This window comes from Haloarcula sp. Atlit-7R, from assembly GCF_003666065.1.
In the GTDB taxonomy this organism is placed as follows: domain Archaea; phylum Halobacteriota; class Halobacteria; order Halobacteriales; family Haloarculaceae; genus Haloarcula; species Haloarcula taiwanensis.
Map to the genome: position 1 here is coordinate 1 of NZ_QXIK01000003.1, position 112,603 is coordinate 112,603.

Annotated in this window: 111 protein-coding genes and 6 tRNA genes (1 of these 117 cut by a window edge); 61 read left to right on the forward strand and 56 right to left on the reverse strand. The window is 61.2% G+C overall.

The window, feature by feature from the left end; genetic code table 11:
- Both D3D01_RS07230 and D3D01_RS07235 read left to right on the forward strand, forming a co-directional pair.
- The coding region (locus tag D3D01_RS07230; RefSeq protein ID WP_121511738.1) for a DUF6516 family protein at positions 1 to 260 on the forward strand (260 nt) is incomplete at its 5' end.
- The gene (locus D3D01_RS07235) at positions 253 to 654 is read left to right on the forward strand and encodes a hypothetical protein (protein ID WP_121511739.1); all 402 of its coding nucleotides are present in this window, start codon (positions 253 to 255) and stop codon (positions 652 to 654) included. The genes D3D01_RS07230 and D3D01_RS07235, both read left to right, overlap by 8 nt.
- 516 nt (positions 655 to 1,170) lie before the next feature.
- Here D3D01_RS07235 and D3D01_RS07240 read toward each other — a convergent pair.
- Positions 1,171 to 2,163: a site-specific integrase gene (locus tag D3D01_RS07240; protein ID WP_121512090.1), complete on the reverse strand. Its 993-nt coding sequence runs from the start codon at positions 2,161 to 2,163 to the stop codon at positions 1,171 to 1,173.
- A gap of 441 nt (positions 2,164 to 2,604) precedes the next feature.
- On the opposite strand from D3D01_RS07240, the gene D3D01_RS07245 reads away from it, so the two are divergent.
- Complete coding sequence (locus tag D3D01_RS07245) at positions 2,605 to 2,931, forward strand: helix-turn-helix transcriptional regulator (RefSeq protein WP_199725375.1); 327 nt, start codon at positions 2,605 to 2,607, stop codon at positions 2,929 to 2,931.
- A gap of 881 nt (positions 2,932 to 3,812) precedes the next feature.
- The gene (locus D3D01_RS07255; protein ID WP_121511742.1) at positions 3,813 to 5,099 is read left to right on the forward strand and encodes a hypothetical protein; all 1,287 of its coding nucleotides are present in this window, start codon (positions 3,813 to 3,815) and stop codon (positions 5,097 to 5,099) included.
- 69 nt (positions 5,100 to 5,168) lie between these two features.
- On the opposite strand, the gene D3D01_RS07260 is transcribed toward D3D01_RS07255, so the two are convergent.
- On the reverse strand, positions 5,169 to 5,423 hold the full coding sequence (locus D3D01_RS07260; protein ID WP_121511743.1) for a hypothetical protein: 255 nt from the start codon (positions 5,421 to 5,423) through the stop codon (positions 5,169 to 5,171).
- A gap of 497 nt (positions 5,424 to 5,920) precedes the next feature.
- Here D3D01_RS07260 and D3D01_RS07265 point away from each other — a divergent pair, with 497 nt between their 5' ends.
- The 8 genes from D3D01_RS07265 (at position 5,921) to D3D01_RS07300 (ending at position 12,082) form a co-directional block, all read left to right on the forward strand.
- On the forward strand, positions 5,921 to 6,406 hold the full coding sequence (locus tag D3D01_RS07265) for a type IV pilin (RefSeq protein ID WP_121511744.1): 486 nt from the start codon (positions 5,921 to 5,923) through the stop codon (positions 6,404 to 6,406).
- A 118-nt stretch (positions 6,407 to 6,524) separates the two neighbouring features.
- Complete coding sequence (locus tag D3D01_RS07270; RefSeq protein WP_121511745.1) at positions 6,525 to 6,956, forward strand: hypothetical protein; 432 nt, start codon at positions 6,525 to 6,527, stop codon at positions 6,954 to 6,956.
- A gap of 5 nt (positions 6,957 to 6,961) precedes the next feature.
- Positions 6,962 to 7,192: a hypothetical protein gene (locus tag D3D01_RS07275; protein WP_121511746.1), complete on the forward strand. Its 231-nt coding sequence runs from the start codon at positions 6,962 to 6,964 to the stop codon at positions 7,190 to 7,192.
- A complete protein-coding gene (locus D3D01_RS07280; protein WP_121511747.1) occupies positions 7,189 to 9,024 on the forward strand; it encodes a hypothetical protein in 1,836 nt (611 codons plus the stop codon). The genes D3D01_RS07275 and D3D01_RS07280 overlap by 4 nt, the downstream gene beginning before the upstream one ends.
- Before the next feature lie 6 nt (positions 9,025 to 9,030).
- Positions 9,031 to 9,582: a hypothetical protein gene (locus D3D01_RS07285; RefSeq protein WP_121511748.1), complete on the forward strand. Its 552-nt coding sequence runs from the start codon at positions 9,031 to 9,033 to the stop codon at positions 9,580 to 9,582.
- Positions 9,579 to 10,373 carry a hypothetical protein gene (locus D3D01_RS07290; protein WP_121511749.1) on the forward strand — a complete coding sequence of 265 codons (795 nt, stop codon included), beginning with the start codon at positions 9,579 to 9,581 and terminating at the stop codon, positions 10,371 to 10,373. Before D3D01_RS07285 ends, D3D01_RS07290 begins: the two co-directional genes overlap by 4 nt.
- Positions 10,366 to 11,541, forward strand: a complete 1,176-nt coding sequence (locus D3D01_RS07295) for a hypothetical protein (RefSeq protein WP_121511750.1) — start codon at positions 10,366 to 10,368, stop codon at positions 11,539 to 11,541. Before D3D01_RS07290 ends, D3D01_RS07295 begins: the two co-directional genes overlap by 8 nt.
- 160 nt (positions 11,542 to 11,701) lie before the next feature.
- Positions 11,702 to 12,082 carry a hypothetical protein gene (locus tag D3D01_RS07300; protein WP_121511751.1) on the forward strand — a complete coding sequence of 127 codons (381 nt, stop codon included), beginning with the start codon at positions 11,702 to 11,704 and terminating at the stop codon, positions 12,080 to 12,082.
- Positions 12,083 to 12,106: 24 nt separating this feature from the next.
- Here the strand turns inward: D3D01_RS07300 and D3D01_RS07305 are convergent, their stop codons facing one another.
- The 7 genes from D3D01_RS07305 to D3D01_RS07330 form a co-directional block, all read right to left on the reverse strand.
- Positions 12,107 to 13,180, reverse strand: coding sequence for a GNAT family N-acetyltransferase (locus tag D3D01_RS07305; protein ID WP_121511752.1), 1,074 nt, complete (start codon positions 13,178 to 13,180; stop codon positions 12,107 to 12,109).
- 339 nt (positions 13,181 to 13,519) lie between these two features.
- Positions 13,520 to 15,283, reverse strand: a complete 1,764-nt coding sequence (locus D3D01_RS07310; protein ID WP_233563265.1) for a MarR family transcriptional regulator — start codon at positions 15,281 to 15,283, stop codon at positions 13,520 to 13,522.
- A 2-nt stretch (positions 15,284 to 15,285) separates the two neighbouring features.
- Positions 15,286 to 15,429, reverse strand: coding sequence for a hypothetical protein (locus D3D01_RS24000; RefSeq protein ID WP_199725376.1), 144 nt, complete (start codon positions 15,427 to 15,429; stop codon positions 15,286 to 15,288).
- Positions 15,426 to 15,623: a sigma factor-like helix-turn-helix DNA-binding protein gene (locus D3D01_RS07315; protein WP_121511753.1), complete on the reverse strand. Its 198-nt coding sequence runs from the start codon at positions 15,621 to 15,623 to the stop codon at positions 15,426 to 15,428. Before D3D01_RS07315 ends, D3D01_RS24000 begins: the two co-directional genes overlap by 4 nt.
- Positions 15,620 to 15,850: a hypothetical protein gene (locus D3D01_RS07320; protein WP_080505485.1), complete on the reverse strand. Its 231-nt coding sequence runs from the start codon at positions 15,848 to 15,850 to the stop codon at positions 15,620 to 15,622. The genes D3D01_RS07315 and D3D01_RS07320 overlap by 4 nt, the downstream gene beginning before the upstream one ends.
- Positions 15,851 to 16,022: 172 nt before the next feature.
- Positions 16,023 to 16,097 (reverse strand) — tRNA-Ile (locus D3D01_RS07325).
- A gap of 181 nt (positions 16,098 to 16,278) precedes the next feature.
- A tRNA-Asn gene (locus tag D3D01_RS07330) sits at positions 16,279 to 16,351 on the reverse strand.
- A 95-nt stretch (positions 16,352 to 16,446) separates the two neighbouring features.
- Here D3D01_RS07330 and cca point away from each other — a divergent pair.
- Entirely contained in the window at positions 16,447 to 17,847 is a 1,401-nt protein-coding gene (cca, locus tag D3D01_RS07335) for a CCA tRNA nucleotidyltransferase (RefSeq protein ID WP_121511754.1), read from the forward strand.
- Here cca and D3D01_RS07340 read toward each other — a convergent pair.
- The 4 genes from D3D01_RS07340 to D3D01_RS07355 all read right to left on the reverse strand — a co-directional run bounded on the left by D3D01_RS07340 (position 17,826) and on the right by D3D01_RS07355 (position 21,445).
- Positions 17,826 to 18,833 (reverse strand): histone deacetylase, encoded by a 1,008-nt coding sequence (locus D3D01_RS07340; RefSeq protein WP_101351092.1) that lies wholly within the window; start codon positions 18,831 to 18,833, stop codon positions 17,826 to 17,828. The genes cca and D3D01_RS07340 overlap by 22 nt on opposite strands.
- Positions 18,834 to 19,271, reverse strand: a complete 438-nt coding sequence (locus D3D01_RS07345) for a histone (protein ID WP_121511755.1) — start codon at positions 19,269 to 19,271, stop codon at positions 18,834 to 18,836.
- A 55-nt stretch (positions 19,272 to 19,326) separates the two neighbouring features.
- Complete coding sequence (locus D3D01_RS07350) at positions 19,327 to 20,790, reverse strand: single-stranded DNA binding protein (protein WP_121511756.1); 1,464 nt, start codon at positions 20,788 to 20,790, stop codon at positions 19,327 to 19,329.
- 184 nt (positions 20,791 to 20,974) lie between these two features.
- Positions 20,975 to 21,445 carry a hypothetical protein gene (locus D3D01_RS07355; RefSeq protein ID WP_233560756.1) on the reverse strand — a complete coding sequence of 157 codons (471 nt, stop codon included), beginning with the start codon at positions 21,443 to 21,445 and terminating at the stop codon, positions 20,975 to 20,977.
- Positions 21,446 to 21,580: 135 nt separating this feature from the next.
- Here D3D01_RS07355 and D3D01_RS07360 point away from each other — a divergent pair.
- Together D3D01_RS07360 and D3D01_RS07365 are read left to right on the forward strand one after the other, a co-directional pair.
- Positions 21,581 to 21,653 (forward strand) — tRNA-Arg (locus tag D3D01_RS07360).
- 339 nt (positions 21,654 to 21,992) lie between these two features.
- Positions 21,993 to 22,610 carry a DUF309 domain-containing protein gene (locus D3D01_RS07365; RefSeq protein WP_121511757.1) on the forward strand — a complete coding sequence of 206 codons (618 nt, stop codon included), beginning with the start codon at positions 21,993 to 21,995 and terminating at the stop codon, positions 22,608 to 22,610.
- Between the two features lie 26 nt (positions 22,611 to 22,636).
- Here the strand turns inward: D3D01_RS07365 and azf are convergent, their stop codons facing one another.
- Complete coding sequence (azf, locus tag D3D01_RS07370; RefSeq protein ID WP_101351098.1) at positions 22,637 to 23,410, reverse strand: NAD-dependent glucose-6-phosphate dehydrogenase Azf; 774 nt, start codon at positions 23,408 to 23,410, stop codon at positions 22,637 to 22,639.
- 74 nt (positions 23,411 to 23,484) lie between these two features.
- Here azf and D3D01_RS07375 point away from each other — a divergent pair, with 74 nt between their 5' ends.
- The 3 genes from D3D01_RS07375 (at position 23,485) to D3D01_RS07385 (ending at position 25,559) form a co-directional block, all read left to right on the forward strand.
- Complete coding sequence (locus D3D01_RS07375) at positions 23,485 to 23,832, forward strand: dihydroneopterin aldolase family protein (RefSeq protein ID WP_121511758.1); 348 nt, start codon at positions 23,485 to 23,487, stop codon at positions 23,830 to 23,832.
- A 74-nt stretch (positions 23,833 to 23,906) separates the two neighbouring features.
- On the forward strand, positions 23,907 to 25,013 hold the full coding sequence (locus D3D01_RS07380; protein WP_121511759.1) for a hypothetical protein: 1,107 nt from the start codon (positions 23,907 to 23,909) through the stop codon (positions 25,011 to 25,013).
- Between the two features lie 105 nt (positions 25,014 to 25,118).
- A complete protein-coding gene (locus D3D01_RS07385) occupies positions 25,119 to 25,559 on the forward strand; it encodes a DUF5790 family protein (RefSeq protein WP_121511760.1) in 441 nt (146 codons plus the stop codon).
- Between the two features lie 167 nt (positions 25,560 to 25,726).
- Here the strand turns inward: D3D01_RS07385 and D3D01_RS07390 are convergent, their stop codons facing one another.
- Entirely contained in the window at positions 25,727 to 26,251 is a 525-nt protein-coding gene (locus D3D01_RS07390) for a DUF6789 family protein (RefSeq protein WP_101351102.1), read from the reverse strand.
- Between the two features lie 116 nt (positions 26,252 to 26,367).
- Between D3D01_RS07390 and coxB the strand changes: the two genes are divergently transcribed.
- The 3 genes from coxB to D3D01_RS07405 are packed head-to-tail and all read left to right on the forward strand — an operon-like array spanning position 26,368 to position 30,012.
- Positions 26,368 to 27,180 (forward strand): cytochrome c oxidase subunit II, encoded by an 813-nt coding sequence (coxB, locus tag D3D01_RS07395; protein WP_121511761.1) that lies wholly within the window; start codon positions 26,368 to 26,370, stop codon positions 27,178 to 27,180.
- Entirely contained in the window at positions 27,177 to 29,741 is a 2,565-nt protein-coding gene (locus D3D01_RS07400; protein WP_121511762.1) for a cbb3-type cytochrome c oxidase subunit I, read from the forward strand. The genes coxB and D3D01_RS07400 overlap by 4 nt, the downstream gene beginning before the upstream one ends.
- Before the next feature lie 4 nt (positions 29,742 to 29,745).
- A complete protein-coding gene (locus tag D3D01_RS07405; protein WP_121511763.1) occupies positions 29,746 to 30,012 on the forward strand; it encodes a cytochrome C oxidase subunit IV family protein in 267 nt (88 codons plus the stop codon).
- Positions 30,013 to 30,017: 5 nt separating this feature from the next.
- On the opposite strand, the gene D3D01_RS07410 is transcribed toward D3D01_RS07405, so the two are convergent.
- Entirely contained in the window at positions 30,018 to 30,458 is a 441-nt protein-coding gene (locus D3D01_RS07410) for a hypothetical protein (protein ID WP_121511764.1), read from the reverse strand.
- A gap of 138 nt (positions 30,459 to 30,596) precedes the next feature.
- Between D3D01_RS07410 and D3D01_RS07415 the strand changes: the two genes are divergently transcribed.
- Positions 30,597 to 31,028, forward strand: a complete 432-nt coding sequence (locus D3D01_RS07415) for a hypothetical protein (protein ID WP_198560190.1) — start codon at positions 30,597 to 30,599, stop codon at positions 31,026 to 31,028.
- A gap of 245 nt (positions 31,029 to 31,273) precedes the next feature.
- On the opposite strand, the gene D3D01_RS07420 is transcribed toward D3D01_RS07415, so the two are convergent.
- Positions 31,274 to 33,193 carry an ABC transporter ATP-binding protein gene (locus D3D01_RS07420; protein ID WP_121511765.1) on the reverse strand — a complete coding sequence of 640 codons (1,920 nt, stop codon included), beginning with the start codon at positions 33,191 to 33,193 and terminating at the stop codon, positions 31,274 to 31,276.
- Between the two features lie 39 nt (positions 33,194 to 33,232).
- The gene (locus tag D3D01_RS07425) at positions 33,233 to 33,799 is read right to left on the reverse strand and encodes a DUF192 domain-containing protein (protein ID WP_121511766.1); all 567 of its coding nucleotides are present in this window, start codon (positions 33,797 to 33,799) and stop codon (positions 33,233 to 33,235) included.
- 97 nt (positions 33,800 to 33,896) lie between these two features.
- Between D3D01_RS07425 and D3D01_RS07430 the strand changes: the two genes are divergently transcribed.
- The 9 genes from D3D01_RS07430 to D3D01_RS07465 all read left to right on the forward strand — a co-directional run bounded on the left by D3D01_RS07430 (position 33,897) and on the right by D3D01_RS07465 (position 46,942).
- Positions 33,897 to 33,970: transfer RNA gene (locus D3D01_RS07430), tRNA-Val, on the forward strand.
- A gap of 559 nt (positions 33,971 to 34,529) precedes the next feature.
- Positions 34,530 to 34,603, forward strand: a tRNA-Phe gene (locus D3D01_RS07435).
- 69 nt (positions 34,604 to 34,672) lie between these two features.
- Positions 34,673 to 35,242: a hypothetical protein gene (locus D3D01_RS07440; protein WP_233563267.1), complete on the forward strand. Its 570-nt coding sequence runs from the start codon at positions 34,673 to 34,675 to the stop codon at positions 35,240 to 35,242.
- Between the two features lie 211 nt (positions 35,243 to 35,453).
- On the forward strand, positions 35,454 to 37,499 hold the full coding sequence (locus D3D01_RS07445) for a minichromosome maintenance protein MCM (protein ID WP_121511768.1): 2,046 nt from the start codon (positions 35,454 to 35,456) through the stop codon (positions 37,497 to 37,499).
- Between the two features lie 229 nt (positions 37,500 to 37,728).
- Positions 37,729 to 38,955 (forward strand): hypothetical protein, encoded by a 1,227-nt coding sequence (locus tag D3D01_RS23415; RefSeq protein ID WP_147439902.1) that lies wholly within the window; start codon positions 37,729 to 37,731, stop codon positions 38,953 to 38,955.
- A gap of 563 nt (positions 38,956 to 39,518) precedes the next feature.
- Entirely contained in the window at positions 39,519 to 40,118 is a 600-nt protein-coding gene (locus tag D3D01_RS07450) for a site-specific integrase (protein ID WP_121511769.1), read from the forward strand.
- Between the two features lie 653 nt (positions 40,119 to 40,771).
- Positions 40,772 to 44,899 (forward strand): Eco57I restriction-modification methylase domain-containing protein, encoded by a 4,128-nt coding sequence (locus tag D3D01_RS07455; protein ID WP_121511770.1) that lies wholly within the window; start codon positions 40,772 to 40,774, stop codon positions 44,897 to 44,899.
- A gap of 101 nt (positions 44,900 to 45,000) precedes the next feature.
- A complete protein-coding gene (locus tag D3D01_RS07460; RefSeq protein WP_121511771.1) occupies positions 45,001 to 46,497 on the forward strand; it encodes a GNAT family N-acetyltransferase in 1,497 nt (498 codons plus the stop codon).
- A complete protein-coding gene (locus D3D01_RS07465) occupies positions 46,475 to 46,942 on the forward strand; it encodes a hypothetical protein (protein WP_121511772.1) in 468 nt (155 codons plus the stop codon). The genes D3D01_RS07460 and D3D01_RS07465 overlap by 23 nt, the downstream gene beginning before the upstream one ends.
- A gap of 36 nt (positions 46,943 to 46,978) precedes the next feature.
- Here the strand turns inward: D3D01_RS07465 and D3D01_RS07470 are convergent, their stop codons facing one another.
- The gene (locus D3D01_RS07470; protein WP_121511773.1) at positions 46,979 to 47,191 is read right to left on the reverse strand and encodes a hypothetical protein; all 213 of its coding nucleotides are present in this window, start codon (positions 47,189 to 47,191) and stop codon (positions 46,979 to 46,981) included.
- Between the two features lie 206 nt (positions 47,192 to 47,397).
- On the opposite strand from D3D01_RS07470, the gene D3D01_RS07475 reads away from it, so the two are divergent.
- The 3 genes from D3D01_RS07475 (at position 47,398) to D3D01_RS07480 (ending at position 48,536) form a co-directional block, all read left to right on the forward strand.
- A complete protein-coding gene (locus D3D01_RS07475; protein ID WP_121511774.1) occupies positions 47,398 to 47,697 on the forward strand; it encodes a hypothetical protein in 300 nt (99 codons plus the stop codon).
- Between the two features lie 507 nt (positions 47,698 to 48,204).
- Entirely contained in the window at positions 48,205 to 48,351 is a 147-nt protein-coding gene (locus D3D01_RS23655; RefSeq protein WP_154021022.1) for a hypothetical protein, read from the forward strand.
- Positions 48,348 to 48,536, forward strand: coding sequence for a hypothetical protein (locus D3D01_RS07480; RefSeq protein WP_121511775.1), 189 nt, complete (start codon positions 48,348 to 48,350; stop codon positions 48,534 to 48,536). Before D3D01_RS23655 ends, D3D01_RS07480 begins: the two co-directional genes overlap by 4 nt.
- 12 nt (positions 48,537 to 48,548) lie before the next feature.
- Here D3D01_RS07480 and D3D01_RS07485 read toward each other — a convergent pair whose 3' ends face one another.
- Complete coding sequence (locus D3D01_RS07485; protein WP_121511776.1) at positions 48,549 to 49,796, reverse strand: site-specific integrase; 1,248 nt, start codon at positions 49,794 to 49,796, stop codon at positions 48,549 to 48,551.
- A gap of 193 nt (positions 49,797 to 49,989) precedes the next feature.
- Between D3D01_RS07485 and D3D01_RS07490 the strand changes: the two genes are divergently transcribed.
- Together D3D01_RS07490 and D3D01_RS07495 are read left to right on the forward strand one after the other, a co-directional pair.
- A complete protein-coding gene (locus D3D01_RS07490; protein ID WP_121511777.1) occupies positions 49,990 to 50,559 on the forward strand; it encodes a hypothetical protein in 570 nt (189 codons plus the stop codon).
- Between the two features lie 103 nt (positions 50,560 to 50,662).
- Complete coding sequence (locus D3D01_RS07495; RefSeq protein WP_121511778.1) at positions 50,663 to 50,908, forward strand: hypothetical protein; 246 nt, start codon at positions 50,663 to 50,665, stop codon at positions 50,906 to 50,908.
- 130 nt (positions 50,909 to 51,038) lie between these two features.
- Here D3D01_RS07495 and D3D01_RS07500 read toward each other — a convergent pair whose 3' ends face one another.
- A complete protein-coding gene (locus D3D01_RS07500) occupies positions 51,039 to 51,536 on the reverse strand; it encodes an Hsp20/alpha crystallin family protein (RefSeq protein ID WP_101351111.1) in 498 nt (165 codons plus the stop codon).
- A 220-nt stretch (positions 51,537 to 51,756) separates the two neighbouring features.
- On the opposite strand from D3D01_RS07500, the gene D3D01_RS07505 reads away from it, so the two are divergent.
- Positions 51,757 to 54,822 (forward strand): FAD-binding and (Fe-S)-binding domain-containing protein, encoded by a 3,066-nt coding sequence (locus D3D01_RS07505; RefSeq protein WP_121511779.1) that lies wholly within the window; start codon positions 51,757 to 51,759, stop codon positions 54,820 to 54,822.
- On the opposite strand, the gene D3D01_RS07510 is transcribed toward D3D01_RS07505, so the two are convergent.
- A complete protein-coding gene (locus D3D01_RS07510; protein WP_121511780.1) occupies positions 54,814 to 55,338 on the reverse strand; it encodes a hypothetical protein in 525 nt (174 codons plus the stop codon). The genes D3D01_RS07505 and D3D01_RS07510 overlap by 9 nt on opposite strands.
- A 52-nt stretch (positions 55,339 to 55,390) precedes the next feature.
- Entirely contained in the window at positions 55,391 to 56,587 is a 1,197-nt protein-coding gene (locus D3D01_RS07515; RefSeq protein WP_233563271.1) for an ATP-binding protein, read from the reverse strand.
- Positions 56,588 to 56,810: 223 nt separating this feature from the next.
- Between D3D01_RS07515 and D3D01_RS07520 the strand changes: the two genes are divergently transcribed.
- Complete coding sequence (locus D3D01_RS07520) at positions 56,811 to 57,005, forward strand: cold-shock protein (protein WP_004515390.1); 195 nt, start codon at positions 56,811 to 56,813, stop codon at positions 57,003 to 57,005.
- A gap of 2 nt (positions 57,006 to 57,007) precedes the next feature.
- Positions 57,008 to 57,202, forward strand: coding sequence for a cold-shock protein (locus D3D01_RS07525; protein ID WP_053967073.1), 195 nt, complete (start codon positions 57,008 to 57,010; stop codon positions 57,200 to 57,202).
- Positions 57,203 to 57,327: 125 nt separating this feature from the next.
- On the opposite strand, the gene D3D01_RS07530 is transcribed toward D3D01_RS07525, so the two are convergent.
- Positions 57,328 to 58,068, reverse strand: a complete 741-nt coding sequence (locus D3D01_RS07530; RefSeq protein ID WP_121511782.1) for a DUF429 domain-containing protein — start codon at positions 58,066 to 58,068, stop codon at positions 57,328 to 57,330.
- 108 nt (positions 58,069 to 58,176) lie between these two features.
- A complete protein-coding gene (locus D3D01_RS07535) occupies positions 58,177 to 58,362 on the reverse strand; it encodes a hypothetical protein (protein ID WP_121511783.1) in 186 nt (61 codons plus the stop codon).
- A gap of 97 nt (positions 58,363 to 58,459) precedes the next feature.
- On the opposite strand from D3D01_RS07535, the gene D3D01_RS24495 reads away from it, so the two are divergent.
- The 3 genes from D3D01_RS24495 (at position 58,460) to D3D01_RS07545 (ending at position 60,032) form a co-directional block, all read left to right on the forward strand.
- The gene (locus D3D01_RS24495) at positions 58,460 to 58,606 is read left to right on the forward strand and encodes a hypothetical protein (RefSeq protein WP_233563273.1); all 147 of its coding nucleotides are present in this window, start codon (positions 58,460 to 58,462) and stop codon (positions 58,604 to 58,606) included.
- Between the two features lie 23 nt (positions 58,607 to 58,629).
- Positions 58,630 to 59,337: a sugar phosphate nucleotidyltransferase gene (locus D3D01_RS07540; RefSeq protein WP_121511784.1), complete on the forward strand. Its 708-nt coding sequence runs from the start codon at positions 58,630 to 58,632 to the stop codon at positions 59,335 to 59,337.
- A gap of 80 nt (positions 59,338 to 59,417) precedes the next feature.
- Entirely contained in the window at positions 59,418 to 60,032 is a 615-nt protein-coding gene (locus D3D01_RS07545; protein WP_121511785.1) for a DUF4864 domain-containing protein, read from the forward strand.
- On the opposite strand, the gene D3D01_RS07550 is transcribed toward D3D01_RS07545, so the two are convergent.
- From D3D01_RS07550 to D3D01_RS07560, 3 genes are read right to left on the reverse strand one after another with little or no spacing between them, the layout of a single operon-like run.
- Positions 60,013 to 61,092: a sugar ABC transporter permease gene (locus D3D01_RS07550; protein WP_121511786.1), complete on the reverse strand. Its 1,080-nt coding sequence runs from the start codon at positions 61,090 to 61,092 to the stop codon at positions 60,013 to 60,015. The two genes, D3D01_RS07545 and D3D01_RS07550, sit on opposite strands and share 20 nt — an antisense overlap.
- Positions 61,092 to 62,054, reverse strand: coding sequence for a carbohydrate ABC transporter permease (locus D3D01_RS07555; protein WP_121511787.1), 963 nt, complete (start codon positions 62,052 to 62,054; stop codon positions 61,092 to 61,094). Before D3D01_RS07555 ends, D3D01_RS07550 begins: the two co-directional genes overlap by 1 nt.
- A gap of 9 nt (positions 62,055 to 62,063) precedes the next feature.
- Positions 62,064 to 63,341, reverse strand: a complete 1,278-nt coding sequence (locus tag D3D01_RS07560) for an extracellular solute-binding protein (protein WP_199725378.1) — start codon at positions 63,339 to 63,341, stop codon at positions 62,064 to 62,066.
- A 210-nt stretch (positions 63,342 to 63,551) separates the two neighbouring features.
- On the opposite strand from D3D01_RS07560, the gene D3D01_RS07565 reads away from it, so the two are divergent.
- The gene (locus D3D01_RS07565; RefSeq protein ID WP_121511789.1) at positions 63,552 to 65,639 is read left to right on the forward strand and encodes an alpha-amylase family glycosyl hydrolase; all 2,088 of its coding nucleotides are present in this window, start codon (positions 63,552 to 63,554) and stop codon (positions 65,637 to 65,639) included.
- 92 nt (positions 65,640 to 65,731) lie between these two features.
- Positions 65,732 to 66,898, forward strand: coding sequence for an ABC transporter ATP-binding protein (locus tag D3D01_RS07570; protein ID WP_121511790.1), 1,167 nt, complete (start codon positions 65,732 to 65,734; stop codon positions 66,896 to 66,898).
- Positions 66,899 to 67,043: 145 nt separating this feature from the next.
- Here D3D01_RS07570 and D3D01_RS07575 read toward each other — a convergent pair whose 3' ends face one another.
- Complete coding sequence (locus D3D01_RS07575; RefSeq protein ID WP_121511791.1) at positions 67,044 to 69,062, reverse strand: glycoside hydrolase family 15 protein; 2,019 nt, start codon at positions 69,060 to 69,062, stop codon at positions 67,044 to 67,046.
- 172 nt (positions 69,063 to 69,234) lie between these two features.
- Between D3D01_RS07575 and D3D01_RS07580 the strand changes: the two genes are divergently transcribed.
- Entirely contained in the window at positions 69,235 to 70,287 is a 1,053-nt protein-coding gene (locus D3D01_RS07580) for a TrmB family transcriptional regulator (RefSeq protein WP_101351124.1), read from the forward strand.
- Positions 70,288 to 70,320: 33 nt separating this feature from the next.
- Here D3D01_RS07580 and D3D01_RS07585 read toward each other — a convergent pair whose 3' ends face one another.
- Both D3D01_RS07585 and D3D01_RS07590 read right to left on the reverse strand, forming a co-directional pair.
- Positions 70,321 to 70,794 (reverse strand): type IV pilin, encoded by a 474-nt coding sequence (locus tag D3D01_RS07585; RefSeq protein ID WP_121512092.1) that lies wholly within the window; start codon positions 70,792 to 70,794, stop codon positions 70,321 to 70,323.
- Positions 70,795 to 70,902: 108 nt separating this feature from the next.
- Positions 70,903 to 71,901: a glutathione S-transferase family protein gene (locus tag D3D01_RS07590; RefSeq protein WP_121511792.1), complete on the reverse strand. Its 999-nt coding sequence runs from the start codon at positions 71,899 to 71,901 to the stop codon at positions 70,903 to 70,905.
- A 221-nt stretch (positions 71,902 to 72,122) separates the two neighbouring features.
- Between D3D01_RS07590 and D3D01_RS07595 the strand changes: the two genes are divergently transcribed.
- A complete protein-coding gene (locus tag D3D01_RS07595; RefSeq protein ID WP_101351126.1) occupies positions 72,123 to 72,656 on the forward strand; it encodes a 50S ribosomal protein L16 in 534 nt (177 codons plus the stop codon).
- Positions 72,657 to 72,835: 179 nt separating this feature from the next.
- On the forward strand, positions 72,836 to 73,033 hold the full coding sequence (locus D3D01_RS07600) for a hypothetical protein (protein WP_121511793.1): 198 nt from the start codon (positions 72,836 to 72,838) through the stop codon (positions 73,031 to 73,033).
- Positions 73,034 to 73,096: 63 nt separating this feature from the next.
- Here the strand turns inward: D3D01_RS07600 and D3D01_RS07605 are convergent, their stop codons facing one another.
- Positions 73,097 to 73,528 (reverse strand): universal stress protein, encoded by a 432-nt coding sequence (locus D3D01_RS07605; protein WP_101351128.1) that lies wholly within the window; start codon positions 73,526 to 73,528, stop codon positions 73,097 to 73,099.
- Between the two features lie 188 nt (positions 73,529 to 73,716).
- Between D3D01_RS07605 and D3D01_RS07610 the strand changes: the two genes are divergently transcribed.
- Positions 73,717 to 74,580 (forward strand): RimK family alpha-L-glutamate ligase, encoded by an 864-nt coding sequence (locus D3D01_RS07610; protein ID WP_121511794.1) that lies wholly within the window; start codon positions 73,717 to 73,719, stop codon positions 74,578 to 74,580.
- A gap of 52 nt (positions 74,581 to 74,632) precedes the next feature.
- Here the strand turns inward: D3D01_RS07610 and D3D01_RS07615 are convergent, their stop codons facing one another.
- Positions 74,633 to 75,019, reverse strand: coding sequence for an Hsp20/alpha crystallin family protein (locus D3D01_RS07615; RefSeq protein WP_004590910.1), 387 nt, complete (start codon positions 75,017 to 75,019; stop codon positions 74,633 to 74,635).
- Positions 75,020 to 75,220: 201 nt separating this feature from the next.
- On the opposite strand from D3D01_RS07615, the gene gap reads away from it, so the two are divergent.
- Both gap and D3D01_RS07625 read left to right on the forward strand, forming a co-directional pair.
- Entirely contained in the window at positions 75,221 to 76,225 is a 1,005-nt protein-coding gene (gene gap, locus D3D01_RS07620) for a type I glyceraldehyde-3-phosphate dehydrogenase (protein ID WP_101351130.1), read from the forward strand.
- A 299-nt stretch (positions 76,226 to 76,524) separates the two neighbouring features.
- Positions 76,525 to 77,730, forward strand: coding sequence for a phosphoglycerate kinase (locus D3D01_RS07625; RefSeq protein WP_199722311.1), 1,206 nt, complete (start codon positions 76,525 to 76,527; stop codon positions 77,728 to 77,730).
- On the opposite strand, the gene D3D01_RS24005 is transcribed toward D3D01_RS07625, so the two are convergent.
- Positions 77,727 to 77,873 carry a hypothetical protein gene (locus tag D3D01_RS24005; protein WP_199722313.1) on the reverse strand — a complete coding sequence of 49 codons (147 nt, stop codon included), beginning with the start codon at positions 77,871 to 77,873 and terminating at the stop codon, positions 77,727 to 77,729. The genes D3D01_RS07625 and D3D01_RS24005 overlap by 4 nt on opposite strands.
- Positions 77,874 to 78,001: 128 nt before the next feature.
- Between D3D01_RS24005 and D3D01_RS07630 the strand changes: the two genes are divergently transcribed.
- Positions 78,002 to 78,580, forward strand: a complete 579-nt coding sequence (locus tag D3D01_RS07630; protein WP_101351132.1) for a riboflavin synthase — start codon at positions 78,002 to 78,004, stop codon at positions 78,578 to 78,580.
- On the opposite strand, the gene D3D01_RS07635 is transcribed toward D3D01_RS07630, so the two are convergent.
- Positions 78,577 to 79,611: a PrsW family intramembrane metalloprotease gene (locus D3D01_RS07635; protein ID WP_101351133.1), complete on the reverse strand. Its 1,035-nt coding sequence runs from the start codon at positions 79,609 to 79,611 to the stop codon at positions 78,577 to 78,579. The genes D3D01_RS07630 and D3D01_RS07635 overlap by 4 nt on opposite strands.
- A 166-nt stretch (positions 79,612 to 79,777) precedes the next feature.
- On the opposite strand from D3D01_RS07635, the gene pdxT reads away from it, so the two are divergent.
- The 3 genes from pdxT to D3D01_RS07650 all read left to right on the forward strand — a co-directional run bounded on the left by pdxT (position 79,778) and on the right by D3D01_RS07650 (position 82,703).
- Complete coding sequence (pdxT, locus tag D3D01_RS07640; RefSeq protein WP_101351134.1) at positions 79,778 to 80,371, forward strand: pyridoxal 5'-phosphate synthase glutaminase subunit PdxT; 594 nt, start codon at positions 79,778 to 79,780, stop codon at positions 80,369 to 80,371.
- Between the two features lie 36 nt (positions 80,372 to 80,407).
- Positions 80,408 to 80,704, forward strand: a complete 297-nt coding sequence (hisE, locus tag D3D01_RS07645; protein ID WP_121511796.1) for a phosphoribosyl-ATP diphosphatase — start codon at positions 80,408 to 80,410, stop codon at positions 80,702 to 80,704.
- 61 nt (positions 80,705 to 80,765) lie between these two features.
- Complete coding sequence (locus D3D01_RS07650) at positions 80,766 to 82,703, forward strand: response regulator (RefSeq protein WP_121511797.1); 1,938 nt, start codon at positions 80,766 to 80,768, stop codon at positions 82,701 to 82,703.
- A 23-nt stretch (positions 82,704 to 82,726) separates the two neighbouring features.
- Here D3D01_RS07650 and D3D01_RS07655 read toward each other — a convergent pair whose 3' ends face one another.
- Entirely contained in the window at positions 82,727 to 83,044 is a 318-nt protein-coding gene (locus D3D01_RS07655; RefSeq protein ID WP_121511798.1) for an ASCH domain-containing protein, read from the reverse strand.
- 93 nt (positions 83,045 to 83,137) lie between these two features.
- Here D3D01_RS07655 and D3D01_RS07660 point away from each other — a divergent pair, with 93 nt between their 5' ends.
- The gene (locus D3D01_RS07660) at positions 83,138 to 84,133 is read left to right on the forward strand and encodes a GTPase (protein WP_101351138.1); all 996 of its coding nucleotides are present in this window, start codon (positions 83,138 to 83,140) and stop codon (positions 84,131 to 84,133) included.
- Positions 84,134 to 84,274: 141 nt separating this feature from the next.
- Here the strand turns inward: D3D01_RS07660 and D3D01_RS07665 are convergent, their stop codons facing one another.
- Entirely contained in the window at positions 84,275 to 84,985 is a 711-nt protein-coding gene (locus tag D3D01_RS07665) for an SIMPL domain-containing protein (protein ID WP_101351139.1), read from the reverse strand.
- Positions 84,986 to 85,046: 61 nt separating this feature from the next.
- Positions 85,047 to 86,327, reverse strand: coding sequence for a TIGR00341 family protein (locus tag D3D01_RS07670; RefSeq protein ID WP_121511799.1), 1,281 nt, complete (start codon positions 86,325 to 86,327; stop codon positions 85,047 to 85,049).
- 146 nt (positions 86,328 to 86,473) lie between these two features.
- Here D3D01_RS07670 and engB point away from each other — a divergent pair, with 146 nt between their 5' ends.
- Positions 86,474 to 87,091, forward strand: a complete 618-nt coding sequence (gene engB / locus D3D01_RS07675) for a GTP-binding protein EngB (RefSeq protein WP_121511800.1) — start codon at positions 86,474 to 86,476, stop codon at positions 87,089 to 87,091.
- A gap of 109 nt (positions 87,092 to 87,200) precedes the next feature.
- Here engB and D3D01_RS07680 read toward each other — a convergent pair.
- The 6 genes from D3D01_RS07680 to D3D01_RS07705 all read right to left on the reverse strand — a co-directional run bounded on the left by D3D01_RS07680 (position 87,201) and on the right by D3D01_RS07705 (position 91,042).
- Positions 87,201 to 87,272: transfer RNA gene (locus D3D01_RS07680), tRNA-Ala, on the reverse strand.
- A gap of 141 nt (positions 87,273 to 87,413) precedes the next feature.
- Positions 87,414 to 87,725: a 30S ribosomal protein S10 gene (gene rpsJ, locus D3D01_RS07685; protein WP_004515425.1), complete on the reverse strand. Its 312-nt coding sequence runs from the start codon at positions 87,723 to 87,725 to the stop codon at positions 87,414 to 87,416.
- 3 nt (positions 87,726 to 87,728) lie between these two features.
- Positions 87,729 to 88,994, reverse strand: a complete 1,266-nt coding sequence (gene tuf, locus D3D01_RS07690; RefSeq protein ID WP_101351159.1) for a translation elongation factor EF-1 subunit alpha — start codon at positions 88,992 to 88,994, stop codon at positions 87,729 to 87,731.
- Between the two features lie 272 nt (positions 88,995 to 89,266).
- Positions 89,267 to 90,211, reverse strand: a complete 945-nt coding sequence (locus tag D3D01_RS07695) for a homoserine dehydrogenase (RefSeq protein WP_101351160.1) — start codon at positions 90,209 to 90,211, stop codon at positions 89,267 to 89,269.
- Positions 90,208 to 90,741 (reverse strand): amino acid-binding protein, encoded by a 534-nt coding sequence (locus D3D01_RS07700; RefSeq protein ID WP_101351161.1) that lies wholly within the window; start codon positions 90,739 to 90,741, stop codon positions 90,208 to 90,210. The genes D3D01_RS07695 and D3D01_RS07700 overlap by 4 nt, the downstream gene beginning before the upstream one ends.
- Before the next feature lie 79 nt (positions 90,742 to 90,820).
- Positions 90,821 to 91,042, reverse strand: coding sequence for a hypothetical protein (locus D3D01_RS07705; protein ID WP_101351162.1), 222 nt, complete (start codon positions 91,040 to 91,042; stop codon positions 90,821 to 90,823).
- Between the two features lie 103 nt (positions 91,043 to 91,145).
- Here D3D01_RS07705 and D3D01_RS07710 point away from each other — a divergent pair, with 103 nt between their 5' ends.
- Entirely contained in the window at positions 91,146 to 92,240 is a 1,095-nt protein-coding gene (locus D3D01_RS07710) for a peptidase (protein ID WP_394343390.1), read from the forward strand.
- A gap of 228 nt (positions 92,241 to 92,468) precedes the next feature.
- On the opposite strand, the gene D3D01_RS07715 is transcribed toward D3D01_RS07710, so the two are convergent.
- On the reverse strand, positions 92,469 to 94,655 hold the full coding sequence (locus tag D3D01_RS07715; protein ID WP_101351163.1) for an elongation factor EF-2: 2,187 nt from the start codon (positions 94,653 to 94,655) through the stop codon (positions 92,469 to 92,471).
- A gap of 203 nt (positions 94,656 to 94,858) precedes the next feature.
- Between D3D01_RS07715 and D3D01_RS07720 the strand changes: the two genes are divergently transcribed.
- The 3 genes from D3D01_RS07720 (at position 94,859) to D3D01_RS07730 (ending at position 100,153) form a co-directional block, all read left to right on the forward strand.
- The gene (locus D3D01_RS07720; protein ID WP_121511801.1) at positions 94,859 to 96,052 is read left to right on the forward strand and encodes a PLP-dependent aspartate aminotransferase family protein; all 1,194 of its coding nucleotides are present in this window, start codon (positions 94,859 to 94,861) and stop codon (positions 96,050 to 96,052) included.
- Positions 96,053 to 96,118: 66 nt separating this feature from the next.
- On the forward strand, positions 96,119 to 96,913 hold the full coding sequence (locus D3D01_RS07725; RefSeq protein WP_121511802.1) for a DUF5781 family protein: 795 nt from the start codon (positions 96,119 to 96,121) through the stop codon (positions 96,911 to 96,913).
- Between the two features lie 144 nt (positions 96,914 to 97,057).
- Positions 97,058 to 100,153, forward strand: a complete 3,096-nt coding sequence (locus tag D3D01_RS07730) for a PAS domain S-box protein (RefSeq protein ID WP_121511803.1) — start codon at positions 97,058 to 97,060, stop codon at positions 100,151 to 100,153.
- A 19-nt stretch (positions 100,154 to 100,172) separates the two neighbouring features.
- Here D3D01_RS07730 and D3D01_RS07735 read toward each other — a convergent pair whose 3' ends face one another.
- The 6 genes from D3D01_RS07735 to D3D01_RS07760 all read right to left on the reverse strand — a co-directional run bounded on the left by D3D01_RS07735 (position 100,173) and on the right by D3D01_RS07760 (position 104,706).
- Positions 100,173 to 100,883, reverse strand: a complete 711-nt coding sequence (locus tag D3D01_RS07735) for an energy-coupling factor transporter transmembrane protein EcfT (protein WP_101351167.1) — start codon at positions 100,881 to 100,883, stop codon at positions 100,173 to 100,175.
- Positions 100,877 to 101,581, reverse strand: coding sequence for an energy-coupling factor ABC transporter ATP-binding protein (locus D3D01_RS07740; RefSeq protein ID WP_121511804.1), 705 nt, complete (start codon positions 101,579 to 101,581; stop codon positions 100,877 to 100,879). Before D3D01_RS07740 ends, D3D01_RS07735 begins: the two co-directional genes overlap by 7 nt.
- Positions 101,578 to 102,159 (reverse strand): biotin transporter BioY, encoded by a 582-nt coding sequence (locus D3D01_RS07745; RefSeq protein ID WP_121511805.1) that lies wholly within the window; start codon positions 102,157 to 102,159, stop codon positions 101,578 to 101,580. Before D3D01_RS07745 ends, D3D01_RS07740 begins: the two co-directional genes overlap by 4 nt.
- A 72-nt stretch (positions 102,160 to 102,231) precedes the next feature.
- The gene (locus D3D01_RS07750) at positions 102,232 to 103,611 is read right to left on the reverse strand and encodes a PQQ-dependent sugar dehydrogenase (RefSeq protein WP_121511806.1); all 1,380 of its coding nucleotides are present in this window, start codon (positions 103,609 to 103,611) and stop codon (positions 102,232 to 102,234) included.
- Positions 103,612 to 103,660: 49 nt separating this feature from the next.
- Positions 103,661 to 104,275 (reverse strand): 30S ribosomal protein S7, encoded by a 615-nt coding sequence (locus D3D01_RS07755; RefSeq protein ID WP_101351171.1) that lies wholly within the window; start codon positions 104,273 to 104,275, stop codon positions 103,661 to 103,663.
- Positions 104,276 to 104,277: 2 nt separating this feature from the next.
- The gene (locus D3D01_RS07760) at positions 104,278 to 104,706 is read right to left on the reverse strand and encodes a 30S ribosomal protein S12 (RefSeq protein WP_004515440.1); all 429 of its coding nucleotides are present in this window, start codon (positions 104,704 to 104,706) and stop codon (positions 104,278 to 104,280) included.
- A gap of 453 nt (positions 104,707 to 105,159) precedes the next feature.
- On the opposite strand from D3D01_RS07760, the gene D3D01_RS07765 reads away from it, so the two are divergent.
- The gene (locus D3D01_RS07765) at positions 105,160 to 107,547 is read left to right on the forward strand and encodes a methyl-accepting chemotaxis protein (RefSeq protein WP_121511807.1); all 2,388 of its coding nucleotides are present in this window, start codon (positions 105,160 to 105,162) and stop codon (positions 107,545 to 107,547) included.
- Positions 107,548 to 107,572: 25 nt separating this feature from the next.
- Here D3D01_RS07765 and D3D01_RS07770 read toward each other — a convergent pair whose 3' ends face one another.
- The 5 genes from D3D01_RS07770 to rpoB form a co-directional block, all read right to left on the reverse strand.
- Positions 107,573 to 107,905, reverse strand: coding sequence for a hypothetical protein (locus tag D3D01_RS07770; RefSeq protein ID WP_233563277.1), 333 nt, complete (start codon positions 107,903 to 107,905; stop codon positions 107,573 to 107,575).
- Between the two features lie 95 nt (positions 107,906 to 108,000).
- A complete protein-coding gene (locus D3D01_RS07775) occupies positions 108,001 to 108,426 on the reverse strand; it encodes a NusA-like transcription termination signal-binding factor (RefSeq protein ID WP_101351174.1) in 426 nt (141 codons plus the stop codon).
- Positions 108,426 to 109,613: a DNA-directed RNA polymerase subunit A'' gene (gene rpoA2 / locus D3D01_RS07780; protein ID WP_101351175.1), complete on the reverse strand. Its 1,188-nt coding sequence runs from the start codon at positions 109,611 to 109,613 to the stop codon at positions 108,426 to 108,428. The genes D3D01_RS07775 and rpoA2 overlap by 1 nt, the downstream gene beginning before the upstream one ends.
- 2 nt (positions 109,614 to 109,615) lie before the next feature.
- The gene (locus tag D3D01_RS07785) at positions 109,616 to 112,525 is read right to left on the reverse strand and encodes a DNA-directed RNA polymerase subunit A' (RefSeq protein WP_121511808.1); all 2,910 of its coding nucleotides are present in this window, start codon (positions 112,523 to 112,525) and stop codon (positions 109,616 to 109,618) included.
- On the reverse strand, positions 112,522 to 112,603 hold the end of the coding sequence (rpoB, locus tag D3D01_RS07790; RefSeq protein WP_053969352.1) for a DNA-directed RNA polymerase subunit B. It continues 1,745 nt past the right edge of the window; only the last 82 of its 1,827 coding nucleotides appear in the window; its start codon lies beyond the right edge, outside the window; it ends in the stop codon at positions 112,522 to 112,524. Before rpoB ends, D3D01_RS07785 begins: the two co-directional genes overlap by 4 nt.

A 112,603-nucleotide genomic window follows, 5' to 3' on the forward strand; every position in this document is an offset into this window, starting at 1 on the left:
ACGCCTATCCGTCGGGGTGGCGGTACACGCTTCACTACGGAGCATTGACCGCCGGTTCCGAGACGCTCGACGACGGAACGATCCGTCGCTACGATAACTCACACGAGGATACGAAAGGCCACGAATTGCACATCGCTCCCGACCCGGAACCCGATTTCGTAGAGTTCCCCGGCATCGAGGTACTCTACGAACGGTTCTGGGACGAGATCCCGAAGCCACGCTTCGGTCCATCCAACGACAACGGTGATACCCATGACTGAACAGAACGTACTCGTGGTCACGGTCGACGACGAGACCAATCCGTACGAAGAGGGCCTTGAAGCTATTCAGACACTCAAAAAGGGAGAACACCTCGACCGGCCGGCCACTGTTCGGTTCCCGAACGAGAGTCAGCTGACCGACGTGTTCAACGAACGGACGTACACACTCTTGCGCGTGATTAGAGACGAACAACCAGAGAGCATTCGCGAGACAGCACGACTTGTCGGCCGTGACAAAAAGAACGTCCACGAAGAATTGACCACACTGGAAGCGCTTGGCGTCATCAGCTTCGAGGCAGTCGGACGGGCAAAGAAGCCAGTATTCCCCTACAACGACCTCGTCGTATCGCCGCTTGCTCACGACCCCGGAGACGGGGCCACTGCAGCCCCCTGATCTCTTGTTGTCTTGGGAATTGGTCGTGATTATCTCGCTAATCTTGATCAAGTAAATTCTGAAACCACTGTAATCAGGGTTAGAACATCATAAACAGCTCAGGGTGTCGCCACACTCACCAAACACCTACTAGTAGTTCTCGGATGTTGTCGGGCTACGGTGATTTCTGGACTCACTGCTAGTAGCTCTCAGGTATAGGCGTTCATCAGTTGTGTGTTCCCGACTCCTTATGAAACGCTTCACTGGAAATGATAGCGTGCCCATCAATCGGTCATAGATTACCAACCGACTCTTCCTCGACTATTCCAGAAGGCAAGACGGCAGCACCCCCCAACCAGGCGCTGGTTGGGTCACTTGTGCCCCAATCAGCTAAATCAGACGCTGAAATCAAAAAAGGGGGTTAGAAACCACCTCTGTGCCAAATCCATTGGCTCACAATCGTGCAGACTCTGGATGGGCCCTGCCGGTTTCGCGGTTCCGTCATGCGGTTACTAAAAGTAAGTCGGTGAGTCATTGTTACACCTCAGGGAGGTAATCGCGGCGCTGTTCAGACTTCTCACGCTCGCCACGGCGGTCGTAGTGCTTGTCGAGAATCTGGTCGCTCGCGTTCAGTCGGTCCGACACCACACGGCGCGGGACATCCTCACGCCGATACGCGGTGACCCTGCCACTCCGAACGTCGTGTGGTGACCGAGCGGATGGACACGTCGAAGCCTTCCTATTCGACGTGGCTTCACACTCCTCCGGATCGCGGTCATGCGGGCATTCCGCTCCCCGCCAGCATGGCCGGGTAACCCTGTACATCGTCGTCCGGAACGTCGACGTGGAAGCACGACCCTGAGAAGTCGTAACGAGCGGCCGACGCCCATGTTCGTCGAAAACCGGCTCACGCGGCCCGTCGATGTAGTCCTGCAAAACGTTGGCAACGTGGTCACTGATAGCGTTCCAGCGCTGACCCTTCTCCCCGTTCTTCAACGGCGTATCGGTCTGTGGGCGATGGACAAACTGGATGCCCGGATTGTCCTGTTCGAGTTCGCAGTCATCGATATCTAGCCCACGAATCGCACCCATGCGGGCTCCGGTGTGCCACAACAACAGGGCGATGACGTGGACCCTTGATGCGTACTTGTACATCTGGAGGTAGTCGAGAATTACATCGGCGCGCTCGGGGTCGAGCGTCGACGCACTCACCTCACCAGCGTTGCTGATGGTCGGCAGCGGGACCTTCGTCCGAAGATCCTCGGGAACTGCATCTACTTCGGCAGCGAATCGGAGGAACGAACGGACCGTGGCCAGCTGCCCGCGGAGGGTTATGGGCTCGATCTCGTCGCGGCCCTTCCCGTTTCCTTCACGCCGCCAGACGCGATAGGCGTACAGGTCCCGGCCCGAAAGGTCGTTCAGATTTTCAATACCCTCCTCGCGGCAGAACTGCTCGAAAGCTTCTAACCGATACTCTTGTGACTGGATCGTTGATTCGGTCAGTTCGTCCTGTCGGGCTTTGAGATACATATCGACGGCGCGGCCCGGTTTCAGTGGTTGGAGATCGTTACTCACACCTGCTCACCTCCGCGCACTGACCGCCCGTGATCAAAGCGACGAGTCGCACAGCCTGAACAGATCGGCTTGAGGGTCCGTGCATCAATCCCGTCAGCGTCAGCTCGACAGGTGGCGCAACTGCCGTCGTCAGAACTATTCGATTGCGATGCTTCGGTGTTCGTGCGGGGCTGTAGCCCCGTAATGGTGGATTCGCTCATGGTCTACAGAGCGCGAAGCCACCTTTTCGGGCGGTGTACCAGACCGCCCGTTCGTCACGAACCAAGGAGAGTCATCTTCGACCGAATCGGGTGCTTCGCATATCCACAAACAGGCCGGTTATGCATAAATGCATTGGTGGCCCTTATTTGAATTGTTAGTGAGAAATAAGATAGTCTATACTCTTGTGGGAATTGAATGCGTCAGTCAGGATCTTGGATGACTATCTGGGATGACCGGATACTGGAAATAATCCGCGAGGAGGAATCAGGAACCTCAACGGAGCTCGCAAAGCGAGATGAAATCCATATTGCCCAGTCCACGGTTTCTCGCCGTCTCCAGAAGCTTGGCGAACACGATCTCCTCCGTCCTCTCGGAAATGGAGTTTATGTCCTCACTGACGAAGGAGAAGCATATCTCGAAGAAAAATACGACGCTGAAAGAGAACGCTACATCGACGGTGGCGGATCTTCCGACGGAGAAAATGGTGCTGATGCGGCTGACGGTCCCGGAATCAACAGCTGACGACGTTGCCCTGAATCATGTCACGCAAGCCCGCAAAATGGATGGTCCCGTTAGATGAACGGATTCTCGAAATACTGAAAGCCGAAGGTTGGTCATCACCTCGATACATTGCCCAGAAAGTATCGCTTCGTGCCTCTGTAGGCCGTGTGCGTGAACGCTGCCGGATGCTCACGTACGCACAGATGATAGAACCCCTGAGCCGTCAGTTCCAGAATTACGATATCACGGGGTATGGGCTGCGGTATCTGGAAGGTCGATTAGATGCCAGTAATCAGCCGTGGCCGTCGGCGAAAAAAGTTCTGAAAGGATAGGCAACGAGAAAACGATACACATCTAGTAGTACTATTTTTGCGTAGATGAAATGACTGGCTCCACGGTAAGTGTGTAGATTATTCAACTCGACCTCGTCAAATTAATATTACTTCCTGTGTAAGTCGATATTCAAATTCTGAGTCTCCAGTATTCCGGCGTGATGTTTCTCTACGTTCAACACAATCGGGACATCGTCGGAGGTACATATCGCTCAGAACACTAGAAGCGGAAGCATCAGGCCCCCAGCCTAATACTTCTTTTACGTCTTGATTGTCCATCCATTCTTCCTGAGAAAGTGCTTGAGCTACCGTTGCGGCATGGGTGTCAGACTGAATTGTACAGGTCATGCCATCATATAACATACTATGTAATTTTATTTAACACTTTGGTTAAGCACATTCGTAGACGGGTATACCTATTGACACAATCGTCAGAATGCTACTAACCCCCCGCCCTGGCCGTAACCGAGTCAAAACCAGACACCTACGAAGAATTCCAACAGAGTTAGAATAGAGGTATCTGGTTCTGGGGTTTTATCACGTATCCACGCTTCACTCATTACCTGTTAGATGAGCTCTGAAAATGATCTCCGAGTACTATGTATAGGGACTGACGTTGGGGTGGCAACGAAGTCAGTAAACTGGAACGAAGAATATAATGTGAAAGACTACGATTGGATCTTTCTCGACTATTACTCACTTGACCAGCGGGTAGGTGACTCCACAATCTCAGAGGTCTTTAATGAAATCGTCACGCCAGGAAAATATGATCTATTTCGGGCAGTGGCAACCGGAAGCAAAGTCATAGTCTTGCTCCCCGAACGTGACCCAATACCAAGGAACAATCACATCGAAATTAACATCAGCAACCACTTTCCCAACAACTTTTATTTGATCTCTGAGTCTGGTTCTTCTCTGAACCAAGACTCCATACCTTCACAATGGAGATGGTACTTCGACAGTCAGTTCGACTGGAAAATGCATATAAGCGGAGAATCTGACATATGCGAGTATGGTGACAAAGAATTCATCTATGAATATCAAGGATTAGCGGAAAATGCAGCATACGAATTCTTAGCCTGCAAGGTGCTCTTCAAACAGATCAAAGAAACAAGATCGCCTCGACAGAACAAGACAGAACACCTTCCCGGAGAAATTTCTTACATACCTGTGATCAAGAACTGGGACAGTAATGAGTTGATAAAGGAGATACTCGACGAATTTACCGATCTGGACACTCGAATTAAAACTAAGGATTCTCCGGAGTGGGTTGACGAAAAATCGTTGCCAGGAGAGGATGAAACAGTTTCGGAGCTTGGGGAGCTGCGTGATCAAAAGAACGAAATAGAACAAAAGATCGAGGAAAAGAACGAAGACTTACAGGAGTTTGACCGATACAAAGCGTTGCTATGGGGTAACGAGAATATCTTAGAGCAGTTGGTACCAGAGGTTTTCAGCGAGTTCGGTTTTGAGGTAGAAGGCGAACAACCCCACGGTCGTGACGGAATGATTCTCCTCAACGACAAACGATTTGTCATGGAAATAACTGGGACAACAGGTGGAATACGCGACGACAAATGTAGACAACTCTCTACATGGGTTGATAATCTTGAGTTGGAAGATCAGGAACACGATTATACGGGGTTACTGGTGGTGAATCCGGATCGAAGAACCCAGCCCAGCGATAGAAATCCTGATGAGTATTTACCGCCGCACCTCCGCAAATTTCTGGAAAAACGTGATTTTCACGTTTTATTGACTCCCAATCTCTACCATCTCCTTAGTAAGTACCGGACCGGCGAGATAGAACCCGAAGATATCCACGATGTTCTCACCGGTGATGACTTGATTCTCTGAGAATCAAACCTCTCCCTCGCGTTGTTTCAGGAATCTTCTCACTACACCTTGGAGAACAATTAACGCCGTTTACTTCTTGACGACGACAGTCTCCTCAATCTCGATCTCGTACGTACCGGGCACATGTAACATCTCAGCGATTTCTCGTTTCTGTTGGACGGTCAAATCGTCCCGAGCAAGGACCCCTCGAATTCGCTCGTCGATTCGCCAAGAGAATTCAGCAGACCGCATGAGTGCCTTCGTCTTGTTGCAGTCCCAGAACTCTGCGGCCTGCTCAATGTTGTCCGTACGATGCGCGTGCTTACCATCTTCGCGGATTCGCATACAGCCCGCTCGTGAACACGAGGTCAAAAGACAGGTATTCTCGACAAACTCGAAGCCCGATTACTGATAAAGACCGCTACGGCCCATGCCCATCGCGGCACGATCACGCCGACGGTCCTACCTGATTGGTTGCGAGTATGCACACGGACAGTTCCCGCTCGTGTGCATATCGAGTCGAGTGCAATCTTCGAGCTGCAACCCCATGGGGTTCAATGAAAATCGGATTGTGTAGTGTTAATATTGAGTTCAAGTCTACCTTGTAGTATTTCAGAACCGGAATTAATATTAGAAAATGCGCCGAACAGCCATTTGCGGGTTGGTTCCCGCTGAAATCAAAAGGGTAATACTGGTTTCCAAACCAGGGGGTCAGATCCAGACCCCCCTTGACGCACACTTTCAATTCAGTCTATCCCGGTCTCAAGTCAAGCTTGAACGTCGAAATGTTAAACTAACAGTAAATTGGTTTTAATATAGTATCTTGATTTTGGACACTTGCAATGGATCTAAAACAGCTATTCCAAGATGATGACGCCGTCTCCCCGGTTATCGGTGTCATTCTGATGGTCGCAATCACGGTCATTCTTGCGGCTGTCATCGCATCGTTCGTTCTTGGTCTCGGTGACCAAGCTCAGCAAGCAACCCCGCAGGCCAGTTTCTCATTTGAGTATACCGAAGGTAGTACTGATGGTGAGGGGTACGTGACAGTCACTCACGATGGCGGCGACTCAATAGAAGCTCAAGAACTGTATATTCGCGGGAGTGGTATTATTACTACCAATGATGCATCATCTTCATATATTATCAGAGGTGGTGCCGGACCTTGGGATGGTACAAATAGCAACCATGCTAGCGGCTCCGAGATTTCTGCAGGTCAGAAAGTTGACGTAGAAGTCTCCTCTGATTACGAGATCAGAGTAGTCTACGAACCAGTTGAGGGCGATACCTCTGCTACGCTGGCACAGGACAGCGGACCTGACGCATAACTGCTCCTTTATTCTCGTTTTTTATAAGATGAAATAGAGACATCTAACAGTCACTACCTGGCTTTTACCGAACCGCCCCAGCCTATCGTTCATCCGCGATTGAGCGGATGAGAAGCCTATGTTCGGAAAGATAGACATCGAAGACGCTCTGGCTGGTGTGATTTTCACCGCCAGTGCGTTCGTCACCAACGGTATCGCTTCAATCAGCCTGCTTGGCTACGACCTCGCCGCGTCCGTGTTCACCGTCCAGGGCACGAGCATCGACCTCGCGTTTCTGCTGTCGCTCGCCGCCCTGGCGATGGCATACGCCACCAACCGCGTCAACGAGAGCCGCAACAAGAACTACCAGCTCGACACCGACCTCGTGGATATCGCCAAGGGCTCGGCCACTGTCGAAACCTACCTCGCGCTTGGGACGCTCGTCATCGTCCTGTTCACCGGGCTAAACATCCTCGGCGCGCAGGATATTGTGGTTGGGTCGGCCGCTATCGGCCTTGTCGTCGTTGGCGTCGAGGCTGCCGGCTACTACGTCATCAGCTACCTGGGGTGAATCCGATGGACCGCATACTCAGCTATGGCCTTATAGGCGTCATCGGCATCTCTGGGTCCACAATTGCCGCGGCTGTCATCGGCTCCCCGCTTCCCGTCGTCAGTCCCGCCGTCGTCGCCGGCGGCGTTATCGCCGCGCACCACGCACAGCAGAAGGACACCGCCGCCGGCGCTGACGATCAAGAGGTTCGCGCCAGCGTCGAGCAGGTCGAAACCAACGGGGGACGCGAGCAATGACCCGCGCTCGTTCGGTCCTGCTCGCCGCGCTCATCGTCTGTTCCGCCGTCGTCGGGGCTGTCGGTCCCGCACTGGCACAGTCAACCGAAACAGCTACCGACTCCGGACCAGTGACGAAAACCTTCGAGACAGGCCCGCACAAGGTCAAGATCGACCTCTTCGATGTGTCGTCAGAAACGACCATCACCGTGCTTACCGACGAGTCGCCCGCTGGCAACAACACGGCGATTCTGAAAAAGACCGTCAGCGGCTCGCAGAACAGCGCACACTTCCGAAACGCAGGTGCGTATGAGTCCTTCACGGTGAAGGTAGAGGGTGCTGGTGGACCAGTGTCATTCAGCAAGGGCGGACCAACCGCCGCGTGGACACCGGGCGATGACGGCAAGTTCCTCGGGGACACGGGTGGAGATCCCGGATTCACCTACGACCTGAGCGAGCAGATCGGGGAGTCCGTTATGCCCCAGGTTGTGCAACTGGACCGGACCGGCCTACCAGATTCTACAACCGTCGACACCTCCGGTACTGACCTGCAGCAGATCAAAACTGACGTTTATCAATCTGGTCAGAACCAGAAGGCAAGCAACGAACACCTTCAGACAACCGTTGATAACTACTTGCAGGATACAAAGACTCAGGCCCGTATCATCGGCAAAAACGCCTATATCAAGGCCCTGAACAACGGCAGTAGCAAAGCAGCGGCGAAGACTGAGGCGAAAAACGCAGTAGAGGACTACTACGCTGTTAAACAAGTGAACCTGCTCAATGCGTGGAGCCAAAGCACCTCTCACGCGAAGTACCTCAACTCCACCGCCGTCTCCGAGGGTGCGAGCATCAAGTACGTCGGCCAACCGCAGGAACACGACGGTAGTGATGTGGAAGCCACTGATCAAAACGTACAGGTCAAAAACTACGAGCAACAGGCCTCAACTACGCTGCTAAACGGCAGTTCAGCATCCTACAACGAGCTTCGGATTCACATTTGGGCCGACGGCAATGAGGGCGGAGGGCAGTACTTCAACGTCAGCCCGGTAACCGGCGAGTATCAGGACGTGGCATACAGCAGTAACAACCCTGAAAGTACGAAATACCACGACCTGCGACGGTTAGCTATCCAGCCGCCTACCAGTGAAGACAGTACCCTCACGTACCTCAAGTACAGCAAATGGGCGAGCCAGTGGACCGCCATCAACAGTCAAGCGCAGACTGTGAAAACCGATATGGACACGCTGGCAGAAAACACCTACAGCGCCTATCAGAAAGGCGAAATCAACAATACCGACCTCGTTGATCCCTACGTGCTGGCAAACCAGCAGTCCGTGGGTGAGGACTTCCAGGGTTGGACCGCCGCACAGCTCACTCTACTTGGGACGAACTCCCCGAAGAACTTCGACCAGATCGGGAGCTTCAACATCACCACCGGCTCGGGGACACAGTACGAGGGCGTGCTGTTCTCTCAAGAAAACCCCGCTAGCGGCCAGTTCGAGAACGGAACGACCTACAACACGTCCAACATCGGTGGCACACAGTACGTCGTCACCAGTGACCGCATCGTCGAGTTAGACGGGACGTTCACCATCGAGAAAATCACCACCACAAGCGGTGAGAACGTCCAGAACGTCACCATCCAGAAAACCCAGTACAAGACTACGAACGTCACCGAACTGAGACAGCAGTACGAGGACCTCGCTTACAGACGCGCACAGATAGAGGCCCGCGAGAAGGCCCTACGACAATCTGCCGGTGGTGGCCTGCTCGGTGGCGGCAGTGTCCCACCCGTCGTCGCGCTGGCCGTGGTCGGCACCCTGCTCGGTATCGCCGTGCTTCAGGACTAACCACCCATGCGTTCCATTTTCTTCGTCGCGCTGCTCGTGGTCAGCCTCGGCTGCGTCAGCGCTCCGACCGCCGCACAGTCCGCGGGCAACCTCCCCGCTGAAACACCCGGCCCACAGCCCATAGCCAACGCAACCGAAACCACCCGTATCGACGGACAGACCGAAATTATCGGCTCGGAGTATCTACCGGACGAAGGTATCGCTCGCATCACCCTCCGGTCGAGCGCGGTACAAACGGTGACGATCTCCGACGCCGGCCGCTTCCAGAAAGGCGGGAAGATTCCCGTCCGTACGGTCGCTATGCGCTCGGACGACACCGCCACTGTCGAGATTCCCGTCACTGAGAAGGACGGCTACGTCGGTGTCGCCATTTCCACGGCGAACACGCCACTGTACGCCGAAATCGTTCAGCAGCCCTCCGGTGGTGGGCTCGATATCCTCCGTGCGCTCTCGTCGTTGCAGGCATGGCTCGCCGGGGCAACTGTCGCGTTCATCTGGATGATCATCGCCGGCTACAACGTTATCCGCGGCGAGAATGGCCGTCCGGAGGTAGCATGAAGCCCGCACCGACCTTCCAGAACAACCGCGACCGGCTTGTCTACCTGCTTGCCGAGTACAAGCTACTCATCGGCGGGATGCTCGTCGGTGCGGCCGTGCTGTTCGCCTACTACCAGCCACAGCTGCCGACCCTGCCGACGTGGATTCCCGCCATCGCCGTCGGCTGGCTCGTGCTGGCGATCCCCTGCTATCTTGTCGGTGCGAAGATCGCCCGCTGGCTCCGTCGCCGGAACTGGGTCGAAGTCCATCACGTCAACGCCGTTGAGGACACCACCGAGAAGTACTACGTCCCGCCGGAACTCTGGCGTGAGAAAGAGATCGACGGCCCGGACCCATATCCTGTCAACGGTGGCAGCGCGTGGGCCGTCCGCGAGTACGAGTATCTGGAAGACATCGGCCAGCTCCGCGTTGAGGGCGTCTGGCTGGAGGGCTGTCAGGACACCCAGCTAATGACCAGCAAGAAGCAGATGCAGGACATTCACGGCTGGCTCATCGACCGCGCCGAGGAACTCGCCGCGATCCGCGGCCGATGGAGTCGCGGCAGTGTTGAGCTGCAAAAGAAGCTCGTCACTGCCGACGCCGAAGCCAACGAGCGCGGCCAGATGATCCAGAAGACAGCGGCCAAGGAGACCTTCGGTGACCTCATCGAAGACGGCGAGAATCCCGAAGACGCACCCACCATCCACGACCTCACCGACGCTCCAGACCCTACGGCGGACGCCGCTGTGGGCTATGGGCAAGAGGAACCGACCAGTGAGCAACCACAGGACCCACGACTAAACGATGACTGACGACGGTAATGACCTCTACACGCCCGCACAGTTCCGCGAGTATCAGGACGGCTACGGCCAGCGCGATCCCGACGAGGTACACCAACACGCCGGAATCGTCCGTGATGAGAAACTATCGCGCTATCTCTCGATCCTCGAAACTCACTACGACCCGCAGGAGTGTGACCGCCCGGAGAAGATGCCGGGACAGGCCAAAGACCTCTCTCACGTTCGGGAAATCGTCCGTATCGAAGGGACCGAGACAGCCCGGCAAGCCATGGCGAACGGTGATATGCAGTCGCTCAAGCACTTCACCGGAGACGCCGGCCAGCGGGCCGATATCTCGGGAATCAAAGCCATCGACCAGCTCCGGGCACAGATGACCGGCCCCGCACCGATGTTCTACGAATGGGCCGAACCCGGCACTGGAAAGTCGAACTTCGCCTGTCTACTCGGACAGCTCTGGAAGGAACAACAGCCCTCGGACGCACTGGTCGCCTCGAACATCCGGACGCTCGAAGAAACCGACGAGTGGACCGATCAAGACGGGGACCGGCGTGACGGCTGGCTCGCCAACTACGGCGAGTTGAACGAGTGGCTGAAACAGGACGGCGATCCGATGCACAACGAGCAGGTCCCGAAGCTATTCATCTTCGACGAAGCCAGCAGTAACGCCGGCGGAAGCGGGAAAGACGGCTACGACACGAAAACGAAACTCGGACCGCTCACCTACAAGATCCGGAAGTACGGTGGATCACTCATCATCATCGGCCACGACGGCCGGGACGTCCACCCGCTCGTTCGGGAACTCGGTGTCTGTGTCCACAAGGAAGGGCTGAAAGAAGCCACATTCTACGAGGATGTACGAAACCGAAAGGGTGTCAACCCGATCTTCTCCGTGTCCGGTATCCCCGAAACGGACTGGCGATATGACGACAAGGAACCGACTACGTGGTCGTGGTCGAGCGGCGAGGATGACGGTGACGAGGTAGACCCGGAAGACCTCTCTCGGAAGCTCGCGATCTACACGGTCATCACTGCTAAGGAGTCAGAACCGGACAGACCAAACCACGAGATTGCCGATTTCGTCCCGTACAGCGCCGAATGGGTCCGTCAGCGCTGGAACGAGTATCAGGACGATGGCAAGCATCGAAATGTAGTTGGTGAGGTGACGGAGCTAACCGCATGACAGCAACAGGATTCGACCAACCCAACAACAACCAACCCCCCGGCGTAGCCCTGTTGTTGGCCCATGGCGTGCGCTCGCGGTGCGAGCACGCGCGAGCCATGGGCAACGGCCGCGAACAGCCCGGAGGAGTATCTATATATGACGCACGCGAGGTGCGCGAATGAGTCGAAGCCACAAGGCCAATCACTACGGGACGCTCGTCGAGCGCAAAGCCGCCGAACGGTACGATCTCGAACTAGATCGGTGCAGCTGGCACGACGCGAAGCGACCGGACGGAACGCCCGTCGAGATCAAGGCCGCGATGCACCGGCACGCCGACGGCCAGCCTGGGACGTTCAAACTCTACGACCAGTACCACGAGAAGCTACGAGCCGCGAACGGATGGTATGTGTTCGGTGTGTATCGGATTCGGGGGAAGGGGGTGGAAATACTGGAATGGGAGATGCGTCATTCATCACGATTACCCAATCTCATGTGGCACGGAGGTGGTAATCATAGATCGGCAAAACAAGCCAAAATAGCAATCTCTTCGATGAAATAGCTGATCGAATAAGAACTCAAAGTTTTAGTTAGGAAGTGACTGATTACTAAGAGTACTCCAAAGAGAGGACGACATTTCGATTCCAATTGGGGAGAATCTGACAAACTCAATCAGATCAAAGTTTTTGAACTCCGGATTGTTTCGAATATTGTCGAGTAATTTTCGGCTTTCTGGGTTTGGGTCATCTGCATATGCAGTATTACCAGAAACAACTTCTGAGATCCACATCTCTGTCAATTCAGTAGCAATTCCCTGTCTCCGGAACTCTGGTAATACATACAACTGACGAAGGATGGGATGGTCAAAAGTACCGTTAGCCCAGACTGCGATGCCTGAGATGTTCCCATCTGTTATTGAAATGAGTGCCTCTACTTCGTTGAGATCATAATCTGTAGCTGGGGAGACTTCATCATTTGACAGAGATATTAAAGTCCCAATCACATAATGAGGTATTCCACTCCCTGAGGGCTTCACTCGTAGAAATTCACCAGTATCACCGTGATATTGGTCATGAGGTTCTATACTGTCAATAACTGATTGCGAATTCAAGAAATTTGAGTATCCTATTCTATCATTTCCGACAATTATCTCTTGTGTCTTACCACATTGATCGCAGATAGTCATCGGGATGTCCTTTCCATTTGTGACTTCAAATACAGTTGGAGTTGGGTCTATAGAATGATCAGAGCAAGAACACTGTTGTGGAGTAATACGATCAAACATCGTCTTAGCGCTCTGGTGATCATATGGAATCATTGGTTCACCGTATAATGATTCTAATTTTTGACCTAAGACGACATACTGGTCTTCGACTTCTCTCGACACTTCCCCAAAGATTCGAAGATCTTTAGTGTAGAATGAATCCACTTGAGTCTCGATTGATGCATCATCAAGATTTATTGACCGGAGATTTTCCCAGATCCCGCTTTTTGGATTGAAAAACTCGAATTTGATGCTACTATCGGAATATCTAATTAATGAGAAGGTATACTTCTCTTGTCTATTCATTAAGTAATATGGAATAACGAATGCTTCTTCTGATTCACTATCGATAGATGTCACTTCTTCATGAGATAATGCTCGATCAGGATAGGTCATACAACGATTATTTTATGCATATATCATATGCATTACGGATGGCTCTCTTCTAAAACAATCTCTAAATTCAAATGTCTGAATTAAGTAGAAGAGTAATCATCGTATTGACGGGACCTTCCGAAAATAAAATACAGCGGCGTGTTTTGGAGAAGTGGCCTTAGCCACACGACTAAGGGGAACCCGGAAGCCTGCGCACCGGGTTCCCCCTGGTCGCGCGGCTGGGTGACGTGACCAACGGGAGCGAACCCAGCCGCGCGACGCGCGATTTTCGGAGGGAAGAGCACAGTATTGCCGCAAAATCAGTGCGTTGGATAGTGATGCCTCTATTCAGGTGGCGCGCTACCCGCCGTGCCACTCGTCAGCTGGCGGGCAGCCGGCCGCCCGCCATGCCTCGAAGTCGAACCCTTCGCGGCCCTTCTCAGCCGCCCGCGCTTCGCGCAGGTAGTCGCCGGAGCGGTATGCTGTCTCGAAGGCTTTCGAGAGGTCACGGAACCGCTCACGGCCGGTCTCTGCGGTCTCAACGACGACGTGAACGCCGTAGGTGTTCTCCTCGACACACTCGGTGTAGGCCGTCTGGATTTCGCGCATGATGTTCTGTGCTTCCTCGAAGTCGGTCGGCGTGTAGCCCACCTTCAACAGTTTCCGGCAGTCGTCAGCGTCGGTTTCCGTGATTGCATACTCACGGCGGATTCGCGCCCACCGTGACCGGGAACGCTCTTCGGCCGCGTCGGCCAGCTCCATCGTGGCGCTCCCGATCTCCTGCTCGAACCGCTCGCCCGCTGCACGAACCCGCTTCAGTAGCTCCTGCTGGATCTTCTTCGAGGATAGTTCCATCTCGCCGTAGCTGTGCTCTATCAGCCCCTCCATCCGTTGGATGACAGTCCGAATCGTCCGGTACGTGTAGCCGGTCTTCTCGGCTGCCTTCTGTGGTGAGACCTTCCCACCGTCGGTGAGTAGCAGTTCCGTCACGTCGCGGTCGGCAGTGGTCATGTCTCCCCACAGCTGCATCACGCGGTGTTCCTGGTCGTCTTCGATCTTCGGCAGCGGACACTGGACGAACTTCCGGGCTTCCGTCGTATCCCGGATGTTCCAGAACGGATCGAAATCGACGAACACACTGCTCTCGGCACTTGTCGCCAGCCCACACCAATCCAGACAGTTCAAGATCGTCTCTTCCAACTCGCGCCGGGCGTCGTCGAGGTCATCCCACCGAACCGTCTTCTCGGTTCGGCTGGTCTGGTAGGACACCTCGAATTTCGGATGGTACGGGGCCTGATCCGGTTCGTAGTTGTCCGGGTGGTTCGGGTAGTAGTGCTTGAGTTCCTTCCCCAGCCCATGCCCACGGACCAACTGGTCGGCTTTCTCGTCTTGGACGGTGGCGGTGACGTAGTAGCCCGGCAGTTTCGTGTTGTCTTCGACGTGCTTGCGATACCCCGACCGGTCGCCCTGAATGAGTGTGTGACAGCGCGCTATCGGTCCATCCGGCGCGTACAGTGGCCCGCTATCTTCGCGGTGCAACCGGACGTAGTAGGCCAGATCGTTGATGTGGCTGTCCGGGTGTGGCTGGTCGAAGTACCGCGCGGCAATCCCGTAAGCGTCCATCACGCGCTTCACGAGCGACAGATACCGCTCGTGGGGGATGTTGGACGCCTGTACCTGCACGTCGATGTAGGGCTCGCCGTACTGGGGCACAGAGACAGGTTCCCCATCAGCTGTGAGATTCGGCCACCGTGGGCGGACAGTGATCGTACCGCCCTTCACACGCTTGTCCCGATCTGCCCGCTTCCCCTCGTAGGTGGGCGAATCCTTCGCAACGAAGTAGAACTGGAACTCGCGGACGTTCTGGATCTGGAACTCTGGATTGTCCCAAGCGTCCAGCCCGCTCTCGGAGTAGTCGAAACAGGTGGCCCATGTCTCACCTGCGAGTTCGATATCCCGCGTGGGTTTGCCTTCGGTCTCCCAGCGGTCTCCCCACTCTTTGATGAGTGAGTCCATCGCGTAGTAGGGCTTCAGCCCGTAGTCTGGGACGCCGGGATCGGGATGCACACCAATCGTAAAGCGCACGTCGCCCTCATGAGGGGCGCACTTGAGGTGCCGCGACATCCCTACCTCCGGGCCTCGATTTCCGCGACGGCCTGCTCGACTTCAGCCTGACTCTGTGCGAGAGGTTGGTGATTTGTCCAGTCGAACTGAAGGGGTTCACCCGCTTCTACATCGTACAGCCGGGATGCTCGGACGAACCCCGTCATGCCGAAGTCACCTCCACTTTCTCGCGGGCTCGACGGAGTAGATTCCCGACAGTACCGGGCGAGCGGCCAGTCTGGCGGGCGTACTCGCGCGGCCCATACTGGCCCATGCCCACAGCCTCATACACTTCTCGTTCGGCGTCAGTGAGCTGGGAGAGGTCCGGTTCGTAATCGAAAAGAGAAGACTGGGGGCTCACCGCCAGTCACCTCCGAAACACTCCGGGTTCCCACAGAGTTTGTAGTGCGGCCGATACGCGGCGATGGGAACCTCCGTGAAGTCCGCGTCACTCCGGTAATCGGCTTCGGGACAGGCGGGTGTTGGCTCGTCAGCGTCCGGATCGAGGCGGTGTAGCGTGTCCGCGTACTGCGAACGGTTCCGCACGCCCTTCTCGGGCAGCGTAGTGGGCGCTGACGCCTTACTCATCGCCCGCACCTCCGGATCGCAAAATCGCCAGACGGCGGCTACCCCCAACAAGATGCTTGTTGAACTCAGAATTTAGCGGGGGTGTCTTCGTACCCCGATTCCGCTGTTCTCCGCCCGCTCGCACACCTATCGCTGCCGGTTCGTAACAGATACGCTTCGGGCAGAAACTGGATGGGCCCTGCCGGATTTGAACCAGCGCTCAATCGGTTATGAGCCGATCGCTTTAACCAGACTAAGCTAAGGGCCCCTCAGAATGGTGTTGATGAGTCCGCATCTTTAGCCTGTCGGGTTGGAGTAGCGGGGTTCGGAGACGCACGCAGGCCGATACAGAGACAGTCATGCATCGCTTGTGCGTTCACCGTCTAGCAACCCGAAACGCCGACGGCAGCAGCCGTCCGGCGCTTGTCAGTTAGTGAGTGAAAGAACGACGCCACCGCCAGGGCTCGAACCTGGGACAACCTGGGTAACAACCAGGTGCTCTACCAACTGAGCTACGGCGGCGCGAACGCATTCAGTCATTGCCAGAGTTGGTAATTAGGGCTTTCGTTTCCAGTCGGCATCGACACGCTTTCACGCACTTGTGTGCAAGCGGCGGTATGAGCGATGAGTTCGACGCCGTCGTCGATGCGGTGCGAGCGCGGGTCTCGCCCACTGACGACGAACGAGCGCAGTTACAACGGGTTGCCGACGCGGTGATGGACGACGCCGAAGCAGCCATCGCCGACCTCCCGGTCGAAGCGGAAGTGGTGCAGGTCGGCTCGACAGCACGGGGGACGTGGACCGCTGGGGACCGAGACGTGGACGTGTTCGTCTGCTTCCCGGCGTCGCTCGACCGCGAGCAGCTAGAGGAGTACGGACTGACGGTCGGGCACGCGGTGCTACCCGAGGGCCGCGAGGAGTACGCCGAACACCCCTACGTCGTCGGCGAACGCGAGGGATACGCGATCGACCTGGTGCCCTGTTATGCGGTCGCGGACGCCACCGAAATCCAGTCCGCGGTGGACCGGACGCCGTTTCACACCAGATATCTGCAAGAGCGTCTGGACGACGACAGCGCGGGCGAGGTGCGGGTGGCAAAGCAGTTCCTGAAAGGCATCGGGGTCTACGGGAGCGACCTCCGGACGCGCGGGTTCTCGGGCTACCTGACGGAGCTGCTGGTGCTCGAGTTCGGCGGCTTCCGAGGGTTCGTCGAGGCAGTCGCGGACTGGCACCCGCCGGTTCGGCTCGACCCCGAGAGCCACGGGACCGAGGCGTTCGACGACCCGCTGGTGGTCATCGACCCGACGGACCCGGACCGCAACGTCGCGGCGGTGCTGTCGGCCGCGAACGTTGCCACACTCCAGCACTACGCCCGGGACCTCCTCGCCGAGCCGCGGGCGTCGCTGTTCACCGAGACCGAGCCGGACCCGTTCACAGCAGCAGACATCAAGGCCGTGGTGTCACAGCGGGCGACGACGCCAGTCGCACTTCGCTTCGCGGCCCCAGATGTCGTCGACGACCAACTCTGGCCACAGCTCCGGAAGTCTCTCGACGGGCTCTGCAGCGAACTCGACCGACGCGGGTTCGAGGTCCTGCGGTCAGCCGCGTTCGTCGAGGGCGACAGCGGTGAGGAGGGAGCGCCGGACGGCGAGCGCCGGGAACGGGACGCCGTCTTGCTGCTCGAATTCGCCGTCGCCCAGCGGCCGGCTGTCGAGCGCCACGAGGGGCCGCCGGTGCACGTCCGCGAGCACGCGAGCGGGTTCTTCGAGAAGTACGACGGCGACGACGAGGTCGCCGGGCCCTTCATCGACGGCAGCCGCTACGTCGTCGAGCGACCCCGGGCGTTCACTACAGCTACTGGGTTCCTGTCGAGCGATGCAGTCTACGACGTTGGGCTGGGGCCGCGGATCGAGTCAGCACTTGAGAATGGGTACGACGTACTGGTCGGCTCAGACATCGCAACGCTTGCCGACGGCTTTGGCGTCGATTTGTCGATCTACTTCGCACCGAAGCCCTGATCGGCGAGGTCATCGAGAACATCGCGGGCGTCGTCGCTGACATCGTCGTCCGGTTCCATCGGCTGGTAGCCATCAAAGACCTCGTGAACGGTCGTGACCGAGTCCGAGAGCGTATCAAGGCCGTAGCCGCCCTCAAGGATGATTCCCAGCGCGGCGTCACAGGCGTCTGTGAGTGAGCGCATCCGGTCGGTCATCGCGCCGTACCCCTCCGTAGAGACACGCATCCGTGAGATGGGGTCGTGTTCGTGTGCGTCGAAGCCGGCGCTAATGAGCAACAGATCGGGGTCGTAGTCCTCGATTGCCGGCGCGATGCACTCGTCGATAGCGGCGAGGTAGTCGGCGGTGTCAGCACCGGGCTTGTACTTTACGTTGAGGTTCGTGCCGTCAGCGTCGCCTGTGCCGGTCTCCGAGATGTCGCCGGTTCCGGGGTAGAGCCCATCCTCGTGTATCGAGGCGTAGAACACGTCAGAACGGTCGTAGAAGATGTCCTGTGTGCCGTTCCCGTGGTGGACATCCCAGTCGAAGATAGCGACGCGGTCGGCGCTGGCTTCGAGGGCGGCCTGTGCAGCGACGGCCGCGTTGTTGATGAAACAAAAGCCCATGGCGTCGTCGCCGACAGCGTGGTGGCCAGGCGGTCGGCCGAGGGAGAACGGCGTGTTACGACCGGAGTTGCCGTCGAGCGCAGCTTCCGCCGCCCAGACGGCGAGGCCGGCCGAGGCAAGCGCGGCGTCCCACGTCTCCTCAACCGCGACGGTGTCGGCGTCCCAGTTCCCGCCGCCGTCGTCACAGAACTCGCGGAACTCCGCGATGTAATCACTGTCGTGGACCGTCCGTACGAGGTCGATGTCGGCGTCATCGGCGGCGACGTACTCGACACCGTGATTCTCCTTGAGCGCGCGCCGTATCGCTCGAAGTCTGTCGGGACTCTCCGGATGTCGCGGGCCGGTGTCGTGGTCCAGACAGACCTCGCGGTAACCGAAGTTCATTCAGTAGTACTGTTCGAGTTGGAAGTACGTTTCGACGTCAGCTGCCTTGATCGTCCGGCGATCAGCGTGACGAGCCAACGTGGCGGCCGCGGCAGCCGTTTCGTCGGCGTACGTTTCGAGGATGGATGCGAGCGCGACGCGGGCGTCCATGGCGACGCGGTAGTCGTCAGCAATGTCGAGCCGAGCGATGCGGTCGACCGGCGCGACAGGGAGTTCGAGACCGTCCTTCTCCGGAACCTGTTCGATACCGAAGTCGGACGGCATCAGCGTCTTTCGACCGTCCGTGGTGGCCTCCGTGGCTGCCGTGACGGCCAACGAGGCGCCGTGCTCCTGTATTCGACGAGCCAGTTCCTCCGCAGCGTCGGCACTCACCCGGAGCCCGTCCGCGTTCCGCCGAATGACCGCGTCCACCGGTGCGAACGGTAGCTCGACACTCATACCCAAACCCGGGAGTGTTGCGGTCTTAAGAGTTTCCGTAGCGTCGCTCGCCGACTCAGAACACGTCCTCAGCGTGGAGGCGGCCATCGCGGAGTTCGCCACGGACGGTTATCTCCTGCCCTAACTGCACGCGCTCGCCGGTTTCGACGCTCATCGTCTGCTCGCCGTCGTCGAGCACGACCGGGTCGCCGGTCTGGACGACGGTGCCGGTGAACTCCACCTGCTGGCCAGCGCTCTGTGCGCCGCCGTCCGTCGACGTGTCGCCGGAGTCGGCGCTGACAGCGGCCGCCTCGTCACTGCTGCTGGCGTCAGCATCGTCCGCTTCCTCGCCGAAAGTTGACAGACCGGCGTGTTCGGCGTCGGTCGTTTCGGCGCTGGCTCCCCCGCCTGCGCCACCCGTCGCCAAGTCCGCACCGTCGTCGAGCACGACAATCGTCGAGTTCCAGCTCGCCGACGCTTCCTTGTCGTCCTGCCAGCCGTCCTGAATCTCGACATCGGCTGCGAGAACCTCGTCGCCCGGCGCGATGTCCTTGTCCGCCTTGTCGCCCCACAGCGCCACGCGGATGTCACCTGTCGCATCCTGAATGCGGACGTTCCGGACCTGCCCCTCGCTGCCGTCGTCGCGGTCGAACGTCCGCTTGGGGTCGGCCGAGCGGACGACGCCAGCGATGTCAACCGTCTCCTCAAGTTCGACCTCCGCTATCGGGTCGGCGTCGGGCTCGAAGGTCACGTCGTCGTCCACTTCGTCGACGGCCCCCTGGTCGCCGACGTGGAGTTCGAGTGAGCCGTCCCGCTCCCGGACGTAGCCGTCGACGACTTCGACAGCCGCGCCAGCATCGAGTTCCTCGGCACGGTCAGCGCGATCGTCCCACAGCGTCACTCGGATGCGCCCCGTCTCGTCACCGAGAGTGAGGTTCGAGACGCGGCCCTCGCTGCCGTCGTCGCGGTCAAAGGTCCGTATCGTGTCGGTATCGAGCACAAGCCCGCGCAGCGTCACGTCGGACTGCCCCATGGTCAGCGCGTCGATAGACGAGCCAGCGCCCGGTTCCACGTCGATTGTGGCGTCCTCGTCCGGCTCTGCCTTGTCGACGGACACCTCCAGCCCGTTGTAGCCGTCCTTCGGCCGACCCTTCACCCGGAGTACGTCGCCGACCTCCAGCTTTCCCTCGTCGATATCGACGGCCTGGCCGTCCCAGAAGGCGAGCCTGACGCTGCCGCTCTCGTCGGCGGCCTCAACGTTGATGACCCGGCCGTCTTCGTCCTCGTCGTCGCGTTCGAAGGTCTTCAGGTCGCCGATAGCCATCACCTTGGCGAGGAATTTGACCTCGTCCATTCCGGGTTCGATATCGGCGATGGCGTTGACCTCGTTCTCGTTAAGCTCGTGGGCCAACAGCATCGCGGCCGTCTCCTCGTCGGCGAGCCCGCCCATCTGCTCGACCTTCTCCTCGACGGCCTCGCGGAACTCCTCCTCGGGGACGTCCGTCTCTAAGTCCTCGTAAATGTCCTCTATCGCACCCATCTATCTATGGGACGCTGGGCTGGGGCGCGCTTAAGCGTTGTCGTTGGGCGAGCAAGCGGCCGCTGTCGGTCGATTTCGGTGGTCGTCCGTCCATTGTTCGATGGTGGTCATGGGATAGGATATAAACCCTTGTCGGCTGACTCGACAGCAGCTGCCACCGCAGTGACAGCAACACGAGTCGCCGTTAGCGTGTTGCTGTTGTTACAGTACTCTGGCCGTCGCCAGTGTCGTGAGAAACGACCACTGTGCCGGGGAGGCCGTTCGCAAATGTCACCGTAGCCCGGTAGTCAATTTCCATAATAGCTTGGGTACACATATCGCCAGCGTCTGTCATCTCTGTCGGTCCAACGCCGATACTCAGTTCATTCGAGCCGGAATCATACGTAGCATCTGTCAGGTCGGCCGTTTTGCACCCGTCAGCGCCCCAGATAGTGCCTTCGACGACGACCCGGTCCCCGTCGAAAGTCACTGTTGCCGAACTCACCTGTGACCCAGACTGTCGGCTAGTAACGCTGAATGTCGTTTCGTTCACACTCGGAGGATCACTCGGACTCTCTGTGAGTGTTTCCCCGCTTCCGGGAGCATCGCCAGAGCAGCCGGCAAGCGCTATCGAGCAGTTGAGCCCGCCGTATCGCAGGAGGGTGCGCCGTTTCATACCTGCCATAATGTATCCCGAATGAAAGGTCTTCCCGGTCGCTCAAACCAGCGTTGTAGCGACATGTGTCGACACGTCGCGTGACGGCACACGAATCGTCACCCTTTTTAGGTGCACCACCCTCTCTGGATATGAGTCCGGATAGGGTAGTGGACTATCCTCTTGGCTTGCGGAGCCAGGGACCGGAGTTCAAATCTCCGTCCGGACGTTTTTGCCGACATCCAACGGCGAGCGACAGCAGTCACAGGTGTCGGCGAAACTCTACGCGGAGATCTGAGCAGACGAGGAACGCGCAGCGAAGCGAGCATTTCTCGGCGAGTTCAAATCTCCGTCCGGACGTTCACTGCGTTCACGACCGGACGTGCTCCACGCTCGCGGTGCTCGCGTGGAACTCCGTCCGGACGTTTCTCTACAGTACAACACCGCGGGCGTAGCGAGCGGTCAGTGCTGCGGGCCGTTTCTGCCGACACCAGAACCCGAAGCCACAGCGTCCCGCTCTGGTCGAAACGCCGATGTGGTTTTCCGGCCACGAGGCGAACACACCCCTGTGCGCGACCATCTCCGTGCCGGCATTGCAGTGTACAACGAAGGGCGCTACCACGCCGCACACGATGCGTGGGAGGAGTACTGGCTGGACCTCGGTTCGGGCGACGATGAACGCTTCCTGCACGGTCTCATCCAGTTCACCGCGGTCGTCCACCACGCCAGCGAGGAGAACTGGTCAGGCGCGCGCGGGCTGGCCGAGAGCGCGGCGGAGTACCTCAATGGCCTGCCCGACCCGTACCGCGGTGTGGCGCTGGCGGACGTGCGGACCTTCCTCGACGAGGCGGCGGCTGGCCCCCACCACGCGGCGACGGACCCGCCGACACTGACACACGACGGCGAAGCGATTGGCTACGACGCGCTGGATTTCGGCGCGACGGCCATCGCCGCCGAGGTGCTTGCGGAAGCGGGCCGGTACGATGAGGCGGTCATCGACGCCGCTGTCGACCGTGCGCGGAGCGAACTCGACAGCGACGGCGGCTCGCAGTTTACCGGAATGCTGTTCTCGTTTGTGCGCGAGCGCGACCAGCGGCCCGTCGTCTACCAGCGGCTCCGGGACCATGTCGAACTAGAACAGCAAAAAGACGACGACGTGCGTGGGCTGTTCGACGGCTCGGGATAGCGTGCGACCGGGGCGGTAGGAGACGCCTACGGCTCCGGTTCGGCGACGCGTTCCTCGCCGTCGAAGTGCGCGGAGTTGTCCTGCGGGTCGTATCCGAGGGCTTCCTTGGCGCGCTCGATGGAGTAGTACTTCCGGTCGTTGTCGGAGATGCCGTAGACGATCTCGTACTCGTAGTCAGCCTGAAGCGCGCAGTCGTGGATGTGGGCACAATCCCGGTAGGAAAGCCACATTGCCTGGCCACGCTCGTAGTCGATGGGCGGGTGGCCGCGCGTGAGGTTACCGATGCGGATGTTGCAGACGGAGAGGCCATACTGGTCGTGGTAGTAGCGGCCCAGCACCTCGCCGGTGGCTTTCGAGACGCCGTAGAGGTTTCCGGGGCGGGGGAGTTCCGTCCCGTCGAGGCGGTACTGGTCGTCCGGGCGATACATCTCTGGCGTGCGCTCATCCGTTTCGAAGGAGCCGACGGCGTGGTTCGAGGATGCGAAGACGAACTTCTCGACGCCTTCATCGACAGCGGCCTCGTACATCTTCTGGGTGCCGTCGATGTTGTTTTCGAGGACGGAGTCCCAGGGGGCTTCTGGCCGGGGGTCACCGGCCAGATGGATGACAGCGCCGACGCCGTCCATCGCCGCGGCCACGTCGCCCTCGCTGGACACGTCCCCGACGAGGTACTCGTGATCGGGCTCCTCGGCGGGTGGGCTGTGGAACATGAGTTTCCACTCGTAGGCGTCCTCGAGTCCCTCGAGGATGGCCGCCCCGACAGCGCCGCCAGCGCCGGTGAGCAGAACCGGGTCGTCCATTCGTATGAGACGATACGTCGCACGCAATAGGTAGCTTGCGGTTCGCTTTTGTGTCGCCCAGCCGGACCGATTGTATGGAACCCACAGCTCCGCAAGAGGCGTGTTTCGAAGCGGGCGTCAAGTTCGGGTCGTTGTATCACCAGTTCGCAGGGACACCGATCAGCCCGGACAGCGCCGACTCGCTCGCGGCGGCGATGGAGGACGCTATCGAGAATCAGCCGTTCTGTGAGGCGGTCAGTGTCAGCGTCCGAGCGGATGCGCTGGAAGACGCTATCGCCGAGGGGAGTGCGGACTACACGGAACTCACCGGGCGGTTCATCGACGTCGAGATGCGAATCGAATACGAGGGGGTCACAGTCGAGACCAGCATGGCGATGGAGGACGGGTACCCGCTGATGCAGGTCGACGCAGTGCAAGAGTAAAATAGCCAGCGAGCGGCCAGAACGCCTGACACAGCCCCGAAAATTTTACCAGAGAGGAGTGTGAGACTTCCGATATGGCCCTCCACGCAGTCGACGATATCGACGACGCAATCGACGCGACGAAGTCGTTTCTGTTCCCGTTCGAGAGATGGACGTGGCTCCGAATGGCGTTCGTCGTGTTCTTCATCGGTGGCGGCGGTGTCGGGCTGAACAACGTCCAGTCGTTCAGCAACTTCGGTGATTTCGGTGGGAACGGCGGGCCAAGCGGCCCCAGCGGCCCGGGAGGCGGGTTTCAGCTGACCGCGCCGCTTGAAGCTGTGCTGTCCCTGCCGGGGGACCTCACGAGACAGGTCTCCGAACCCGGCGTCCCGTCCGGCGCGCCGGACGAGCTACTCGCCGGGGCCGGGCTCCTCGTGTTCGCCATTATCGGCCTGTTCATCCTGCTGGGGCTCGCATACGGTATCCTGAGTAACTTCATGGAGTTCGTGTTAACGCAGGCGCTTATCGACCGCGAGATACACGTCCGCCGGTATTTCAGCGAACACGTCGGGGACGGCATACGGCTGCTCCTGTTTCGGCTGGTCCTCGGGATTATCTGGCTCGGCATCGCCCTCGTGATCGGTGCGGCCGGGTTCTTCCTGGTGCTCGGTGGTGATGCCGCAAACGTCGGGGCGTCGAGCGTCCTCGCGCTGTCGGGACTGTTCATCGCCGTGTTCGCAGTACTGGCCATAACATACGGTATCGTCTTCGGATTCACCACGGTGTTTGTCGTTCCGCTGATGACGGCAGACAACGACGGCGTCCTCTCCGGGTGGTCGCGGCTCTGGGGGTCAATAAAAAGCCACCCGAAGCAGTACCTCGCTTACCTGTTTTTCTCTATCGTCCTTCAGATCGGTGTCGGTATCGTCAGCGCGATTCTCGGTATTATCGCACTCATCGTCGTCGCGATTCCCGTCGGACTCGCCGCGTTCGGGCTGTATCTCGCCGTTCAGGGAACTATCGGAATCGTTGTGGCCGGCGGTATTGGCCTGCTGGGCGGACTGGTTTTCATCGTCCTCAGTGCGCTCATTCAGGTCCCGCTGACGACGTTCCTCCGGTACTACGCGATGCTCGTACTGGGTGACATCGACGCCGACATGGACCCGATGCCCGAGGTGCGCTCGGACATCCGAGCCGAGTAGCCACAATGGCTTTTCGGTTTCAGGACTGACCAGACGGCCACGTCTTGCGGTTTCACTTTCACTTTCAGGCGGGCTTTTAATCCATCACCGCACCAATCGTTCTGTATGAGTCAGTCAAGTCTGGACGACGACGAACTGTTCGGCGAGGCGGCCAATGAAATGCGCACGGATGTTGAGGAGTCACTCGCGAAGGCCCGGGACGCGCTCCCGGAGGCCGATTCTGTCTGGGACGTGGAGGCCGACAACACGCTCGGTGTGCTGAACTCGCTCAAAACGGCACTCGACGTGGGCGATGCCGAGGACCATCTCCGCGACGCGAAGAAGTGGTACACGATGGGCGAACGCGCAGACGCCTTCGAGGACGCCGATGACCTTGCGGAGGAGATTGAGACTATCGCAGACCTTATCCACGACGTCGGCGACGCTCGCGAGCAGGTCGGCGACCTCACAGCGACGATTCCACAGCTTCGCAGCACGCTCGAAGAGTTCGAGGGCGACGACGGGGCGGATACAGAGGCGGACGCCGACGCAGAAGCGGAAGCCTGAGTTCGGGAGTCACATTCCGGCGTATGCTCGCTACGTTCTCGCCGGTAGCCAGCGCGCTACTCGCGTCGTCCAGCGACTTTTGACCGACCAGCATCACCTCGTAATCGGGCCCGATACGGCGGGAGTCGCGACGCCGTTCTCTCGCTGGAACACAGCAGCGAGGCGACTCAGACGATGGAGTCCGGGCGGGTCGAGAAGTAGTTGAACACCGCGCCGAGGCCGATACCGTAGACCACGTGCGCGACCAGCGTCAGCACCGCATACAGCACCAGCGTGAGTCCGGACTGGCCGGTGTAGAAGGCGAGGACAAACCCAGTCCACATGGCCCCGCCGAAGAACGCGCCGCTGACGTGGTCAGACTGGCCCGGGAGGTACGCCTTCAGCGAGGCAAACAGCAGCGGCCACGGGAACATGCCGCCGCCGAGGAAAATGAAGAACCCGAACAGGACTTCCGGCACGTAGCCGGTCAAACCCACGAGTTCGGTGAGGATGGCAAAGTCGTCGAGGTTGAACGCGCCCAGTGACTGGGCGATGAGGAAGACGACCGTCATCATCGCTGTCCCGACTAGTCCACCAGCGGCCCCGACGACGCCGTCGGCGATAATCCCGGCGAGACTGTCAAACTCCTCGGCCTCAGTGAGACCGTCGTCGTTGATCGGCGGGTCCTCGACGCCAGATGACGTATCTTCCATGGTGTGGTGTAACATGCCAGTGGATAAAAAGGTTCTCGCACACGTCGAGGATGGAGAGTATATGTCAACTATCTGTCCCCAATACCTATTACAGGGTGGGAAGAATCATGAAGATAATGCCGAGACCCATGATAACACTTGTCGCGATTGTGTTTCCCTTGCATGGTGGCGACGTCAGGGCACCAAGCGCAGTGTTCGACCAGATATTCGAGGTGTTCCTGCTACTGGGGACGGCTGTCGGGGTGGTCGTCGTGGCTTATACCATGTACCACGCGCTCAAGTACCGCGACGACGGAAGCGGAACGGACCCGTACGCCGACAAGGTCGAGCGGCCCGAGATGGGTGAGCTTCCGACCGGGGGTTCGGGCGGTCGGAAGGTGTTTTACTCCTTTAGCATCAGCGCCATCATCGTCGTCTCGCTCATCGCCTGGACGTACTCGCAGCTGCTGTACATCGAGCAGGGTCCCGACCCGGCCCAGGAGGAGGCGCTGGAAATCGACGTCGAGGGGTACCGCTTCGGCTGGGACTTCATTTACCCGAACGGGCACACGACAAACACGCTCTACGTGCCACAGGACCGGGTGGTCAGGTTACGGGTGACCTCGACGGACGTGTTCCACAACTTCGGGATACCGGCGGTGCGGGTCAAGACCGACGCCGTGCCGGGCCAGTACACCTCGGCCTGGTTCACGGCCAACGAGACGGGGACCTACACCGCCAAGTGCTACGAACTGTGTGGCAGCGGCCACTCGCTGATGACGGCGGAGGTGGTCGTGCTTTCCCAGGACGAGTACGGGGACTGGTATAACGGGACCGCCGGACAGAGCGAGGGCCAGGCGGCGAACGGGACCGCGACTGAATCGGCCAGTCTCGGAACGCCGCCCGCGGGCACCGCGCCCGCCGCGACCGCAGGAGGTGTCGGCGCGTGAGCCACGACCACGGCCTCCCGCCCAAGTCGTCGGTCAGCCGGTGGTTCCTCACGACCAACCACAAGGACATCGGCGTCCTGTATCTCATCACCGCGCTGTTCTTCCTCGTCTTCGGCGGGGTGTTGGCCCTGCTGTTCCGCCTCGAACTGCTTTCCTCGGGTGCTGACCTGCTGGGGTCGATGGGGTACAACCAGGCGGTGTCGACCCACGGCCTGCTGATGGTGTTCTGGTTCATCTCGCCGTTCGCCTTCGGGTTCGCCAACTACCTCGTCCCGCTGCAAATCGGTGCGGACGACCTCGCCTTCCCACGACTGAACGCGCTGTCGTACTGGCTGTACCTGTTCTCAGGGCTCCTGATGGGCGTCTCCTTCTTCCAGGGGACCACCTTCGCCGGCGGCTGGACGATGTACGCCCCGCTGAACACGCCGGCCTACATCCCCGGCGAGGGGCTGGGCGCGACTTCGGTCGTGCTCGCGCTCATCATGTTCACTGCCGCCGTGACGCTGGGGTCGGTGAACTTCCTGACGACGATGTACCGCATGCGCGCCGAGGGCCTGCGGATGCGGGACATCCCCATCTTCTCGCTGTCTATCAACCTCACCGTCTGGATGATGCTCTTTGCCTTCGCGGCGCTGCTGGCCGCGCTGATGATTCTCGCCTCCGACCACATCCTCGGGACGACCTACTTCCAGTACTCCATCGACGGGACGACGATGGCGACCGACGCGGACAACCCCGGCGCGTCGCTTTTGTGGGCGCACCTGTTCTGGTTCTTCGGCCATCCGGAGGTGTACATCGTCTTCTTCCCCGCGCTGGGCGTGATGGCTGAGTGCTTCCAGACCTTCACAGGCCGACGACTCGTCGGCCGGAAGTGGTTCATCATCTCGATGGTGCTGGTGGCGATCCAGAGTTTCGTCGTCTGGATGCACCACATGTTCCTGACCGGCATCAACCTCCCCATCAAGACCATCTTCATGGCGACCACCATCGGCATCTCCCTGCCGTTCGACCTGATGGTGTTCTCGCTCATCTACACGATGGCGAAGGGGCGGGTCCGGTTCACGACACCGTTCCTGTTCTCGCTGGGCGCGCTCATCCTGTTCATCATCGGTGGTATCACGGGCGTCTTCCTCGGGGCTATCGTGCTGGACTACCAGTTCCGCGGGACCTACTGGGTCGTCGCGCACTTCCACTACGTGATGGTGGCGGGCGCGACGGCGCTGTTCGGCGGCCTCTACTACTGGTATCCCAAGATAACGGGGAAGATGTACAACGAGCGGCTGGGGAAGATACAGTTCGGCGTCTACTTCCTCGGGTTCAATCTGCTGTACTTCCCGATGTTCATCGCCTGGGAGACTCCGCGGCGGGTGTTCGTCTACCCCGAGGGCCTGCAGATATGGCACTCGATGGCGACCGTCGGCGGGTTCATCCTGGGCGCGAGCTTCCTCATCATGTTCTACAACCTCTTCGTCAGCCTCTGGCGCGGGGAGGACGCCGGCCCGAACCCCTGGGAGTACGCTACTTCCGCCGAGTGGGCGGTGTCGTCGCCGCCGCCGCTTGAGAACTTCCCGGGCGTCCCCAGTTACGCCACCGGCAAGCTGGAGTTCCTCGACGACGAGACGGTGGCGGCGCGGACCGACCGCGCGCCCGGAGCCGCAACGCATGGCCATGCAGCGACCGACGGCGGGACCGCCACGGACGGCGGGGCCGTGACGGCCAGAGCCGCAGCGACGGCCACCGCGATGGAGCCGGCCCACGAGGTCGGCGGCGAGGAACACGCCAGCCACGCCAGCTTCTGGCCGTTCCTCGTCAGCCTCGGCGGGTTCCTCGCCTTCCTCGGCCTCTCGGGCGTGCGGACTGGGAGCGTGTTCTACCTGTCGATGGCGGCCGTCGGCGGCCTCGTGACGTTCGGCTCGCTCGTCGGGCTGACACGCGAGCCGTTCCACGCGCCCGAGATGGCCATCGCCGAACGGTGGCCCTTCTCGTCAGTCGAGAAGATGAAGCTCGGGATGTGGACGTTCCTGGCGAGCGACATCGTCCTCTTCGGGGCGTTCATCGGCTCCTATGCCTTCGTCCGGGTCGCCTACGGCTGGACGGCCTGGCACAACGACCTCATCCCCGCCGAGCACGTGACGATGCCCGGCCTCATCAACACGTACCTGTTGCTCACGTCGAGTTTCCTCGTCGTGCTGGCGATGGTCGCCGCCGAACGCGAGAGCAAGCGCGGGACCGTCGCCGCGCTCGTCGGGACGTTCGCGCTCGGGGTCGGCTTCCTCGTCAACAAGGGACTGGAGTGGCAGCACCTGTTCCACATCAGCACAGAGACGTTCCCGAACGGGTGGACTCTCTCGACGAACATCGCGTCGTCGACGTTTTACCTGACGACGGGACTGCACGGGGCCCACGTCACAATCGGGCTCATCATCTGTGCGTACATGACCGTCAGGGCCTGGAACGGGGCCTACCAGGGCGACGACAGAGCCATCGAGTACTTCGGGCTGTACTGGCACTTCGTCGACATCGTCTGGCTGTTCCTGTTCCCCCTCTTCTACATCCTCTAGAACAATGGACTGGAAAGGCTACACCGCGATATACGTCGTACTGTTCGTGTTCGCAACCGCACAGGCAGTCGTCGAGTTCACCGGCCTCGTCGACAGCGCCTACTGGGTTGCCTTCGCGCTCATCATGGTGCTGTCGGTTATCAAGGCCGTCGGCGTCGCCGCGTACTACCAGCACCTGCGCTGGGAACCTCGGGCCGTCACGTACCTCGTCCTCGGCGGCACCGTCGCTGCGCTCGCGTTGACCGGTGCAGCGGCGTACTCGATACTGTGAAGGGGTCAGGCCAGTAGCTGGAAGCTGACCGCGATGAGGAAGAGGACGCCCGCGACCGTCGCAGACTCGGCGACCGCCAGCGAGCGGGGGTGCCCACGGCGCGTCGCCGAGAGGTACACGCCGAACAGCAGGTATCCACAGAGGCCCGCACCCCCGACGATAGCGACCGCCAGCCCCGCTATCGACTGGACCTCGACGGGGCCGGAAATAGAGGCGACGACACCGACGAGAAGGCCGACGACCAGCACCGCGAACGCGCCTACCCAGGCCATCGGCTGGTCGGCATACGTCTCGAAGCGGTCTTCGCGCTCGCCCGCTGTGGACCGGGCGCTCGTCGACGCTCCCGGACTGTACTGGTACCAGCCACGCCCGCGAACGATCCATGCGACCACCGCCACCACGAACGGGCCCATTAGTCCCATGCTAGCGAGGTACGTGGTTGACATGTGATAATATTACAATATGACACGTAATAATCGTTTGCGTTCGGCCGGGTAGAAATCGGCGTCTTTGCTATTGAATTGTTGAACCAGCGAGGCGTCTCTCACCGAAAGCCTATACGCATCTGAAAACGACTGCGACCTGTGCAATCCGCCCCGTTCGCCGTTGAACAGTCTTTAATCGGCGCTGCTCTGGCGCTTACGACCGTCATCTACGTTGGAAATCTCATCGCACTGGGCTACTGGGCCCGTGCAGAGGCCAGCGCACGTAACGGCTCAACTCTCTGGACGTTCCTGTTCCTGTATACAGGTTTTGGGCTGGTCTACTACGTTTGGGTCCGCTACGTCCGACACGACTGGGAGTCGCGCTCGGAGCCAGCCGACCGGCGCGAACGGATAGTTACTGCTTACTCGCTTGCTGTTCTCCTCGCATTCATCGTCGGGGCGTTCGTCACGCCGCCAGATCCGATGACGCAAACCCTGACTCTCCCGCCGCTGTTTGCAGTCTCGTTCGTCGTCTCGTATCTGTTTGTCACGCGAGGGTCAGTCGACGGTCGCGGCAGAACTACTGTCTGAGCTGTGGGAGCGTGCTGTCGTCTGTGAGTGCGGGTCAGCTAGCACCGCCAAGTTCCGACAGGACAGAGTGACAGAAGAGAACTCTGATTCCTCGGGGCATTGATTTCCGGCGACCAGCTGTCGGCCACGCCACATCTGAAGAATAAGATGTCAGCAGAGCCAAACGGCTCGAACATAGCGTCCTCCCCCTTCAGTCATCAGCTAATGCCGACCACTGACGGGTCGGACAAGGAGTCCTCGCCGGTTCAGTCGTCGGCATCCGTCCGCGCCCGGCGCTGAATCGCCCGCTCGACGAAGTCTTCGGGAAGTTCGTCGATTTCGCCGGCCTGGACTGCCCAGAGGTTAGCGTAGAGGCCGTCGGCGGCAAGCAGTTCATCATGGCTCCCCCGTTCGACGATGCGGCCGTCCTCAACGACGAGAATCGTGTCGGCGTCTTTCACCGTCGAGAGGCGGTGAGCGATGGCAAACGTGGTCCGGTCGGCGGTCAGGTCGTCGAGCGACCGCTGGATGAGCATCTCCGTCTCCGTGTCCACGTCGCTGGTCGCCTCGTCGAGAATGAGGATTTCGGGGTCTTTCAGCATCGCCCGGGCGATGGCGATGCGCTGGCGCTGGCCGCCCGAGAGCTTGACGCCGCGCTCGCCGACCATCGTGTCGTAGCCGTCGGGGAGATTGCGAACGAACTGGTCGGCCTCGGCGGCCTCCGCGGCAGCGACGATCTCCTCGTCGGTGGCGTCGAAGCTTCCGTAGGCGATGTTCTCGCGGACCGTGCCATAGAACAGGAACGTTTCTTGGCTGACGTAGCCGATGGCACGGCGGATGCTCTGTATCTGCACGTCTTGCACATTCTGCCCGTCGATGCGGACTGCGCCCTCGTCCACGTCGTACATCCGGAGCAGGAGCTTCAGAACGGTGGATTTCCCCGCGCCGGTCGGGCCGACGAGCGCGACCGTCTCACCGCCCTCGGCCTCGAAGGAGACGTCCGAGAGCACCGGGTCGTCGCTGTCGTAGCCGAAGGTCACGTCATCGTACTCTACCCGCCCGTCGGTCACGGCGAGTGGCGGCGCGTCTTCGGCCTCTTCGAGGCGGCCAGGCGTGTCCATCAGCCCGAACACGCGCTCGGCGGAGGCGTAGGCCCGCTGGTACATGTTGATAATCTGTCCGAACTGGGCCATCGGCCAGACGAACCGCTGGGTGTAAATGATGAACGCGACGAACTGCCCGCGGGAGAGTGGCGCCGTCAGCGGGCCGGGTGCCTGCCCGGTGACCATCAGCCCGCCGACGACGAACGTGACGACGAACCCGATGCCCGAGACCAGTCGGAGGCCGGGGAAGAAGGTGATGCGCGTCTCGATGGCGTCCCAGTTGGCGTCGAGGTAGTCCGCCGAGGAGTCCTCGACGCGGTCGGCCTCGTAGGGTTCGGTGTTGGCGGTCTTGATTATCTGGATGCCGCTGAGGTTGTTTTCCAGTCTGGAATTGAGCTTTCCGACCGTCGACCGCACCTCGGCGTACTTCGGCTGGATAGTCTCGATGAACCGCTTGGTGAACACCGCGATAAGCGGCACCGGGAGCAACGCGACCAGCGCCAGCTGCCAGTTCATATAGAACAGGTACGTGGCGATGCCGACGACCATGATTATCATCCGCGAGGCGGAGTTGAGCCCGTCGTTGAGGAACTTCTCCAGCCGGTTCACGTCGTTTGACAACACCGACATCATCTCGCCGGTCTGCTTGTCGGCGAAGAAGTCCATGTTCAGCCGCTGCATCGTCTCGTAGGTGTCGGTGCGGACGGCGTGTTGGACGTGCTGGGCGAACTTGTTCCAGCCCCAGTTCCGACTCCAGTGGAAGACGGCCCCGAGGCCAAAGGAGGCGGCGATGATGCCGGCCGTGAGCCACAACTGCGGCCCCTGGCCGCTGGGAATCCAGGCGTCGGGAACCAGGAAGAGCCCGTACTCGGTCTCTTGGAGGAAGATGGCGTCGATAGCCAGCGCGAGGAGGATGGGCGGCAGCAGGTCCAGCATCCGGGCCACGATAGAACTGCAGAGGCCGACAACGAACGCCCCCAACTGCCCCCGGCCGTAGCCGGTGAACAGTCTGAGCATCGGCCGGTCGACGCGTTCCCTGGCGTCCTCGAACACGTCGTCGTCCGAACCCGCGTCGAAATCCATTATCGAATTCAGGGGCCGAACCCGCAAAAGGTCGTCGGGCTACGTGGCTTCGGGCGGCAGGTCGACCCGGTCGCCGACCTCGACGCCGGTTCGGTTTGTCCACCCGCGGTTCACTTCGAGGACGTACTTCCCATAGCCCGGATACTCCGCGCTGTACTGTTCGCCCTCCGGCGGGAGCGGCGCGTGGTGGATCGTTGTGATAGTGCCGTTAGCGTCGATGAAGATGATATCGAGCGGGAACGACATGTTCCGCATGACGTAGGCGTGCTGGCCCGCCTCGTCGTGGACGAACAGCATTCCCTCGTCAGGACCGAGTGACTCGGTCTCGCTCAGTCCGACATAGCGCTGATTGAACGTCTGTGCGATGCGAACCTCGACCGTGCCCAGTGGTTCCCCAGCGTTGTCTTCACGTACCGCGACGGTCGTCTCCGGCGTCGAAGCGTCCGTCCCGGTCGGTGTCGTCGCCGCTCCCTCTCGAACCGTCACCGTCCCCTCCTTGTACTCGCCGGTCCCCAGCACGTCGACCCAGAGCCCGGTCTGGAGGACCACGGCGGCGGCGACGAGAAGCCCGACGGCTCCCAGGACAACCACGGCAGGGCGTTGCATACTCCGTGTGAGGGGCAGGCCGTGGGTAATACTGTCGGTGCCCACTGTCGACTGAGAGAGAAAGCGTTATTCCTGCCGATGGAAAACGGTGGAGTACGGGTCCGTGGTCTAGTTGGTTATGACGTGGCCTTTACAAGGCCGAGGCCGGTGGTTCGAATCCGCCCGGACCCATCCTGCGACGAACGGACGTGAAGAGCGGACGGTCTCAGTGGATTCGATTCTTGCCAGTCGCGCGCAACGCAGTGAGTCTTCCGTCGGTTCGACTCCACCGAGAGGGCACTACTCTCCCGAGCCCTCGTTCGTTTCGCTCACGAGGGCGCCCCGGAACAACTGGGTTCCTTGGGGCATTCAATTCCAAGCTCAGTTGTGGTAGAGCCAGCTACGCCTCGCCGCTTTCGGCCTCAGTTTGAACTCCAGCGGGGCAAGCGCCCACGCGCAGCCGCCAACTCCCAATATCAGGCCCTCTATCTCGATTGATAGTCGCCCGTAACCCATATATCCGGAGTAGTGGTAGTGCGTGGCATGATAGACGGCTCGACGTGTCCGGCCTGTAGCGGGCACGTCTCAACGACCAATGGTACTGAGTACGAATGTGACGACTGTGGCGAGACGTTCGACAGCGCGGACCTGTTTCTCCCGTAATCGGCGGCCGAACCACTCGTCGATACCACATAATCTGCGCCCGCTTTCGAAATGCTTTTTTCTACCCTCGTCATCGCTTGGAGTGCACGCCGCCTTAGCTCAGACTGGGAGAGCACTCGACTGAAGATCGAGCTGTCCCCGGTTCAAATCCGGGAGGCGGCATACCCTTCTCGGTTTAGATGCCCAAAAGACAACCCCCCTTAGCCGGGGGTCTGTCAGGGGGTGGTCGGCGTGACCGATTCGAACCCCGACAGCGAGGGCACTTCTCCCAGCGAGAACCCCAGAGAGGAGAGCCTCGAAACCACCGTTCAAGCGCTGGAAGCACGGCTCGACGCCCTTTCGACGCAAGTCTCCGGGCTCCGTGAGGAGCTTCACGACGAGCGCGAGGAACGCGAAGAGCTAGAGGATGAGCTAGCAGCGCGTGACGAACGCATCGACAAACTAGAGGCAGAGGTTGCGCGCCTCGATGCGCGCACCGACATTCTGGAAGTCGTCGAGAACGCCGACAAGATGTCTGGCAAGCAGCGCGCGGTCACGTTGGTCCAGCACCTGCACCGCGCGGCGAAAGCGCGTGAGCGGCGCGACGAGCCGCCTGCAGCGACCGTGGACCGCGACGAAGCCGAGGAAGCGCTCCACTACCCTAACATCGACCGGACGACGATCTACCGGGACATGGAGCGCGCGGCCCGATTGATCGATGGCGGTGCACTCCAGTACTCGAACGGGGAGCTGCGGCTCGATCTCGACGCCGGGAGTCTCCCCCGCAAGTACACGGCTGACCAGGAGGGCGAGAATCTGTGAAGTCCTCACAACAGATGCGATGGGGGAAGCCCCCTCCGGATTGGTCCACTCTGAGCGAAACCGTCTGAAACCTTAGAGTTTGCAGGGTAGGACGGTTGTGTAAACAACTATCGATTAGCTGTTAGTACGCTCGCAAACCGCTCGCACCGCTCGCAGTCAAGACGAATCAACAGCCGTCGCGGCTGTTGTGAAGACTTCACAGAAATCAACGATGCCCCAAAATCACGAACTCACCGAAGAACTGATACAATTCTTCCGAGACTACTACTCGGAAGAGATCGCACAGCTCGCACAACGCTACCCCCGAGAACAGAAATCGCTCCACGTCGACTACGACGACCTGTACCGGTTCGACCCGGGTATTGCCGATGACGTGCGGAACCATCCGAAGGAACTGCAGGAACACTTGGAGGAAGCACTCCGTCTGTACGATTTGCCGATAGCAGTCGAACTCAACGACGCCCACGTACGCATCTACAATCTCCCGGAGATGCACGTCTTCGACCCCTCTGAAGTCTCCCGCCACGAGAACATCGGGCAGCTGCTCGATATCCGGGGACAGGTGCAGAAAGTGTCCGACGTGAAGCCGCGCCTCACAGAAGCGGTGTATGAATGCCAACGGTGTGGGACCCAAACCGAGATTCCACAGCACGGCGAGAGTCTGGAAGAGCCGCACGAGTGCCAGGGGTGTGAGCGACAGGGCCCCTTCTCGCTCGATGCGAATGCCAGTAGCTGGATTGATCACCAGTACGCCCGTATCCAGCAGCCACCCGAGAAGACGAACGGTGGAGAGGCGCAAAGCGTCGACGCACACCTAGAAGACGACCTGATCGAAGGCTTCGACGCCGGCGACAGGGTGGTTTTGACCGGGATTCTCGACATCGAAGAGCCCGGAGCCGACCAGGGGCTCGACTTCGACACGAACCTCGACGCGCGTTCAGTCGTGAAAGAAGAGAGCGACTACGATGATGTCGATGTCGACGACCACCTCGACGAAATCGAAGCCATCGCCAGCGGAGAACACGGGGACCCGTACCAGCTACTCATCGACTCGATCAACCCGAAACACCGGGGCGACGAACACGTCAAGCTGGCCGTCGCGCTGCAGCTCTTCGGCGGCTGGGCCCACGAGTATCCGGACGGCAGCCGCGACCGTGGCGACTGGCACATGCTCCTCCTCGGTGACCCCGGCTGTGGGAAGTCCACCTTCCTCCGCTACGTCGACCAGATAGCCCCACGGTCGACGTATGCCTCCGGGAAGGGAGCGACGGCGGCGGGAATGACGGCAGCGGCGGTATCTGACGACTTCGGAGATACGGAATGGGGGTTAGAAGCTGGGGCGCTGGTGCTTGCCGACGGCGGAATCGCCTGCGTCGACGAAATCGACAAGATGCAGTCCGACGCGGTGTCCTCGATGCACGACGCTCTGGAGAGCCAGCAGGTCCACGTCAACAAGGCCGGTATCAACGCGACGCTAAACGCCCGGACTTCGTTGCTTGCAGCGGGGAATCCGAAGGACGGCCGCTTCGAGCGCTACCGACCGAAAGGGGAGCAAATCGACATGGGTCCGACGCTTCTCTCCCGGTTCGACCTGATGTTCATGGTGTCCGACGAGCCTGACCGGGAGGACGATGCCGATGTCGTCGAGCACATGGTCCAGAGCCGGCAGGCTGCAGGCCGTCACACCCGGGGTGAAGAGCTGAGTGACGAGGAACAGCAGCGGGTCGCACCCGCGATAGACCGGTCGGTGATGCGGGCCTACGTCGCTCACGCGAAGCAGACCTGTCAACCTATTATCGAGGACGAGGAAGTAGCGGAGCGACTGAAACAGTTCTTCGTCGAGTTCCGAGCTGGGGCTGGTGAGCAAGACGATGACTCGCCTATTCCGGTGACGTTCCGCAAGGTCGAGGCGATACAGCGGCTCGCAGAGTCGAGTGCTCGGGTTCGTCTATCAGATACTGTGGAACTGGAGGACGTGGAGCGGGCGATTAGGTTGGTGACGAAATCGATGAAGCAGGTCGGATATGATCCGGAGAGCGGTGAGTTTGATGCGGATATCATCGAGACAGGGCAGTCGAAGAGTCAGCGTGAACGACGTGAGACTGTGCTTGCTCTCGTAGAAGAGCTGGATGGGGCGACAATAGAAAAAATGATGAATAGAGAAGAAATCAATGAAGAGTCATTGAGACATGATGTGAAGAGACTGAAAGAAAATGGAAGGATCTATTCCATGGAGGGAGAGCTTAGGAGAGCATAATACATAGAGCGGTTATGTTCTGTTGGGATTCTGGTTGAGTCTGTCTTGAAGGCATATTAAAATCGCCAAACATCGTCTGGGCGCCACATGAAGGGAGATAGTGTCTTCTTGGGACAATAATTATATTAGAGTTGAAGAACACGGCCAAATCAGGTATCCAAAATGCAAGGGTGGCCCCAGTACAGTGTGGTCTATACGTGGGAACGTGTGTTGTTTAAGTATATTTTATATGGGTGAGGATAATGGAGGCCCGCCAAGTGAACGTAATCCTAGGGCGTTTGAAATAGTGAAGAGAGCTGTGAACGATCATTTAGATAAGGAGTATGCATGGCCGAGGACAATCCTTGAATTTGAACTCAGAGGTGCAGGAGTTTACCCTGACTTCGTTGGTCAAAGTCTTCTAGAGTTGCACGAGGCAGGGATAATAGGAGAGCAAACAGAGATAGAAGGACGAAAATATCTGACGAGAAATCAAGAAGGAGGGGAAATTAGTCAGATAATGAGAAATTGTGTGGACGGCTATTACGATTTGTTAGACGAAGTTGGGAAGTTTGGTGAGTTGGTTGCTTATGCGGCTCTTTGTGATGTCAGCTCAGATTATGACAATCTGATATATCATGTGTTGCCAGAGAGCGATCAGACCCACAGACTGCAGGGAATTAGCTACGAGCCCGACGTTTTCATTGAATTTGGCGATAAATGCACCCCAGTTGAAGTTTATAATGGAACAGAGTATATTACTAAAGACAAAAAGAAGGTGCAGAAACAAACACTGAGAGCAGCTTCTAGAGAAAATCCTCACAGCAGACCACTATTGGTTGCGCCACTTGTCTCCGAAGAGGCAGAAGAAGTTGTATTAAACGGTGATGGGGTAGCGACTCAATTTGGTAAACCTCTCGTCTGCCGTAATAAACTGAGTCAGTACGAAAGGTATCTTGAATATCTGAATGTTAAGAGCAACTTCCGATATATACCTCCAATTAAAACTAAAGATGGAACGGAAATTGATGGAGAAAAGTATGATCGGATACTCGGGAGCGCTGAATACAGGGGGATTACCGAAGAGAAAATCAAATCTGATCGTATACCTGACGAGTACATTGAAAGAATAAGAGGTGGTATTCAGTTGGTATACGTGTCCTCGATCTATCCTGAAGCAAGCAATAAGATTGAGGAGTATGCCTGTTTAGTACTTCAACCGCTCTTTCATCATCTACTTCGAAATGATGGAGTTTCAGAGCCAGAATTACTTGACTTCGGATGGGACGACTTCACAGAGAGATATCCCAAAGCCAAGGGTGGTGTGAGCAAGGAAGCAGTATTTGAGATGACTCAGAACTATATTGAACACTTGCTAGACATAGGCATGATAGTGGAAGAAGGAGGCAGTATGTCGACGTATGAATCTAAACACCCACATCTGTCACTATCATTAGATGAAGGACTACCAATCTAGCTTGAACGAAGAGATTCTGTATGCTACTATTTGGTCAGGCTTGGCGAAGTTGTTGAAGAAAGCCGAGATGGACGCGATGTAGAGCGATATTCAACGGAATGATTTTAATTTTGCAGCCTGTACGATAAAACATGTGACAGGCAGGCTAGTCGGCAACTGCTAAAAGGTGTGAACCCTGGTACCCGAGGTTCGAATCCTCAGAGGGGAATCACTGCGGATGCGGGAATCACACCTCCAGTACAGTTCGCCGAATACTCTTAACGATTCAAAATATGAGTATGGGAATTATCACCTCTGGCCTGGTTGCATCGATTACGAAAGCAAGTGCCGTGTTGTCGCCCACGGTTGCGGTTGCGGTGGCGGCCATTGCATACATCGGGATCGGCCTGATGCGAGTTCCCCTCTTTCCCCGGTCCGCTATGGTTCTAGAGATATCTGTCTGCGGCTGTCAGCGTCGCTGTTGACCAAGAACTACGACACGGAACCCGTCATATCGGGCTATAGCTGACTTCTTCGACCCAAACGGTGGTTTATGATGTCGGACTTGTCATTGAGAACTATCCATGCGTATCGAGCGCAACGAGAACCACCACTCGTATCGCTGCTGGCTGACGCCGGACGAGTACAAGACCCTCAAGCAGAGTGCGGGGAGCTACCGGGATTCGCTCATCATCCAACTCGGCGGCGAAGTCGGGCTTCGGTCCTTCGAAATACCACAGATCCATCCGGAGCACATCAAGCACGTCAACGAGCATGCCCGGCTCCGTGTTCCCCAGGGGAAGGACACTGAAGGTAGCGGTGGGAAGCCCCGCGACGCCTACCTCCCCGAGCAAGTCGAGAGTGAACTGCTCCGGTACGCCAACGTCGAGGACATCAACCGCGACGAACCAATCATCGATCTTAGCGAGCGGTCGGTCCAGCGGCGGGTCAAAGCCACCGCCGAGCGGGTCGCAGAGGAAACTGGCGACACCGACTGGCAGAAGCTATCGAGTCACGATCTCCGGCGCTACTACGCCCAGACCTTGCTGGTGCGCGAGCGGATGAACCCCAGAGTGGTGATGGAAGTCGGCGGGTGGTCGTCATTCTCGGCTGTGGAACCGTACCTGAATGCACCCACAGCAGAGGTAGTGAATCGAGAGTTCGAAGAATCCCGGCTAGCGTAACGACCGCGGTGGAGTGGGGAGCAAGGGGTGATAGGGGACCGTCGAGCGTGCTCTTCGAACCGCGAATATATCGACCAGCGAAAAGCAGCAGTAGACCGCCCTCAGGCATGCCTTCAAGCGATAGAGCGAGCAGGCGAAAAGGGCCCTTTGAGGGGGTGCTCGGTGCTGGTCGGAAGATCACGACCAGAATTTGAGGAATAGAGGACCTTCAAGCAGAGCTCAAGCGCGAAAGCTACCAGCGGTTAAGCACGCTACAACTGCTGCTTGTTTTGACTCGAATGAAAAGAGCAGGCAACGACCACCCTCGAAAGGGCCCCTCTACTCCACCTACCCCTTGCTCTCGTACATCGGCGGTCACGACCAGCGAGAAGCGATGCATCAGGGCCCTCAAGCAACGAGAATCTTCGCTTGAGAGCACGATTAGAAGCGGTGATTTTCCCTGCTTCCAGCGCACCGAGGCTAGCGACCAGCGATATTAGGGGATAGAGCGCCCTGAAGCAGCGAAGATCGAGCAATACGAGCAACGGCTAAGGTGCCCTTCTGACAGGTGGTCTCTGGTAGTCGCTCTGTACAGTGTGGATTCGACCGCTCGATAGCGGTGAGGCATCCCCTAGATTGATTACTACGTCGATTTGTCTATTTACCACTTCATTATGAGTCAGGCTACCCTCGGCTCAACGCCCTACCGCAATTCGAGCCTCTTCTCTGGCTACTACCTTGATGAACGGATTGACGATCTTGAGGAATGGGACTGCGACGACGAAGCGCAAGAAGCGTTTGAGGCACTTCAGCAGTTGTGGGACCTAGAAGGAGAGCTCGTCAGTTCCTACAAGGAGGACGAGCTTCTCGATTCGTGGATCGACGAAGTGCTGGATATCCTCGGGTTCGGTACACTATCAGAGCCGACGCTTCCCAACAGTGGCGGGTACAACGACCGACTTCTCTTTGAATCAGGTGAGAAGCGGCGTGATGCCGCCAAACGAAAGCGAGACGGAGAGACCGAAGCGATGTACGGGCTCGCATCGGCCGTCTTAGAAGCGAAACAGTGGGATGCTGACTTCACCAAGCGGTTCAACGAACAGCGGTCCTACAGGGACGCCTCCCACCAGATCAAGTATTACCTGGAGCACACGCCGGAGCGGCTGAAATGGGGGATTCTCACCGACGGCAAGAAATGGCGGCTCTACGGGACCAAGGACTACGCGACCGAGATATACTACGAAGTCGACCTTCCAGAGCTGCTTGAGTCCGGGGATCTGGAGCAATTCAAATACTTCTACACCTTCTTCCGACCAGCAGCGTTCCGTGAGGTAGCCGGTACATCGTTCCTCGATACGGTCTGGAACGAGTCGGAGACCGCAGCACAGGAACTCGGTGAGGATCTGCAGGACAACGTCTTTACCGCGTTGCGGGTGCTCGGTGAGGGGTTCATCCACACAAACGATCTCGATATCGACCCGGACGATGAGGATGCCCGCGAGGAGCTGAAAGAGCAATCTCTGGTGTTGCTGTATCGGTTGATGTTCATCCTTTACGCCGAGTCACGGGGTCTAATTCACCCCGACGATCCGAGCGCACAGGCAGAATTCGAGGAGCACTTTAGCCTCGACCAGATTCGGCTGGAGATTCACGAAGACATCACTTCTGGAGATTCCTACGACGATTACAGCGGCTACGCGACTCAGATTTGGGGACAGCTACAGGACCTCTTCGGGCTCGTCGACGAAGGGAAGGAAGCGCTGGGGATTCCACCCTACAACGGCGGACTCTTCGACGACGAGAGCCACGAATTCCTGGCTGAGAACGAGGTTGCAGACCGCTACATCGCAGAGGTGATTCATCGGCTTGGGACAACCGAGGGAGAGGACGGAAATCCGGTTATGGCCGACTACGCCGACCTGGACACGCGCCACCTGGGAAGCATCTACGAGGGGCTGCTAGAACATGAGTTCCGTATCGCTTCAGAGCCCTACGCTGCGGTTTCCGAGGACGGCGGGCAGGTCTGGAAGCCCGGAACAGAGGTGAGTGTGGCCGACGCCGTCGAGACGGTCGAGAAGGGGGAGCTGTACGTCGTCAACGACGACGGCGAGCGGAAGGCCACTGGTGCATACTACACCCCCGATTACGTGGTGAGCTACATCGTCGAGGAGACTGTCGATCCGCTACTCGACGATATCAAATCGGAGTTGGAAGCAGATGGACTAGAACCGAGTGATCAGGCATACTTTGGTCGCTTCTATCGACAGGTTCAGGAACTCAAGCTACTCGACCCAGCAATGGGAAGTGCACACTTCCTCACGAGGGCCACAGGATATCTAACTGAGCAGGTGATGGAGATTGTTCGTGAACAAGAAAAACAGGGACGTGACGAACAAGAAATTCGTCGCACTATCGCTAAGGAATGTATCTACGGCGTTGACGTGAACGGCATGGCAGTCGAGCTGGGGAAGCTCTCGATGTGGCTGGAGACGCTGGCCGCTGACAAGCCACTGGCCTTCTTGGACCACCATCTGAAGACCGGGAACTCACTGGTGGGGTCGGATATTACGAAAGTTCTGAGTGACGATATCGAAGAGAATGGTGGCCAGCTAACGCTCGGACAGGCGTTTGCTCGCGCCCGACAGCAGACTTTAGAGCATGTAATGGACCTGATGCAGGACCTGCTGGCTATCGACAACGACGAGCTAGCGGACATCAAGTCTATGGAAGAGCTGTACGGCGAGATCCGAGAGGACCCGCTCTACCAGCGATTGTTCGAGGTTGCGAACGTACATACGGCCGAGCAATTCGGGCTGGACGTGCCCAACGGTGTGTACGAAGACATGGCCGGGGCGATTGAGGACGAAGCCGAGTGGGACGTCATCCGTGGTGAAGACTGGTTTGTGACTGCGCAGAAGATGGCTGCCGACGAGGATTTCTTTCACTGGGAATTGGAGTTCCCAGAGGTGTTCTTCGGGGAGGATGGGGAGAGGTTGGATGGGGCTGGATTCGATGCGGTGATTGGGAACCCACCGTATGTACGACAGGAACAACTCCAAGGTGTCAAAGAGTTCCTCTCTGGGAATTATGAAGTCTACTCGTCTGTAGCAGACTTATATGCTTACTTCATCGAGCGGGGATACGAACTCTTGAGTCAAGGTGACCAGCTTGGCTTCATTGTTTCGAACAAATTCACCAGGGCAGAGTATGGCCAACCGCTCCGCGAGTTCCTATCTAAGCAGACACGGCTCCAGTCGTTATGTGACTTCCATGATTTGCCAGTCTTTGGCACCTCTGTCTCTGCATACCCAATGATTATCATATTCGAGCGAAACCAGCCGCCGGACGGACACAAGGTCACTGCAGCGGAGATTGATACGCTTGGGTTCTCTGACCTGAGAAGTGAAATAGACAAAAAGAGTGCTCAAGTTGATCAGAAACTCTTGGAGCAGACATCTTGGTCGCTCTCAGACCCGGAATCAATTGATTTGTTCAATAAGATTTCTTCTACCGGAGCCCCTCTGACAGAGTATATTGATGAAGAGATTCTGTGGGGTATCAAAACAGGATTGAATGACGCATTTATAATCGACAAGGACACCAAAGACCGAATTCTGGATCAAGATCCTGGCTCAGAGCGTTTCATTTTCCCATTAATGAAGGGTGACGATGCGATGCGATATTTGGCGGGTTTTTCTGAACGCTATCTTATCAGAGTGCCATCCGGATGGACACGATCCGCGTCAGATATAGAATCAGAATCCGCGGCTTGGGAGTGGTTTGAGTCTGAATATCCTGGATTAGCGGACCATCTGCGTGGGTACCGTGAGGAGGCAAGCTCCCGATACGATCGAGGCGATTGTTGGTGGGAACTTCGGCCTTGCGATTACTATGAAAAATTCGCCTCCAAAAAAATAGTCTATCCCGAAATATCAGATGGTCCGCGGTTCAGCTTGGATTTGGAAGGAAGATATACTAACAACAAATGCTTCATAATCCCAGTTGAGGACCATCGCTTGGTCGGGATACTTAATTCGACTCTCGGCGAGTTTTGGGCAGAAAACAAGCTTTCCAGCGTCCGAGGAGGATATCTGGAATATCGTACTGTTCATCTCTCTGAGTTCCCGGTTCCAACGGACCCGAGTTCAGAACTCGAAGACCATGTAGGAGAGATAATCAAACAGATAGACCAAGAGCGGAGATTGAATCGTAATCTCCAGGACCACCTCGGCTCGTACTCCGACGGCCCCACTCTCGCCGATGTAGGTCTCACCCAACCACCCGAAGGCTCTGCAGACTCAATTCTCCAGCAGACTACCGAGCAAAGACCGAATCTTCGCGTAGGTGAGGCCAGCATTGTCCGTGAGTCCGACAGCACAATCGAAATCCAGCTCACGGCGCGGTACAAGCCCGACGACGAGGACGCCCACGAAACCGACCAGTGGGGATACAAAGAGACTGAACCGCTGCCGGCGCTACGGATTACTGACCTCACCGAAACAGAGGCCGATCTGATCGAGGCGTTCGTCCCAGTCGCCGTCGACGAGGCCGGTGGCTTCGCTGGCTTCCGTGAGACGGCGACGAAAACTAACTCGCTGGTTGATCGGCTCCGTCAGCTCACGCTGCCGGCCGTCGATGAGGTTCGGGATGGGCTGGAGAGCTATATCGAGACGAAGGCACGGGCCGAGGAACTGGAAGAGAAGATCGAGCGGACGGACGACCTGATAGACGAGATCGTCTACGAACTGTACGGGTTGACCGACGAGGAAATCGAGATTGTGGAAGAAGCGGTCAGTGAGTGATTTTGCGACTGTAGTTCCGGTATTGTATAATTAAATCACCCCGGAATTTATTGTCGCGTACAAGAACACTCCGCACTGACACGTGAAGGAGTTCTAAAGAGATGGATATCCTATTTGACACAAACATATTCATACACCGTGAGAATGACGAAGTAGTCCCAGAGGACCTGCGGAAGTTAGAAAAGTCGCTAAAAGAGCAGGGACACCAGATTCTCATTCATCCCCTCTCAGAGCGAGAGATACGAAACGACCACAACGAGGAGAGGCGAGTACAGAATGAATCACGAATTGAGACGTACCCAACACTCGACTTCCCTAGCTATCCATCCGACGATGATACCGAATTCCGCGCTGCAGTTCCTGAAGCGACGAATACCAATGACGAGGTTGACAACGCCCTACTCTATTCAGTCTACGTCGACGACGTAGATTTCCTCGTGACGGAAGACAAAGGAATCCACAGCAAGGCCTTGGACTTGGGTATCGAGGACAGAGTCTTTCCGATTGAGGAGGGACGGGATTACTTTAGACCGACTGACCCCTCTATTCGTGGACCAGAGGCGATTAAACGGACCACGGTAGGCGAGCTAGATTTGAACGATCCGATATTTGATTCACTAGAGGGTGACTACGATTTCGTAGAATGGGCGCGCTCGATATCCGAGCGAACGGCTTGGGTCAACTACAATCAGGATGATACTCTGGGGGCAGTGCTGATTTTGAAGGAGAACGAGGTAGAGAATATTGGCGCACGCCCAGAATTAGGCCGCAATCGCCGGTTGAAGATATCGACACTGAAGGTTTCTGAGCGAAAATGGGGGTCAAAAATCGGCGAGCTACTGATTTCATTAGCCATTCGAGAAGCAATCAACGGTGGCCACGAGGAGATGTATCTAACTCACTATGTCGAATCTGGAGAAGATGTGCTGGTCGAGCTCATAGAGAAGTACGGCTTCGAGGAAGTCTCGAAAGAGATCGATGATGAATCGATATTCCTGAAGCGGCTCACTCCCGGGCAAGGTGACAATCCGACACCGCTGGAGACGACTAAAAGATTCTATCCGTCCTTCTACGATGGGGACCAGGTCAACAAGTATCTGGTTCCGGTGCAGCCGCAGTTCCATAACAAACTGTTCCCTGGCTATGCCGGGCGTGATGCGACACTCACAGAGTTTTCCGGTCAGTTCCAGTCCGAGGGGAACGCAATCAAGAAGGCCTACCTATCAAACGCCAAGAACAGAAACCTAGAGCCAGGTGATTTACTCCTATTCTATCGGTCTCATGACAATATGGAAGTGACTTCCCTCTGTGTACTAGAAGAGGTACACTACGGTCTGACAAATGTCGATAGCATCTCCCGAATTGTTGGGAAACGCTCTGTGTTCACCCGTCGTGAACTACAGGACATGGCCCAATCTCCAACGACGGTACTTCTATTCCGATGGCACTTCGACTTAGAGAATCCAATTAGCTATGAAGAATTAAAGAAGAATGATATTTTGTCTGACCCACTACAGTGGATGTCAGAGATATCAGATAGAGATTATAAGTACATCCGTGAACTAGGGGGCATCAATGAACGTTTTACTCTCGATTAAACCCGAGTTTGCGGAAAAGATACTATCTGGAGGGAAAAGATACGAATTTAGAAAGACGGTATTCAGTGACCCAGAAAAGGTGGATACCATCTTTCTCTACGCTTCTTCCCCCGTCCAGCGTATCGTCGGTGCGTTCACAATAGATGAAGTAATTTCAGACAGTCCAGCGAACCTCTGGCAGAAATATGGACACTACTCCGGCATTTCAGACCGGAGCCGATTCATGAGCTACTTTGAGGGAGCCGAGGAGGGCCATGCTATTGAAGTGGACCATGTCCACGAGTTCGATCAACCGATTAATCCAGCACGGCAGATAGATGACTTCTCACCACCCGTCTCGTTCTATTACCTAAAGGAGGATTCAGAACTCAACATGACGCACCAGCTGCCTGACTCCATGGAACGAGTGGAGTCGCCGGATCTACTACAATACTCATCCGATTGAATTCGTATCCTGTATCGATGCGGAAGCTATTGGAAGTTAGTTGTTCGAGTTACAGTCTTCATCAACAACTTCGAGAAGTTCGTCAAGTAGTTCCGGATGATGTTCTTCGAGAATAGTGATATCCTCAGACAGTTCTTCCTCAATCTTCCGCCGAATTCGAGAAACCGCCTGGTAATATCGGTCAGATTTCTCCTCGGCTTCGAGGAGTTCCCGCTCAGTATCTGTCAGTAGTGCGCGGCGGCGTCCCATTTGTGAGCCCTGTTTGTGAGGCATCCCATTATACCGTACCCTTCTATCCGCTCATAATGTTCCCAATTGCGGCAACTTCCCATATATGGCAAAAGACTAAGTAACACGTTCCCACAAGTGGGAATGAGAACACCGTGGCTACGCCATTTTGAAGATGGCCGGTGCAAGGACACCGGCCACGGGTTCTCAATGCAAGCCAAGAACCCATGTCAACCGATGATACACGCAGGAATGAAAGCATCGCCTCGACAAATGACCCAAGCCGACGCCAGTTTCTCGGTGCTGCGGCCGCGGTCGCCACACTCTCGGTCGACCCACCAGAGGACCAACAGTCCGCTATCTCGGATGACTTCGCCGCACACGTCGCCACTGAACACGTCCAGCCCGCTCTTCGAGCGCTGACACGCCAGGAAAACAATCGGACAGAAGCTATCCCAGAACTCGAAGACGCCCTTTCTCAACTCCGAGCGGAGGCTGAGTCACACTCCGACAAGAGGCGTAACTAACCCAATCACTCATTCATTCAATCAATTATTCATTCATTGACATATACTAAGTGGAGCCAGTCACTATGGGATACACATGGAGCACAAAACCAATCCGAGAACGTGGATGAGGGGACTAGTAATTAACTAAGTAATTAACTTATTAACTAATCAACAGAAACTAAGTGAAACCACCGAATAGGGACTCAATACGCAGAACACAGCCAACTCATAATTCACAGGATTCAGACAGATGACTCTCGAAAGTGGTAAAGTGCAAACGTATGGCCCTGACAAGCTCACCAGGCTTGGGCCATACGTTTTGAATCGAGTGGACCGGGAAGGTGTCTTCCCACTCCTAGTTACTAGAGCTAGATACTTAGCACTTGGGGACGACGCACACCCGGTCCGGTGTCGCCGGCCTAACCGGCCTTCATCGGACGATGGAATTCAGACACGATGAGCTAACGTCGACCCAGCGAAGTACCGCATGCCACCCGAACAGTCACCAGTCTGGGGGTGAGCGGGATGATTGAGCGGTTCGGCCACGACAAGATTCGACTCGTCGAGTGTCCGGTCTGTGGTATCGATCTTCGGGACAAGCGAGTCTCCCACCACGTCGCATCGCATCGGCCGAGTGAATTCGGACTGTCGCCGCAGGGGGTGATTCAATGACGGTGAAGAGCGCAGACGGTGACCAGTTCGTCCAAGAGAACAAAGACACGCTCGTCCGCATCATCAAGCACGGTGACGACGAATTCGTCCGAGCGCTTGCACTGCGAGCACTCATTCGGTACGGGGACGAACCGGCCCTCCACGACGTACAGAACGAGATCGAGCGTGCCAAGGAGGAGGTGTAGTCGGTGTCCGCTTCAGCTCTGTCCGGTAGTGGCGAACTCCCGCGCCTCTCGGAGGATTTCGGGGTTCTCGTCCCCGAGTTCGATGAACTGCTCGACGCGGTCAAGATCGTCGAGCAGTTCGGGATCGTCCCGAGCGATACGGAGCAGTTCCGCCCGAGTCTCCCGCTGCTCCGCTTCCAGTTCTTCGACCGCGGCCGCGTCCATCGCCTGACTGCACCAGACACAGGTGGGCTCGTCTCGGGGCGTTTCGTTTCGGCACCGCGGACACGTGACCGGTGCAATCGGTTCGGACTTGTCTTCCTCAACGTCGACGCCGTGCGCCTGTGCGATAGCGCGGTCGTTGGCGTCGCCGAAGACAGCGACGTAACGAGAGGCGACATCCGAGCCTCTGTCCCAGCCGTGGTGGTCCTCGATGTGGGCCTGATTCACGCCGTCCGAAGCGAGATACGACGCGGAGGACTTCCGCATACGGGTGAAGGTCACGTCGCAGTGGTTCACGCCCGCTTTCCGTGCGTGCTTCTTGAGGATCTTGAGCTTCATCTGGTAGCTGATATCCTCCGGTTTGTTGAGCTTCGACCAGAGCGGGGCATCGGGCTGTTCCGGGGCTGGATGCACGTTCAGCCACTGCTGCAATTGGGGGACAGCGGTTGTCAGGATGACCGACCGCTCGCCCTTCTTCCCGTCGACGGAGATACGCAGGCCATATTTGTGATCAGAAACGTCTCCGACGGTCAGGTTGCGGATTTCCCCGCTCCGGGCTCCGGAGTCCCACGCAACGGCAATGAGCGCCTTATCTCGGGCGTGGCGGCACTCGTCGAGCATGGGCTTGATGTGCTCGTCCCACCAGAGCATCTTGGCAGGGTTCGGCATCGGGTTGTAGTCCTTCGACGTGGTCGCCGAGACCCACGTGATACTGTCGGGAATCTCGTCGCCACCAATGACGTGCTTCCCGAACATCCTGAAGGCAACCCGGTAGTCCCGGTTGGACTCTTCGTTGTCGTAGGTGTCGTGAATCCAGCGGACGATATCCTCGGCAGCTCGCTTGTCGTCGAGGGCGTCAGCCAGCCCGCCGACTTCTTCGGCGATTCGCACACAGTGCCTGAGGAGCTTCTCACGGCGTTCCTTTCCGTACTGACTCCCGAGCAGGGCAAGCCTGTTGTCGAAGGCCTGCAGCACGTCCTGGTCGTCTCGACTCATCTCTTCGGCGCGCTCGATGCGCTCCTGCAGATTCTCGATGCGACGATCTGCGTTTCTCGTCATCTACACGGGGGGTTGTGTTATGGGCATGTAAACCACCAGTTGAGGTCCGGGAGGCGGCATTTCTCGACGGACAAAGCGAGCAGCGAAGACGCTTACAAGCGGATTTGAATGCAGTGACAAAGTAGCGACCACCGCGTTACCCTGTTGACTCGACACAGCCGCCGGAACAGGTACGTTCGTGGCGACGAGTAGCATGGGTATGACAGAAAAGTCAGCACACGAGCAGATGGAGCGCCACGCGACCCTGACCGACGAACTCACCGCCCTCAGCGCGGAACGGGGTGCCGTCGCGGCGTCAGTACAGGAGCGGCTTGCTGACGCGGTTTCGGAGGCGATAACAAAAGCGGGGACGAATGTCGGGAGCCTTGGGCAGTCCAGAGACGGCAGGCGCTTCCGGTTCGAGGCGCGCCTCGACCGGGCGGCGCTGGTGGCGGCGGTGACGGAAGCGCTGCCGGACGGGTTCGTCGTCTCCCACGTCAACGAAGATGGGACACTGAGTGTGGACTGGACCGGTGACAGCACCACACCGTCGAAGCGGGAACACGGGGCCATCCTGAAGCCGATCATCGCAGAGGAGACAGAGACAGACAGTGACGGCTTCATCGAGTCCGTGCCCACCCGTGACCAGGTGCTGGCACGGGCGGTGGAACTGGGCGTCGACGAAGGGGACGCGGCAGACCGCCTCAGTCGGCTGGCGACGCTGGACGTGGTCGATATCACCGACGAAGGGGTCTACCCCGACGAGAACTTCTCGCGGTATTAGCGGCAGGGGCGGATGTCGGCTGACAGCAGGCTCAAAAGGAGACGGAGACTGTGCCGCCGTGACCGACGTTTATTACTTGATCCGGCCTGTGGTGTCAGACGAAATGGCAGTACTATCGACAGAAGACGAAGGGAAGTTTCTCATGGACGCCCAGGGAGAACAGATCGGCATCGTAACCGAGGTTGACCCGAAGGAGCAGGTCGCGTATGTCGAACCGGACCCGGACCTCACCGAGGCTTGGGTGCAGGGACTCGGGTTCGGTGACGCCGACGAGGACGACATCGAGATCGCTGCTGACGCCATCGGAACGGTGACTGACAGCGAACTTCGTGTGACGGTCGATCTGTAGCCACGCGACGGATCCGAGGCGCTCGCCAACCACATGACAAATTGACAATCGCTGGCTCAGGATAACAGGTTACTAAAGATGATATCACTGCCCGTTCAGTTACTATCGACAGAGAGTTGTTGAAAAAGGCCTATTCGATTTCGATTCGGTTCGAATCGTCGGCGTCAGCCGCGCGTGGCAGCGTTATTTCGAGAACGCCGTTGTGGTAGGTGGCGGTGATCGCATCGTCTGAGACCGGCTGTGGAACGGCGACTCGCTCGGCGACTCGTCGGCTGTGTCGGCGAGCGCCGGCGCTGGTCTCTTCAGCAACCGTGCTCTCACCCTGGATTGTGAGGACGCCGTCGTCGAAACGAACGGCGAGGTCGTCCCGCTCGAAGCCCGGGAGGTCGACCATCACGGCGTATCCGTCGTCGGTCTCGTCGACGTGGAGGTTCGTGTCGATGCCGTGTCGGCGGTGGTCGTCCGAGTGTGTGCTAACCGGTCGGTCAGTGCGGTACTCGGGACTGTTGTCCGTTCGGCGTCCCGAATCGGCCCCTGTCCACCGGCCGAAACTGTCGTCCATCATCTCCCGTTGTGTCTGTGCAAAGAGTCGGAGCATTGTCTCGAAGGGGTCGTCTTTGTGTGTCATAATCACATTATATACGCTCGTGGTTATATTAACAATTGCGTAGCACATGCTATCACGGAAATATAGAAGCGCCGTAACGGATCGACACTCGACCGGGTCGGGTGTGCGTGAGAGGGGGCCGTAGCGGAACTGTTTTGACAGGCGTACAGCTAGAACAGCCAGAGCAAACCGCCGAGTACCCGGTCCGTCGGTGGCCGGGCGGCTGGATATGAAACAAACCATGGCAACCGATTCCGGCACCCGGATGGACCCTTCGGCCGACGAGGTATCGAACTACGACTATCAGAACGACACCGTCGCCCGGTCCGGTCTCGTAGACGACCTGCAGACGCGTATCGACGGCGAGGTCCGGTTCGATGAGTACTCGCGGCAGTTGTACGCGACCGACGCCAGCCTCTACGAGGTACTGCCCATCGGCGTCGTCTACCCGCGCTCGACCGAGGACGTAGCCGCGGTCATGTCCTACTGTGCCCAGCGAGAGATTCCGGTTCTTCCCCGGGGCGGCGGGACGAGCCTCGCCGGCCAGACCGTCAACGAGGCCGTCGTGCTGGATTTCTCGCGGTACATGAACGAACTCGTCGAGACGCGGCCGGACGACCGGCGGGCGCGAGCGCAGCCGGGCATCAAGCTCGGCGATCTGAACGGGGAACTGGCCGACCACGGGCTGAAGTTCGCTCCAGACCCCGCATGGGGCGACAAGAGCGTGCTCGGGGGCGCTATCGGCAACAACTCCACCGGCGCGCACTCCCTGCAGTACGGCAAGACCGACGCCTACATCGAGGAGTGCGAGGTCGTCCTCGCGGACGGCACTGTCACGACTTTCGGCAAACTTAGCCGCGAAGAACTCCGCGACCGGGCGGACCCCGACGGTAACCTCGAAGCCCAGATTTACGCCGAAATCGAGCGGATACTCGCCGAGGAGGGCGAGGAAATCGAGAGCCACTACCCGGACCTGAAGCGCAACGTCTCGGGGTACAACCTCGACTGGGTCCTCGAAGACGCCGAGGACGGGACCGTCAACGTCGCCTCGCTGCTGGCCGGCAGCGAGGGCACGCTGGCCATCGTCACCGAGGCCGAGGTGTCCCTGGAGCCGATTCCCGAGACCAAGTCGATGGCCTTGCTCGCCTACGAGGGACTCATCGAGGCCATGGAAGACGTTTCGGACATCCTCGAACACGACCCGGCGGCCGTCGAGGTACTCGACGACGTGCTCATCGACCTGGCCCGCGACACCGCCGAGTTCGAGGACGTGGTCGGCATGTTGCCCGACGGGACCCGGGCGGTCCTCATCGTGGAGTTCTACGCCGACGACGAGGAGAGCGGCCGCCGGAAGGTCGCCGACCTGCTCGCGGACCGGACCGAGGGCGTCGCCCCCGACGCCGACCCGACGGCGGGCCGGACCGTCGTCGACGCGCCGGTGCGGGCCTTCGACGCCATGGAGGCCCACGAAGAGGCCAAACGCGAGAAATTCTGGAAGATGCGCAAGTCCGGCCTCCCCATCCTGCTCTCGCGGACGACCGACGAGAAACACGGCTCGTTCATCGAGGACACCGCCATCCCGCCCGAGAACCTCCCCGAGTACGTCGCCGACTTCCAGGAGATTCTGGAGGCCCACGACACCTTCGCCTCTTTCTACGCCCACGCCGGGCCCGGCGTGCTCCACATCCGGCCGCTCATCAACACCAAGTCGGTCGAGGGCGTCGAGACGATGGAGTCCATCGCCGACGCGGTGACGGACCTTGTCGTGAAATACGGCGGGAGCGTCTCAGGCGAACACGGCGACGGCCGCGCCCGCACGCAGTGGAACAAGAAGCTCTACGGCCCGGACCTCTGGGAGACGTTCCGGGAGGTCAAGTCCGCGTTCGACCCCGACTGGCTGCTCAACCCCGGCCAGGTCGTCGGCGTCGACGACGCCGCTGTCGAGTCCGGCGCAAAGCCCGAGCGGGCGCGCACGGTCGATATGACCGAGCACCTCCGATTCGACCCGGCCTACGAGTTCGAGACCGGGTTCGACCCCGCGCTGGAGTGGGACAACGACAACGGGATGCAGGGGATGGTGGAGCTCTGTCACGGCTGTGGCGGCTGTCGCGGGCCACAGGAGACCACCGGCGGCGTGATGTGCCCGACCTACCGCGCCGCCGAGGAGGAGATTACCGCGACGCGGGGCCGGGCGAACATGCTCCGGCAGGCGATGAGCGGCGACCTCCCGGACGATCCCACCGACGAGGAATTCATGCACGAGGTGCTCGACCTCTGTATCGGCTGCAAGGGGTGTGCGAAGGACTGCCCGAGCGAGGTCGACATGGCGAAGCTCAAAGCCGAGGTGACCCACGCCCACCACCAGAAACACGGCTCCAGCCTGCGGGACAAGGTGTTCGCCAACATCGATGCGCTTGCCGGACTCGGAAGCGCGTTCGCGCCGCTGTCGAACCTCGCGACGAAGGTGCCGGGCGCTCGCACTGTCCTCGAAAAGGCGGTCGGCATCGCCCCCGAGCGGACGCTTCCAAGCTTCCAGCGCAGGACGCTACAGGACTGGTTCGACGACCGCGGCCCGCAGGTCCCGGCCGGCGATGCCGAGCGGCAAGCCTTGCTGTTCCCCGACACGTACACGAACTACAGCCACCCCGAGGTCGGGAAAGCCGCCGTTCGCGTGCTCGAAGCCGCGGGCGTCCACGTCCAGTTGGCTGACCGAACCGACAGCGGCCGGCCGGCCCACTCGAAGGGGTTTCTGGACCAGTCCCGAGCCACTGCGCGGGACAACGTCGACGCGCTCGTTCCCGCAGTCGAGGAGGGCTGGGACGTGGTGCTGGTCGAACCGAGCGACGCCGTGATGTTCCAGTCGGACTATTTAGACCTGCTCTCGGGGGAGGACGTGGAGGTGCTCGCCGAAAACGCGTACGGCGTCTGTGAGTACCTCGACACCTTCCGGCTGGACGAGGGGGCCGACTGGGACGCTGGGCGCGAGACGCTGACCTACCACGGCCACTGCCACCAGAAGGCGACGAAGAAGGACCACCACGCCGTCGGCGTGCTCCGGCGGGCCGGCTACGACGTGGACCCGCTGGATTCTGGCTGTTGTGGCATGGCCGGCTCCTTCGGCTACGAGACCGAGCACTTCTCGATGAGCAAAGCTATCGGCTCGATACTGTTCGACCAGATAGGCGACAGCCGCGGTGACACCGTGGTCGCGCCCGGCGCGTCCTGTCGCACGCAACTGGACGACTGGGCAGAAAGTGACGGGGAGCCGCCGCATCCAGTCGAGAAGCTCGACGCAGCCCTAGCCTGACGATTCCTCGGGCTGGCGCACCGCCTGAACGATGCCGACCGTCTGGCCGACCAGCGCAAGTCCGATGCCGGCGAGCAGCGCGGGTTCCGCCGCCGGGAACAGCGCGCCGGCGTAGACTGCTGCGCCGAGACCACTCAGCACTGCGCCGGCCGTGTACATCCGCTGCCCTGTCGGAACGCGCGTCCCGGTGTAGTAGAGGCCGACGCCCGGAACGACCATCCACCCCAGTAGTGTCGTCGTCAGGAACGGGACCCGGAGCGGGGCGTAGAGCAGGCCGACGATGCCACCGACGGTGAGCACGAGCCCGACGAGGAGAATGTCGCGCCAGATACGGAGGACGCCAGTTACCATCTCGTCCCACGAAAGAACGGCGAACGCAGCGATGAGGACGGCGGCGACGACGTGAAACGCCAGCACTGTCCGCTCAGTGACCACGTCGAGATGCGCAAGGCCAACGAGCAGCCACGCGAGCGGGATGAGTACAGTCGGCCCCTGTGCGCGCAATCGAGGGAACATACCCCCCACTGTGCCCCCCACAATCAAGAAACGTCGGTCGTGTGGTACCGTGTCACGCTCGCTGGAGTTCGACAACGAAGTGCGCGCCGTCGAGGTCGGTGTCGGCGAAGTCCGTGTCGAATTCGCTGGCGGAGTCGGCGAGGTAGATGTCGCCGCCGAAGCTGGTAACGAGCGTCTCGACGAGATGGAGCCCACCGCCGTGCGTGTCGCCCGCTCGCGGATCGAAGATGTTGTCACGCCGGTCGTCGGGAATCCCCGGGCCGTCGTCGACCACGTGAATCTCGACGACATCGCCAGTTTCGCGGATCGCGACGAACACCGACGGGTGATCGCGCTTGTCTCCAGTCGACTGGCCGGCCTCCGCTCGCGGTGCCTCGCTCTGTAGCGCTGCCCCGTCCGTCGCGGTCCCCTCGGCGGAGAGTTCGGCCGCTGGCGTCCCGTGTTCGATAGCGTTCTCTATGAGATTCCGGAGAACCGGGCGGGCGGCCTCGTTTGTGCGTGCCATCGCGCTGCCCGATGCTTGAAACTCGATAGCGATGGGATGTGTTTGCTCGATTCGCTGTATCACCGCCTCGGCGATTCCGACAACGTCAGTCGGTTCGAAAGTCGGGTCGGGACCGAGGGTCTCGACGACAGCCCCGGCGTTGTCGACCAGGCTGTCGAGTTCGGTTACCTGTTCACGAATCGCGTCCGCTGCCGTTTGAATCGTCTCCGAGTCGGCGTTGCGCCGGATGATTGTCTCCCGGCCGTCGATAACGACCAGTCCGTTCGCGATATCGTGCCGGAGCAGGTCGTTGACGAACGACAGCGTGTTCGCGGTTCGGGTCGCACGGCTGGCATCCTGACGGGCCCGGACCGCGAGCGTGCCCGCGATGAGTCCCGTGACAGCGCCAGTCTCCATCGCCAACAGGGTGACGAACACCGGTTCGGCGATCGTTCGGCCCTCCATCATACGGATAAACACGCTCAAACCGATGACCGTCCCGACTGCGAGACTGCCAGCGACGCTCCAGACGAAAACGGTCCAGATCTGCTCACCCGGTGTCGACGACGAGACGAGGCGATAGCTGCCATACACCAGCACCAGCGGCAGTAGTCCGTCAAGGCCCAGTGCAAGCACGGGGCCACCGACCTGTCCGATGCGCTGTGTCTCGATACCGAGGTGCCAGACGACGGCCACACCTGTGAAAGCGAGACCGAAGCCAGCGAGCAGCCACGGCGCAAGGCGGGCCCGGACACCGCGGTACATAGTTACGACTTGTGCTCGAATGGCTAATTCCATTCGATTAGTGAAATGATAGGACCGAGCGCGACGCCGAAGCGTCGACAGCCAGCCGGGAGATCAGCCGACGCGTGTGGTGTGCCAGTATTACACACCCCCTAATCGCCAGACTGCGGGCGGTTTTCTCTGTTTCCTACCAGAGTATCGTACCGACACTGTTATCCGTGGTGCTGGCATCTCTATGGTTGCAATGGCGAAAGGAACGGTTGATTTCTTCAACGACACTGGCGGTTACGGTTTCATCGATACTGAGGACGCGGACGAGGACGTCTTCTTCCACATGGAAGACATCGGCGGCCCGGACCTCGAGGAAGGACAGGAGCTCGAATTCGACATCGAGCAGGCGGACAAGGGTCCGCGCGCCAACAACGTCACGAGGCTCTAACGATGGCGACAGGCACTGTCGACTTCTTCAACGACACTGGTGGCTACGGCTTCATCGAGACCGACGATGCGGACGAAGACGTCTTCTTCCACATGGAAGACGTCGGCGGCCCTGACCTCGAAGAGGGGCAGGAAGTCGAGTTCGACATCGAGCAGGCGGACAAGGGTCCGCGTGCGACCAACCTCACGCGACTGTAAGACCGGTTCTGTCTGCAGTCTAGCACTATAATCACTTGTCAGCGGTCGCGGTGTACGCACGCACGGCAGTGTCGCTGGCACGCACACAACTCACGGCGAGCAACGGCACTCGGCGAGACACGCCACTACGTGAGCAGTGGCGACGCCGCCCGATAGACGATCTCCATCGGCAGCCCCGCCGCGTCCCGCGGCGGTTCGGGCGGGAGCGTGTACAGTTCTCCGTCATCCGGGACAGCTGTGTACGCGAGGACGACAGCGTCCAGCACGTCGTCGATAGCCACTGCCGTGCCACCAGTCGCTTCGGCGGCCTTCTGGACCGTCGGGGCAGCGTCGCGGTCGTAATGGGCGAGAATCCGCATCCGCTCTGCGTATCCCCCGGCGGTGCGCTTCGAGTAACTGAGCGGCTCGCCGGCGAACGCCCGGAAACAGACCTCTGGGTGAGACTCTCGGATAGCGGCGGCGGCCTCGGGCAGTTCCTGCAGGAGTTCATCGACCCGGGCGAGGCTGTCGCTGCGTTCGAACGCCCGCTCGGAGAGGTCGTGCCCGGTCTTGCGCTTGTGGACGCGATTGGCCGTCGAGTAGCGCTGTTTTCGCGTCGCTTCCCGTACCGGCGGTGTGTGGATGGTCGAGCTGCGCGCACCGAGAACGGACCGAGCGAGTTCGTCACACCGGCGGTCCGGCTCGCCGGATTCGACAAGTCCGATTGGGACGCCGACCAGAATCCGGCGGGCGCGCTCGTCGTAGGCTGACCAGCACGCACCGATACTGTCGAACACCGACGCGTGGTCGAAGCCGTCGCCAGTGAACGCGACAGCAACCCAGGACTCGTCGCTCCGATCAACGCCGACGTACAGCGGTTCCGCCATTGTGGATACTCGTTCCGACGGGCGCAAAAGTGTATCCCGAGGTGTTTCTTGCCCAACCGGTCACGCACCTAAGCTATCGGTCGACGTGCTGACGGCACCGAGAACGGGTCACGTCTGCCCGAATTTCGTGAGGTCTTTGAGTGGTACCGGGCGGTGTTCCAGCGCCGGTTTCGTGTAGCCAGCCGACTCCTCGGAGACGCCGCTTGTGAACACCAGCACCCTCTGCTGGAGGACATGCGGCACGCCGTCAGTGTCTCTGATGATGTCGACCGACCGCCACGCTTCGTCTTCCATGTGTCTGACCCACACGCCGCTGCCACGTGTCTCTTTCCCCGCTACGAGTCCGGCCCGACGAATATCGTCCGGAGCCGCGCACCGCAGTCCGGACAGTATGCCAGCGCTCGGTATCGAGGTCGCCGAACGTCTCCCGGCGAATCGCATCCCCGACGCTGACCGACCGGCCGCAGGTATCACACTTCTCCGCCATACGGATCGGTGGCGGGCCAGAATCAAAACCCGCTCGCCCACAGGCATTTAGCCGGCGCGGGCGTGAGGCCGGCCATGGACGGTGTCGTACTCGCCGCCGGCGAGGGAACGCGGATGCGACCGCTCACCGCCGACAAGCCGAAGGGACTGGTCGAGGTGGCCGGACAGCCGCTGCTGACCCACTGTTTCGAGACGCTGCTGTCGGTCGGCGTCAACCGCCTGGTCGTCGTCGTCGGCTACCGCGGCGACGACATCGTCGCCCGCTACGGCGACCAGTACCGGGACACGCCGATAGCGTACGTCCGACAGGAGGAACGGCTGGGACTGGCCCACGCGCTCGAACAAGCCCGGACCGCCGTCGACGGGACCTTCGTCGTGTTGAACGGCGACAACGTCTGCCGGGCGAACGTCGGCGACGCGCTCGCCCGCCACCGCGAGAGCGACGCCAGCGCCACGCTCCTGGTCGAGGACGTGTCGCGGGCCGAGGCCAGGTCGACCGGCGTCGTCACGACGGACGATGAGAGACGGGTGACCGGCCTGGTCGAGAAGCCGGCGGACCCGCCGTCAACGCTAGTCGCGCGGGGCTTTTTCGTGTTCGAACCGGCTATCGGCCACGCCTGCGCGCTGATACGTCCCTCCGAGCGGGGTGAGTACGAACTCCCCGACGCAATCGACCTGTTGCTGAGTGCCGGCCACCGCGTCGAGGCGGTCGAACTGGAGGGGTGGTGTCACAACGTCAACGAACCAGCCGACGTGGACGCGGTTGAGGAACAGCTCGGCTGACGGCGTCGACCGTTGCCAAGCGAAGCAGCGCGCGGACGCGGCGACGGAACATCGAAGGAGCGTCACCCCAATACAGGGGTATGACAGCCGTTCGGTCGCTGGCGCTCGTCGCACTTGCCGCGGTCGTAGCACTGGCGGGCTGCGGTGCGTTTTTCGGTGGTGGCGACTCGACGGAGTCGAAAGCGACGATAACGCCCGCCGACGTGCCAACGGAGGACGCGAAAGCGGCAGAACCGGCGGCGGGCGGGCGGGAGTACTGGGGCAACGTCTCCGTCGACACCAACAGATCGGCCGTGACACAGCCGCGGGTCCTCGAACTGCGGCCGAACTGCGAGCGACCGCCTGGGCTGGTCGTCCACATCCAGGTCCTCGCGTTGCAGAACAACGACCCGGCGACGAACGAGGGTATCAACACGACCTGGCAGTTCGCCGCGCCATCGAACCGGGACCTGACGGGACCGTACTCGAACTTCGTCCGAACAATCCAGAGCGGGTTTGAGCCGCTCCTGAACGCGACGGGCGTGCGGTACGGGCCGCTCGACCGCGACGGCGACACCGCGTCACAGCCGGTAACGGTCGTGAATGCGAACGGAACGACGACGAGCTACCGCTGGACGGTCGAAAAGCAGACCGAAGCGCCCTACGAGGGCTGCTGGATGACGACTGGGGTGGCCGCTACCCCTCCATCCCGCTGAAGGAGAGGCCGCCCTCAATGTAACGCTGGGCGAACAGGTACGCGAGCATAATCGGCGAGGCGAAGGTGAGCGCGAACGCGGAGAAGCGCGCCCACGGGATGGAGTACTCGTCGACCATCGCGTACAGACCGACCGGCAGGGTGTAGTTCTCCGTCCCCAGTAGCGTCTGGGCGACGACGAACTCCGTCCAGCCGGTGAGGAAGACGAAGATGAACACCGTCGCCAGCCCGGCAGTCGACATCGGGATAATGACTTCCGTCACCACGCGCCACGGCGGCGCGCCGTCGACGACGGCGGCCTCCTCGTAGGAGACCGGGATGCCGTCCATGTACGTCTTCAGTAGCCAGGTGTTGAACGGCACGGCGGTCGCCGCGTAGTACACCGCAAGGGCGAGTTTACTGTCGTTGATGCCGAACTGAACGTACAGCGCATACATCCCGATGAGCAGGGCGACACCGAGACCGCCACCGACCTGTGTCATCAGGACATAGAGAAACAGAATCTTCCGTCGGAAGAGGAACTCACGGCGGGAGAGCGCATAGGCCGCTGGAATGATGAGCGACATCGCGATAAGCACGGTCGGAATCGCCACCGTGAGGCTGTTCCAGAGGAAGTGCTTGAAATCCGACGGACGGTCGACGCCGTAGTCGGACGCGTCAAGCAGTTCGATCCCCGGCGTCTGGAACACGAAGGCGAGGTCGGTGAACGGAATGGCCGCTGAGATCGAGTACGACGGCACGATGAGGTCGCCGATAACCCAGATGAACGGTTTGACCGTAGGGTTAGACGGAACCAGCGAGAAGCTCTCAGACGTGTACAGCGAGCTTCCGGAGCCGGAGAGGGCCGCCATCAGAATCCAGTAGATCGGGAAGAGGAGCGCCAGCACGACCAACGTCGCGCCGATGGTCGAGAGGATGACCTTCAGAACTGCCGAAGCGGGCAGTTCACCGCGACGGACGGCCTGCACGGTGTAGGACCACTTTCGAACTGTTCGGGCGGGCATCGTGGCGAGCGTCTTGACGTCGTCGCTGAGCTTCCGGGCGATTGCACCGAGCAACATCAGTCGTTCACCCCGTCTGCGAGTTTGCCTTTCTTCACGTTGAGCCACATGAACGCGCCGATGAAGGCGAGCGCGATGATGCTGATTGCCGCGCCGCGGCCGTACTGCTGGAACGACAGCGCCTCGCGGTACCCGTAGACGACGATGAGTTCGTTCGCCCGTGCCGGGCCGCCCTGATTAAACACGAACGGGATGAGGAACTGCTGGAACGACGCCGCCGACGTGAGAATCGACGCGAACAGGACGGGCCGCTTAATCGACGGCAGGGTGATGTGGGCAAAGCGTGCGAGAAACCCCGCGCCGTCGACGACGGCCGCCTCGTGGAGTTCCTCGGGTACGTCCTGGAGCGCGCTGACGGTGATGATGACCATGAACGGGTACGCCAGCCACGCCTCCGTGACGTTGTACGCGACGAAGGCGGTCCAGCGGCCCGAGAGCCACGCGACCGAACTCGCCCCGAACGCGGTCAGTAGCTGATTCATCAGTCCGAACTCGGCGGAGCTGAAGATGCCGCGCCACACCGTGATGGTGAAAATCGGCGGCAGCCCCATCGGGAAGATGATAAGCGAGCGCAGGACGCGCTTGCCGCGGACGAGGTCACTGGTCACGACGAGCGCGATAGCCAGGCTCGCCCCGATCTTGAGCGTGACGCTCGTGGCGACGAACAGCCAGGTGACGCCGAAGGAGTTCCAGAACTGGCCGTCGGTCAGCACGTCGGCGTAGTTCTCTAGCCCGACGAACAGCGCGTCGCCGAACGTGAGCACGGCGACGACGCCCTCGCCGGCGAACAGGTTGGCCGGCTCTGCGTTCGTAAAGGAGATCCCCAGCAGGTAGAGGACCGGGAACAGCATGAACGCCGAGAAGACAAACAGCCCCGGAAGTACTAGCAGTAACGACGCGTCGTCCCGCGTCAGAAACGGGACCGATTCGATCCGGTCCGCCGCTCGTGAAACGGTACTCATGGGCAGTTCTTACTCCCAGTTGCTGCGGATTTCTTCGGCGGCGGTCGTCAGTGCGTCCTCGGCGCTCGCGTCGCCGTTGAACGCTTCGATGAGGGCGTTCTCGAGCGGCGACCACACCTTGTTCATGCGCGGGTCGGTCGGCATCGGGACGCCCTGACTGACGGTCTGGGAGTACATCTGGACGTGGTCAGGAAGATCGTCACTGCCGACGAGGCTGTCGAGCACCGGAATCGCGCCCTGTTCTTGAGCGAGGCGCGTGGCGTGGTCCTCGTTGGTAGCGAACCACTCGACGAAGTTCCGGGCGGCCGTGGCATCGGCTCCGCCCTCGCTCATTGCGTCCGCGAAGTACCACATCGAGATACCGGTGTACGGCGTCACCTCGCCGCCGTCGATCTCTGGGAACGTCGCCACTTCGTAGTTCACGTCGCTCTGGTTCAGCGTCGCCAGGTACCACGGCCCGTTGACTGCGAAGGCGGCGTTGCCCTCCGAGAACGTCGCGGCCTGCGGTTCGTAGTTCGGGTCGTCGGGCATGTACGGACGGAGGGTATCGAGAGCGAACTGAAGCCCCTCGATAGCTTCGTCGGCATCCAGCCCGAGCGCCGGGTCCTGCTCCGGGTCGAAGTAGTAGCCGCCGAAGGCCTGGATCCACCCGCTCGTGAAGTACGGGTCGAACGGCGCGGCGAGCCCGTACTGGCTGCTGCTCGGGTCGTGGTACTCCTCCATTGCCGCTACCATGTCGTCAATAGTTTCAGGTGGTTCAGCGACGATATCGGTGTTGTAGATGAGCGTCACCGTCTCCGCCGAGTGCGGGAGGCCGACGACGGCGTCGTCGAACTGGACGGCAGAGGCTGCGGCGTCGGTGAACTGGTCGAGACTCACGGAGAGTTCGTCGGACTGGTCGACGACGAACTCCCGCTGGTAGTAGTCGCCGACCCAGTCGTGTGCCCACTCGAATATCTCCGGCCCCTGTCCGGCCGGAATAGCGCTCGTGGTCTTCTTTTCCATGTTGGAGATATCCGACCCATCGACGCCGAACTCTGTCTCGCTCGCGAACGTCTGCATCGCGTCCTTGCGTGCAGGAATCTCCGAGTCCTGAAGCTGGTACCACGCCGTCGCGGTCCCGCCGGACTGCTGACTCCCATCGCTTGCCCCGTCGTCCGAGCCGCCGGAAGCCGTTTCGCCGTCCGAGCCGCCACTGCCCTGCTCTTGCACACTACAGCCAGCAAGGGCTGTAGCCGCCCCGACACCGCCGATCCGTTTGAGCACCGTCCGTCGTTCCATTGTCATGGATAGATATGGGATGAAATAGTCCTTCATAACTTAAATCATTCGGAAATAGAAGGAGACAATGATGACAGATTCAGAGAGACAGCACAGATGTACCTCGCTGTGTGTCGGTTTCAGTAAGTCCGCTTCTCAGAAGTAGTGAAGTGATATTTTTTCTGAAATTGGACCAGAAGCGTAACACTCACACTACCGACCCCGTACCGTAGGCGTATGCACCATCCAGGCCCGCCGCGGTTCGCCACCGTCGGCGAATCTGTCGAACTGGCCCCGCGCCGGCCCGACCCCGGCATGGCCGCCGAGTGGCGGTTACTCGAGCGGCCAGCGGCGAGTACGGCGACGCTTGACGGCGGCCCAGTCTGTCACCTCGAGCCGGATACCTCAGGTGTCTATCGAGCCGAGCTAACCACCACAGATAGTACACATGAGCAAATCATCCGAGCGTTCCCGGCCGTCACCGAGACCATCCGGTTCAGCGTCACCGAAGACGACTTCGACGGCGAGGACATCGCCGTCGCCGACCGCGCCGTCGTCATCGGGAAGTTCAACGACTTCACGATGGGGACACACTGGGCCGAGCGGGACGGTGACGAGTGGGTCCTCGAGGCGGACCTGCCGCCCGGGACCCACCACGCCATTTTCAGTTTCGACGGGTCCTTCGAGTCGACCGCGACCGACGAGGTCACCGTCGAAGGCCCCGGTCGACCCCGGATCGAGCTCACCAGTGCGACAGAAGACGAGTCCCTCGTTGTCTCGGCGGATACTCACGCGGCCCCGTCAGGGAGCGAGCCCGCGGTAGAGTTTTACCTCGACGGCCGAGACGCGCTGGAAGAGTCGGCTGTGAGCATCCACGGCGACGAACTCCGGGTGCCACGGGACGCACTACCCGAAACGGCCCGCGTTCACGCGGTTGCCGTCGCCGAGCGCCACAGCGTCGCTGATACGCTGGTCGTGGAACACGGCAGGGAAAACGAGAGCGCGGACACAGGCGCGACGGTGTCCGTCTCGCGGCCGGCAGACCCGCCGGCCTGGGCCGGCGATGCCACCATCTACGAGATATTCGTCCGGTCGTTCGCCGGCGAAACCGTCGACACGACCTTCGAGGCCATCGAGCGGCGGGTCCCCTATATCGAGTCACTTGGCGTCGACGTGGTCTGGCTCACCCCCGTTCAGGCCAGTCCGACTCGACACGGCTACCACATTACGGACTTCTTCGATACTGCGACAGACCTGGGAACGCGCGAGGAGTTCGAGTCGCTGGTCGACCGGCTCCACGACGCGGGAATCCGGGTCGTCTTCGATTTAGTCATCAACCACACCTCGCGGGACCATCCGGCCTTCCAGCTCCACCGGACTGGCGTCCCCGAGTACGCCGACTACTACGAGCGCGTCCCGGCCGAGCGCGACGTCTCGGATGTCGACTGGGCGGGCGAGGACGCGCCGGGCTACTACTTCAACTGGACGCGGATTCCGAACCTCAACTACGATTCGCTCGACGTCCGGCGCTGGATGCTCGACGTGGTAGACGAATGGCGCGACGTGGTCGACGGCTTCCGCTGTGACGTTGCCTGGGGCGTGCCACACGGGTTCTGGAAGGAGGTCCGCGAGCGGGTGAAAGCCGACGACCCCGAGTTCCTGCTGCTCGACGAGACAGTCCCGCGAGACGCCGCCTTCGCCGAGAACGAGTTCGACGTGCATTACGACACGGACCTGTTCGACACGCTGCGCGATATCGGGACCGGCGAGGAGCCGGCGTCGGCGCTGTTCGAAGCGCTTGACGCGACGGCCGAGCACGGCTACCCCGACCACGCCGGCCACATGCGCTACGTCGACAACCACGACGAAGACCGCTATATCGACGAGTGCGGGGCCGCACCGCTTCGGGCGGCCGTCGGGGCCACGCTCACGCTCCCAGGAACGCCGATGATATACGCCGGGCAGGAGCGCGGCGTCGAACAGCAGCGCGGGACGATGCGGTGGCACGACGGCGACAGCGCGCTGACCGACTTCCACCGGCGACTGGTCGCGCTGCGAGCGGACCACGCCGCACTCCGCGCGCCCGGGGTGCATCCGGTTCCCCACACTGTTGAAACAGGCGCTTCGGACGGAGTCGTCGCGTACGAGCGCACCGACGGTGATGAGACGCTGGTGATCGTTCTGCACTTCGGCGACGGCACGGCGAGCGTCTCACTTGATAGCGCAGTCGGGGACACTGACCTCCTCAGCGGCACGCCAGTCGGTAGCGACGGGACGGTTGCGGTCGGAGATGTCGTCGTGGTACCGGCGGCGAGCAGCCGCTGACAGCGCCCGGTTCCGCACCCGAGTCGATTCGGCTAGAAATTCTATGAAAAATCCCATCAAACTTATTAGCGATGGGTGTGAGACTCTGTGTAATGGCGAGTCTCGAACTAGACGGTCTCCGCAAGGAGTTCGACGGTGGCTCCATCGTGGCAGTCGACGACATCGATCTGTCCATCGACGATGGGGAGTTCGTAACGGTCGTCGGCCCCTCGGGGTGTGGGAAGTCAACGACACTGCGGATGATTGCCGGCCTCGAACGGCCGACGAGCGGCCGTATCCGCATCGGCGACGAAGACGTGACCGACGTCCACGCCCGCAAGCGTGACGTGGCGATGGTGTTCCAGAACTACGCGCTGTACCCGCACAAGTCCATCCGGCAGAACATGGCGTTCGGTCTCCGGATGAGTACGGACCTCTCGAAGGCCGAACGGCAAGAGCGAGTCACCGAAACGGCCGAGATGATGGGTATCGGCGACCTGCTGGATGACACGCCGGACCAGCTCTCCGGGGGGCAGAAACAGCGTGTCGCGCTCGGGCGCGCCATCGTCCGTGAGCCGGACGTGTTCCTCTTCGACGAGCCACTCAGCAACCTCGACGCGAAGCTCCGGACGACGATGCGGACGGAGATCCAGCGGCTGCAAGAGGAGCTCGGGATTACGGCCGTCTACGTCACCCACGACCAAGAAGAAGCGATGACGATGGGCGACCGCATCGTCATCCTCAACCACGGGAAACTCCAGCAGGCCGGTCGCCCGAAGACGGTGTACGAGAACCCGACGAACCAGTTCGTCGGCGGCTTCGTCGGCTCACCCTCGATGAATTTCCTCGATGTGACCGCAGAGCCGCTCGGGAGCGGCGTGCGGCTCACCGGCGCACACGATGACTTCTCCTATGACCTCACGGGCGGCCGCGCCGGTTCCGTCGGTGATATCCAGCAGGGGTCGTACACGCTTGGTATCCGCCCGGAACACGTTTCGGTCAGCAATGGTGGCGATCAGGACGCCGTCCCGGCGACGGTCGACGTGCTCGAACCCATCGGCAGCGACAATTACCTCTATCTCGATCTGGGCGAATCGAAGACCGGATTCGAGGGCGACGGCGCACCGGATTTCATCGCCAGAGTCAGCACTGACGTGGAGCCGGCCATCGGCGACCGCGTGCAGGTGTCGTTCGACGAATCCGCCGTCCATCTGTTCGACCCGGAGACAGGCGAGGCAGTCACAGCCGGCGAGGACACGCCCGTTGCAGCGCCGCAGTAGGGCGATAGCCAGTGATCCACGGTCAAACGTAGTCGCTGTTTTCGGCTAGTTATAGAGTCCCTACGGCCATCCGCTGCGTTTTCGAACGTCAAGCAGCGCGGTCCGCGTAACGCGGGGCCTCGCGAGCGCCCAGTGACGCGGTGCTTTACTCGCGGACGCTCAGCGGCTCGGCGGTGAGTTCCCCGGCGTCAGCGAGGTGGGCCACAGTTGCCAGCCGGAGCGCGTGGGGCCAGCCAAGCGGCGTGCCACAGTCCGGCGTCCCGTCGTCGAACAGTTGCTCGGGGAGGTACCCGCTGGACTGAACGAGCGAGCCACCGGGAAGAATCTCTGCCAGCAGGTCCCGGGACCGGGCGTAGGCCGCCGTCGCTCGGCTGTCGTCAGCGCCACGCAAGAGGGTCCCCAGCTGTGCGGCACTGTTTGCGCCCCACGCCGTCGAGACGGTCCAGACTTTCTCGCGGTCCTGCGAGCCGCGTCGCCAGTCGTCGCCCTCGAAGCGCACGAGGCCGCGGATATCGCCGGTGTCCCGTTCCAGCCCGTCGAGTGTCGTCTCGACGTGGGTACAGAGCCGGTCGCGGGTCTCTGCCGGCAGGTCGACCGTCTGGGCGGCGGCGCGACAGGCCGCTGGGAGGGCCAGCGTCGCAGAGTCCAGTCGGTCGTCAATGGTCCCGTCATGCTCGCGGAGGGCGTAGCGGTCGCCGGTCCACAAAGCGTCAAGTGCAGACAGTACCGTCTCGGCCTGGGATCGGGCGTGGTCCCGGAGCGTGGCGCAGACGGGAGCGCGCGCGACGGCCGCGTAGGCGTGCAGGAAGGTCGCGGCAGTGTGCGTGAACCGGCCCTGCATGTTCTCCCAGGCGTTCTGGCAGGCAATGGGGAGACCGTCGTCGGCCAGCGTGTCGTCGATGCTCTCGACGGCGCGCCCGAGCGTGGCTTCGATGCGCTCCGGGTCGGCCGGGTCGCCGGTCCGGAAGTACGCCGCGAGGAAGGTGGTGACGCTCGCGGTCTGGTCGGCCTGGTAGTCCGCGTCCGAGCCGCTTTCGAGCCGGGCGTTCGCCCAGCCCGGCGCGAGCGTTTCGTCGCTGGGCCAGACGCGGTGGGGCCAACTCCCGTCCGGTTGCTGGGTGCGACAGTAGAATTCGGCGGAGCGCTGGTGCCACGAATCGAGCCCGAGGTCGAACGTCCCGTCGGCTTCGAGCAGGAACGCCGCGATCTCAGCGTCATCGCGGAACCACGTGTAGCCGTAGCCCCCAGAAGTGACGTAGTACGGGTCGAAGTCGGGCGCAGCGATTCTGGCACCGTTCGCGGCCGAAAGCAGCGAGAGGACGCGGAGGTCGGCCACGATGCTTTCGTAGCTCGGCGTCTCCGCGGGGACGCTCCACCGCCGCTGTGCCTGGCCTGCTTCGAGCACCGTCTCCGAGGTGTAGTGGTCGCTCACTAGCCGGTCGATGGTTGATAGCGCTGCGTCGCGGTCGGTGTCAGCCGTATCCGTCAGCAGCGTCGCCAGCGTGACGCCGCCGTCGACGAACGGCGCGGACAGCAGGACGCCGCCGGTCAGCGTCGTGTCTTCGTACCGCCGCGCCCCGGTGGCCCGGGGGAACGAGACGGGGTCGTCGTCGACGAGTTCGGGGAACCGTTCGGGAATCTGGCCCACAGCAGTGTCGAGTTCGGTAGAGACGCCGATGAAGTCGTGTTCAGAGCGGTGGTATGCCTCGACAGCGTCTCCGTGCATCAGCAGGCTCTGCTGGCCGTTCCGCCCGTCCGGTGCGAAATCGACGAACGCTCGCAACGACACGGCAGCAGGCGCGTCGCCGCGAAGCTCGAATCGGGTGACGTGGGCCTGCTCGATGGTGCAGTCCGTCTGGACGACGGCCCAGTCGCCACAGTTGTGGACCGTCTCGACGACGCCGGCGTCGCCGCAGTACCGCTGGTCGGCGTCGGGACCGAACCACGTCGTCGAGTCCGTCTCGACGCCGAACCGCGAGCGGTCGATGCCAGTGAGCCCACACAGCGGATAGGAGTAGTCCCGCAGCGAGCCATCGCTGTCGACATGCACCAACCGGCCGTCGAGTCCGGAGAACATGCCCGTCGTAGAGCGGAACTCGCCCGGGAACTGGTGGCGACGGTCCCGCGTCCGCTTGAAGTCGTTGAGTGCCGTCCGGAGCGTCATTGGAGAGAGACACCACTGGAGGGGATATAAAATATGGTGTAATAGTTTTTCATCTTTGTGACGGCAGCGTCTGGACAGCCGGTGACACGTCTGCCGTCGACGCTCCGAGGGTGTCTCCGGGCTACAGGGCACCGAAACACAGTTATCCGCCGCCGGTACCAGATGTGAACAGATGGACGATTCGACTCTCAGGGACAGGCTGGGACAACTGGGCCTGTCGGAGAAGGAAGTCGACACGTACCTGTCGATCCTCGGCAGCGGCGAGGCCACGGCCAGCGAAATCGCCGACGACACCGGCGTCTCCAAACGGTACGTCTACAGCATCAGCGAATCGCTCGAAGACCGCGGGTTCGTCGAGGTCAACGACCACGTCGTGCCCACGACAATCCGCGCCCGGCCGCCAGAGGAAGTCATCGACGTCTTGACCGACCGGCTCGAAGAGATGAGCGGGGCGCTCGATTCTCGATACTCGGCGAGTGCGCGGGAACCGCAGCAGTTCGATGTCATCAAATCGCGGGTGACAGTCATCAAGCGGCTCACGGAGTACATCAGAAACGCGGACCGCGAGATTATGCTGTCGGTTCCACAGCAGTACCTCCCCGAGATATCTGAGGAACTGACCGCGGCCGTCGACCGCGGCGTCCTCGTCATGCTTGTCGTCAGTAGCGCCGACGGTCTGCACCCTGACGACGCGAGCGGGCTGGCCTCCGTAGTCCGGTCGTGGGACCAGCCGATGCCGATAATGCTGACTGTCGACGCCCAGTTTGGCCTCGTCTCCCCGACAGAAATGGTGACACGCACCAACTCCGACCAGCGGGCCATCGCCTTCGTCCAGCAACAGCTCGTCCCGGTGCTGTCGGGGTCGTTCCTCGGGAACTACTGGCTGATGGCGACCGAGGTGACCGTCACCGACCCGGCCCCGTTGCCGGCCACCTACCACGACTTCCGCCACGCCGTTCTCCAGGCGACGCTACACCTGCGCGCCGGCCACAGCGTGCAGGTCTCCGCGGAGGTACGGGCAGTGCAGGCCGACGACGACACCGCCACCATCGAAGGGACCGTCGTCGAGACGAAACAGGGGCTCGTCGAGCCGGGGACCAACTCCTACCCTATCGAACACACGCTGATCGTTGCTATCGACGATAGGACCGTCTCGCTGGGCGGCCCCGGGTCGTTCATCGAGGACTACGAGACCGACGCGGTTACGCTCTCGCTGCCGGAGTGACTGCTATCGTCCCGCCGACGGGTTCCGAGCGGCTCAGTTGCGCCGGCTCGGGTCCGGCCAGCGGTAGATGACGTACGTTTCCGACCCCGGTTCGCTTGCGGGCTTCCAGACGAGTCGAAGCGTCGCGTCGTTCAGGTCCAACTGTTCTCCGCTCGGGATGCCGGAGAACTGTTCCTGATGGATTGTAATCTCTGTTCCCGATGTGATCCGCGTCGAAGCCTGTGCCTGTATCGGATCGGAGTCCAGCGTCACGTCACTACCGCCGGTACTCCTGGCACCGGAGACGACGACGGTGAGGTTATCCCTGTAGACGGTGTCCCCGCTTTTGAAGCTGAGGTTCAGGTACTCCCCGTTGCCGGTGGTCCGCTCGTTGTAGTCGGCCACGATAGCGACCTGCGGAGCTTGTGTCGGTTGCTGCTCGTTGAAACCAAGCGCGAACACACCGACGGTGGCGGCGAGAATTGCAACAATGCCGACGAGAATAACAACACCAATCACCGGGCTCACGGCCCGGTTTCGACCATCTACCCGACTCATTGACCACAGGTGAGAACTGGGTATATAAAAGAGGCCGCGTCGACTCAGCGTTCGATATCTGACAGCGATACCACCCGGTTACGCTGTCGGGAACAGCGTCTCGGGGAGGTCGCCCGGCAGGTCGTCGCGGTCGTGGTCGGCCTCGAAATCAGGGTCAGGGCCCATCGGGACGATACGCTTCGGGCTCACGTCGGGGTGGGTCGTGTAGTAGTGCTCCGTGATGTGGTCCATGTTCACCGTCTCGGCGACGCCGGGGAGCTGGTAGAGGTCCCGGAGGTACGGCCAGAGGTTGTCGTACTCGCGGATGAGCCTGTGGTTGCACATGAAGTGGGTGTGATACACCTCGTCGAAGCGCACGAGCGTCGTGAACATGCAGATGTCCGCCTCAGTCAGGCGGTCGCCGGCGAGGAAGCGCTGGTCTTCGAGCACCGCATCCCAGTGGTCGAGGGCGTCGAACAGTTCCTCGACGGCCTCGTCGTAGGCTGACTGGCTGTCGGCGAAACCACAGCGGTAGACGCCGTTGTTGATCGGCTCGTAGATGTCGTCGATGATGCGGTCGACCTCGTTCTGGTAGCCCTCGGGGTAGAGGTCCACGTCGTTCTCGGATACGTCGTCGAACTCGGTGTCCAGCATCCGGAGAATTTCCTCGGACTCGTTGTTGACGATGGTCTCCGCCTGTTTGTCCCACAGCACCGGGACCGTCACGCGACAGGTCGCGTCGGGGTCAGCTTCGACGTAGACCTCGCGGAGATAGTCCGATCCGTTGACCGTATCCGGCGTACAGCCCGCCTTCTCAGGCGTGAACTGCCAGCCGCCCTCGCCGCGATACGGGTCGACGTAGTCGACGGTGATGGCGTCTTCCAGCCCCAGCAGTTTCCGAGCGACCAGAATTCGGTGCGCCCACGGGCAGGCGCGGCAGGCGTACAGGTGGTACCGGCCGGCCTCGGGCTGGAACCGCGCGTCGGGGTCGTCTTCGATCCGGTCACGGAAGGTGGTGTCCTGCCGGTCGAAGGCCCCGTCCTCGTTCGTGGTTTCGTACGCGTCGGTCCGCCACTCGCCGTCGACGAGCATATTCATGGGTATCGTTCGTAGGCGCGCGAAGCGTAAAAGAACGCGGTGACAGCGGTGTTACCGGAACAGCACCGGCCTCTGTCAGACTACTGCAAACAGAGACTCCAGTCGCCACAGCACCGGTCGGTTCGTGGCCACTCACCGGCGTGTGGGACACAGCGACACGCCGCCGGGCGGGTTCGAAGCCCTTATTGGGCCGCTCGGCGACGTATTCTCCAAGAGTACCTATGTCGGACAAACCCGCCTCAATGTACCGGGACATCGACAAGCCCGCGTACACCCGACGCGAATACATCACAGGCATTCCCGGGTCAAAGATCGCACAGCACAAGATGGGCCGTAAACAGAAGGACGCCGACGATTACCCCGTCCAGATCAGCCTCATCGTCGAGGAGACAGTCCAGCTCCGTCACGGCTCGCTGGAGGCCTCCCGCCTGTCGGCCAACCGCCACATGATCAAGGAGCTCGGCGAAGATGGTGACTACAAGATGACCCTCCGGAAGTTCCCACACCAGGTCCTGCGCGAGAACAAGCAGGCGACCGGTGCCGGGGCCGACCGTGTCTCCGACGGGATGCGTGCTGCCTTCGGGAAGATCGTCGGTACCGCCGCCCGCGTTCAGGCCGGCGAACAGCTGTTCACCGCCTACTGCAACGTCGAAGACGCGGAACACGTCAAGGAAGCGTTCCGCCGCGCTTACAACAAAATCACGCCCTCTTGCCGCATCAAGGTCGAGCGGGGAGAGGAACTGCTGATCGCGTAAATCAGACAGCGGCGGTCGCTCTCCGTTCGGACAGCGGACCGGCCGTCTCGACTCCGTTTTCCGCGCCGCTCAAGTGCTGAGTGGCATCCCAGCCGCTGAGTAGTGGAACGTAGCTACGTTCTTGCCCCAAGTTACCGACACCCACAATACTCTTGCACCCATCCCGCGTACGTCTACAGATGGTACTCCGACTCACACTCCTGGCTCTCGGCGTTCTCGAACTGCTCCGGCCCCGGAAGGTCGTCGACTTCTGGATGAGGCTCGCAACGACAGGGGGCGACGACATAGACCTCCGCCCGTGGGTGTACAGTGTCGCCCGTGTCGAGGGCGCGCTCCTCGTGCTGTGGGTGCTTCGGCGGCGTCGCAGCGGTGAGTGACTCGGTAGGAAGCTGTGAAACGCTCCGCACACCACAGGCGACCGGTACTGCTGGCAGATGCTACTACGTATCGTCGGGCAACCGGACAGTCAACACCGGTGCGTCTGCTGTCCGGACGACCTTCTCGGTGACGCTCCCCAGCAGAAACCGGTCCAGACCACTCCGGCCGTGGGTTCCCATGACAATCATATCGATATCGGCAGTCTCGGCGTAGTCGATAATTTCCTCGTACGGATCGCCCATTCGGTGCTCGGCGACGACGGGCACACCGTGGTCAGCAATATTGTCGACCGTTTCGTCGATGACCTGCTCGGTCTGTTCCTGCAGCGATTCGATGGTCGTTGCTTCTGCCGCGGCACTCCCGAGATACGTCGAGTCGACGACAGAAAGCACGTGGATCGTGGAGTCGTGTGTCTCCGCCAGTTCGAGTGCGTGTGCGAGCGCTTCGTCCGCGCCGTCGCTCCCGTCCGTCGGGAAGAGGATATCGTTGTACACGCGTGACATGTTTTCCCCCCAGTATACTTAGTGTTTGTCTGATAATTTCTTCAATTAGTGTCTATTCCTCGATTATACACCGATACGCTGTGGTCAGCAGCGAGCAGTGCGCACTACGTGATGGAGCGGTCAGCGTGTATCGAAAGCAGCTGCGAGCGTGTTATATTTCTCCAAGACAACTGCACGCTATGCACAGGCTGGCCGTCGCCACGAACGCCGAGACCTTTGAGCGGATGCAGCAACCGCTCGCGGCCCGGGATATCGAGGTGGGCCACGTCGAAACGGCTGAGCGGACGCTCGCGCTGGACGAGCGTCCCTTCGGCGAATACGACGTGGGCTTCGTCTACCCGTCCCGAATCATGGAGGGGGCCGTCGCCGACGCCATGCTGGACGTGCCGTGGGTCAACGACCGCGAGGCTATCCTCCGCTCGCGGAACAAGGCCGACGTACTGGCACGCCTCGGGCGTGCGGACGTGCCTGTTCCCGAGACCGTCGTGGTGTCGAACCCGGCGAATGAAGCCGAGCTGACCGCGGCGTTCGAGCGGTTCGACCCGCCCGTGGTCGTGAAGCCGAACTCGACGACCCGCGGCGTCGGCGTGGCCAAGGCCCACGACCTGGATTCGTTTCTCGGCATCGTCGACTACCTCGATCTGGTCCACGACTATCGCGCGGTCGGCGACCAGTCGTTTCTCGTCCAGGAATACGTCGCCGACGCCACAGACTACCGCGTGATGGTCGTCGACGGCGAGTACGTCGGCGCGGTTGAGCGCCGCCTCCCCGAAGCGAGCCGCGAGCAGGGCCGGTGGAAGCACAACGTCCACCGTGGAGCCGAAGCCGAAGGGCAGGAACTGCCAGCGGCGCTACGAGAACTGGCTGAAGACGCGGCCGACGAGCTGGCGATTCCGTACCTCGGCGTCGACCTGCTGGTGACGGCGGACCGGGCGGTGGTCAACGAGACGAACGCCCGCCCGACAATCGACTCGGCGACGAAGTACGAGGACGGCTTCTGGGACGAACTCGCGGCATTGATACGGGAAACGGCGGCGCAGTAGCGACGCGAGTGCGCTGTTCTCGCGTGACAAAACAGACCGTGTGCTGTGCGCGCTACAGTTCGATGTCCGCGGAGTCCTCTTCGGGGTCGAAGGTGACTTCGAGGATACCGTTGTTGTACGTCGCGGCGGCGGAGTGCTCGTCGACGCGAGTCGGGAGAGTCAGTCGTTCGTGGTACTCGCGCTCCGGACTTTCGGCGTTGATCGTGAGAACAGTCCCGTCGCACTTGAGGTCGATTGCATCCTTGTCGACACCCGGAACGTCGGCGACGACCCGGATTTCCTCGTCGGTTTCGTGAACGTCGACGTGGAGGTCGGCCCCACCGCCACCGGTGTCCCGGTCGATGTGGACATCGCCTTCAGCCCCCATCATCTCGTCCATCATCCGCTCTATTTCCCGGAAGAACTCGTCGAACGGGTCGTCACTGTCATCGCGTCTCATTCCTATCGGTCAGTACGTCCGTCCGTTTCAAAAGCCTTCGGACGAATCTAGTATCTGCCAACAGATACTGTCGAGGGGACACCCTCAGTCGAGATGGCACCCTCACTATTAATCATTCGAGCCCGAACACGCATAAACAAACACAAATTTACAACAAATCCGAAAACACTTTACACTGACCGACTGCCTCTCTAGACACCAATGAGTGAGCCAGTTCGCGTCGGCCTCAACGGCTTCGGCCGTATCGGCCGCAACGTATTCCGCGCATCGTTACACAGCGACGACGTCGAGATTGTCGGCATCAACGACGTGATGGACGATTCGGAGATCGACTACTTCGCCCAGTACGACACCGTCATGGGCGAACTCGAAGGAGCCAGCGTCGACGACGGCGTCCTCACGGTCGACGGAACCGACTTCGAGGCGGGCGTCTTCCACGAAACCGACCCCACACAGCTCCCGTGGGACGACCTCGACGTTGACGTGGCCTTCGAAGCGACCGGCATCTTCCGCACCAAGGAGGACGCGAGTCAGCACCTCGATGCGGGTGCCGACAAGGTCCTCATCTCCGCGCCGCCGAAGGGCGACGAGCCGGTCAAGCAGCTCGTCTACGGCGTCAACCACGACGAGTACGACGGCGAGAAGGTCGTCTCGAACGCCTCCTGTACGACCAACTCCATCACACCGGTGGCGAAAGTGCTGGACGAGGAGTTCGGCATCAACGCCGGCCAGCTGACCACGGTCCACGCCTACACCGGCTCCCAGAACCTGATGGACGGCCCGAACGGCAAGCCCCGCCGCCGCCGCGCCGCCGCCGAGAACATCATCCCGACCTCCACCGGTGCCGCGCAGGCGGCCACCGAGGTTCTGCCCGAACTTGAGGGGAAACTCGACGGGATGGCTATCCGCGTCCCGGTGCCGAACGGCTCCATCACCGAGTTCGTCGTCGACCTCGACGACGACGTGACGGAGAGCGACGTCAACGCCGCCTTCGAAGAGGCCGCCGCCGGCGAACTCGAAGGCGTGCTTGGCGTCACGAGCGACGACGTCGTCTCCTCGGACATCCTCGGGGACCCGTACTCCACGCAGGTCGACCTGCAGTCGACGAACGTCGTCTCCGGAATGACGAAGATCCTCACCTGGTACGACAACGAGTACGGCTTCTCGAACCGGATGCTCGACGTGGCCGAGTACATCACCGAGTAAGCGCGGAAACGGTTTTCGGCGCTGGTAAGATTTATAATTATTATTCGCTAAGAATAAGGCACACATAGAGTCCAAACCAGCACCTGACCCCTGGTCGGCTCTGTGTGTCGACACAGGCCCGTTTTCACAGCCGGCGCGCCGTGTCCCGGCGTCGGCTGTGTACGGTGCCGGTGTCCCCACCCTCTCCGCCCCCATTTTTTACACTGGCAGCACGGCAAGTAGCGGCGGTGCTCCTCAAAAAGGCCGCTGCTGTTCGGACTCGGAAACCGTTAAGCGGTCGGCAGGTTTCCCTTTCAATGATGACTTTCCAGACGCTCGACGACCTCGACGACGGACAGCGCGTCCTCGTCCGACTCGATCTCAATTCACCGGTGGAGGACGGTGAAGTACAGGACAACCGGCGGTTCGAACGCCACGCCGAGACCATCAGCGAACTCGTCGACCGCGGGTTCGAGGTCGCAGTGCTGGCCCACCAGGGCCGCCCGGGCCGCGACGATTTCGTCTCGCTTTCCCAGCACGCCGACATCCTCGCCGACCACATCGACCACCCGGTCGAGTTCGTCGACGAGACCTACGGCCCGCAGGCGATTCACGACATCGCCGACCTCGATAGCGGCGACGTGCTCGTCCTCGAAAACACGCGGATGTGCGACGACGAACTCCCCGAGGAAGACCCCGAAGTGAAGGCCCAGACGGAGTTCGTCCAGACGCTCAAAGACGAGTTCGACGCCTACATCAACGACGCCTACTCGGCGGCCCACCGCTCGCACGCCTCGCTCGTGGGCTTCCCGCTCGTGATGGACGCCTACGCCGGCCGCGTGATGGAGACCGAGTACGAGGCAAACACCGCCATCGCCGAGAAGGAGTTCGACGGGCAGGTGACGATGGTCGTCGGCGGCACCAAAGCGACCGACGTCATCGACGTGATGACCCACCTAGACGAGACGGTCGACGACTTCCTGCTTGGCGGCATCGCGGGCGAACTGTTCCTGCGGGCCGCGGGCCGTCCGGTCGGCTACGACATCGACGACGCGAACCTCTACGACGAGCAGTGGGAGCAAAACAGCGAGAAAATCGAGTCTATGCTCGACGACCACCGCGACCAGATTACCCTCGCGGTCGACCTCGCCTACGAGGACGAGAACGGCGACCGCGCTGAACAGGCCGTCGACGACATCGAGGAGAAGACTGTCTCCTACCTCGACGTTGGCAGCGAGACGGTCATGGAGTACTCGCCGGTCATCCGCGACTCCGAGGCCGTCTTCGTGAAGGGAGCCCTGGGAATGTTCGAGGACGAGCGGTTCTCCGTCGGGACCGCTGGCGTGCTCGAAGCCATCGCCGAGACCGACTGCTTCTCCGTCGTCGGCGGCGGCGACACCTCACGAGCCATCGAGATGTACGGGATGGAAGAAGACGAGTTCGGCCACGTCTCTATCGCGGGCGGTGCGTACATCCGAGCGCTGACCGGCGCGGAGCTGGTCGGCGTCGAAGTGCTACAGCGTTAACTGCGGCCTTTCGTCTCGGCGTGTCGCAGATCCCAGTCTCCGAGTAGTTCGTCGGGCACCTCGACGAGGCGACCGGTTTCGGTCGGCTCGGTCCGGGCGTGGCGGGCAGTCCAATCGTGGTCAGCGTCGGGCGTGGCTGCCATACGCAGCGGTACCAGCGGCGTGAATAAATTCCTTCCGTCTAAGTAATGTAAATAATTACTCGATTCCGAGTCTATATTCCGTCTCCGAGAAGCGAAGTGCTTTCCGCCAGCCGCGACGTATCTGGAATATGTTCACCGGAATCGTCGAGACGACCGGCGAGGTGCAGGCGGTTATTGACGACGAGGGCGGGCGTCGGATGCGAATCGGCGCGCCGTTCGACGGACTTGACCACGGCCAGTCGATCAGCGTCAGCGGCGTCTGTCTCACCGTCGAGAAGGCGGTCGACGGCGAGTGGTTCGAGGTGTTTCTCGCTCAGGAGACGCTTGCCCGGACGTTTTTCGATGCCCTCAACGGTGGGGACCGAGTGAACCTTGAGCGGGCAATGCCCGCCGACGGGCGGTTCGACGGCCACATCGTGCAGGGCCACGTCGATACGACAGCCGAAATCGTCGGTATCGAACAGGAGGGGGAAGACTGGACGTTCACCTTCTCTCTCCCCGAAGCTCATCGGGACTACCTGGTTCAGAAAGGGTCGATAACGGTCGACGGCATCAGCCTGACCGTCGCCGACCGGCGCTCCGAGGAATTCGACGTGGCAATCATTCCGACGACGTACGCCGAGACGACGCTGTCGGAGAAGTCCGTCGGCGATCCGGTCCATCTGGAGGTCGACGTGGTCGCGAAATACGTCGAACAGCTTACTTAGGGGTCGAACTCGGTCTGCTCCGGATGAATCGTAGTCTCGTCCGGGTCCTCGTGCGCGCGGTTGTACGCCTGCCGATACGCGTGAATCTTCTTCAGCAACAGGAGGCCAAAGATGGAGTCGTACACGATGACGAAGCCGAAGAACGCGACGAGGAAGTCGACGTTGTATAGCGTGGCCGCGATGGCCGTCACTGGGCTGGCCAGCGTGTTGTAAACGGCGTGGATGAGCGAAGCGATGAGCAATCCTTTCAGGACGATGGGGCCGGCATCGTCCGGATTGAATTTCGCCAGGCCGAGATAGTAGCCGGCGAAGGCCGAGTAGATGACGTGGCCCGGCCCCGCGAGCGCTCTGACCGCAGTGATGTCGCTGCTAGCGGCGAGTAACTGTACTGTCCCGGCGGTCATTTCGGTGTTCTGCGTGATGTACAGCGCGTTCTCGATGGTCGCAAAGCCAAGACCGGCGATGGCGCCGTACACCGCGCCGTCAACGACGGCGTCGAAACGGGTGTCACGGAAGGCGTACAGGCGCACCGCCAGCAGCTTTACCGTCTCCTCGACAGGGCCGACGATGAGGAAGAAAAAGAACACCTGGCCGAGAAACGGTACCAGGCCGAACCCGGAGCCAATAGCCTGGACCGGTCTACCGAAAATACCGTTGAGCACGCCCGCGAAGCCGGCGAACAGCACGCCAAGGAGGAACGTCCCCACGAGCAGCGTCAACGGTTCCTGCGTGGTCACGTCGGCGTAGTAAATGTACGCCGCGAGACCGAGGGCCGGGACGGCGGAGAGGATGGCCATGCCGGCAAACAGCGGCTGGTCGCCGAGCGCGCCAAGGCTCCCGAACGCGACCTGCAAGAGGAGAATCGCGATAGCTGTGATAACGACGAGATACCGCAGCGTCCGTATGCCGATGTGATAGAGCCAGTGGGCGAACCGGTCCAGCGTCGACCGGGGCTCCCAAGTCGATATCTCATAGAGGTCTGCCGACCCGTCCGCGTTTACCTCGACCGGGTCCTGCCGTCGCTTTCCCATGTGCCACGTCTACAGTCCGTCTCACCTAACCGTTTGGTTCGGTTATAGCCGAGCGAGCACCGGGCGGCGGTATGCCTGATACTGTGTGCAGTCAGGACAGTCCCCGCCAGAGCGGACACTTGCAGGAGACGAGAGGCTTTTCGCACGGGGCCACCAACAGGGAGACATGACACTACGCGCGGGTGTACTCGCGGTTCAGGGCGATGTCTCTGAACACGGGGACGCAATCGAGCGGGCAGCAGCGGCCCACGACCGGACTGCGGAGGTCGTCGAAATACGCGAAGCAGGGCTGGTCCCGGACTGCGATGTCCTGTTGCTACCGGGCGGGGAATCGACCACGATTTCGCGGCTTATCCACCGAGAGGGCATCGCAGAAGAGATCGAGTCACACGTCGACGCCGGCAAGCCGGTGCTGGCGACGTGTGCCGGGCTCATCGTCAGCGCGACCGACGCACAGGACGACCGCGTCGACACGCTGAACGTCATCGACGTCTCGGTCGAACGCAACGCATTCGGGCGACAGAAAGACAGCTTCGAAGCGCCACTTGACGTGACCGGGCTCGATGAGGCGTTCCCGGCGGTGTTCATCCGCGCACCGGTCATCGACTACGTGGGCGAGGACGTCGAAGTGCTGGCGGCGTGGGACGACCGCCCGGTCGCGGTCCGTGACGGGCCGGTCGTCGGCACGTCGTTCCATCCCGAACTGACTGAGGACCCGCGCATTCACGACCTGGCCTTTTTCGACTCCGTAGAGTCGTAGCGACGGCCTGAAGGCCCCGCTGGCCGAACAGCGGCTATGAGCGACGACACCATCAACGTTATCGACGAACTGTTCGCTGTCATCGAGGACCGCAAGGCGAACCTTCCCGAAGACTCCTATACGGCGTCGCTGTTTACCCACGAGAAGGGCGAAAACGCCGTGCTGGAGAAGCTCGGTGAAGAGACGACCGAACTCATTCTGGCGGCCAAAGACGACGACCGCGAGGAGTTGGCCCACGAATCAGCCGACATCGTCTATCACCTGCTCGTCCTGCTGTCGATGAAGGAGATGGATGTCGACGACTTGCGGGCGGAGCTGGCGAAGCGACGGTAAATTCCGCTCGTCAGGTTCAGGGCACGACAGATTGACACCGACACGGTGCATATCGAAGCCCATGGGTCATGTGGCGTCGGGCGTTACAGTCCTCTGTGTCGACGACGAACCATCGTACGCCGACCTTATCGCGACACATCTCGAACGCAAGGACACAGCGATCGATGCAACCGGCGTCACGAGTGCGACAGACGGGCTGTCGTATCTGGACGAGCACGATGTGGACTGCATCGTCAGTGACTACGACATGCCTGGTATCGACGGGCTAGAGTTCCTGGAGACGGTCCGCGCCAGAGACCCGGATATGCCGTTCTTGTTATTTACCAGTCAGGGGAGCGAGTCACTCGCAAGCGAGGCAGTCACGGCCGGCGTCACCGACTACATTCAAAAAACGCACGGGTCACAGCAGTACGCCGTCCTCGCACATCGAATCCGAAACGCCGTCGAGCGCGTCAGAGCGAAAGCAACGGCTGACGCCGCACAGGAACGGACAAAACGAATTCTCGACGCGACAAGCGATTCGGTCCTCATCAGCGTGGCCGACACTGTCGTGTACGCGAACCCGGCGGCGGTGGATCTGTTCGGCGCGGCCAACAGCGATGACCTCTGTGGCCGGCCACTGACTGGCCTCGTCGAGCCGACGACGGACGGCGGGACCGATACCGTCGAGCACGTTGTCAGGGACGACCAGACGGCCGGTTACGTCGAGCAGACGATACGGACACTGGCCGGCAACACCATCCGGGCCAGCGTCACAGCGTGTGACGTGACCTGGGACAGCGAAGACGGTACGGTGTCGGTCATCAGCGACCGAAGCGATATCGACGAGCGCGAGCATCGACTCGAAGCGCTACACGAGGCCACGCGACAGTTGATGGCCGCGGAAGTCCGCAACGAAGTCGCCGGCATCGGCGTCAACGCCGCTGCAGATATCATCGGACTCGACGCGAATGCTGTCCACCTCATCAACGACGATGGAGAGTTAGAGCCCGTCGCCGCGACCGCGGCGGCCCGGGAGCTAGTCGGTGATATTCCGACGTTGAGGCCGAGTGACAGCATCGCCTGGCGGGTGTACGAGAGCGGTGAGGCAACCGCAGTTCCCGACGTGCGGCTGGATTCGGACGTGCAGAACCCCGAGACGCCGATACGAAGCGAACTGTATCTACCACTAGGGAAACACGGCATTCTCATCGCCGCGTCGGCGACTGTCGACGCCTTCAACGAGGCAGACATCGTCGCTGGGCGAATCCTCGCGGCGAACATGGAGGTGGCCCTCGCCGCCGTTGAGCGCGACAGACAGCTCCGTAACCGCGAGCAGGAACTGTCGACGCAAAACGACCGGCTGGAACAGTTCGCGACAGTCGTCAGCCACGACCTCCGTAACCCCCTGAACGTCGCTATCGGGCGGCTGGAGGCGGTAAAAGAGGAGCACGACGACGAAAACATCGCTGCGATAGAGCAGGCACTCGACCGGATGCAGACGCTGATAGACGACCTGCTGTTGCTGGCCCGGACTGGCGACAGCGTCGCTGAAATGGAAACGGTCGCACTGGCGACGGCAGTCACTGACTGCTGGGAGGTCGTCGATACCGGTGACGCGGCGCTGGTGGTCGACACTGACCGCAAGATACAGGCAGACATGACGCGGCTCAAACAGTTGCTGGAGAACCTGATCCGAAACGCCGTTGAGCACAGCGCTACGGACAGTCAGCTACAGTCTGAGGGTGCTGACAGACACGGCAGTCCGGCCGTAACCATAACCGTTACCGAGATTCCGGACGGGTTCGCCGTCTCAGACGACGGCCCGGGAGTTCCCGAATCCGACCGGGAGACAGTGTTCGAAAGCGGCTACTCGACGACGACTGACGGCACCGGGTTCGGACTCTCAATAGTATCACAGATCGCCGCTGCCCACGACTGGACGGTCACACTCACTGAGAGCGATACCGGCGGCGCACGCTTCGAGTTTACCGGCGTCGACGTGATAGCGGGAGAATAAGGCGCTCAGTCGTCGTCGCGGCGCTACTCCTCGATGGGGGCGAATCGGTGCCGGACGACCTCGCTGTCGTCGTCCCACTCGAAACTGCCGTGGACTTTCTTCATGCGCTCCTTGTACGCGTCGAGGTCCTCCGACCCCTCACGCTGTGCGTCCTCGTCGGTCATGTCGCCCAGTGTCCGGTGGGTTACGTCTGTTACCTCGAATTCGGTGCCGTCTATCTCGAAGGTGTCACCCTCGTCAGCGTACTGGTGGCCACGGTGCATCTGGGTGACTCGCCCCTCGGCAGCCATCTGCTGGACGTGGTCGTTGGGGAGAATCTCGCCGGCGTCAATCTGTGCCATATCAGAACTGTGTCCGGGACGCTGAAAAGCGTGACTCGCAACAGTTTGGGCGCGATTGAACGCGCTTTTACGCTCCGGCCGTCAACAGAACCTATGAGCCATCCCTTCGAGGGTCTGCCGACGACGCCCACTGCCGAGGAGCTCGTGGACAAAGCCTTCTCGCGGGCGTCACGCGCCGGCGGGGCCAAGGACGGGAACGAAGCCCAGCAATCGATGCTGATGACGGCGTCGAACATCGCCTCCGACAACATGGAGAACGTGGTGACCGCGTGGCCGACGATTGACGACCTCGATCCCTTCTACGTCGAACTCGCCGACGCTGTCGTCGGCGAAGCCTACCCCGCGGACGACGACCCCGGTATCGACGCGCTGAAACAGCACCTGTCTGAAATCTCGTGGGCCGCCGACAAAGTCGTCGAGATCCGCCAGGAGTACGAGAGCCGCGTCGCCCGCGGCGACATCGACACCGCCCGGAAGCTCCGCAAGCAGGCCTTCGCCCGCATTGCCGACGTGGTCGAGGAGGTCGAGGACGACCTCGCCGCCGTCTCGACCGCCCATAACGCCCTGAAAGGCATCCCCGACATCCGCCCGGACGAGCCGGCCATCGTCGTCGCCGGCTACCCCAACGTCGGCAAGTCGTCGTTCGTCAACCGCGTCACGCGGGCCGACAACAAGATCGCCTCGTATCCGTTCACGACGACGCAGATCCGCGTCGGCCACTTCGAAGACCAGCGCATCCGCTACCAGCTCGTGGACACCCCCGGCCTGCTCGACCGCCCGCCGGAGGACCGCAACGAAATCGAGTCACAGGCCGTGAGCGCGCTCGAACACCTCGCCGACGCGGTCCTCGTGTTTATCGACCCAAGTGGCGAGTGTGGCTATCCGCTCGCGGACCAGCTTGAACTCCGAAACGCCATCGAAGCACGCTTCGACGTGCCCGTGCTGACCATCTCGAACAAGAGCGACCTCTCAACAGACGTAGAGGCCGACCACTACATGAGCGTCACCGAAGGCGACAACGTCGACGGCGTGTTGCAGGCCGCTATTGACGCGGTGGATTACGAACTCGAACTGCCGTTTGACGAGTAGCGAGACATAGCGAGACGCCAACCAACGGGAGGCGTCTCGAAGACTCCGAGCGAGGAGCGCGGTGACCCGCGGGGATTGCGGTCACCAACGAGAGGGGTCTCGAAAGCACCGAATGGGGAGCGGAGTCGCGAGAAAGACGTCTTAGTTTAGCTCGTAGGTGACACTGACAGAGGCGTCGACAGTGACATCGCCGGGCTGGATGCTCGTCCGCCCGCCGGCGTCGGCGGCCATCGCTTCCGCGTACACAACGGGCCGGCCGTGGTTGCTGGTCTGAATCGTGACCGCGTCACCGACGGATCGATCCTCCGCAGCGGCGACGACTTCGGCGTCCGTCCGGGCGTTATCCATGGCGGTCGTCAGGGCCTCTTCGCGAGCATCCTGTCTCGTCTCCTCGCTCAGTGAGTAGCGGACACCCTCGACGCGGTCCGCGCCGGCGTCGACTGCGGCATCAATGAGCGTCCCGGCAGTCGAAACGTTGCTCGTTTCCGCTTCGACAGTGTGAATCGCTACGTAACCGACCTGTTCGCGTCCTTCTCGACGCTGCTCGTATTCGGGGCGGATCTGGAACCGCGAGGAAGTCACGTCTGCGCCCTCTCCTTCAAGAGCCGACACGATGGCGTCAGCATCGCCGCTGAGGTTGTTTCGCGCCGCTTCGGCGGTCTCACCGCGACCCACTGCGGCGACGGTGACAGTTGCACGGTCGGGCGTGCGTTCGACGGTCGCGTCGGCGCTGACGCTCACGGTCGAATTCGTCGACGGCGCGACGGTCCCGGTGTCCGCGAGTGCGAACCCGACGCCGCCGGTAATGAGCAGTGCCAGCACGCCAGCGATTGCGAGTGGTCGTGATACCATACCGTCTCCGACACACCCAGCGGTATTTATATCGTCGAACGCTCAAAGTCGGTTTTGAGCGTCAGCTGTTCCGTTCGACAGTGACGTAGTGAACTTCCGTCGCAACGTCTCGACCGGCCGCGTTGTCAGCCACAGTATCGAGCTGGTCGGCAAGCAGTGGCTGCTCCGCGTCCGGCGGCAGACCGACAGTGACGACGACGCGGCGCGGCTGTTGGAATATCGCGGTGTTCGTCGACTTGACTTCGACCGACAGGACACTCGCCGGCGGGTCGACGCTTGCTTCAATGCCCTCGCGGATGTCCGACTCCGTCGTCGCTCGCTGGTAGGAGTCCAGCGTCACACCGCCCAGAAACGCTGACAGGACGAGTATTGAGACGACGAGGACGCCGATTCGTTTGACAGTCGCCGACCGCGCGTTGCTCTCCTGAAACCAGTGTTCGGGGCGGTACCCCTGATACCAGAGTCCGACGAGCACCGCGAGGTTGATAGAGAGGACGTTTACCAGCAGCAATACGGCAGATCCGAGACTGACGAGCGGCTGGCCCCACGCGATGCCGATGCCGATCGTGGCCGCCGGTGGAATGAGTGCGACGGCGATCATGACGCCCACCAGTGCCGTCGAGACGCCGCTGGTGAGACTGACGACGCCGGCCGCGCCAGCGCCGAGTGCGACGATCAGCGAGAGGAAGTCGGGGGCGACCCGCTCGCGTATCTGCCCGACAGAGGTCACGTCAGCGAGCGGCGGGATGACGTTGGCATGCCGGACGAGCAGGGCGAAGACAGTCGCGCTTGCCACGGCGAGTCCGAGCCCGATGGCCTGAAGTTTGACCCCCTGTGCGAACATCTCGTGGTCGTCGACGACGGTGCCGACGTTGGCGGTCATCGCCGGGCCGATGAGCGGTGCGATGACCATCGAACCCACGACGACGGCCGGAGAGTCGAGCAGCAACCCCGCGGTCGCAATAATCGCGCTGATGACCGTCATCAGCGCGTAGTTCGACATCGAGGGCGCGAGGTCGTTTGCTTTCGAGGTGAGCTCCTCCCGCGCGATGCGGTCCTCGTCTTCTTCCTCGGCGTACTTCTCCTCTAGCTCGTCGAACTGGCTGGAGATGACGGTGTTCGCATCCACGACGACTGTGTAGCCGTCGTCGTTGATACCAACGTCCCGCAACTCTTCGAGAACTGGTTCGAGTGCGTTGGTTGGGACTGGAAAGGTGACGACAGCGGTGAACTCCCGCCCACTCATCTCTTCGGTGAGCACGTAATCGATGCCCTCCTCGGCCAACACGCCCAGAACGGCGTCGCGCTTCCCTGTGGGAATCAGTATCTGTACCAGCCGCACGGCTCCGGGTGGGACCCCTGACACCAAAAAGCCAGCTAGTCAGCCGGTCCAGGTTCAGCGACGGATGAAGGGACGATTGTGAATTCCGGAACCGTCGGTCCGCCCAAAACGAACGCGTTTTTCCCCGCTGACGGAGTACACGAGGTATGTTCGAGTCACGACCGGACCGGGACACCGAGGTGATACTCGTCGGCCGGTCAAACGTCGGGAAATCGACGTTGATGCGCGAAATAACGGGCCACACGTTCGATACGGGCCAGCGACCCGGCGTCACCCGTTCACCCAACCACTTCGACTGGGCCAGCGCCGATTTCGTTGTCAGCGATCTTCCCGGTTTCGGGTACATGAAAGGCGTTCCAGAAGACGTCCGCGAAGAAATCAAGACCGACGTGGTCCAGTACGTCGAGCGACATGCCGAACAGATTCTCGTCGGTATCCTCGTCGTCGACGGCAAATCGGTCATCGACATCATCGACCGCCATTCCGGCCCCGACGAAATCCCACACGACGTGGAGATGTTTCACTTCCTCCGAGAGATTGGCGTCGAACCGGTCGTCGCAGTCAACAAAATGGACAAGGTTGACGACAAGGATGAGCGCCTGAACGAGCTCTGTGACCGACTCGGACTCCATCCACCATGGCAACAGTGGCAGGAGACTATCGCACCGATAACTGCGAAGCGCGGCGCCATCGAGCCCCTGAACGAGGCTGTCCGGCACCACCTTCACGACGCCCAGCGTGACGAGCTGTTCCAGTTCTTCTGAACAGCGTTGTTCGGGTTCAGGTCACTAGCAATCAGTGCTTAATTTGCACCCTCGTCGGAGTTGTGCTGGCAAATATAGTATGTGGATTACCGAACGCGCGGAGCGTGTATGGACTCGCCGGGATTTGAACCCGGGGCCTCTTCCTTGCGAAGGAAGCGATCTGCCACTGATCTACGAGCCCGCGTAGTCTGCCACTCGAACGCGGAGTTATAAAAACCCTGCGCGTGAGAGCGGCCTTCGATAGCGATTCACACTGTCCCGGCCAGCGGTTCGGACGGGTGACACACCGACGCTGTCGCGAAGCGACAGCCCCCGGAAGGGGTCAGTCCTCGAGGACGATCTCGATGGAGACGTCGTTGGGAACCTGGATGCGCATCAGCTGGCGCAGTGCCCGTTCGTCGGCGTCGATATCGATGAGCCGCTTGTGGACGCGCATCTCCCAGTGTTCCCACGTCGCAGTCCCCTCACCGTCGGGGGACTTGCGGGTGGGAACCTCAAGCGTCTTGGTGGGGAGTGGGACCGGACCGGAGAGTTCGACGCCGGTCTTGTTCGCGATCTCCCGCACGTCGGCGCAGATGTCGTCGAGGTCCTCGGGGCTTGTGCCCGCGAGCCGAACGCGTGCCTGCTGGGACATGCGTTATCGCTCGTTGACGCTGAGGACTTTGCCGGCGGCGATGGTCTGCCCCATGTCGCGGATAGCGAACGAACCGAGCTCCGGAATTTCGGAGGACGGCTCGATGCTGAGCGGCTTCTGTGGGCGGACCGTCACGACGGCAGCGTCCCCGTTCTGGATGAAGTCGGGGTTCTCCTCGGCAACCTCGCCGGAGGACGGGTCGATCTTCTTGTCGATGGACTCGACAGTACAGGCGACCTGTGCCGTGTGGGCGTGGAAGACCGGGGTGTACCCTTCCGTGATGACGCTCGGGTGCTGCATCACGACGATCTGGGCCTGGAAGGTCTCGGCGACCGATGGCGGGTCGTCGGCCGGACCACAGACGTCACCGCGTCGAATGTCGTCCTTGCCGACGCCGCGGACGTTGAACCCGACGTTGTCACCGGGCTCGGCCTTCGGGACTTCCTCGTGGTGCATCTCGACGGTCTTGACTTCGCCGGAGACGTCGGACGGCTGGAAGCTGACGTTGTCGCCCGTGTTCAGGATACCCGTCTCGACACGGCCAACCGGGACCGTACCGATACCGGAGATGGTGTAGACGTCCTGAATCGGCAGTCGGAGCGGCGCGTCCGTCGGCGGCTCCGGTGCCGGCAGTTCGTTGAGCGCTTCGAGCAGGATTTCGCCGTCGTACCAGCCAGTGTGCTCGGACTCGTCGGCGATGTTGTCGCCTTCGAACGCGGAGACCGGAATGAACTTGGCGTTCTCGGAGTCGAAGCGGACCTGAGTGAGGAGGTCCTTGACCTCTTCGACGACCTGCTTGTACTCGGACTCGCCGTAGTCGACGAGGTCCATCTTGTTGACGGCAACGATGAGTTCACCGATGCCCAGGGTGCGGGCCAGGAACACGTGCTCCTGAGTCTGCGGCTGAACGCCGTCGTCGGCGGCGACGACCAGGACGGCGTTGTCGGCCTGGGACGCGCCGGTAATCATGTTCTTCACGAAGTCGCGGTGCCCGGGACAATCCACGATGGTGAAGTCGTAGGCGTCGGTGCTGAACTCCTGGTGGGCGATGTCGATGGTGACACCACGCTCACGCTCTTCGGCGAGGTTGTCCATGACGTAGGCGAACTCGAAGCCGCCCTTGCCTTTCTCCTCGGCTTCTTCCTTGTGCTGTTCGATGACGTGCTCCGGTACCGATCCTGTCTCGTACAGGAGTCGGCCGACGAGCGTGCTCTTCCCGTGGTCGACGTGGCCGATGATGGCCAGGTTCTGGTGTTGTTCGTCGCTCATTGTTATCTCTCACGCGCAGAGGCGCTGTATCGGGTTTATTAGCTGGTGGTTCATAAAACGATTTCGAAAGCGTGTAAGCGTCAGGCCGTCGCTTTCTTGCGATTCGGCACGCCATGGCATGGTAGTGTGGCACCCGATATCTTGGTCAGGAAGACGCTGATACCGACAGTCACAGCCAGGATAGTGTTGTTTCGAGTGACAAACAGACGGGTGGCTGTGACAGACAGTGAATACGGAAACGGTGTGGCTGCGGTAGAAACCTTGCTGTCCCGTTATAGTCGACCGATATCTGCGAGTACCGCGCTCGCCGTCTCTGGGCCGCCGGCACCGCGACCAGAGATGTTGAGCTGGCCGGCGTGTTCGGTCTCCAGTTGGGCGATGTTCCGGGTCCCGGAGACGGCAAGCGGCGCGTTGTCCGGAACGAGTCGCGGGCCGACACGGACAGACCCCTCGACGACCTCGGCGACGAGTCGGACGGTCCGGCCGTCCGCCCGGGCGAGTTCGAGGGCGCTGCCGGAGATGTCCTGAATTCCTTCTACCGCAGCGTCATCGAGCGTGTACTCCGTCTCGTCGTCAGCGAGGACGTTCGCGATGATGACACCTTTCAGCGCTGCGTCGGTCCCGTCCACGTCAAAGGTCGGGTCGGCTTCGGCGACGCCCAGGTCCTGTGCTTCCGCGAGGACGTGTTCGTAATCCAGCCCTTCGGTCGCCATCCGCGAGAGGATGAAGTTCGCGGTGCCGTTGAGCACCCCGCGGACGGCGGTGATATGGCTCGGGTCGAAGTCGTTGATAGTCGAGAGGACCGGCATCGCGCCACCGACGGTGGCCTCAAACAGCACGGACCCCTCGCTTTCCCGTTCCAGCGCGCGAACGTCCGCGTATCGTTCGGCGACCGGGCCTTTGTTCGCCAGCACGGCGTGGCGGTCACGTTCGAGTGCGGCCCGCACGTGGCCGAATCCCGGCTCAGCGTCGCCAAGCGTTGTCGGCGTCGCCTCGACGAGCACGTCGTACTCGGCCGAGAGCGCGGCCTCAGGTGCGTCGGTTCCAACGACGCCGTCGGCCCGCTTCCGGTCGAGCGCTTCAGCAGTGTCGATACCGGTGCTGTCGATGACGGCGCTGCTGGAATCAGCGAAGGCAGTGACGGAGTGGCCGTGGTCGGCCGCCAGTTCGACGACAGCGGAGCCGACTGCACCGGCCCCGATAACGGCGAGTCTCATGCCTCACCTCCCGCAGCGAGTGGCTCAATGACGTGGAGTCCCTTCTCGTTTGCGACAGCACGAATAGCGGACATCGTCTCGTTGACCGCCCCTTCCTCCGTTGCCAGTCGGATGCGAGCACTGGAAGCATCGTCCGTGCCCTCCGGTGCCGACAGCGAGAGGTCGGTTACGGTCGCGTCCGTGGATTCGTGAATCCGCGAGAGCGTGTCAGAGAGATCAGTGTTGACGAGGTGGCCGGTGAGAATGATCGTCAACGCCTCGCTGTACTGCTCTGCCCCGGCCTGGATGACGTTGATGCCCGCGTCCCGGAGTGCGTCGACGATCCCGTCGAACCGTTCGGGGGTCGCCTCCAGGTCGACCTCCACGGGGATGTGGCCCCGCGGGGTCACGTTCCCCCGCTCGTGGAAGATAGAGAGGAGGTTCCCGCCGTTGTTGGCGATGGGCTCGAGCGCCCGCAGCAGTTCGCCCGGTTCGTCGACCAGTTCCAGCCGAACTGTGTAGGACCGTACCTCGTCGGTCGAGTCGCTCATCGCCCGCTCACCTCCTGGATGTCTCGGCTCATTGTGGATGACTCAGCAGGGGCACGTATAAGAAACCGTTCGTTTGGTCTCACGGGAGATAGCGGTCATACAGGTCATCGATCCACTCGTTGTACGCCTCGCCGCGGGTCGATCCCCAGGGATTGCGAGAGAAGTAGTACATCGCCGCGAACATCCCCGCGAGCGTCAGTGCCAGCCCCGTCGGCAGGACGTAACTCCAGATGAACGTTGACGTGCCGGCGATGACAGCAGCGACGAGGAGGTCCACAATTTGATGCAGCCGGTCGCTCATACCCTGCCGTTCGGTGCCGGGCGACCTAAGCGTGGGGCCTCGACGTGACAGGTGCTGACAGGGGAACGCTACGTTTTTTGCGCGATGGCGAAGCATGTCGTACGTGTACGCCCTCCAGTCACCTCCGATAGCGGTAGGTACGGCGGTGGTCCTCGCCGTCATCCTCGCCATCGCCGGCCTCGCCCTCGGCGCACTCGGTAGCGCAGTCGTACAGCGGCTCTCGAACCCTGTCGCCAGGTACCGGCAGTTGTACCTCGGGGTCCTGCTCCCGTTCGCCCTGCTGTCGTACGTCCTCTTTCGGCTACTCGGATTCGGCTACGCAGTGGTCGGCGGCGGGGGCGGAACGGTCGGAACACTGCTGGCGATGTTCGCGGAACTACTCGTCGCCGGCGGTATCGGACTCGCCGCCTATGCGCCGACCGTTCGGGGCGTCCGCAGGGTCCGTGACATCAACCTCTCGACCGGCCGGGCGCTCGTCCGGATGGGGCGGTACGTCTTCGGGCTGTCGGTTTTCGTGACGGTCGTCATCGCGCCGCTGGAAACCGGTCTGTCGCCGGTCGTCCTGCTGGCCGTCGTCGCCGCGCTCATCGTCGCTGTGCAGGCCGCAGCTCCCTGGATTATTCCGATAGTTCGGACGGCCCGGACGCCGGACGAATCGACCGAAGCGACGCTGAATCGGCTCGGGGAGCGCACGGGACTGACCGTCCGTGACATCCGGATACTCGACACCGACCGCGAGGGGACGGCGAACGCGACCGTCCGCGGCGTCCCCGGATACCGCCGCCTGTTCGTGACGAGCACGTTCCTCGACGCGCTCGACGACGAGACGGCGACGGCCCTGCTCGCGGTCCAGGCCGGGCGACAGCAGGCCCGAGTGCTGGCCCGAGTCGTCGGCGGCCTGCTGCTCGCACTGGTCCCGCTGTTCGTGGCGCTGGCCGATATCGGCCCGTTGTGGCCGCTTGCCGGCGTGAGCCTCGGCCTCGCCCTGGGCAGCCTGTGGGCCACGCGCCGCGGCGTCCGGGCAGCCGACGACTACGCGGCCGACCGCTTCGGCCCGGACGCTGTCGCCGACGCACTCGAACGGTACGCCGCCGTCCACGACATGGAGCCATCGAGGCGACGGTTCGCCAACCCGTTCTCGAAGTCGCCGCCGCTGGGGAACCGAATCGACCGCCTGCGAGCACGGGCGGGAGAATGAGCGCAATGCTGTTACGGAGCAGAGACAAACGCGGACACGCATACCGCGCGCCGTTGGCGCGCGGTTTCCCCGGACGCGAACGGAGTGAGCGTCTGGCCTTTTTCGCCACCGGGAGAGCAGAGCTCTCCCGAGCCTTGCTTCGCTTCGCTCAGCAAGACCACGTTTTTCAAGGAGTGGTTCGAGCGCGCTCGGAGAGCGCGACTCGAACCCGACGCAGAAAAAGGTGGTCTAGAAGTAGTCGATAGCCGGGTTCAGTTCCTGCTTCATGCCCTTGCGCTCTCGGATTTCGCTGATCTTGTCAGGCTGGAGGTTGTCGGCAAGGACCTGGAAGCCGGCGTTCTCGGTGTTCCAGGAGGCACGGCCCTCGGTGGCCGAGCGGATGTCGGAGGAGAACCCGATCATCTCGTCGACGGGCGCGACGCCCTCGACGACCATCAGGTCGCCTTCCTGGTACATGTCGTCGACGCGGCCACGTCGGCCCTGAATCTCGCCGCTCGCAGCGCCCATGTGGTCGTTTGGCACGTCGATACGGACCTGCTGAATCGGCTCCAGCAGCTTAATCTGCGCGTCGATGAGCGCGTTGTGGACTGCCTCGCGGACGGCCGGGATGACTTGGGCCGGACCGCGGTGGATGGCGTCCTCGTGGAGTCGGGCGTCGTGGAGACGGAGCAAGGAGCCCTGGACCGGCTCGGACGCGAGCGGGCCGTCGTCGAGCGCTTCTTCGAGGCCCTCGATGACGAGCTCCATCGTCTCGTTGAGGTGCTGGATACCCTTCGTCTCGTCGAGGAGGATGTTGGTCCCGTGGATGTGCTCGATGTTCTGGGAGTCGTCCTTGTCCATGCCGGCCTCCTGCAGCGCTTCACGGCGCTCCAGTTCGGGCATGTCCATCGACGCTTCGCCCATCTTGATCGTCTCGACGATATCGTCGCCGAGCGGCTCGACGGAGATGTAGAAGCGGTTGTGGCGGTTCGGCGAGATGCCCTCGACCTCGCGGCTCTCGCCCTGCGGGGCCTCGCGGTAGACGACAATCGGCTCACCAGTGTTGATCGGGATGCCCTGGTTGCGCTCGATACGCTGGCCGATGACTTCCAGGTGGAGTTCACCCTGCCCGGAGATGAGGTGCTCGCCGGTGTCCTCGTTAATTTCGACCTGGATGGTCGGGTCTTCCTTGGCGACCTGCTGGAGCGTCTCGATGAGCTTCGGCAGGTCGTCCATGTTCTGTGCCTCGACGGACTTTGTGATAACTGGCTCCGAGATGTGCTCGATAGACTCGAAGGGGGTCATCTCGACGCTGGAGACCGTGGAGCCGGCGATGGCGTCCTTGAGCCCCGTGACAGCGGCGATGTTACCAGCGGGAACGCGTTCGACCTCCTCGCGCTCGCCACCCATGTAGATGCCGACGCTCTGGATGCGGTTCTTGCCCGCGGTCCCGGAGACGTACAGCTCCTGGCCCTTCTCCAGCGTGCCGGAGAAGACACGGCCGGCGGCAATCTCGCCAGCGTGAGGATCGACACCGATGTCAGTGACCATCAGGACGACTTCGCCGTCCTCGTTGACCAGCCGCATGTCCTCGGCGAGTTCGGACTCGGCGTCGCCGCGCCAGATACGCGGGACACGGCGGGGCTGGGCGTCGACGGGGTTCGGGAAGTGCTCACACACCATGTCCAGAACCACGTCAGACAGCGGCGTACGCTCGTGGAGTTCCTGGCGCTTGTCGTTGCGCTCAAGTTCCATGATTTCGCCGAAGTCCATGCCGGTCCGCTGCATCGACGGCATCGAGACACCCCACTTGTACAGCGCGGAGCCGAAGCCGACGGTCCCTTCCTCGACGGAGACTGTCCAGTCCTCGATGTCGTCCATCTCCTCGGTCATGCCGCGGATGAGGTCGTTGACGTCCTGGATGACCGCGAGCAGGCGCTCCTGCATCTCTTCGGGGCCTTCCTGGAGCTCGGAGATGAGGCGGTCGACCTTGTTGATGAACAGCGTCGGCTTGACGCCCTCGCGGAGCGCCTGCCGGAGCACCGTCTCGGTCTGTGGCATCGCGCCCTCGACGGCGTCGACGACCACCAGCGCGCCGTCGACGGCACGCATCGCGCGGGTCACGTCGCCACCGAAGTCGACGTGGCCGGGGGTGTCGATGAGGTTGATGAGGTGGTTCTGGTCCTCGTACTCGTGGGTCATCGAAACGTTGGCCGCGTCGATGGTGATCCCGCGTTCCTGTTCGTCTTCCTCGGTGTCCATCGCCAGCTGTTCGCCGGCGGTGTCGTCGGAAATCATGCCGGCACCGGCCAGCAGATTGTCCGTCAGCGTCGTCTTTCCGTGATCGACGTGAGCAGCGATGGCGATGTTCCGGATGTGCTCCGGGTCGTCCATCAGTGTCTCACATTCTTGGACGATTTTCTTACGTCGGCCCATTATACAGCTTTCTATCAACAGCAGGGTCAAAAGGATAGTGTTTCACTACGGCCGTGACCGGTCGAAATCCGGCCGTTCGCGTGGCATGGTCTGGCATTCCGCTCGGCCGGTAGTCGGGAGCGTATGCTCTGCGATTATAATTATTTGCATACGGATGAGTAATGATTGCAAAGGTATTAGCGCCAGCCAGCGGACGGGAGCGTATGACTCGGCGTCCACACCTCGACACGATCGCAGTCGGTACCGAGACGGCGTCAGCAGCGGGGGATGTCACGCTCCCGATACACCTCTCTTCGACCTACGAACTGGCCGGCCTCGACACGGACCTGTCTCTAGAGGACATCGACCCCGGTAACGGAGAGTTCCTCTACTCGCGGCTGTCAAACCCGACCCGACACGGCCTCGAACAGGAGTTGGCCGCGCTCGAAGGCGGGGAACGGGCCTATGCCTTCAGCTCTGGGACGGCGGCCGTTGCAACAGCGGTGCTCTCACTGGTCGAACCGGGCGACCACGTCGTTGCATTTGACGACCTGTACGCGGGCACGCGACGGATGTTCGAAACGCTGTTCCGGGACCAGCTTGGCGTTGACGTGGAGTTCGTCGACGCGACTGATGCCGACGCTGTCGCGGCCGCAATGACGCCGGAAACGGAGTTAGTCTGGGTCGAGACCCCGACGAACCCGCGTATCAAGCTGTGTGACATCGACGCGATTGCGGCCGTCGCCGCCGACTACGACGCGACGGTCGGCGTCGACAACACCTTCGCGAGTCCGTACTTCCAGCAGCCGCTGTCGCTCGGTGCGGACCTCGTGGTCCACAGCACAACGAAGTACCTCAACGGCCACAGCGATGCCGTCGGCGGCGCGCTGATTACCGACGACCCCGAGGTGGCCGAACGAGTGGAGTTCCGCCAGCAGATTGCACTCGGGAACATGCTCGCCCCGTTCGACAGCTATCTCGTCTCGCGAGGAATCAAGACGCTGGGCGTCCGAATGGCTCGTCACGAGAGCAATGCCATGTCCCTCGCGCAGTACCTTGACGACCACGAGCGCGTCGAAACGGTCCAGTATCCCGGACTTGAGAGTCACCCACAGCATGAACTGGCTCGCGAGCAGATGCAGGGCTTTGGCGGCGTACTCTCGTTCGAACTGGCCGGAGATATGGCCGACGCCAAGCGCTTTCTCGAAGCATTAGAGACGGTGACGCTGGCAGTCAGCCTCGGCGGCGTCGAGAGCCTGGCGGAACTTCCGGCGGCGATGACCCACGAACCGCTCTCACCGGCGGCACGGGACGAACTGGGCATCTCTGATACGCTCATCCGCCTTTCCGTCGGTATCGAAGATGTCGAAGACCTCAGGGCCGATCTGGAACGCGGTTTCGCGGCGCTTGAGTACTGAGCGCTGCGTGCGAACGCTGCCCCCACCCGTGCATTAATAGCGCTGCGCCCCGTGGCATAGTGACACATGGACGTGCACGTGCAGGGTGGGCCGGCCGAACCGTTTCTCGGAGCGAAGGACCTCTTCTCGACGGAACACGACCTGAAACGACCAGTGACTGTCCGGGTCCGAGAGGATCCCGATGAGCGCACCCGCGTTAGCCACAGCGACGACGCCCACCGGCTAACAATCTCCCGCCAAGCCGCCACGAGCGCAATGTCCCGCGAACTGGCGTTACACGAGTACGCGCATATGCACCACCACGAGCGCGGACATCCGTCACACACCCAGTCGACACGGGAAGCCATCTATCTCGCGCTGGCGGGGCGTTCGGTCGAACAGCGAAAACTCACGCACTGTTACCAGATCGCCAACCACATGAAAGACGTCTACGCCGACGACATCTGGATGCCGGTGGTGCCCGGCGACAAGCTGGTGCCGTTTCTGGAAGCCAGTCTCGCGGCTGCCGTCGCAGACCGACCCGGTGACCCACCGACATGGGACCGCTCGACATCGTCGAACCGGGTTCGACAGCCGGGTGAACCGGCCGCGCGGCTGACGCCGGCTGCAGACCCGGATATCACGGCCGTCAACGCAGCGTTCGCTCTTGCGCTGTGTGAACGCCACAATCTGGTCGAGACAGACCACCGGCTGTACGACCTCGCGCATGCCGCGGCACAGGACGCCGAATCGGTCGACCTTGCGGAGTTCAAGCGCCACTTCGCAGCACTCTCGCCCGAACCGGACGAGTCCGAGTTCCGGAAGGCGCTCGTCGACGTGACTCGCGCATACGCCGGTGGCGGCGGCCGCGCGGCGGATTGAAACCACCTGTCCCGGGCAACCGATCCAACGGCGGTCGGCAGTACCACACGTTCGGTAAGGTCTCGTCGCCATTGGCTGCCGGTTCGGTCATACGCGAAATGAGCGCCAGAACTGTTTTTGCGTGGACCTGTGAACTAGTTGACTATGACTGAGGCGCTCCGCGGCCGGCACCCAGGCCGGGAAACCGATGTCGTCGGCGACCGGATTCGGGTGTTACACATCGACGACGACCCCGACTTCGTGGCTGTCGCAGCGGATTCCCTAGAGGCCGCGGATGACCGGATCTCCGTCGAAACCGCGACCAGCGCACGGGACGGACTCGACCGACTCGCCGAAAACGGGTTCGACGCTGTCGTCTCCGACTACGATATGCCGAGGATGAACGGCATCGAACTGCTCGATGCGATTCGGGAGACGAACCCGGATCTGCCGTTCATTCTGTTCACCGGGAAAGGGAGCGAAGAGGTAGCCAGCGAAGCGATCTCGATGGGCGTTACCGACTATCTGCAGAAGTCGTTCGGCGTCGAGGTGTACGAACTGCTGGCCAACCGCATCGAAAACGCGGTCTCCGAGTACCGCGCGAAGCGACAGGCCGCCGAGTCAGAGCGCCGCGTCCGAGAACTCACGGAAGCGACCAACGATATCCTCTGGGAGTTTACCGCCGACTTGAGCGAGGTCCTTGTTATCAACTCCGCCTACGAGGACATCTGGGGACGGTCAGCTACCAAGCTCCGTGACAACCCGTACGACTTCCTGAATGGGATCCACCCTGAGGACCGCGAGCGGATGAAAGACGCGATGCAGTGCCTCATCAACGGCGAGTCGGCCGATGTCGAATGCCGCGTCAACGAAGCGGAGGAGTACCAGCGCTGGGTCTGGATACAGGGTGAGCCGATCACCAACGACGCCGGTGAGATAGTTCGCGTGGCTGGCTTCGCTCGTGATATCACCGAGCGGCGGAACCGCGAGCGTGAACTCGAAGCCACGAAGAACCAGCTCGCGGAGCACAACCAGACGCTCCGGACGCTCTACGAGATCAGCGCGGACCCCGACGCTACCCTCGATGAGAAGATCCAGGCGGTTCTGGACCTGGGCCGGGAGCACCTCGGGACCGCCGGCGCGTTCCTGTCTTCGAGTGATACTGACCGCAACGAGTTCACCATCCGCTATGCGAGTGGGAGTGACGAGCGGCTCAAACCGGGAACAGTCACGCCGCTGTCGGAGTCGTACTACCGGAAGATGGCCGACACAGAGGGCATCATGGCAATCGCAGAAGCGTCCGAGGAGGGCTGGGTGTCCGACCCGGCATACGAGCGCTGGGAGTTCGAGACGTACATCAGCGGCGAGGTCCGTGTCTATGACACGTATTCGGGGACGCTCTGTTTCGTCGACCGATCGCCCCGCGAGACACCCTTCACCGAGGATGAGAAGACGTTCGTTCATCTCGCGGCGCAGTGGGTGAGCTACGAACTCGAACGGCAGCAGCGCGAGGAGCGCCTCGAACGGTACAAGGAGTACACCGACGACATGCTGGATGCTATCGACGACGTGTTCTACGTCCTCGACAGCGACGGCCACTTCCGGCGCTGGAACGAGAGTCTGCTCAACGTGACCGGCTACTCGGCCGCGGAAGTGGCCGGGGCCCACGGAGCCGATTTCTTCCCGGAAGAGCATCGAGATGTTGTTCTAGCCGCGATCGAATCGGTGTTCGAGGGAGACACCACCCGCGTGGAGGTCCCGTTTACTACGAAATCCGGAGACCGGATTCCCTACGAGTTCACAGCAACCCGCGTCGAGGACCCCGACGGAAATCCGATGCTGGCCGGCATCGGCCGGGACATCACCGACCGAAAAGCACGCGAGCAGGAGCTTACGCGGACGAAGGAGCTCCTCGACCAGGCACAACGGATTGCAAGCGTCGGCGGCTGGGAGGTAGACGTGACAACCGATCCGCCGGCGATGACAGTGACACGCGAGTTCTACCGGATACACGAACTGCCTCCGGACGACGAACTGACCCTCGAATCCATCATCGACCTGTACCACACCGATGACAGAGACACTATCAGGGCGGAGTTCCAGCGGGCGATAGAAACGGCCGAGGGGTACGATATGGAGGTGCGTACAGGCGACGACGACAACTACCGGTGGGTCCGCGCGCTGTGTGAGCCAGTCACCGAGAACGGCGACGTTGTCAAGCTCCGGGGCTCGGTCCAGGACATCACCGACCGAAAACTGCGGGAGCGCGAACTGGAGGAGGCGCGCGAGCGGATGGAGATCGCGCTAGAAACCACCAATGCGGTCGTCTGGGACCGCGAGTTCGAGTCCGGCGACCTGGCGTACTACCCCGGGTCGGAGACGCTGTATGGTACTGACATCGAGTCGCTGGACGAGTTTCTACCGATGGTCCACCCAGAGGACCAGGCGGACGTGGCGGCCCGCATCGAATCGGCAACCGAGACCGGCATGTACGAAGCCGAGTTCCGAATCGTCCGTGAGGGTGAGATTCGGTGGATGGAAGCAAAGGGCCGCGTCGAATCCGACGGCGACGGGACGCCGGTCCGGGCAATCGGTATCGACCGAGACATCACCGAGCGCAAGCGCCGCGAGCAGGAACTGGAGGAGACGAACGAACGCCTCGAAGAGTTCACTAGCATCGTCAGCCACGACCTCAGGAACCCACTCTCCGTCGCCGAGGGCCGAATCGAACTGGCCCGGCAAGAGGACAGCAGCGAACACCTCGACAGCGCCAGCGACGCGCTCGCGCGGATGCGGACACTCATTGAGGACCTGCTCGCGGCCGCACGCGACGAGCAGTCGGTTGATGCCGGCGTCGTGGCGCTTGCGGACACGGCCGAGCAGTGCTGGCACAACGTCGAAACCGGCGGCGCTGAACTTACTGTCGAGGCCGACGCTGTCATTCGTGCCGACGGAAGCCGACTGGAACAACTGCTCGAAAACCTGTTCAGCAACAGTGTCGAACACGGCGGCGATGACGTGACAGTCACCATCGGAGGGCTTGAGAACGGCTTCTACGTCGAGGACGACGGCGATGGTATCGACGAGGAAAACCGATCGCGCGTGTTCGAGACGGGCTACTCGACATCGGACGACGGCACTGGCTTCGGGCTCTGGATCGTCGCGGAGATCGCCGACGCCCACGACTGGACGGTGACCATCGACGAGGGGAGCGAGGGCGGCGCACGGTTCGAGATTACCGGTGTCGATATCGTGGAGTGAAAGCACGTATATCAAACCGCTACACCGGGGCGAGCGGCGACACCGCCAGCGCGATACCGATGGCGAGCACCGGGTAGTCACGACGGTCGAAGGAAAGCGGCGGAAGCGTCGGGTTCCACGCGAAACAACGGGCCCGGAGGGCGACCGAAAGCCGGTCCGAGCGGTCGAGCGTGCGTTCCAGCGACCGGACAGCGAGCAGCCGAGCGCGGTCCCGTAACGGGCGGGCCTCGCCGCCACGAGCGTGTATGGCGTCCCGGACTTCCCGCACGTCAGCGAGCACCAGCGGGAACAACCGGACGACGAGCGCCATCCCGATGCCGAGAATCTGGCCGGGCTTACCGGGAATCAGTCGCTGGACCGCCGCCCGGGTGTCCCGGACCGGCGTCGACGTGAGGTAGGCGGCGCTGACGAGCAACACCGGGAGAATACGCCCGACGTGCAACGCCGAGCGCAGCGCCGGGTCGACCCGAAACCACGGCGGGCCGAGCGCCACGCCAGCGATGAACGGGGCCAGCGCCAACACGAGAAGGACGACCCGATACGAGCGCAGGACGGCCAGTGGCGAGAGCTGGGCCGCCGCGAGCGTACACAGCGCGAACGCGGTCGTCCCGACGAGCCACGGGAGGGTGGGGTGCGAGACCGCGGCGATGGCGAGCCCGAACTGGACCAGCAGCTTCGACCGCGGGTCCAGCCGATGCGCAAATGTCGAGCCGGGTCGGTAGCTCAACATCGCGGGTCTCTGATGCCAAGGTCCGGGAGGCTGTCGAGCGCTTCGGCTGGCGGCACATCGAGCACGACCCGCCCTTCGTGCAGCGCGACGAGGCGGTCGGCCCGCTCGTGGAGGTCCCGGAGGTCGTGCGTGACAACGATGATACCCGTCCCATCGGCGGCCAGCGCGTCGAGGTGGTCGAGCACTGAGTCTCTGGCCGGCCAGTCTAACCCGACGAGCGGTTCGTCGAGCACGAGGTAGTCCGGTTCCATGGCGAGCGCCCCAGCGATGGCGACGCGGGCTTGCTCGCCACCCGAGAGAGCGTCGATGCGGCTCTCGGCGGCAGCACCGAGATCGACAGCGTCGAGCGCCCTATCGACCCGGCGGTCAATCTCTCCCCTGTCGAGCCCGAGGTTCTCCGGGCCGAAGGCCACGTCAGCCGCCACGGTCGCGGCGACAAACTGGTCGCGGGGATGCTGGAACACCATCCCGATACGTGTCCGGGCGACGACGGGGTCGTCCGTCACGTCGGTCCCGTCGACAGTGACCGCTCCGGCGTCGGGCGTCAGCAGCGCGTTGAAATGTCGGACGAGCGTCGTCTTGCCGCTCCCGTTCGGTCCGACGAGCAGACAGTACTGACCGTCGGGTATCGACAGCGTGAGCCCGTCGAGGACATCGACATCGCCGTACCGGTAGCGCAGGTCGCTGACCTCGATCATCGACCGGCGAGGTACCCGCCCTGCACGACGCCGACCGCGATACCGAGCTTCAGGAGGTCAAGCGGGATGTACGGAGCCATCACAGCCGCAGCGCGGGCGAACGGCAGTCCGGTGACCACCGCCAGCCACGGGACGCCGATAGCGTAGACGACAGCGACCGCCGCGGCGAGGGCGACGACCTGCACCGGGACAGAGAGATCAGCGACCGGTTTCGGTGCTATGCTCCGGTGTGCAATAGCGCCGGCGACGACCGCACCGACGAGGAAGCCGACGAGGAAGCCGCCGGTCCCCTGCCCGGCAATGACATAGCCCAGCCCCGCGTTCGCGTTCGAGAACACCGGTGCGCCGGCGATACCAACAAGGACGTACAACAGCAGGGCAACGCCGCCCCACAGCGGCCCCAGCAGGAGGCCGGCGAAGAACATTCCGAAGGGCTGCAGCGAGAACGGCGGCAGCGCCCCCGGAAGCGGGATCGATATCTGTGCAAGCGCTGCGGTTAGCGCCGCGAGCAGCACCGCCTTCGTGAACAAGCCCACAGTCTCGTCGTCGACGAGGTCGACGGATTGCTCTGTTGCCATGGGTCTTCCTCTCTCGTCAACCGAAATATAGCCAGTGGTTCACGGAACGGGCGACCGCGGCCGGCGTTCCAGTCACTCGGCCGGCGTGACGCGGACCAGCACGTCGTCGCGCTCCCGCGGGAACCCGTCGCCGGCCCGCCCGTCGCGGTTCGACGTGACGAGGTAGAGCCCACCGTCTGGCCCCTGCTCGACGTGGCGAATCCGACCGAGTTCGTCGGCCAGCAGAGAGTGAGTCGTCGCAGTGTAGGCGTCGTCAGTCCAGTCGGCGTCATACACCTCAGCGTCGTCGCCCGGCGGCGGGTCCGCACCGTCTGGTGTCAACGTCGTTACGAGGAGTTTCTGTCCCTTCAGGCCGCCGGTAAGCAGTCGATTCCGCAGCGACGATACAGCATCGCCGGTGTAGAACAGCGAGCCGGAAGGTGCCCAGCCGCCAGCGTTGCCCGTGTTTGCGAGCGGCCGGCGGACCTCGGGACCAGCATTGAGGTACTCTGCGTGTTCACGGGTGTCGGGCCAGCCGTAATAGCCTCCAGCCACGAGGCGGTTGAGTTCGTCTCGTCCGGTCGGACCGTGTTCGGAGGCGATGACGGTGCCGTCCGGGAGCCAAGCCAGCCCCTGTGGATTCCGGTGGCCGTAGGTGAACACCCGCGGGTCCCCGTCGATATCAGGGTTCCCGGGTGCGGGGTCGCCCGCGGGCGTCACGCGGAGGACCTTTCCACCGAGCGAGTTGGTGTCCGCGGCCAGTTCGCCGCCGCCCGCGTCCCCCGTCGTAATCCAGAGATACTTCTCGGGGCCGAATGTGAGCCGACCGCCGTTGTGTATCTTGCTTCCGGGAATGCCATCGACGATGACGGACTCCGTGGCGGCCGGGTCTTCGGCCGACACGTCCATCGCGACGACCCGGTTGACTCGCTCGTCGTCGGTCATCGTCGTGTAGTAAACGTACACCACCGGCGGGTCGGGATACGTCGGGTGTGCGGCGACGCCGAGCGTCCCACCTTCGCCGCCCGTTACCCACCAGCCGTCGTCGCTCGATTCCGCGTCGATGACCGCTGCCGGTTCGGTGACCGTTCGGACGCTTCCGTCCACAAACGAGAGGACACGACCGACACGTTCGGTGAGAAACAGCGTTCCGTCGGCGGCAAAGGAGAGGTCCCATGGAATTTCGAGGTCCTCGATGAGTGGTTCCGTGGCGAGCGGCGTGTCTGTCGGCGACGTGGTCGGAACGGTCCAGTCGGTGTCGGGTGACTGGCCGCGCTCGTGGCTGAGAGAGACATCGTAGCGGTCCAGCGCGTGTGTCGGGCCTGCCGTCGTTGTGGCCGTCGGTGTCAGGTCCGACGACTCCGTCTGTGTCCCTGACTCATCGCGACAACCGGCCAGCACGGTCGCCCCGGTACCGCCGAGTGCGGCGAGGTACTGGCGGCGGGAACGGGCGTCACAGCTGGACTGTCGCATAGATTTCTCTGCCAAGTATAGAAGAATAAAGATGTCGGAGACAGCCGAATTAGCGAGCGGCAGCCGCGACGCGTTCTTTCTCTTCTTTCTGGTTGACTGCGTAGGTCTGGACGTCGTCGTTAGCAGCACCGATGAGCTGCTGTGCGAGCGCCTCGGCGGCACTCGTGGTGGTCTTGAACGAGCCACCGTAGACGCCCTCGGCGAGGAACTTCAGGGCCTGGTCGACGCGGCGCTGTGGCGCGACATCGACGGCTTTCGGGACCGAGATACCACCGTATTTCAGGCGGACAGTCTCCTCTCGGGGAGCGCTGTTCTCGACCGCACTGACGAGCACCTGAATCGGGTTCTCGTCGGTGCGCTCGTGAACGAGTTCGAACGCCTCAGTGACGATGGATGTTGCAAGCTGTTTCTTGCCCGTATTTTCGTCGGTCTGCATCAGGCGGTTGATGAGCCGCTCGACGATGCTGATCTCGCTTTTCTTGAACTGCTTGTCCGCGTGGCGCCCCATCGTGTGGGCGATCGGCGTGACAGTGATGTAGCGCTCGGTCGAAGGGTCGGAGTACTCGATCTCCGTGATCTCCCACTCGCCGAACAGCTTCGCACGGGCCGTCTCTGGCTCGCTTTCCTCAGCCGCGTCAGCCTCGGGTGTATCTTCGGCACTCATGGTTATCGGACCGGTTTCTCCGCGTTCCCGCGAACGAGTTCGATGAGAGAGACGCCGTTGACTTTCTCGACCTTGTAGTTGACACCGGAGAGGTCGCCCATCGCGCGGCCCTTCGCCCCGCCGATACCCGCGATTGTGACCTCGTCGTGCTCGTCAATGAAAGAGATAGCGCCGTCACCGGGACAGAACGCGGTGACCTGCTTACCGTTCTTGATGAGCTGGACGCGGACACACTTCCGGATAGCGGAGTTAGGCTGCTTGGCCTCGATGCCGACTTTCTCCAGTACGATACCTCGTCCCTGGGGCGCACCCTCGAGCGGGTCGGACTTCTTGCCCAGGCCGCGTTCGCGACGCGCGTAGTCAGTGTCGGACCACCGGTGCTTCTGGCGGTCCTTCTTGAGCTTGCGCGCGGCGTACTTGCCGTTCGCCATAGTAGGCACTGGTACCTTTCGGAGGTACTTAAGACTCCTCTTTCGGACTCAGACGGTAGCGTCGGCGTGTGTGGCGTTCTGTGGCATAGACGGGGCAAGAAGGACGGTAAATAACGCGGCGAGAGCGCCACGGCAATGAGGAAGAAGCTGTCAGTGGGGTGTTTCGGTCGCGTCTGGCGGTCAACACAACACTCCCCCACTCTCCGTGACATTGCCCCCGAATGATATTTCGCTTACACCATCGGTTACAGGTACTGGGGTACTGCAAAGAGTAGCGGGCGGCTACGCAGTCGTACAGCGAACAGAAGACCTATCAGGGGCCACGACTCTCAGTGCCGGATTCCGTCAGACCATGATAATCGATCGCGCACACGCGGAATCAGGTGTGATAACTGGGCAGGTGGTTTCTAGTACCGCCGCTTGAGTTATTCACACAGACCTGCCGGAGTAGCTATGAAACTTGAACAACGTCTCCCAGATATCGTCCGACAAACGTATCTCCGGAAGTTGGCGCTTATCATTCTCTGTATCGCCCTGCTCGTTGCGGGCGTCAGCGTCACCGCGGAGCGGACGGTTGCAGACGAGCTGACAGAACAGCGTGAAAACGAACTCCAGACCGGGGCCGTCCAGACGGCTACGACAACAGCTGACTGGGTCCGTAGCCAGCGCAACGCCGCTCGAACCCTCTCAACGCTGTCTGACGTTCAGGAGGGAAGCCCGACGATGATCCGTGGCGCGTTACAGCGGCAAGCGTTCTACCAGCCGGAGTCAGTGTACGCCATCCACTACGTTAACGAAGAGACACTGGAGATCAAGGAATCGTCACTGAGCGACCGACGGGAGACGTCGCTCCAGACGGGCGACTTCGAGTGGGAGGGCGGGAGCCTCTCGGTCACCGGGTCGAACTCCGTCGATATGTCGAAAGTGTACACCTATGAGGGAGGGAAGCACATCGCCTTCGCAAGCCCAGTCGCCCGAAGCGACAAACTGATCGTCGTGGTCCACAACGTGACTGCACGGACGGCCCAGTTCCGTAACTCAATCGAGGGCGGTGAGACACGGATCGTCCGACAGGACGGGACGGTCCAGTTCGCCGAGGACGCATCGACCATCGGCACCCAGTACAACGTCTCCGCCAACCTGACCGCACTCACAGCGGAAGATAGCGGCGTGGCCAGAAGCGGGTCGTACCTGATCGCCGCGGAGTCTGTCGATGACACGCCGTGGATCGTGATCAAGCAGGCCCCGAAATCGACCGCCTTCGCCCTCCGCGACAGTATTCAGGGGAGCTTCGTCGCCATCATCGGTGTGTCACTGGCCGGGTTCGCACTCATCGGCGTCCTCGTCGGTCGCGGGATCATGCAGTCGCTCAGGCGACTCTCGACGCAGGCGGAAGCCCTCGCAGTGGGCAACTTCGACACCGACATCGAGCAGTCAGACCGCCTCGATGAGGTCGGCGATGTCCAGAACGCATTCTACGAGATGAAGACGTATCTCGATACCGTCGCCGCACAGGCTGACGCGCTCTCCAGACAGGCGTTCGACGACCCGGCGCTCGACAAGGACGTGCCCGGCCAGCTCGGTTCGTCGCTATCGAGCATGCACGGGAACCTCGAATCGTTCATCAGCGACCTCGAACAGGCCCAGCAGGAGGCCGAAGAGTCCAAGGCAGAGGCAGAAGAGATAGCAGAAACCCTCGAACAGCAGGCCGAGGAGTTCTCGGCCGTGATGCGGAAGGCGGCCGACGGCGACCTCACCCAGCGGCTCGACACCGACACTGACAACGACGCGATGGCCAACATCGCCACCGCGTTCAACGATATGCTCGCCCAGCTCGGCCAGACAGTCATGCGTATCCGTGAGTTTGCCGACGACGTCGACGGCTCCGCAGACCAGATCACCGCAAGCGCCACCGAGGTCCGGAGCGCCAGCGAAGAGGTCAGCGAATCCGTCCAGGAGATCGCCGACGGCGCGGAGACACAGTACGAGAACATCGAGGAGACGGTCGACGAGATGTCGGGCCTCTCCGCAACGGTCGAAGAGGTCGCAGCGCAGGCCGACGAGGTTGCGGCCACGTCGGACGAGGCCGCCGAGATCGGCGAAACCGGCAGCGAGCGTGCTTCTGAGGCCATCGATGTGATGAACGACATCGAGACGCGAGCCGACGAAACAATCGACCGCGTCGAGTCACTCGACGAGGAGATGGAGCAGATCGGGGACATCGTCGACCTCATCGACGACATCGCAGAGCAGACGAACATGCTCGCGCTGAACGCCTCCATCGAGGCCGCCCGCGCCGGTGAGGCTGGTGAAGGGTTCGCCGTCGTCGCCGACGAGATCAAGGGTCTTGCGCAGGAGACAACTGAAGCCACCGAAGAAGTCTCGACGGTTATCGAAGACGTACAGGACACCACCGGTGACGCCGTGACCGACATCAGACAGATGGGTGATTCCGTCACTGACGGTATCGAGACTGTCGACGATGCCATCGAATCGCTTGAGGCCATCGTCGACCGGGTCGAGGAGGTAAACGACGGCATTCAGTCCATTAGCGACGCCACCGACGAACAGGCCGCGACGACGGAGGAAGTCGTCGCAATGACCGACGAGGTCGGGACAATCAGCGAGGAAACCGCTTCCAGCGCCGAGAACGTCGCCGCCGCCGCTGAGGAACAGACAGCGACGATCAACGAAGTGACTAGCGGTATCGAATCTCTGTCTGATCAGGCTGGCGACCTCAGCGAACTCCTGCAGACGTTCGATGTCGATAGCGGAACTACACACAGCGATACCGACGTGTACGAACACGACGCGCCAGACGCCTCAGCAGACGACGACTGAGTACGTAGCTATTTTATTCTGATACCTACAGTTCTGGTTCGACACTCTGCTCGAACCATTGATGGAGACTGTAACCATCAAAATGGATACCGATGCCAGAGCCGAGATCCTGCCGCTGACTGAACCGGACAAGATAAAAGAGCGCAACTAGCCCCCCGCCGGTAAGCGAGTACGGCAGTGACGCGAGCAGTCCCTTGACGGGTATTGTGGCTAGCAGTAACACGAACAGCGCGAGAGTAGACGTGCCCTCGAGTGCGGACGGCGGATTCCCCAGAACGTGTGCGTGAGACAGGTAGATTCCGACGATAGTCAGTGGAGCGAGGAGGTTGCCACCGTCTGGACGCCGGAGCGAAGGCATAGCAGTCCGTTTACAGCCGACAAAAAACAGTTTCTGCCAGTCACCGCGTCGACTGTCCGGCTACTCGGGTCCACACCCCGTCCGAATCGCCCCGCTCAGGTCAGTTCGATGCCGTCGATGTCGAAGTGTCGCTTGGCCAGTTGCCGGGCGGCGTCGATGTTGCGCCCCTCGCGGCCGATTGCGGCCCCGCGGTCCTCCTGTGCCACTTCGACGTAGGCGACGGTGTCGTCGTTCTCGGAGACGGTGACGTTGTACACCGCGGCCGGTGCGAGCGCGTTGGCCACGAAGTCCTCGGCCGTCTCGGCGGCCTCGACGAGTTTCACCTCGCGGCCCAGACGCTCTTCGACGCGCTCGACCGTCTGACCGCCCGGGCCGATAGCGTCGGCCATCTCGCCGCGTTTGACCAGGTACACCACCTGGTCGTGCTCTTCGTCGACGACGCAATCCCGGACGGTGACGGCTGCCTCGTCCTCGAAGAGGGCGACCAGTCGACGTGCTTCGTCCGAGAGTTCGACCCGCATCAGTCCTGAGTCGTACCCATCCGGAGGTTGACGTCACCGGTGCCGAGTTTGATCGGCTTCCCGACGATGACGTTCTCCGTGACGCCGTCGAGTTCGTCGACCTCGCCGTGGATGGCGGCGTCAAGCAGGTGGTTGACGGTGACCTCGAACGCTGCGCGGGCGAGCACGGAGTCTTTCGACCCGGAGATGCCGTGGCGGCCGATGGACTCGATGGTCCCCTCGTTAGTCATGATGTCGGCCACGAGCATCAGGTGCCGGACGTTCACGTCGTCCAGCCCCTGCTCTTCGAGCGTGTTCATCGTCTCGTTGATGAGCGTTTCACGGGCTGCTTCGACGCCGAGTTCCCGGTAAATCTCGTGAATGTTGTTACACGTGGTCCGGGAGGCGTCGACACCCTCGATGTCCAGCACTTCGCCGAAGTCCGACCCCTCGGTGTAGAGGACGAACTCCTCGCCGTTGTCGGTCTCCTCCTTGCGGATGACGACGCGGGTAATCTCCTCGATGCCCTTGAAGACGATCTCTCGAAGCTCCTCGACCAGCTGGAGCAGGTCGCGGTAGCTGGGTTCCTCCGGGCCGAACTCGATGACCGTCCCGACCTGCCGGGTCGAGACGCCGAGGTTCGACTCGATGGTTTCGGCGATTTCCTCGGCGATGGCGTCGGTGTCGTTGACCGTCGGCCACCGCTCCAGCAGCGTGTCCTCGTTGAGGTCTATCTCGACGAGCATGTCCGCGACGTTCGTCGAGATGTCTCCCAGCGCGAGGATGCGCGTCGCCTCTATCTTCCAGACGACCTCGTGGGCGCGCTCGCGGTCCTGGGCGTACTCCTCGTCCAGATGGACCGTCATCATCGGCGTGTCCGGCGTCTTCCGGGCGTCCACCAGCTCGATGAGCCGGGGTAGCCCCTGAGTCACGTCGATTTCGGCGACCCCCGCGTAGTGGAACGTGTTCATCGTCATCTGCGTTCCCGGTTCGCCGATGGACTGGGCCGAGACGGTTCCGACCGGGTCCAGCGGGTCGACGCGGGTGTCGAGATAGCGTGACTCGACGGCCTTGGCGATGCGGTCGGCGTCGTCGACGCCGACGCCGCGTTCCTCGATGGTGCTGTACACTTCGTCTTTCAGCCGTCGCGGCAGCTCGGTGTCCTCGACGACGGCCTCGATGTCTGCTGATACGTCGTGTGCTGTCATTGTTAGTCGTCACCCTCGGCCATCCACCAGTCGTCCGCGTGCTCCGAGAGGTTGGTCCGCTCGGTGCGGGTCCCGAGGAAGCTCTCTTTTTGCTTTTCGCTCTCGAACTCCTCGTCGAGGACGCTGTCGGCGATCTGCTCGACGTCGACGGCGGCCTCGTCCTGGTTCGAGGAGACGTCGACCGGCGACGTGCCGTCCTCGCCGAACTCGAACTGAACGATGGTGTCGCTTGTGTCCCGGACGGTGCCGTCGTACTGCGTCTCCAGTTCGGAGAGGGCGTTGATGAGCCGGCGCTGGAGGTACCCGGACTTGGAGGTCCGGACGGCCGTGTCGACCAGCCCCTCGCGGCCACCCATCGCGTGGAAGAAGAACTCCTTGGGGCCGAGGCCGGAGCGGTAGGAGGCCTCCACGAAGCCGTGGGCGTCCGCCGACAGGTCGTTCTCCTCGAAGTGCGAGAGGGTGCGGTTCTCGTACCCGCGGTTGATCCGCTCGCCGCGGACTGCCTGCTGGCCGACACAGCCGGCCATCTGGGTCAGGTTCAGCATCGACCCACGCGCACCGGACTCGGCCATGATGACGGCCGGGTTATCCTCGCCGAAGTGGTCCTCGGCGATGTCACCGGCGGAGTCACGCGCCTTGCCCAGCGTCTGCATGATTTTCATCTCCAGCGTCTCGTCGACGGTCCGGCCGGGCAGGGATTCGAGTTCGCCCCGTTCGTAGGTCTCGATGAGTTCCTCGACGCGGTCGTAGGCGCTGTCGATGGCGTCGTTGATCTGCTCTTCCGCTTCCCGCGGGATGGACTCGTCGTCGATGCTGATGGAGAACCCGAAGTGCATGATAGAGCGCATCGCCAGCGCCGAGACCTCGTTGACGAGAATCCGGGCGCGGGTCCGGGAGTACTCCTTGGCGATAGTGTCGACGATTTCACCGCCGAAGGCCCCGACGGCGTCCTCGTCGATGGTGCCGCCGGTCATCTGGCCGTCCTCGACGCGGACGGTGTCGCCGGCCGAGGACGTGAACTCCAGATTCAGGTCGTCGGGCAGCAGTTCCGAGAACAGCGAGCGGCCGGTCCAGTACTCCTCGCCGTCCTCGTCGACGCCGTCCGGCTCGGGCAGTTCGTCGATTCGGGTCGCACGCAGGAGGTCGAGCGCCTGCGTCTCGTTGAACTTCGGATTGGTGTGGGTCAGCAGGTACGTCCCGCTGATGTGGTCCTGAATCGCGCCGATGATGTTCTCGCCGAAGCGCGGCGAGAGCATCTGTTCCTGCACGCGCATGAGGACCCGGGCCTCCGCGCGGGCCTCCTCGTTTTGCAGGGCGTGCATATTCATCTCGTCGCCGTCGAAGTCAGCATTGTACGGCGGGCAGACCGTCGTGTTCAGCCGGAACGTCTTGTACGGCATCACGACGACCTCGTGGGCCATGATGGACATCCGGTGCAGCGACGGCTGGCGGTTGAAGATAATGATGTCGCCGTCGACCAGGTGGCGGGACACTTCCCACTCGGGTTCGACCTTCTCGGCCAGTTCCTCGCAGTTCTTCTCGGTCACCTTCAGCCGGCGGCCGTCGGGCCGCTTGACGTAGTTCGCGCCGGGGTGGGCTTCCGGCCCGTTGGAGACGTAGCGACGGGCCTCTTCGAGGTTGCGCTCGGTGACGTTCATCGTCTGGGTCATCTCCTTTGCGACCCGATCCGGGACGCCGACCTCATTGAGCGAGAGCGTCGGGTCCGGCGAGATGACGGTACGAGCGGAGAAGTTCACGCGCTTCCCGGACAGCGAGCCGCGGAAGCGGCCCTCCTTGCCCTTCAGGCGCTGGGAGAGCGTCTTGAGCGGCCGGCCGGAGCGGTGTCGCGCCGGCGGCGTGCCCGAGATCTCGTTGTCCATGAAGGTGGTGACGTGGTACTGCAGCAGTTCCCAGAGGTCCTCGATAATCAGCTGTGGCGCACCCGCCTCGCGGTTCTCCATGAACCGCTGATTGATGCGGATGATGTCCACGAGCTTGTGCGTGAGGTCGTCCTCGGAGCGCTGGCCGTTGTCCAGCGTAATCGAGGGCCGAGCGGTGACCGGCGGCACCGGCAGCACCGTCAGAATCATCCACTCGGGCCGTGAACGGGCCGGTTTCATCCCCAGCACTTCGATGTCCTCGTCCGGGATGTCCTCGAACCAGTCCCGGATGTCGCTGGGCATGAGCTTGTTCATGTCCTCCTCAGTCAGGTCGACCGACAGCGCCTTCTCTAGGGCGCGGCGGTCCTCCTGGCGCGGGCGGAACTCGCCGCTGAGAATCTCCTGGACGCGGCTGCTGTCGATGCCGGTCTCCTCGGATAGTTCGACGGGCGAGATCGGCTCCTCGGCCTCCTCCATCGCGGCGGCGATTCGCTCGGGGTAGTCCGAGGCCAGCACGTCCTGGACCTCGTAGTAGGTGGTCGGCTTCTCGTGTTTGATGTCGTACTGCTTCTCGCCACAGAACGGACAGCGGTCCTTCTTCCGGGCCTGCCGGATGGCGGCCTTGGTCACGTCGTTGAGGTCGCGGCCGAGGTCCTGGGTCCGTGTCAGTCGGTCGGCGAACTCGTCGCGCTCGTGCTCGTCGAGACAGAGCCGAGAGCACTCCCGGCAGGTCCCGCGCAGGAGCCGGCGGATGAGTTTCGCGAAGCCGACGTGGATGACGGGCGCGGCCAATTCGATGTGGCCGAAGTGGCCGTTACACGACCCGCTGTGTTTCCCGCAGGTCTTGCACTCCAGTCCGGGGTCGATGACGCCCAGCCGCGGGTCCATCAGCCCCATGTCGATAGGGAAGCCGTCGTCGTCGTACGTGTCGGCCGTAATCACTTTCGTGGCCGACATCTCGCGGTACTCCTCCGGGTCCATCAGCCCGAAACTGAGCTGACCGATTTCCTGTGGTGTCTGTTGTGAACTCATACTGCGTCCTCCAGTTCGATCCGCGGGGCGATTCCGAGCGCCTTCATCTCGTCAAGCAGGAGCTTGAACGCGTAGGAC

Coding starts and splice junctions, on each gene's coding strand:
- D3D01_RS07660 (WP_101351138.1), top strand. CDS start 83,138: ATGAGCCATCCCTTCGAGGGTCTGCCGACGACGCCCACTGCCGAGGAG.
- D3D01_RS07445 (WP_121511768.1), top strand. CDS start 35,454: ATGCCCCAAAATCACGAACTCACCGAAGAACTGATACAATTCTTCCGA.
- D3D01_RS07385 (WP_121511760.1), top strand. CDS start 25,119: ATGAGTCAGTCAAGTCTGGACGACGACGAACTGTTCGGCGAGGCGGCC.
- cca (WP_121511754.1), top strand. CDS start 16,447: ATGAGCGATGAGTTCGACGCCGTCGTCGATGCGGTGCGAGCGCGGGTC.
- D3D01_RS07580 (WP_101351124.1), top strand. CDS start 69,235: ATGGACGATTCGACTCTCAGGGACAGGCTGGGACAACTGGGCCTGTCG.
- D3D01_RS07770 (WP_233563277.1), bottom strand. CDS start 107,905: ATGCCTTCGCTCCGGCGTCCAGACGGTGGCAACCTCCTCGCTCCACTG.
- D3D01_RS07350 (WP_121511756.1), bottom strand. CDS start 20,790: ATGGGTGCGATAGAGGACATTTACGAGGACTTAGAGACGGACGTCCCC.
- D3D01_RS07625 (WP_199722311.1), top strand. CDS start 76,525: ATGACTTTCCAGACGCTCGACGACCTCGACGACGGACAGCGCGTCCTC.
- D3D01_RS07655 (WP_121511798.1), bottom strand. CDS start 83,044: ATGGCACAGATTGACGCCGGCGAGATTCTCCCCAACGACCACGTCCAG.
- D3D01_RS24000 (WP_199725376.1), bottom strand. CDS start 15,429: ATGACGGGGTTCGTCCGAGCATCCCGGCTGTACGATGTAGAAGCGGGT.
- D3D01_RS07480 (WP_121511775.1), top strand. CDS start 48,348: ATGACGGTGAAGAGCGCAGACGGTGACCAGTTCGTCCAAGAGAACAAA.
- D3D01_RS07490 (WP_121511777.1), top strand. CDS start 49,990: ATGGGTATGACAGAAAAGTCAGCACACGAGCAGATGGAGCGCCACGCG.
- D3D01_RS07755 (WP_101351171.1), bottom strand. CDS start 104,275: ATGAGTGCCGAAGATACACCCGAGGCTGACGCGGCTGAGGAAAGCGAG.
- rpoA2 (WP_101351175.1), bottom strand. CDS start 109,613: ATGACAGCACACGACGTATCAGCAGACATCGAGGCCGTCGTCGAGGAC.
- D3D01_RS07590 (WP_121511792.1), bottom strand. CDS start 71,901: ATGAATATGCTCGTCGACGGCGAGTGGCGGACCGACGCGTACGAAACC.
- D3D01_RS07420 (WP_121511765.1), bottom strand. CDS start 33,193: ATGGATTTCGACGCGGGTTCGGACGACGACGTGTTCGAGGACGCCAGG.
- D3D01_RS07285 (WP_121511748.1), top strand. CDS start 9,031: ATGCGTTCCATTTTCTTCGTCGCGCTGCTCGTGGTCAGCCTCGGCTGC.
- D3D01_RS07555 (WP_121511787.1), bottom strand. CDS start 62,054: ATGAGTACCGTTTCACGAGCGGCGGACCGGATCGAATCGGTCCCGTTT.
- D3D01_RS07785 (WP_121511808.1), bottom strand. CDS start 112,525: ATGAGTTCACAACAGACACCACAGGAAATCGGTCAGCTCAGTTTCGGG.
- D3D01_RS24495 (WP_233563273.1), top strand. CDS start 58,460: ATGCCAGCGCTCGGTATCGAGGTCGCCGAACGTCTCCCGGCGAATCGC.
- D3D01_RS07565 (WP_121511789.1), top strand. CDS start 63,552: ATGCACCATCCAGGCCCGCCGCGGTTCGCCACCGTCGGCGAATCTGTC.
- pdxT (WP_101351134.1), top strand. CDS start 79,778: ATGACACTACGCGCGGGTGTACTCGCGGTTCAGGGCGATGTCTCTGAA.
- tuf (WP_101351159.1), bottom strand. CDS start 88,994: ATGAGCGACGAACAACACCAGAACCTGGCCATCATCGGCCACGTCGAC.
- D3D01_RS07570 (WP_121511790.1), top strand. CDS start 65,732: ATGGCGAGTCTCGAACTAGACGGTCTCCGCAAGGAGTTCGACGGTGGC.
- D3D01_RS07245 (WP_199725375.1), top strand. CDS start 2,605: ATGCGTCAGTCAGGATCTTGGATGACTATCTGGGATGACCGGATACTG.
- D3D01_RS23655 (WP_154021022.1), top strand. CDS start 48,205: ATGATTGAGCGGTTCGGCCACGACAAGATTCGACTCGTCGAGTGTCCG.
- D3D01_RS07520 (WP_004515390.1), top strand. CDS start 56,811: ATGGCGAAAGGAACGGTTGATTTCTTCAACGACACTGGCGGTTACGGT.
- D3D01_RS07525 (WP_053967073.1), top strand. CDS start 57,008: ATGGCGACAGGCACTGTCGACTTCTTCAACGACACTGGTGGCTACGGC.
- D3D01_RS07740 (WP_121511804.1), bottom strand. CDS start 101,581: ATGATCGAGGTCAGCGACCTGCGCTACCGGTACGGCGATGTCGATGTC.
- D3D01_RS07775 (WP_101351174.1), bottom strand. CDS start 108,426: ATGCGGGTCGAACTCTCGGACGAAGCACGTCGACTGGTCGCCCTCTTC.
- D3D01_RS07485 (WP_121511776.1), bottom strand. CDS start 49,796: ATGACGAGAAACGCAGATCGTCGCATCGAGAATCTGCAGGAGCGCATC.
- D3D01_RS07545 (WP_121511785.1), top strand. CDS start 59,418: ATGACAGCCGTTCGGTCGCTGGCGCTCGTCGCACTTGCCGCGGTCGTA.
- D3D01_RS07630 (WP_101351132.1), top strand. CDS start 78,002: ATGTTCACCGGAATCGTCGAGACGACCGGCGAGGTGCAGGCGGTTATT.
- D3D01_RS07505 (WP_121511779.1), top strand. CDS start 51,757: ATGGCAACCGATTCCGGCACCCGGATGGACCCTTCGGCCGACGAGGTA.
- D3D01_RS07305 (WP_121511752.1), bottom strand. CDS start 13,180: ATGACCTATCCTGATCGAGCATTATCTCATGAAGAAGTGACATCTATC.
- D3D01_RS07560 (WP_199725378.1), bottom strand. CDS start 63,341: ATGACAATGGAACGACGGACGGTGCTCAAACGGATCGGCGGTGTCGGG.
- D3D01_RS07390 (WP_101351102.1), bottom strand. CDS start 26,251: ATGGAAGATACGTCATCTGGCGTCGAGGACCCGCCGATCAACGACGAC.
- D3D01_RS07745 (WP_121511805.1), bottom strand. CDS start 102,159: ATGGCAACAGAGCAATCCGTCGACCTCGTCGACGACGAGACTGTGGGC.
- D3D01_RS07615 (WP_004590910.1), bottom strand. CDS start 75,019: ATGAGACGCGATGACAGTGACGACCCGTTCGACGAGTTCTTCCGGGAA.
- D3D01_RS07375 (WP_121511758.1), top strand. CDS start 23,485: ATGGAACCCACAGCTCCGCAAGAGGCGTGTTTCGAAGCGGGCGTCAAG.
- azf (WP_101351098.1), bottom strand. CDS start 23,410: ATGGACGACCCGGTTCTGCTCACCGGCGCTGGCGGCGCTGTCGGGGCG.
- D3D01_RS07235 (WP_121511739.1), top strand. CDS start 253: ATGACTGAACAGAACGTACTCGTGGTCACGGTCGACGACGAGACCAAT.
- D3D01_RS07765 (WP_121511807.1), top strand. CDS start 105,160: ATGAAACTTGAACAACGTCTCCCAGATATCGTCCGACAAACGTATCTC.
- D3D01_RS07380 (WP_121511759.1), top strand. CDS start 23,907: ATGGCCCTCCACGCAGTCGACGATATCGACGACGCAATCGACGCGACG.
- D3D01_RS07595 (WP_101351126.1), top strand. CDS start 72,123: ATGTCGGACAAACCCGCCTCAATGTACCGGGACATCGACAAGCCCGCG.
- D3D01_RS07355 (WP_233560756.1), bottom strand. CDS start 21,445: ATGAAACGGCGCACCCTCCTGCGATACGGCGGGCTCAACTGCTCGATA.
- D3D01_RS07540 (WP_121511784.1), top strand. CDS start 58,630: ATGGACGGTGTCGTACTCGCCGCCGGCGAGGGAACGCGGATGCGACCG.
- D3D01_RS07550 (WP_121511786.1), bottom strand. CDS start 61,092: ATGTTGCTCGGTGCAATCGCCCGGAAGCTCAGCGACGACGTCAAGACG.
- D3D01_RS07240 (WP_121512090.1), bottom strand. CDS start 2,163: ATGTATCTCAAAGCCCGACAGGACGAACTGACCGAATCAACGATCCAG.
- D3D01_RS07600 (WP_121511793.1), top strand. CDS start 72,836: ATGGTACTCCGACTCACACTCCTGGCTCTCGGCGTTCTCGAACTGCTC.
- D3D01_RS07500 (WP_101351111.1), bottom strand. CDS start 51,536: ATGACACACAAAGACGACCCCTTCGAGACAATGCTCCGACTCTTTGCA.
- D3D01_RS07530 (WP_121511782.1), bottom strand. CDS start 58,068: ATGGCGGAACCGCTGTACGTCGGCGTTGATCGGAGCGACGAGTCCTGG.
- D3D01_RS07275 (WP_121511746.1), top strand. CDS start 6,962: ATGGACCGCATACTCAGCTATGGCCTTATAGGCGTCATCGGCATCTCT.
- D3D01_RS07460 (WP_121511771.1), top strand. CDS start 45,001: ATGGATATCCTATTTGACACAAACATATTCATACACCGTGAGAATGAC.
- D3D01_RS07760 (WP_004515440.1), bottom strand. CDS start 104,706: ATGGCGAACGGCAAGTACGCCGCGCGCAAGCTCAAGAAGGACCGCCAG.
- D3D01_RS07700 (WP_101351161.1), bottom strand. CDS start 90,741: ATGAGCGACTCGACCGACGAGGTACGGTCCTACACAGTTCGGCTGGAA.
- D3D01_RS07665 (WP_101351139.1), bottom strand. CDS start 84,985: ATGGTATCACGACCACTCGCAATCGCTGGCGTGCTGGCACTGCTCATT.
- D3D01_RS07495 (WP_121511778.1), top strand. CDS start 50,663: ATGGCAGTACTATCGACAGAAGACGAAGGGAAGTTTCTCATGGACGCC.
- D3D01_RS24005 (WP_199722313.1), bottom strand. CDS start 77,873: ATGGCAGCCACGCCCGACGCTGACCACGATTGGACTGCCCGCCACGCC.
- D3D01_RS07705 (WP_101351162.1), bottom strand. CDS start 91,042: ATGAGCGACCGGCTGCATCAAATTGTGGACCTCCTCGTCGCTGCTGTC.
- D3D01_RS23415 (WP_147439902.1), top strand. CDS start 37,729: ATGGGTGAGGATAATGGAGGCCCGCCAAGTGAACGTAATCCTAGGGCG.
- hisE (WP_121511796.1), top strand. CDS start 80,408: ATGAGCGACGACACCATCAACGTTATCGACGAACTGTTCGCTGTCATC.
- D3D01_RS07450 (WP_121511769.1), top strand. CDS start 39,519: ATGCGTATCGAGCGCAACGAGAACCACCACTCGTATCGCTGCTGGCTG.
- D3D01_RS07270 (WP_121511745.1), top strand. CDS start 6,525: ATGTTCGGAAAGATAGACATCGAAGACGCTCTGGCTGGTGTGATTTTC.
- coxB (WP_121511761.1), top strand. CDS start 26,368: ATGCCGAGACCCATGATAACACTTGTCGCGATTGTGTTTCCCTTGCAT.
- D3D01_RS07340 (WP_101351092.1), bottom strand. CDS start 18,833: ATGAACTTCGGTTACCGCGAGGTCTGTCTGGACCACGACACCGGCCCG.
- D3D01_RS07310 (WP_233563265.1), bottom strand. CDS start 15,283: ATGTCGCGGCACCTCAAGTGCGCCCCTCATGAGGGCGACGTGCGCTTT.
- D3D01_RS07715 (WP_101351163.1), bottom strand. CDS start 94,655: ATGGGCCGACGTAAGAAAATCGTCCAAGAATGTGAGACACTGATGGAC.
- D3D01_RS07650 (WP_121511797.1), top strand. CDS start 80,766: ATGGGTCATGTGGCGTCGGGCGTTACAGTCCTCTGTGTCGACGACGAA.
- D3D01_RS07290 (WP_121511749.1), top strand. CDS start 9,579: ATGAAGCCCGCACCGACCTTCCAGAACAACCGCGACCGGCTTGTCTAC.
- D3D01_RS07255 (WP_121511742.1), top strand. CDS start 3,813: ATGAGCTCTGAAAATGATCTCCGAGTACTATGTATAGGGACTGACGTT.
- D3D01_RS07535 (WP_121511783.1), bottom strand. CDS start 58,362: ATGGAAGACGAAGCGTGGCGGTCGGTCGACATCATCAGAGACACTGAC.
- D3D01_RS07295 (WP_121511750.1), top strand. CDS start 10,366: ATGACTGACGACGGTAATGACCTCTACACGCCCGCACAGTTCCGCGAG.
- D3D01_RS07725 (WP_121511802.1), top strand. CDS start 96,119: ATGGACGTGCACGTGCAGGGTGGGCCGGCCGAACCGTTTCTCGGAGCG.
- D3D01_RS07730 (WP_121511803.1), top strand. CDS start 97,058: ATGACTGAGGCGCTCCGCGGCCGGCACCCAGGCCGGGAAACCGATGTC.
- D3D01_RS07300 (WP_121511751.1), top strand. CDS start 11,702: ATGAGTCGAAGCCACAAGGCCAATCACTACGGGACGCTCGTCGAGCGC.
- D3D01_RS07720 (WP_121511801.1), top strand. CDS start 94,859: ATGACTCGGCGTCCACACCTCGACACGATCGCAGTCGGTACCGAGACG.
- D3D01_RS07405 (WP_121511763.1), top strand. CDS start 29,746: ATGGACTGGAAAGGCTACACCGCGATATACGTCGTACTGTTCGTGTTC.
- D3D01_RS07510 (WP_121511780.1), bottom strand. CDS start 55,338: ATGTTCCCTCGATTGCGCGCACAGGGGCCGACTGTACTCATCCCGCTC.
- engB (WP_121511800.1), top strand. CDS start 86,474: ATGTTCGAGTCACGACCGGACCGGGACACCGAGGTGATACTCGTCGGC.
- D3D01_RS07280 (WP_121511747.1), top strand. CDS start 7,189: ATGACCCGCGCTCGTTCGGTCCTGCTCGCCGCGCTCATCGTCTGTTCC.
- D3D01_RS07750 (WP_121511806.1), bottom strand. CDS start 103,611: ATGCGACAGTCCAGCTGTGACGCCCGTTCCCGCCGCCAGTACCTCGCC.
- D3D01_RS07320 (WP_080505485.1), bottom strand. CDS start 15,850: ATGAGTAAGGCGTCAGCGCCCACTACGCTGCCCGAGAAGGGCGTGCGG.
- D3D01_RS07735 (WP_101351167.1), bottom strand. CDS start 100,883: ATGTTGAGCTACCGACCCGGCTCGACATTTGCGCATCGGCTGGACCCG.
- D3D01_RS07610 (WP_121511794.1), top strand. CDS start 73,717: ATGCACAGGCTGGCCGTCGCCACGAACGCCGAGACCTTTGAGCGGATG.
- D3D01_RS07515 (WP_233563271.1), bottom strand. CDS start 56,587: ATGTACCGCGGTGTCCGGGCCCGCCTTGCGCCGTGGCTGCTCGCTGGC.
- rpsJ (WP_004515425.1), bottom strand. CDS start 87,725: ATGTCCCAGCAGGCACGCGTTCGGCTCGCGGGCACAAGCCCCGAGGAC.
- D3D01_RS07635 (WP_101351133.1), bottom strand. CDS start 79,611: ATGGGAAAGCGACGGCAGGACCCGGTCGAGGTAAACGCGGACGGGTCG.
- D3D01_RS07455 (WP_121511770.1), top strand. CDS start 40,772: ATGAGTCAGGCTACCCTCGGCTCAACGCCCTACCGCAATTCGAGCCTC.
- D3D01_RS07695 (WP_101351160.1), bottom strand. CDS start 90,211: ATGAGACTCGCCGTTATCGGGGCCGGTGCAGTCGGCTCCGCTGTCGTC.
- D3D01_RS07265 (WP_121511744.1), top strand. CDS start 5,921: ATGGATCTAAAACAGCTATTCCAAGATGATGACGCCGTCTCCCCGGTT.
- D3D01_RS07475 (WP_121511774.1), top strand. CDS start 47,398: ATGTCAACCGATGATACACGCAGGAATGAAAGCATCGCCTCGACAAAT.
- D3D01_RS07465 (WP_121511772.1), top strand. CDS start 46,475: ATGAACGTTTTACTCTCGATTAAACCCGAGTTTGCGGAAAAGATACTA.
- D3D01_RS07470 (WP_121511773.1), bottom strand. CDS start 47,191: ATGGGACGCCGCCGCGCACTACTGACAGATACTGAGCGGGAACTCCTC.
- D3D01_RS07425 (WP_121511766.1), bottom strand. CDS start 33,799: ATGCAACGCCCTGCCGTGGTTGTCCTGGGAGCCGTCGGGCTTCTCGTC.
- D3D01_RS07260 (WP_121511743.1), bottom strand. CDS start 5,423: ATGCGAATCCGCGAAGATGGTAAGCACGCGCATCGTACGGACAACATT.
- gap (WP_101351130.1), top strand. CDS start 75,221: ATGAGTGAGCCAGTTCGCGTCGGCCTCAACGGCTTCGGCCGTATCGGC.
- D3D01_RS07410 (WP_121511764.1), bottom strand. CDS start 30,458: ATGTCAACCACGTACCTCGCTAGCATGGGACTAATGGGCCCGTTCGTG.
- D3D01_RS07345 (WP_121511755.1), bottom strand. CDS start 19,271: ATGAGTGTCGAGCTACCGTTCGCACCGGTGGACGCGGTCATTCGGCGG.
- D3D01_RS07575 (WP_121511791.1), bottom strand. CDS start 69,062: ATGACGCTCCGGACGGCACTCAACGACTTCAAGCGGACGCGGGACCGT.